Annotated in this window: 49 protein-coding genes (1 of these 49 cut by a window edge); 16 read left to right on the plus strand and 33 right to left on the minus strand. The window is 34.6% G+C overall.

Annotated features, from left to right (window positions below; translation table 11 throughout):
- The 12 genes from FLAPXU55_RS16220 to FLAPXU55_RS16275 all read left to right on the plus strand — a co-directional run.
- Positions 1 to 7,122: the 3' portion of a hypothetical protein gene (locus FLAPXU55_RS16220; RefSeq protein WP_180859449.1), read on the plus strand. It extends 261 nt beyond the left edge of the window; only the last 7,122 of its 7,383 coding nucleotides appear in the window; its start codon lies off the left edge, out of view; the stop codon is at positions 7,120 to 7,122.
- A gap of 13 nt (positions 7,123 to 7,135) precedes the next feature.
- The gene (locus tag FLAPXU55_RS16225) at positions 7,136 to 12,916 is read left to right on the plus strand and encodes a VWA domain-containing protein (RefSeq protein ID WP_180859451.1); all 5,781 of its coding nucleotides are present in this window, start codon (positions 7,136 to 7,138) and stop codon (positions 12,914 to 12,916) included.
- A gap of 88 nt (positions 12,917 to 13,004) precedes the next feature.
- Complete coding sequence (locus FLAPXU55_RS16230; protein ID WP_180859453.1) at positions 13,005 to 14,150, plus strand: gp53-like domain-containing protein; 1,146 nt, start codon at positions 13,005 to 13,007, stop codon at positions 14,148 to 14,150.
- Between the two features lie 24 nt (positions 14,151 to 14,174).
- On the plus strand, positions 14,175 to 14,543 hold the full coding sequence (locus FLAPXU55_RS16235; protein WP_180859455.1) for a tail fiber assembly protein: 369 nt from the start codon (positions 14,175 to 14,177) through the stop codon (positions 14,541 to 14,543).
- 78 nt (positions 14,544 to 14,621) lie between these two features.
- Positions 14,622 to 15,488, plus strand: coding sequence for a DUF5977 domain-containing protein (locus FLAPXU55_RS16240; protein ID WP_180859456.1), 867 nt, complete (start codon positions 14,622 to 14,624; stop codon positions 15,486 to 15,488).
- A gap of 5 nt (positions 15,489 to 15,493) precedes the next feature.
- Complete coding sequence (locus FLAPXU55_RS16245) at positions 15,494 to 16,648, plus strand: DUF5977 domain-containing protein (RefSeq protein ID WP_180859457.1); 1,155 nt, start codon at positions 15,494 to 15,496, stop codon at positions 16,646 to 16,648.
- 174 nt (positions 16,649 to 16,822) lie between these two features.
- A complete protein-coding gene (locus FLAPXU55_RS16250) occupies positions 16,823 to 18,445 on the plus strand; it encodes a beta propeller repeat protein (protein ID WP_180859458.1) in 1,623 nt (540 codons plus the stop codon).
- A 220-nt stretch (positions 18,446 to 18,665) separates the two neighbouring features.
- The gene (locus tag FLAPXU55_RS16255) at positions 18,666 to 20,402 is read left to right on the plus strand and encodes a BspA family leucine-rich repeat surface protein (RefSeq protein ID WP_180859459.1); all 1,737 of its coding nucleotides are present in this window, start codon (positions 18,666 to 18,668) and stop codon (positions 20,400 to 20,402) included.
- An 80-nt stretch (positions 20,403 to 20,482) separates the two neighbouring features.
- Entirely contained in the window at positions 20,483 to 20,956 is a 474-nt protein-coding gene (locus FLAPXU55_RS16260) for a hypothetical protein (RefSeq protein WP_180859460.1), read from the plus strand.
- Between the two features lie 3 nt (positions 20,957 to 20,959).
- Positions 20,960 to 21,706, plus strand: coding sequence for a LamG-like jellyroll fold domain-containing protein (locus tag FLAPXU55_RS16265; protein ID WP_180859461.1), 747 nt, complete (start codon positions 20,960 to 20,962; stop codon positions 21,704 to 21,706).
- Between the two features lie 169 nt (positions 21,707 to 21,875).
- Complete coding sequence (locus tag FLAPXU55_RS16270) at positions 21,876 to 24,218, plus strand: mechanosensitive ion channel family protein (RefSeq protein ID WP_180859462.1); 2,343 nt, start codon at positions 21,876 to 21,878, stop codon at positions 24,216 to 24,218.
- 98 nt (positions 24,219 to 24,316) lie between these two features.
- Positions 24,317 to 24,613 carry a hypothetical protein gene (locus FLAPXU55_RS16275; RefSeq protein ID WP_180859464.1) on the plus strand — a complete coding sequence of 99 codons (297 nt, stop codon included), beginning with the start codon at positions 24,317 to 24,319 and terminating at the stop codon, positions 24,611 to 24,613.
- A gap of 520 nt (positions 24,614 to 25,133) precedes the next feature.
- On the opposite strand, the gene FLAPXU55_RS16280 is transcribed toward FLAPXU55_RS16275, so the two are convergent.
- From FLAPXU55_RS16280 to FLAPXU55_RS16355, 16 genes are all read right to left on the minus strand, one after another.
- Complete coding sequence (locus FLAPXU55_RS16280) at positions 25,134 to 26,105, minus strand: M20/M25/M40 family metallo-hydrolase (RefSeq protein WP_180859466.1); 972 nt, start codon at positions 26,103 to 26,105, stop codon at positions 25,134 to 25,136.
- 154 nt (positions 26,106 to 26,259) lie between these two features.
- Positions 26,260 to 26,592: an L-rhamnose mutarotase gene (locus tag FLAPXU55_RS16285; protein WP_180859468.1), complete on the minus strand. Its 333-nt coding sequence runs from the start codon at positions 26,590 to 26,592 to the stop codon at positions 26,260 to 26,262.
- 17 nt (positions 26,593 to 26,609) lie between these two features.
- Complete coding sequence (locus tag FLAPXU55_RS16290; RefSeq protein ID WP_180859470.1) at positions 26,610 to 27,659, minus strand: sialidase family protein; 1,050 nt, start codon at positions 27,657 to 27,659, stop codon at positions 26,610 to 26,612.
- Between the two features lie 90 nt (positions 27,660 to 27,749).
- Entirely contained in the window at positions 27,750 to 29,348 is a 1,599-nt protein-coding gene (locus tag FLAPXU55_RS16295) for a SusD/RagB family nutrient-binding outer membrane lipoprotein (RefSeq protein WP_180859472.1), read from the minus strand.
- A 19-nt stretch (positions 29,349 to 29,367) separates the two neighbouring features.
- Positions 29,368 to 32,454, minus strand: coding sequence for a SusC/RagA family TonB-linked outer membrane protein (locus tag FLAPXU55_RS16300; protein ID WP_180859474.1), 3,087 nt, complete (start codon positions 32,452 to 32,454; stop codon positions 29,368 to 29,370).
- A 262-nt stretch (positions 32,455 to 32,716) separates the two neighbouring features.
- Complete coding sequence (locus FLAPXU55_RS16305; protein ID WP_180859476.1) at positions 32,717 to 35,377, minus strand: glycoside hydrolase family 3 N-terminal domain-containing protein; 2,661 nt, start codon at positions 35,375 to 35,377, stop codon at positions 32,717 to 32,719.
- A gap of 12 nt (positions 35,378 to 35,389) precedes the next feature.
- The gene (locus FLAPXU55_RS16310) at positions 35,390 to 37,639 is read right to left on the minus strand and encodes a GH92 family glycosyl hydrolase (protein ID WP_180859478.1); all 2,250 of its coding nucleotides are present in this window, start codon (positions 37,637 to 37,639) and stop codon (positions 35,390 to 35,392) included.
- 4 nt (positions 37,640 to 37,643) lie between these two features.
- Positions 37,644 to 39,128, minus strand: a complete 1,485-nt coding sequence (locus FLAPXU55_RS16315; RefSeq protein WP_180859480.1) for an alpha-L-fucosidase — start codon at positions 39,126 to 39,128, stop codon at positions 37,644 to 37,646.
- Positions 39,129 to 39,523: 395 nt separating this feature from the next.
- The gene (locus tag FLAPXU55_RS16320; RefSeq protein WP_180859482.1) at positions 39,524 to 41,845 is read right to left on the minus strand and encodes a glycoside hydrolase family 20 protein; all 2,322 of its coding nucleotides are present in this window, start codon (positions 41,843 to 41,845) and stop codon (positions 39,524 to 39,526) included.
- Positions 41,846 to 41,850: 5 nt separating this feature from the next.
- Entirely contained in the window at positions 41,851 to 44,988 is a 3,138-nt protein-coding gene (locus FLAPXU55_RS16325) for a glycoside hydrolase family 2 TIM barrel-domain containing protein (RefSeq protein ID WP_180859484.1), read from the minus strand.
- Positions 44,989 to 45,193: 205 nt separating this feature from the next.
- Positions 45,194 to 46,219, minus strand: a complete 1,026-nt coding sequence (locus FLAPXU55_RS16330) for an isoaspartyl peptidase/L-asparaginase family protein (RefSeq protein ID WP_180859486.1) — start codon at positions 46,217 to 46,219, stop codon at positions 45,194 to 45,196.
- A 173-nt stretch (positions 46,220 to 46,392) separates the two neighbouring features.
- On the minus strand, positions 46,393 to 47,472 hold the full coding sequence (locus tag FLAPXU55_RS16335; RefSeq protein WP_180859488.1) for a putative glycoside hydrolase: 1,080 nt from the start codon (positions 47,470 to 47,472) through the stop codon (positions 46,393 to 46,395).
- 14 nt (positions 47,473 to 47,486) lie between these two features.
- Positions 47,487 to 48,557 (minus strand): carbohydrate-binding family 9-like protein, encoded by a 1,071-nt coding sequence (locus tag FLAPXU55_RS16340; protein ID WP_180859490.1) that lies wholly within the window; start codon positions 48,555 to 48,557, stop codon positions 47,487 to 47,489.
- Positions 48,558 to 48,564: 7 nt separating this feature from the next.
- A complete protein-coding gene (locus FLAPXU55_RS16345; RefSeq protein WP_180859492.1) occupies positions 48,565 to 49,530 on the minus strand; it encodes a glycoside hydrolase family 130 protein in 966 nt (321 codons plus the stop codon).
- Positions 49,531 to 49,852: 322 nt separating this feature from the next.
- Positions 49,853 to 51,730: a sodium:solute symporter family protein gene (locus FLAPXU55_RS16350; RefSeq protein ID WP_180859494.1), complete on the minus strand. Its 1,878-nt coding sequence runs from the start codon at positions 51,728 to 51,730 to the stop codon at positions 49,853 to 49,855.
- A 38-nt stretch (positions 51,731 to 51,768) separates the two neighbouring features.
- On the minus strand, positions 51,769 to 54,012 hold the full coding sequence (locus FLAPXU55_RS16355; RefSeq protein ID WP_180859496.1) for a GH92 family glycosyl hydrolase: 2,244 nt from the start codon (positions 54,010 to 54,012) through the stop codon (positions 51,769 to 51,771).
- A gap of 121 nt (positions 54,013 to 54,133) precedes the next feature.
- On the opposite strand from FLAPXU55_RS16355, the gene FLAPXU55_RS16360 reads away from it, so the two are divergent.
- Positions 54,134 to 55,192 carry a sensor histidine kinase gene (locus FLAPXU55_RS16360; protein ID WP_053471174.1) on the plus strand — a complete coding sequence of 353 codons (1,059 nt, stop codon included), beginning with the start codon at positions 54,134 to 54,136 and terminating at the stop codon, positions 55,190 to 55,192.
- Between the two features lie 68 nt (positions 55,193 to 55,260).
- The gene (locus FLAPXU55_RS16365) at positions 55,261 to 55,974 is read left to right on the plus strand and encodes a LytR/AlgR family response regulator transcription factor (RefSeq protein ID WP_073486976.1); all 714 of its coding nucleotides are present in this window, start codon (positions 55,261 to 55,263) and stop codon (positions 55,972 to 55,974) included.
- Positions 55,975 to 56,530: 556 nt separating this feature from the next.
- On the opposite strand, the gene nagB is transcribed toward FLAPXU55_RS16365, so the two are convergent.
- Both nagB and FLAPXU55_RS16375 read right to left on the minus strand, forming a co-directional pair.
- On the minus strand, positions 56,531 to 58,444 hold the full coding sequence (gene nagB, locus FLAPXU55_RS16370; RefSeq protein ID WP_180859498.1) for a glucosamine-6-phosphate deaminase: 1,914 nt from the start codon (positions 58,442 to 58,444) through the stop codon (positions 56,531 to 56,533).
- A 139-nt stretch (positions 58,445 to 58,583) separates the two neighbouring features.
- Positions 58,584 to 60,683 (minus strand): alpha-L-fucosidase, encoded by a 2,100-nt coding sequence (locus FLAPXU55_RS16375; RefSeq protein WP_180859500.1) that lies wholly within the window; start codon positions 60,681 to 60,683, stop codon positions 58,584 to 58,586.
- Between the two features lie 713 nt (positions 60,684 to 61,396).
- Between FLAPXU55_RS16375 and hmpA the strand changes: the two genes are divergently transcribed.
- Positions 61,397 to 62,608, plus strand: a complete 1,212-nt coding sequence (hmpA, locus tag FLAPXU55_RS16380) for an NO-inducible flavohemoprotein (RefSeq protein ID WP_180859501.1) — start codon at positions 61,397 to 61,399, stop codon at positions 62,606 to 62,608.
- Between the two features lie 629 nt (positions 62,609 to 63,237).
- On the opposite strand, the gene FLAPXU55_RS16385 is transcribed toward hmpA, so the two are convergent.
- The 8 genes from FLAPXU55_RS16385 to FLAPXU55_RS16420 form a co-directional block, all read right to left on the minus strand.
- Positions 63,238 to 64,227, minus strand: a complete 990-nt coding sequence (locus FLAPXU55_RS16385; protein ID WP_180859503.1) for a glycoside hydrolase family 43 protein — start codon at positions 64,225 to 64,227, stop codon at positions 63,238 to 63,240.
- 195 nt (positions 64,228 to 64,422) lie between these two features.
- The gene (locus tag FLAPXU55_RS16390) at positions 64,423 to 65,601 is read right to left on the minus strand and encodes an aldose epimerase family protein (RefSeq protein ID WP_180859505.1); all 1,179 of its coding nucleotides are present in this window, start codon (positions 65,599 to 65,601) and stop codon (positions 64,423 to 64,425) included.
- Between the two features lie 55 nt (positions 65,602 to 65,656).
- Positions 65,657 to 66,679, minus strand: coding sequence for a glycoside hydrolase family 43 protein (locus FLAPXU55_RS16395; protein ID WP_180859507.1), 1,023 nt, complete (start codon positions 66,677 to 66,679; stop codon positions 65,657 to 65,659).
- 194 nt (positions 66,680 to 66,873) lie between these two features.
- Positions 66,874 to 68,685, minus strand: a complete 1,812-nt coding sequence (locus FLAPXU55_RS16400; RefSeq protein WP_180859509.1) for a glycoside hydrolase family 2 protein — start codon at positions 68,683 to 68,685, stop codon at positions 66,874 to 66,876.
- Positions 68,686 to 68,952: 267 nt separating this feature from the next.
- The gene (locus tag FLAPXU55_RS16405) at positions 68,953 to 69,993 is read right to left on the minus strand and encodes a glycoside hydrolase family 43 protein (RefSeq protein ID WP_180859511.1); all 1,041 of its coding nucleotides are present in this window, start codon (positions 69,991 to 69,993) and stop codon (positions 68,953 to 68,955) included.
- Between the two features lie 297 nt (positions 69,994 to 70,290).
- On the minus strand, positions 70,291 to 71,463 hold the full coding sequence (locus FLAPXU55_RS16410) for a glycoside hydrolase 5 family protein (protein WP_180859513.1): 1,173 nt from the start codon (positions 71,461 to 71,463) through the stop codon (positions 70,291 to 70,293).
- 84 nt (positions 71,464 to 71,547) lie between these two features.
- Positions 71,548 to 73,071 (minus strand): RagB/SusD family nutrient uptake outer membrane protein, encoded by a 1,524-nt coding sequence (locus FLAPXU55_RS16415; protein WP_180859515.1) that lies wholly within the window; start codon positions 73,069 to 73,071, stop codon positions 71,548 to 71,550.
- A 17-nt stretch (positions 73,072 to 73,088) separates the two neighbouring features.
- Entirely contained in the window at positions 73,089 to 76,091 is a 3,003-nt protein-coding gene (locus FLAPXU55_RS16420) for a SusC/RagA family TonB-linked outer membrane protein (protein ID WP_053473050.1), read from the minus strand.
- 391 nt (positions 76,092 to 76,482) lie between these two features.
- On the opposite strand from FLAPXU55_RS16420, the gene FLAPXU55_RS16425 reads away from it, so the two are divergent.
- On the plus strand, positions 76,483 to 80,433 hold the full coding sequence (locus tag FLAPXU55_RS16425; RefSeq protein WP_180859517.1) for a hybrid sensor histidine kinase/response regulator transcription factor: 3,951 nt from the start codon (positions 76,483 to 76,485) through the stop codon (positions 80,431 to 80,433).
- 327 nt (positions 80,434 to 80,760) lie between these two features.
- On the opposite strand, the gene FLAPXU55_RS16430 is transcribed toward FLAPXU55_RS16425, so the two are convergent.
- The 7 genes from FLAPXU55_RS16430 to FLAPXU55_RS16460 form a co-directional block, all read right to left on the minus strand.
- Positions 80,761 to 81,372: an LbetaH domain-containing protein gene (locus tag FLAPXU55_RS16430; RefSeq protein WP_180859519.1), complete on the minus strand. Its 612-nt coding sequence runs from the start codon at positions 81,370 to 81,372 to the stop codon at positions 80,761 to 80,763.
- Between the two features lie 377 nt (positions 81,373 to 81,749).
- A complete protein-coding gene (locus FLAPXU55_RS16435; protein WP_180859521.1) occupies positions 81,750 to 83,660 on the minus strand; it encodes a sialate O-acetylesterase in 1,911 nt (636 codons plus the stop codon).
- A 237-nt stretch (positions 83,661 to 83,897) separates the two neighbouring features.
- Positions 83,898 to 85,526: a GH35 family beta-galactosidase gene (locus tag FLAPXU55_RS16440; protein WP_180859523.1), complete on the minus strand. Its 1,629-nt coding sequence runs from the start codon at positions 85,524 to 85,526 to the stop codon at positions 83,898 to 83,900.
- An 82-nt stretch (positions 85,527 to 85,608) separates the two neighbouring features.
- Entirely contained in the window at positions 85,609 to 87,807 is a 2,199-nt protein-coding gene (locus tag FLAPXU55_RS16445; protein ID WP_180859525.1) for an endo-1,4-beta-xylanase, read from the minus strand.
- Positions 87,808 to 87,819: 12 nt separating this feature from the next.
- Complete coding sequence (locus FLAPXU55_RS16450) at positions 87,820 to 89,187, minus strand: glycan-binding surface protein (RefSeq protein WP_180859527.1); 1,368 nt, start codon at positions 89,185 to 89,187, stop codon at positions 87,820 to 87,822.
- Positions 89,188 to 89,221: 34 nt separating this feature from the next.
- Entirely contained in the window at positions 89,222 to 90,853 is a 1,632-nt protein-coding gene (locus tag FLAPXU55_RS16455; protein ID WP_180859529.1) for a RagB/SusD family nutrient uptake outer membrane protein, read from the minus strand.
- Between the two features lie 12 nt (positions 90,854 to 90,865).
- Positions 90,866 to 94,033, minus strand: a complete 3,168-nt coding sequence (locus FLAPXU55_RS16460) for a SusC/RagA family TonB-linked outer membrane protein (RefSeq protein WP_180859532.1) — start codon at positions 94,031 to 94,033, stop codon at positions 90,866 to 90,868.
- Between the last annotated feature and the right edge of the window lie 133 nt (positions 94,034 to 94,166).

The raw sequence follows: 94,166 nt of genomic DNA on the forward strand, positions 1-94,166 counted from the left end.
AATCCCGATTTAGACGGAGATTCGTCTATTTCGTCATTCCCAATTACGTTAGAATATCAGTGGGAAATTTTAGCTTTTCTAAAAACTTTCAGTTCAAGCAATTTTTCTTTTTCAGTAAAAGATTTTTATTCGGTAGGATTACAAGTTTTCCGCATCAGCGAAGAACAAGTTGTGGCTCACATGCTGAATATTTTTGTTGAAGCTGAAGAAGGAAAAACAAAATACGAACAGCTTTTAGAAGATATTAATGATATTGAGAATTTAACTGGAGTACAAAAATTAGAATTCCTAGAAGGAACTGAACAATCCATTAATGCTGTGATCACGCTTATTAAAAACAATCCGGCAATTACAGAATCTGTTTCGCTATTATTATTTGCAACTTATATCTTAAAATCAGATTTAAGCGAAACAAAACAAAAACTACAGGAATTCTACAACATTATTGTTCCAGATGGTATCGAAGCACATATTAAAAGAATTATTACACCAAAGGCAAAAGCAACTTTAGCTTTAAGTGCTGGTATCGAGTTTCCTCAAAATATTTTAAAACCTGTTACAGATAAAGGTGAGGCTCTTTCAGATCCAACAGCAAAATCAATGTTTGTATTTGGTCAGGCACAATTATATGCTGATACTGAAGAAGGAATTGGTTATCAACTAGAATTAGGCGGATCATTAAAACCGGAATATGCCATGATTGGTAATACTGGTTTAATTCTTCAATTAGATACTTTAAAAGTAGATTTAAGCAAAAAAACAAATATTCCTGAAGCTGATGCAGACGGGCGTCCAAACGATTTCGTTGGAGTTTATGCGCGTGCCGTTTCAGTTACTCTGCCTTCAAAATGGTTTAACAACATTGAAGAAAATCCACTAAGTACAACTCCAACATTAAAAATTGGTGCTTCAGACTTATTAGTGGGTTCTGGGGGTATTTCGGGGAATATTTATCTGGAAACAGTTCCAAGTGCAAATGGTGCTTTCAATTATTTCCACGACAAATTCAATTTTAATTACCCAATCACAATGTTCGAAAAAGATCAAAGTGGTGTGGCAAATAAAAAAGAAATTGCTGATTATGCCTCTTTACTTGTTTTTTTACAGGAATTAAATACTAAAAAAACTCCTTATGCATTTGATTATCCTTTATCGTTAACAACACTTTCTTCGGTAGATTCACCAACTATTGAAGCTTCGACAACCTATATTTTTACAGAGGCTAAAGATTATCAGAACTTTTTATTGGAGTTATACGACAATACACTTTGGAAAACAATTGGCTCGTCTAATAAAGGCTTCAAAATTGGTTTCAATAAGTTTGATATTTCATTTAAACAAAACAAAGTAATTGGTTCTAATATTAAGGGTGCCTTAGAAATTGAAAAATTCAAAAAGGGCAACGATGCTTTTAAAATAGATCTTGAAGGTCACTTACAAGATGATGGCGACTTCAATCTTACTGCTTCTTTCCCTAAAGAAAATAAACCGACAGCAAACTTATTTGATCTCGTACAATTTGATTTCAACAGTTTCGAACTAGGAAAACAAGACGATGACTTTTATATAGGAACTTCATGTCATATTTCTTTTCCTCAAGGTTCTTTAATTGGAAACCTTATGAAAGGTCAGGGCTTTGATGTTGAAAAACTTCGTATTTACAGCGATGGAAATATTGAAGTTGAAGGAGGGTCAATTCCTATTCCTATCAGTCTTTCTGTAAATCTTGGACCAGTTCAAATGGCGGTTACCAACATCAGCTTTGGTTCAACCCAAATTAACGGGCGTAAATATAATTTCTGGGGGTTTGACGGAGCCATCAGTATCAATCCGCTTGGAGTTGACGCTCGTGGAGAAGGTGTGAAATTTTATTATCCTACGGATGGCAATGATGAAGACGATCGTAAAGCAAAATCTTTCTTAAGAATCCAGACTATTGAAGTTGATTTAATTATTCCGGGAACAGCCACAGAAGCTTCTGCAATGGCAATCATTAATGGCATGATTTCGCTTCCTGAACCTGGAAAATCACCGGAATTTATTGGTGAAGTTGGTTTAAAACTGCCAAAAGCAAAAATTTCTGGTGGTGTTGGAATGCGTTTTATGCCAAAATATCCAGCATTCTTAATTGATGCTCATATCGAACTGCCTACTCCTATTCCACTTGGATTTCTTGCTATTTCTGCTTTTAGAGGTTTGCTAGGTTTTAGATATGTGGCGACAAAAGAAGCAGCAGGATTGAAAAAAGATAATTCTTGGTATGAGTTTTACAAAGCTCCAAAACCAGGTATTAATATTAGAAAATTCAGCGGACCGCCAGATTCTATGCAATACAACTCTCCGTTCTCTATTGGAGCCGGAGCTACTTTTGGAACCGTTGCAGATGGCGGACATGTATTGTCTTTAAGAGCAATGCTTTTATTATCTCTGCCTACGTTATTTTATATCGAAGCTGGATTAAATGTTGTTGCCGGGCGATTAGGACTTATTGAAGATGATCCTAGTAATCCTCCATTCTTTGCGATGGTAGCATTTGGTGATGATTCATTAGAATTGGCAGCCGGAGCAGATTTTAGTATTCCAAAAGACAGCGGTGAAATCTTTAAACTTCATGCTTTATTAGAAGCCGGATTCTTCTTTAAAAATCAAAAGCCCTGGTATGTCAACATTGGAACAAAAGAGAATCCTATTCAAGCCGATATATTAACCTTATTTAGTGCTAAAGCCTTTATCATGCTTTCGGCTCAGGGAATTGAAGCCGGTGCCCGATTAGATTTTAATTTAGATAAAAGCTTTGGTCCTGCCAGAGTAAAACTGTGGGCATATCTGGAACTTGGTGGAAAAATTTCGTTCAAACGTCCGCAAATGGGTGGATATATTACGGCCGGCGGAGGTATTCAAATTAAACTTTGGATCATTAATGTCGAGATTGTTTTAGATACTATTTTCTCTGTAGAATCATTCAGACCATTTTTAATTTATGCTAAACTGGAGTTGAGTGTTCGCGTAAAAATTGGTTTTATAAGAGTCCGTAAAAACTTTGTAGTCGAAATTCAATGGGATATTAACCGAATCGTTGATCGTACACCTTACAGCCCGCTGCCTAAAGGAACATTTGGTGATGGAGTTGACAACAGAACTTTAGAAAATGTAAAAGGAGTTCACATGCTTACCAATCAAGCTTTTGCACTCGATTATTTCAAATCAACAGATGATAATGACTATGATCCAAGTAAGTTTTCTAATGGAATGCCTAAAGCAGAACTTATTACACAAGTAATTCCTTTAGATACATACATCGATATTAAAATGGCAAAAGGAGTATTACCAAATCCTGAATTGTCACACAAAATTGGAGGTTATACCGGCGATGCTAAAAACTATACCGATTTTATGCCTCCAAAAGACGATAATCCTAAAACAGCTAAGAAACCACGTCAGGTGAAACATCAATATGCAATTAAATCTATTGATATAAAATCATGGAATGGTTCAACATGGGAAGATTATTATCCATTTGAAGCTGTAAAAAATATAGATACAGTAGAAGATTTAAGCAATTTACCTTGGGCACAATGGCAGAAAGCAATTGATCAATATGATAGTATTCGTGTATTAGGAACGAATCCGTTTTCATTCTTAAGTGCAGCTGAACCTGGATGGCACGTTCCGGAACAATTCGGAATCACTTCATCTAAATTATTCTGTCCTTCTGTGGCAATTGAACCAAAACATACCGATTTTCTTAATAAAAAAATTGGTTTACGTTATTATGTTCCATCTCAACATGAAGCAGATAAAATCAACGGATTGTTTTTTAAATTAATTGGAGAACTTTCAGAAATCACTGAAGATAATACAATTGAAGGTTTAGATTTTATGAGTATTTCGGGGCAAACAAACCCACATGGCTACAATAAATCTTTGTCTTTCAAAAACAATAATCAGTTAGAAGTTATTTTTCCGGATTCAGCAATTGAACCGGTTTTCCAAATAACAACTCAGGCGAAAGAAGTTGTTATAAAAGCCTTTACTGCTGTTACAGAAGATAATGCAAAATCAGTTTCATATAAGCCAATTAAACTTAAAAAAACAGATACTGATACAGCTCAATATGATTTAACTTATACTAAAGCTGAATTGTTAAAATGTATAAAATTATTAAGTGAAGAAAATGAACCAATATCAAAAACTAAAATTGATAAAATTGTAATCATTCCTTTATCTCCTAATGCAAAACGTATTTATGAAATTAGAAATGAAATAGCCGCTTTATTTGTCGAGACATACACCAGCGAAACAGGTGAGGTTTCTATCTCTTTACCAAGCTCTATGTCTGATTACAATAGATTATTGGCTGAATTAGCTGCATTAAAAATTAATGCTGGAAATGATAATCCATCTGTAGGTGCACCAAACAAATTGACTTTTACTAATTACTATGGATATAAAGGAAAAAATATTTATGCTTTTGATAAAGTAATTAAATTCAATGACACCTACATTATTGCTTTTCATCCGAAAGTTGATACAACGGTTCTGTTACAAGTTGATTCAAAAGGAGCTATTTTAAGAGAACGTTTACTAAATGGAGTTGTTACTTCAATGCAGGTTGTAAATGATAATTTACTAATCACTCAGGCACTGAATGCCAAGCAATGTAAAGTAATTGGAGAAGCTATTGTTGATTTTGATCTTATTATTGGCTGTACATCTCCTATTGCAGCGATGACTATTACGGAGCTTGATGATGAACTGAATTTAAGTTCCGGAGTACAGTATTTAAACAGCTATTCTTTAGGATTTAACAAAGTATTGCCTCTTGCAAATAACGAATTGCTTTGGGTTAATGCATTAGAAACCGAAACACAGATTAATTGGGTTAACGGAACCGATCGTGCTCTTATTAAGCGTGTGAAAGTAAATGGAACTGTCATTAAAGTGCTGCAGCATAATACTGCTGAATTTAGTTTAGTTACTAAAGACAAAAAGATTATTCATTTTAATCTTAATACTAGTACAAATGCAATTGAGGTAATGGATACAAAGGTTATTTCTGATCCTTCAGTTTCTGAAATTATTGATGCTGTTATTGCAAACGGAAAAGTTTTAGTTACCGTTAAGTTCTCAAATGAAAAATTTGGTTTAGCTCAAATTACAGGAAATTCATTAGATATTGTAAAACAAGATACGGTTTTTGATTCTCCAATTTATTCATCAAACAGTACTCTGGCAGATAATTCGATTGTTGCTTATAACACAAAGTATTTATTTGTATTTAGTTCAGCATTAGCACTTACAAGATTAATTAAAAGAGGAAGCAATGTAGAAAATGCGTCGATTATTCATCTTCAAAATGAACCTTCTCAAAATGAAATTCTGATGCTTTCATCTAAACCAAAAGAAAAAGGTGTTTATTTTTCATTGTTTACAGATCAGTTTAATAATTGTTCTTTATATCCTGAACAAACTGTTACCATAACTACTTCTGCATCAGCTTTAACAACTGAAATGACAAGTTTTACAACAACTTCATTAGTTGAAAAAGTTAATTATACGAGAGCTCCTAAAAATTCAAAATTAATTTCGGTTAATGAGATGATTTGTTCTAACGGAAATGCTGAAGAAGATCCTGAATTAGATTATACAACTTCAATTCAAAGTGTTGAATGGCTGAGTAAAGAAAGTTATTTCCATAATACAACCATTCCTGAAATAAAAGCTGTAGAAGACGATCGAGAAGCAATGAAAACTGCAGTAGAACATACTGTTCAGCCAATTTGGAGACCAAATACAACGTATTGTTTAGACTTCACTTTAACTGACACAGTAGATGACAAAGACACAAAAGATTTTAATTATTTCTATGGATTTAAAACTTTAGGACCAGTAGGTCATTATCCGGTTCCTGATAAACCAGTAAAGCCTAATGAACAGCCTCCTGTTAAAAACGAGTTGACTGAGTTGTCGAAATCGCCATTGACTTCATTAAGACAATATTTAGATTACAATCGTTCTTACCCAAATGCTGATGGAAGTTTATTGCAATCGAAACCTGCGTTTTATGGAAATCAACAATGCAAAGTTTCTTTGTTTTTTACAAATCCTTATGCATATCACATGTTTAAAGATTGGGGACCTTATAATAATGACGTACCTAAAATAAAAGGAAAAATAAATCTTTTTATTAAAGATCCTCTGACTGATTTGCTTATCGAATATCCGTTTAAAAATGAAGAAATAGCATATCCAAAACCAATTGAAACAATTAATGATTGGAAAGACGATAATGATCCTAGAATTCCATTAGGTATTCAATTGATAAACAATATTCTTACTGACAAATCAGCAATGAGATGTAGTTTAACTTGGGGCGATCCTATAAAACCAAAATCATATAGATATGAGGTCAAATTAACTGATTTAAAACCTTCTAAGCTTTATACAGTTTTAGTAAATAACTTTTTTGATGATGAACAGCATGGAACTACCAGCTTAAGCAAAAACGTATTGGTACATCAATTCGGGTTCCAGACTTCTCGTTACAAAGATTTCAAAGAACAAATTGAAAGTTATTATTTAAGTGAAGATCAATCACAAAGAGCATTGTATGATGTCAAACTGAATGTAGTTCAGGAACAAATTGACAGCCTATATCATTTGGTTTTCGCAGAAAATACGGCTAACGCATTAAGTGATTCAATGGCATCAAAATACCAGCATTCATTTGACCGTGCCATTGAAGGAATCTTAAAAATGTCTCCTCTTGATCCGGCACAAAATACTGAGGTAAATAAAATTATCGATACAAATACCGGTAATATCATCGCTCTTTTAGTTCGTAATCCGGAGCCATTTAATATTCCTAAAATGCCTTTGGAAGAAATCAAGGATTCAATTGTAGTTGTTGATGAATCACTAAATCCTAAAACTGGATATAAAGTATTGCATTCTAAAGATTATTCACAGGCTTTAATTATGCTAAACAGCAAAATAATTCCAAAGGAAAACCTAAACATTCAGTTTGATTACAGAATGTGGAAAAATGGAGGAACAGCATTAACAGAATCTATTGTCAAGCAAAACATAGAGGTACAACTATCAGAAAATACAAATCTTTAAAAACAAGAAAAAAATGAGTTCTATAAATCTTCAGGAAAGCCAACTCTCTGGCTGCGAAAAATATATAGCAATCGTTGTTGACGAATCGGGTTCGATTAGCTCCAATGAAGCACAGCAAATTAGAGGCGGGCTGACTTCATTTATCAATTCTCACACCCAAAGCAACATCACACTTTCATTAATCGGAATGTCTAACAGCGATACTGCTGTTAGACCCGATAATGTTATCCAGAAAAAAATTGCAGATAACAAACAGGATTTTTTAAACTGGATCACTTTATTTGGTCAAGGCAGAGTTACTGTTCAGTCTGATTATTGGGCTTCTGGTTTAAATGAAGTCAGGAATCTGGCTGTTACTCCTGATATTGTTTTTGTTGTAACAGATGGTGTTCAGGTAAACAATTCTCAATTCTTAAAAGATATATTCACAGAGTTAAACTTAAAATCGCAGGTTTTTGTTTATGGTGTTACAAGTGAAATTGGAAGCGAAAATGAGTTAACAACTCCGTTAAATACGTTTTTGGGCAGAGAACCAAAATTAAAATCAAATAAACTTACTGCTTTAGATTCAGATTATCTTAGGGTTCCTGATTTCAGCACTTTAGAGATAGAATTAAATCAACTTATTACTGATTTGAATAATGCTCAAACAGGTTGTATTTCGAATGTTAGCATTATTGAAAATAAAATTGTTTACCCAGTTTTAAAGAAAGGCAAAAAAGTAAAGGAAGCAGCCGGAAGTCTTACTCTTAGAAATAAAAGCCGTGTTCCGCTTACATTAAGTGCAGGAACAAGAATTCATCAAAAAAGCAGTTTAAATGGTTTAATTTTCAGGCTTCAAAATGCTGTTACAATTCCCGGATCGGGTCAGGTTGATGCTGCGGTTCGAATTGAAGGAAAACCATTAACTCTTGGAAATTCTACAGCTCCAATTTTTCTGGACAACGTTAAAAATAATGCCGGATTCAGCATTAACTTTAATGTTGGTAAAGGATCTGCTGTAATTGATATTGATTCATCAAAAACAAATCTGCAGTCTACTTATTTGCAAATTGCAGCTGCCGGATCGAGAGGAGTTGACAGTACAAAAGGAATTCACCTTCGCTGGATGCTTACTGGAAAATTAGGAGAAAAACATCTTCCAAAAGGAGATTTATATACAGGTGAAATATTAAATCATAATAAACCAGATGACTTCGTAAAAGTTTACAGAGCTCCTTACATCAAGAAAACTCATGTTTTAGATTTAAGTGAAAAACCAAATGTTGTTGATAATCAAAAAGCATTATGGATTTATAAACCTCTCAATTCAACAAGATCAATTTATGTCACTTTTCATAATGTAACAAAATATAAATCGGTTAAACTTGCTATAGATCCGCTGGTTAATCCTGCTGATTTTATTCAGGCTTATGGAAATAATTTGATCGAAATTGAAAATAAATCTGAATTATTTTTTGCTGCTGAACTAAACTTTTCATCTGTAAACACTTCGAGCAAAGTAAGGTTAGAAACGCTATCTGTTGCCGAAAATAATTTTATTGCAGAAAAAAAAGTTTCAAATCGTAAAACGTATTCTTCATCTCAAATAGACAATATTCGTTTGGTTTCTGAAAACGGAAAAAGTATCCGATTGAAAGCTGATAAATGTCTTTTACATTCAATCAATTTTGAGTTTTACTCAGATTTTATCACGCAGACAAATACAACGGGAGACTGGACTTTAAAAGGAAAATATGCACTAAGTGATGACGATACTAAAGTTTTTGAACAATTAGAACCAAAGCTAAATGCCGTTCATGGAAAATGGTTAAAGTATAATGAAGACGACTATGTAAATATTGCTAATTATAAAGATAAATGGAATAGGTTGACAATTCCAACTGATGAAAGTGATAAAAACATTAAACAAATTCTTAATCAATATCTTGAATTAAGTAAAAAAGCTGATAATCCAACTGCATCTGAAATAATCAATTTTGGAGATCTTGATGCAGGAAGAACTTTAACAGAAGAAGAAAAGTTAGATGAAGATAAATTCACGAGGATATCTTATCTGGAGCTCTTAAACATTGCAGCAAATGATTATCACATTGCGCGTATGTTAGGCTTGGGATGTATTGATATGGATGACGAAGTTTTATCTGGAGAATTTGTTTATCTAACAGAATATACAACTTTGGGTGATTTGGATGGTGCTGGAGCAAAGGAAAGACAGCATCTTTCTATGAGTATTCCAACATCATTAAATACAGAACGTCAGTCTCTTCCTGTACAATTAAATAAAATTGTTCCTGGATTAAATATGGATTCTGATGAAAGTCAGACTGCAAGCATTACAGATCCGGAAGGATACAGTTTTGATGGAAAGAAAAGATATGTAAGTTTATTTATGGATGATGTCATGGATTATGACGTTAGTAAAGACCATAAAGATTTCTTTAAATCTCCTGAAGAATATGACGGAAGTACTTTTACATTTCCTGTTTACGTAGGAGTTGATTATAAAGTTGAAGAGCTGGATGACAATTGGGTAAAACCTGAATTATCGCATGATATCGAATACAAGAATGTTAATAAAAATCTTGAAGAATCGAATTATGAGTCTGTTCCTATTATTATTCCTGAATCTGGAAAATCGATTATAAATATCCGTCAGAAAGAAGTAGGCGAAAAAAATTATATCTACCAGGGATATGGTATTAATATTTTCTCGAGAGCAACAACCGGAAGACAAATAAGTATTAAATCAGATATTAAACCGGCAAACAATTTAATGCCGCCAAGTAACATCAACTCGCTTTTAATTACAGACGAAAGTCCGTTAATGTTTACTTCAGCTTCTGAACAAGAACGTCTTGGCAAGATTACAGGAACTGATAAAACATTGGTTAGAATATTGTTTGATTATTACTCAGCTCAGGAATTGACAAATTATACGCTTCCTGCAGATATGTCTGCTGAAACAGCAAAAGATGACAAAAACAGCATTTATCCTGATAGTGAAGAAATATTTGCAGATCATTTTAAACTGTATTACAAAGATGGACTTCCAGAAGTTGAATATGCTGCTATTGATGACATTATTGATAATGGCACAGATAATTTGACTTCGATTGTTAAAATTAAAGAATACAAAGTCTTAAGCAGTGGTCAGGAAATAAAAATTTCATTAACAGAAGACAACAAAAAAAAGTATGACGGTGGAATCCTGACTATTGGAGATCAAAATTATGTTGTAAAGAGCATTGAAGTTGTTACCAAAACAGTAGGTCTTGATAAAGTATTTGATTACGCACTAATTGAAATCTTGAAAAAAGAAGTCAGCGACAGTGTTCACGCAGATGGAGATGCCACAATAGATTCTGATCAAATTAAATCAATTCAGATGCCTGAAAACAGATTGTGTACTCTTGTACAGAATATGCAGTCATCTTGTAACTGGCATAAACCGGGAATTGATTTTAAAGTTGAATACCCAGCTTATCTTAATGAGATTCATCGTGAAGTTATTCAGCCAAAAAGCGAAAACACAAAAGATTTACAACTGGAAAAAACCAGAGGAATCTTTAAACCTGCTGTAATTGAAAGAGTTTTGGAAAAAACTTATGAAATGAATGCAGATGGAACATATAAATTAGATGTAAACGAAGATCCTATTCCTCTAGCTGTAGGTGAAGACTTAATAGAAAAACACTTAGGATTATACAAAATAACTTTCCCTGCTTTTAATTTACCTCAACATCCTCAATTCAAAAACGGAAACGAAAATTCTGTAGAATGGTCTAATGGTATTGTTCGTTTGTTTAGAAAAAGTGCTGTGAAAGCCGGAAGTACAATTCACGTAGAATCACGAAAAGAATTTAAAGTAGTTCGAACAGAAAATATTGGTGAAACAGGTGACTTAGTTTTATATATTAATGATACCGATTTCAAATTAGGAGATTATGTCAATCAGATAATAGATGAAAATTATAATGAAATTATTATCGGACAGCAAGAAGTAAACTACTATCCTAGTTATAAAGTTTACCTGTACGCAGATTCTGCATCTGGAATTAATGAACAAAATATTCAGCCAAGGGCAAATGAAAGTACGCACTACTCTATTTTCGGAATCAGCACACGTGCTGTAAGACCAACTTTCAAATACAAATCAAAGATTAGTATCCCTAGTCCGATGTATGCTGTTAAAATTGAAAAACCGGTAAAACCTGAAGAGATTAAATGTGATAGTTATTATGCTACAAGGCCAGATTTTTACAATCGTTCGACTTTCACTTTTACAACAAGATATAAAAAAGACCGTAAACCTTATGGCGCATTGCATTACAGAGCCAATGAAGAAAGCTTCTTAAATGTTTTGTACGAAAGAGAAACTATAAAAACGATTCGTGAAGAACTACAAAAACTTGGTGGAAATGATGAAGTTAATTTTAGAGACAGATGGAAAAACTTTTTAAACTTTAATGAACTTGAAACAGATGGTCACTATAAAACCTTTCCGCAAAATAGTCCTGAAGGCTTTGCTTTCCCATTACCGGATAATGAAGAATTAAAAAATCTAATTAACGATTTTATTAAATGGCATAATGAAACACTACCTGGAACAATAGACGATGAAGTAGAAATCACATCGATATCAGCATTAAATCAAGTTATAATCTCTAAAGGAGTTGAAAATCCTGTTTTGGCTGTCCATTTTATTAAAGAAGCTATTCAATCCGCTTTTGTTCCCTTAACGGAAGTGCCAGTTATTTATGAACACATTAAAGGAGCAGAATATACTCCAACTAATAAAAAGCAAACTATTAAAGATAAAAATGGTCATGCCTTAAAACCAACTGACACAGATTTTGATATTGCTCCAATGATGAAAATCGTAAACGAAACTGATAATATTACACAGTTTACAGATTTTAATCTTGATGGAAATTCGCAGAGTATTTATTTCTATGCTGTTCGTGAAATGGACATTAAAATGAATTTTAGTCAATTTAGTGATCTTTTAGGGCCTGTAAAATTGGTTTCTTCAACTCCGCCTAAAATGCCGGAAATCAAGAGAATTATGCCAGTTCTTGAAAATCAGGTTTTAGGAATTAAACCTGCTATTCAGTTTGAATTAAATGCTTATCTACCAACATCCAACATTAAGAAAATTAATATCTACCGTGCTAAATCAATGCAGGAAGCACAATCGATAAGAACAATGACTCCGGTTAAAGAAATTTTAATTGATGAAGAAACTTTGTCTAATGAATTTGATAATGTCTGGACGGTTTATGACGAATTTGAAGATTTGGAATCTGTTCCGTTTGGAGATGGTCTTTTCTACCGAGTTACAGTTTCAAGAGAAATCGAATATGAAGATTCTAGTTCGACTGAATTAAACCCAATCGTTAATATTGATTATGCGCCTTCGCAGCCATCAAAAATTACGGCTACTATAATTGCAGATAATGTTTCGCCAGAATCTCCAGTATTAGAAGCTTCGGGAATCGAAACCGGAGCAAACGAAGAAATCTTTAAACCCGTAATTTTTAGCTGGGAAAAAACAGTTCATAATGGTAAATATCATTTGTATAAAATGAATAATCAAGGCAACTGGGAGAAAATTCACGAGAAAGCGTCTAATGAAATTATTGTGAATTTACCTCTGCAGGAAACTAAACTGGGAACAGATCAATTAGTAATTAAAAATGAAGATGGTGAAAGAATTTACCATCACTTCAAAGTAATTTCTGAAAACTCATCAGGTATGTTCAGCAGCGAAGAAAAAATTCTAACTCTTTAAACCAAGAAATACCAATGACTAACCTCATTGGTATTTAAATCAGGTTTTATTCAACAAACATTTAAAGCAAGAAATAAAATTAAATAACATGGCAACAAGCAGAAATGACTTTCACAGCAAATTCAATAATGGAGATATTCCGTTACATGCTGATTTCGTCGAAATTTTTGACAATTTCGTTCACAGGCAAGATGACAAAGCCGATTTTCAAATGGTTGAAACTGGTACATCTAACGAACATTATATTACTCCCGCACTTTTAAGATCAGTTTTTCAAAATTCAGGAATTATTTCCGGTAACTGTTACTTCCCTTTAAAAGAGTATCGAGATGATTATACCGGCTCATTAATCGAATTAGAATACCCACCTATTGAAAACAGTGTTAAAGTATTCAAAAACGGACAATTATTAGGGGAAGATGAAGATTATGTATTAGACTATGATCATGCAAAAATTAGTTTCCCTGAGGGAATTATCGACAGAAATATTGAAATCAATTATTGGTATCAGAACATGAATCCAATATTGGAAGATTCTGACTCCATGTATGGGAAATCTTCCATTCCGTTTAAAGAAAATTTTAGTGCCGATGTTTTTAGCAGTGATACTATTACGCTGCAAAACAAACCTCTAAAATACAGTGTGAAAATTTACAAAAATGGGCAACTACTTAGAGAAGATAAAGATTATTCAATTGTTGACGGCACCAATGTCATTACGTTTTCTGAAATAATAAGCAACCGTAATATTGAAGTAGATTATTGGTTTGCAAGTTCAATATCATTGAATGATCAGCAATTAAAATCAAAATATGTTGATTTAAAAACAAATCAAACTATTGAAGGAAATAAAACTTTTACCGGAGATACGCAAAGTAAAAGTTTCATTAAAACTGGCGGTGCTTCTAACGAATATCTTATGGCAGATGGCTCGGTTTCTACCTCTACAGCTTCTGATTATGATGCAGGACATTCTGGTTTTGATATGTTAACAACAAGCGGTTATCAAAAACTTAGTAACGGGTTAATATTACAATGGGCTTATTTAACATCGGGCAGTGTAAGCTACAGTTTTCCTCTTGCCTGGCCAGTGGGAGCTTTTAGTGTGGTCTTATCTACTATTAGAGATTCTTCTGGTAATAAAGGTTTTAATCATGTCGCTAATCTTTCAAAAACATCATATCAGGCGATTATTGACGGTAACTATGGTTACATGTTTGCAATTGGACGCTAATCTAAAATTTAAAATAAAAAAATTATGTATAAAGGAACATACAACGAAGATGGAGAATACACAGGCTTTTATGTTGAAGGGATTCATGAAAATATTCCACAGCCAAATATTGAATTAACTACAGAAGAATGGCAGCAAGCGTTATCTAAAAATTACAAGGTAATTGATGGAAAACATACCTTTTCTGCTTTCGTACAGAACGAGGATACTATTTTAGAAAATCTAAGAACAACCAGAGATACATTGTTAACTGATTGTGACTGGACTCAACTAGGTGATTCTCCTCTTTCAAAACAGAAAAAAACAGAATGGAAAAATTACAGACAGGCATTAAGGGATTTAACCAATCTCGATGACTTAACATCTATTGTCTGGCCTACACAACCATCATAATAAAAACAATTGTTCAATGACTTTCTAATAGTTTTTAGAAAACAAAAGACAACATTATTATTTATTAAAACATAATGTATGGAAGAAAATACAACATATAAACCTTTTAATTATTTAGATAATTACACTCCTATAGAAGGTGAGGTGGTTTTTTATAATACAGAAAAAACATTAGCGGTTAAAAAGAATGATTGTTCGAAAGAAACATCTGGAAATCTGGTCACTTTAACTGCAAGTGCCAATAAATTTGTATCAACTGAAAGTATAGCCGATGCAAATGAACAAGCTGAATCATGGCTAAATGCAAATGTTCAAGCTTATGCTAATAACACTGGAATTTGCAGTATTAGAGAAACAGCTTGGCGTGGTGTGAATCCTTCGTGCGTAATTGAACCACCAACAACCTTACAGCCTTTCGACTACATGGTTATAAGATACAAATGGGCTTTAGGTGCAGGGAAAGATCTTGACACTTTTACCGGATTTGTTAACACAGGAACTCCTTGGGATAATAAATATATGGGATATGGTCATGGCCAAGGAACTGAGTTACCAAACTACAGCAATATCTCCCAATCTTATATTATGTATGCTGGAGACAATCAAGAAAACAACGGCGTTGAGGCCTGCTTAATTAATTTCGACAAATTGTCATCTGATAATATTTCTTTAAAATCGATTCCGGTTAGAATAGCTGCTGCTTGGTTTGGTCAATTTGGGAGTGGAAATATAGATATTGAGATAACGACTTTTTCAGGAGGAACTATGGAAAAACTAGGATTTGATTTTATTAACATAGACGGCTCTCAAATACAACAGTTGAATTTTTCGAAAAAGATTCCTTATCCACCTAAGTGGGTAAACGATGTAAATGAAGTTACAAACATTGGATATATAACATATAATGTAGACTCTTCAACAGCAAAAGTCGTAATAACTTATTAAATAACATGGCAAATACAGGATATAAATCTTTTACTTTATTAGAAAGATACTATAAAGACGATGGTTCTTCTACGGGAGATACAAAACCAAATGTGGTAACAGATCCGGATTATATTGCACCAATTTTTGACACAACAAGCTGTCCTCAAGATGTACGATATTATAATACAGAACAAACTAAAACTGTAACAAAAAATAATTGTTCAGCAGGTGAAGCCGGTACAGAAGTCACCCTTACCGCTTATGTTAATCAGTTCGTATCTGAGATTAGTATTACTGACGCAAATAATCAAGCCATTGCCTGGCTGGAAGAAAATGCACAAGTTTATGCCAATAATTTAGGGACGTGTATACTTAATATCCCGGTTATTTCCAGCACTCTTTCAAGTGACGGAATGACTATAAATTTATCATGGATTGTCCCACATGATGATGTAAGAATTACAGGATATCAATTATATAGAACTCTTGATTTAAATGGTGATTGGTTACCATACAGATCTATAAATATTCCAGATCTAAAATCATTTTCAGATACCTCATTAGCAGCCAATACTACTTATTATTATAAGGTTGCAACAAGAAGCGCAACTGGTTTATCAACCCCAAGTAATATAACTTCTCAAACTACAGGCGATAATTCTACAGGAGGACCAGGTGGCAGCGGCGGAAGCTGTTTCGTTGAAGGCACATTGATTACGCTTCCAGATGGTTCTAAAAAAGCTATTGAGGAATTGCATCTGGAACAACTGCTTCTTTCTGCCGAAATTGAAACATTAATTGATACCAATAATGCTAATGAGTTATATAAATGGTCTTCTGTTTCCTTGTTGGAAAGAAGAATAACATCGCCAATTACTAAATTAACGCAGAAAGATGCTTATAAAACAATAATTGTAAACGACGGATTGTTAGAGGCTACTCCAACTCACTTACAACTTATTCAACGTGATGGTTTGTGGAGATTTATCTCTCTTGGAGATATTCAGGTTGGAGATAATCTTTACACTATCAATAATGAAATCATTCCGGTTACATCAGTTAGAATTAATTTAGAGAAAAGAAGAATTTTCCCTTTAACATTAAATCCATTTCATACCTATTTCGCAAATGGAATTTTAACTCATAATTATAAAGAGGGAGAAAATCCAAATCCATAAATTAAAATTGGATTTATAGAGTCTAAAAATAATTTACTTTTTTAAATCTCTGTGATTTAAATCAAATTTTGGCAACGGAAATATCAAACAAATCCAGCTTTAATCAATTTGGGTTCAAATTTTTTAAGCTGGATTCTAAAGAAATAATAAAAATTAATTCAATCAATCATAAAAGTGGATACAAATTATAACAGAATAAAAGTAGCTGATTTAGAAAAAAATGAACGTGACAAAATCTTAACAACAAATTCTAGTGGTGAATTAGAATTTAGCGATGTCAATAATATTAAAACTGATAGTTACAATGCGTTAGATTATGTTCAGGATGGTAAATCATTAGATGCCAGGCAAGGTAAAGTTTTGAAAGATTTGATAGATAATAAAGTTGATAAAATTACAGGTAAAAGTCTTGTTTCAGATACTGAAATTACCCGACTTGCAAGTATTTCTAATTATATACATCCGGCTAATCATCCACCGAGCATAATTTCTCAAGATACTAACAATAGGTTTGTAACTGATACAGAAAAAACAAACTGGAACTCTAAACAATCCTTGTTTACCGGTGTAACAAATTTTATAGCAAAATCACTAAATCCAATAACACTAATTTCCAGCAGATTATTTGATGATGGAACTTTTTTTGGGATTGGTACGATTAGTACTCCCAGTAAAGATATAACTTTAGGAAAGCAAATTAATAGAGAGATTGGTATTGAACAATCAGATTCATCTACAAAAGGTCGTGATCTAATTATAACTGCTGGCCGTACTATCAATTATAATGACAATCCAAATTTTAACACAATAACACAAAATATAGGAAATAATGCTTTCTCAATAACAGGGCTTCAAAATAATAGTGTTTATGCTTCAAGGTATGGAGGTGATATTTATAAACAAACTGATGGACTTGGACCCTTTTCATCTACTGGCTTAGGAGCTGCTTCTAAAAGATACTCCTCGTTAACTTCTTTATATAATAATGTGTACGACGCAAGATTTGAAGGTGATATTTATATGCAAACTAATGGAACAGGGCCATTTACATCTCTAAACCAAGGCAATAAAAATTGGTTTGCTATGGGAAGTTTACCTAATAATAATGTTTATGCTGCTGTTTTTAATGGAGATGTTTATATGCAAACTAACGGTACTGGTAATTTTTTACCATTGAATCAAACCTCTAGGGCTTGGAGTGGATTAGCCGGTTCACCAACAAATAATATGTATGCTATCGTACAGTCGTTGGATGACATTTATATTCAGCTCAATGGTATGGGGAATTTTATTCCATTAGGAGTCAATAAAAGAAACTATACTGCTATTACTGTTTCATCCAATAACAATATCTATGTTGCTGTACAAAATGGAGATATCTATATGCAAACAAATGGAATCGGACCTTTTGTCGCTACTGGACAAATAAGTAGAGATTGGACTGCGCTTGGTTCTGCTCCAAATGGAAATGTATATGCAATGACAAGAAATGGTGATATTTATATGTTAGCAAATTCTGGCTTAGGGGCTTCAAATTTAGACGGTGGAACTTTAAAGTTTAAAGCAGGAACTGCAAAAGGTAATGGAAAAAGTAGAATTGAATTCATTACTGGACAAAAAACCACATCTGGGACTAATATGCAAATTGAAACTTCAAGGGCTTATATTGATGAGAATGGTTATATGATCTGGTTAAACATGCCAACTTATGCAGATAATTCTACAGCTATTGCCGCAGGTCTTCCTGTAGGATGTGAATACAAAACGGCAACTGGAGATCGTAAAATTGTTTACTAACTGCTTACTAAAATGTAAGCCTTACGTATGACGCAAGATATAAATTCCCATCATCTTATTAAATCATAATAAGAGACAAAATGATGCGATAACAGTAATAAATGCAACATACACTTATAATACAATTATTCAGAGAAAACTTTTCTATTACAATTGAAAAAGCAAATTTACTTTTTACACAAGAACCAGTACTAAAACATTTTATACTTTTTATTTCATCATGGGATCTTTATTACAAAATACAATTTTTGGAAGAACTAAAAATTCTTTCATTTCTACTTGGCGAACTTCAAATACTTCTACAGGTTCAAGTACTTCAAATCAGATAAAGCTGCCTTTAGGGTCGCAAGGAGTCTATAATTTTACAGTAGATTGGGGAGACGGAACTACAAATAATATAACTACTTGGAATCAACCACAAGTCACTCATACGTACTTTTCTGCTGGCGACTATACAATTAAAATATCAGGAATTTGTACCGGATGGTTTTTTTCAGGAGCGAATACAGATGTATTAAAGTTAATCTCTATTACAAACTGGGGAAAATTTAAACTGGGAAATGGTAATTTCTTTGGATGCGCTAATCTTACATTAAATAATGTTAGAGATGTTCTGGATTTATCACAAACTACATCTCTTAGTAATAGTTTTAGAAATTGTACATCACTAACAACTATTAATAATATTAACAAATGGGATACTTCAAACATTTACTCATTAAATATGACTTTTTATGGATGTTCATTATTTAATGATAATATTGGAGCATGGAACGTTTCTAACGTTGTTGATTTTAGTGGAACTTTCTATTTAGCTGCTGTATTTAATAACGGCAATAGTGCTGACATAAACAATTGGACCATTAAAAACAGTGGATCAGTATTAATGTCGCAAACATTTGCAAATGCCACTGCATTTAATCAGCCTATAAACAATTGGAATGTTCAGGCAGTAACTACTTTGCTAAATTTTCTTAATGGGACATCTTTTAATAAACCGCTTAATCTTTGGAATACTTCAAATGTCACTATTACTTCAGGAATGTTTGCTGAGACACCATTTAATCAAGACATAAGTAATTTTAATATGTCAAAAGTAACTAATGCATCTGTAATGTTTCGAAACAGTAATTTTAATAATGGCGGAAATCCTGGAATAAATTTATGGAACCTCGACTCTGTTACAAATATTGGTGGAATGTTCCAAAATACACCATTCAATCAAAATATTGGGGCGTGGAACGTTAGTAGTGTAATTAATTTCGCTAACATGTTTCAATTGGCTTCTGCTTTCAATAACGGTGGAAGCTCGTCCATTGGAAACTGGAATACGAGTTCAGCAACGGCCATGAATAATATGTTTCAAAATGCAATTTCATTCAATCAAAACATAGGAACATGGAATGTTATTAATGTAACTAATTTTTCTTTGATGTTTTCAACCTTTACGACACATGCATTTAATAACGGTGGCAATGATACAATTAACAATTGGATATTAAAAAATTCACAGCCTATTGTAATGACTCAAATGTTTACTAACAATAATTCATTTAACCAACCTTTAAACAATTGGGATGTCTCGGCAGTAACAAGTATGTTTCAAATGTTTTCAGGTACAAAAGTATTTAATCAACCTTTGACCAATTGGAATGTTTCATCAGTAACAAATATGTCTCAAATGTTCCTTAATGCATTAGCATTTAATCAAAATATAGGATCCTGGAATATTGGCAATGTAACTGTATTCACAGGTTTTATGAATGGTAAAAATCCATCAAATTTTTCATCTTTAAACTTAGATGCAATTTATAACGGATGGAGTACCTTACCAACTGTAAAACCAAATCTTGCTTTAGAATTTGGAACAATAAAAAGAACATCAGCATCTACTGTTGGAAAAGCAATTTTAACTGGAACGCCAAACAATTGGACAATAACAGATGGTGGAATATAAATGATATCCAATTTATTTAAATATTATCCTTCATAAAAATTTCAAAAAACTTATCTAATCACAATAAATAAAAACAAAAAATGATCACAAAAAAATATAACAGAATTAAGGTAGCCGATTTAGAAATAAATGAGCCAAACAAAACTTTAATAACTAATGGATTTGGCGAATTAGAGTTTAGCGATGCAACTGTTGTCACTACTAATAATCTTAAAACAATCAACGGAGAATCCCTTGTAGGAAGCGGAAATATCGATTTATCAAACAAACAAGATATTGCTAATCAGGTTGAAATAGCTACAAGTCAAACTATTCCTTCGTCATGGCATGGAAAAACAATCCTTTTCACAACAAGTTGTACAATTACAGTTCCTGCTTCTTTGCCGGCAAGTTTCATTTTTAACGGTATTACGCTGCCCGGAGTAAGTGTAACCTGGGCAATTACAACACCTCATACCTGGTTATTTGGAACTCCTTCTGTAACAGCTGAAAAACAAATTTTTACTTTCACAAAAAGAGGTAGTACAAATAGTATTTTATTATTAGGAGTATAAGTTATGGGAAGCTTATTACAGAATACTATTTTTGGAAAAAAATATAAATTGTTAAATAACTTAGTCGCATATTATAAATTTAATGAAAATGTTGCTGAATCTACTGGTCTATCTCCAAGTGGAACAGCGACAAATACAAACTATGTTACAGGAAAAATAGGAAGTGCAATAAATTTTCCTCTATCAAATGTAGCTTATGTTGATATTCCAAATACAGCAAACTTGAGTTTTACAGCAGGAAACGGATCGGATATTCCGTTTTCTATTTCTTTCTGGTTTTATACATCTAATTTTTCAACAACGGGCAACTGGATTATAAATAAAAGAAATAATTCCACAGATGTTGAATGGCAAATACATTTAACCCCTTATGGAGCTGCAACATTAACTAAATTTTCAGGTGGATCAAATGCAGTTTATCAAAGTGCAATAACCTCAAATGGAATTATTGCTTTAAATAATTGGTACCATATCGTAGTTACTGATAATGGTTCAAAAATAGTTTCAGGAACTAAAATATACATTAATTCAATAAGTCAAACAATAAACGATACAAGTATTGGTCAATATTTAGGGATGAATATAGGTAACAGTATAACCAGAATCGGTGCTGCTAACTGGACTTTAGCATCCACCTTAAGACATGTTGGATATGTTGAAGAACTTGGTATTTGGAAAAACAGGGTATTAAATCAAAATGACGTTAATAAATTGTATAATTCGGGGAATGGTATATCATTTCCCTTTTAGAACTGTAAATCATTCATTTTAAATAAATGTCCTTGAGTATCAAAACTGCTCAGGGACATTTTTATTATTCATAATGAATGTACTTCATTTTATGAATTTTATCTATTACATAAAGCCATCCTTCCTAAAAAACAATTAAATTTGGAGACCTTAAATCACCAAATTAATTATGAATTCAAAAAGAAATTCTTATTTATCCGCCTTACTAATGATACTGTTTTCTGTATCATTTTCATACTCTCAATCTACAACTTCAAAAACAGAAAACAAATCTAAATTATTTGAAGAAACGGCAACAGACAGTGACTACTTAATGTCTATTGAAAAAGCCGGAGATGTTTTGCAATCAGCTGCTAATGATGCCGAATTCGAAGGAAATACTTTTCACTTGTTTGGAGAAATTAAACGAACCGAAAGTAAACTTGATTTAATATTAGCAAGTTTAAAAGGTGCAAATCCGAATGTGCGAAATCAGCAAATGTATCGTATCGTTTTAAAAGAAATCGAACAGGAATTAAATGATCAAAATAAAGCGATAGATCACCGAAATGCAAATCTTGAAAAAATTAAAAGTAAAATTCTTGATCTGCGTAAAGACAAAACTCTATTTACACTTATAAAAGATACCATTCGCAGAAAACAATTTAAAACAGAATTAGCCAATCTTAAAAAAAGATATCTTAAAACGGACAGCCTGATGACGAAAAATCAGGAAGTTTTAAATCTCAAAAAAAGACTGACAGTAGAACATAAAATTGCTGTTTCAAACGCCTTAACAACTGTAGAAACAAAACTCGAAAAATCTGGAATCAGTATTCTTAAAAAAGAATATCCATCATTATGGAGTACTGATACTACAGCAAAAAAAGTAGTATCGCACAACATTAAAGCAAAAGTTATAATTGAAGAAAATGTTGCCGCTTATTACTTAAGTTACAAAGCCGGCGGATTAATTACGTTATGTTTTTTCATGGGACTTTTGGCCTGGTATATTTCACGCAATTTGAAATATTTAAAATCTAACGGTCATGCAGAAAACCTTTCTCTTTTTAATTTTAAATATTTAAACAGAGGCGTTATTTTACCTGTAATTGTTATAGGCTTAAACATTGCTATAGTTACAAATTTATATGCTCCTGCCCTATTTTTAGAACTGCTTCAGTTAGGTTCTTTAGGTGTGCTTACAATTTTATTTAAGAATGACTGGTCTGGAAAATCAATGCGCAACTGGCTATTACTTTTCGGATTATTTTTTGCACTTTGCTTCCTTGACCTTTTTATTGAAGTTGGATTGTTTCAACGCTGTTCTTTTATCATCATAAATATTCTGGGAATACGATATGGTTTAGTTCAAATTAAAAGTTTAAAAGATCAATTGTATATCAAAGGATTCTTTAAATGGGCCAGCATTATTTTTATCGGATTAAATGGATTATCAATTCTTTATAATATTTTCGGAAGAGTTTCACTTTCAAATATGTTGAGTTTAACTGCTTTTATTTCGCTGACGCAGATTGTTGCTTTAAGTGTTCTCTTGAAAATAATTCTGGAAATAATCCTTTTACAGATTTACACCACACGTATAAAACGCGGAATCGAAAAAATATTTGATTTCGAGAATGTATCTGATACACTGAAAAAACCATTTATAATTATAATCAGCTATATGTGGCTGGTTGTAATCGCTTCTAATTTAAACATTTGGGAATCGTTACGTACTTCTCTTGGAAATTTACTAAGCCGTCCAAATACGATTGGAAGTATCACTTTCACTTTAGGGAATATTGTATTGTTTTTCATTATTGTCTGGGCGGCACATTTACTACAGAATTATGTGGCTTACTTTTTTGGAGAAATTGAAGATGAAAATGAAGAAAACATCAACAAAAGACAACATTCAAAATTATTAATTACCAGACTTATTGTTTTAATTGTAGGTTATCTTTTAGCCGTTGCAGCTTCTGGAATGCCTTTAGATAAATTGAGTATTCTTTTAGGAGCATTAGGTGTCGGTGTTGGACTTGGGCTTCAAAATGTGGTCAACAATTTTGTTTCGGGAATTATTTTGATTTTTGATAAACCAATTCAAATTGGAGATGTTATTGATATTAGTTCTGAATCTGGACGAGTAAAATCAATGGGATTAAGAACAACCAAAATCAATGCTCCAAATGGTGCCGAAATTATTATCCCAAATGGTAACTTATTATCTCAAAACATCACCAACTGGACGTATACCGATAATTTTAAACTCGTAGACATTGCTATTGAAATTAGCGGCGATGCAACTCCAGAAGATATAAATGCAACTATTTTAAGTTCTCTTGAAAGTCTTCCTTTAGTAAATAATACCAAACCATCTCAGATTTATTATAATTCTATTTCTGATGGAAAATTTAAAATACAAATTAAATTCTGGTGTAGTATTTACAGAACCGAAGAAACTATAAGTACAGCTAAACAAGTTTTGTTTAGTAACTTTAAAACAAAAGGGGTGACTTTTTCGACATAGAAATTAGAAAAAATGGTTTGAATTATGCTTAAGTTTTTCAAACCATTTTTTTATTGTAAAAATTTAATTTTCTTTATTATTCAAATTAAAAAAAGATAATGGATTTTCTAGAAATAATATCCGTCAGATATCTCCTCGAAGTCTTAGGGGCATTTACAAGACATCTTTGTGTTCACGAGCGAGACCCTCGCACCAGCAGGGGAAATATAGGTTTTAATGGAACTTTAGGAATTCCAAAAATAGGATATGGTTTATCATATGACATGTACGATAATTTTGAAGGGAATACCGATGTATTCTCTGGAATGCGAGATTATTCAATGGGTTATACAGGCTCGTTGCTTTTTGGTGGAACATATACTAAATCCGCAGAAAGCGATTTTAAAGGTTTCTGATAAAGGTGTAGAAACAAAAAGTATAAATTTATTAGCTGGATTTAATGGAGGAGCTACAGGATCTAGAACAATAATTTTTTATAATTCTAAAAACAGGTAACAATGAAGTGCTATTGCTATTTTTTGAGTCTATCTTTTTTAATATTCAATTCTTGCTTAAAAGCTGATTGTGAGAGTTTATTTGAAAAAAGAAAAAACGATGACTTCTTAATTGTAGTTCAAGAGATTCCTAATACAGGGGGTTATAGATTCAACATTAAAGGAATTAATCCTACTACAGGTAAAAAAATTGAATATAAAAATGATGGTTGGAGTGAATATAATAATCTTTTTCAATAGGAGATACAATAATAAAAAGAAAAGGGGAAGTACTTTTTAGTATTCATAAAAAGGATACAATTCTATCATCATCATCTTGGCAATGCGAAGGAAAAACTTACAAATAAAAAATAGCATTGTCCTTCTAAAAATACGAAAAGCCACTTCATTACAAAAGTGGCTTTTTTTAATATATATAATTCTAATCCTGCTTTATAAAAACCAATTCCTCATCATAATTCGCAATACTTACCAAAGCATTATAAATATACTTACTCACCAAAGCACCACCTTCAAAATTAATTAAATCAATATCATCCTCGGGAGTGTGGTATTGCGGATGTCCGCCTGTGTGGAAACCTACTGCAGAAATCGAAGCTTTATAAAAAGAAACATGATCAGATCCGCCGACATCTCCTGCAAATACAACAGGATTTAGTCCGCTGTTTTGCCCTAGCTTTTTCATTAGGTTGACTCCATTTGGAAAAGTTCCCGCTCCTCCCATATAGATTTGTTTTTCGGCATTTAATCTTCCTACCATATCCATATTCAGCATTACTTTTACGGCTTCTTTTTTTATCGGTAAATGATTTATGAAATATTTCGAACCTAATAATCCTTCTTCTTCTCCGCTGAAAGAAATAAAAATAACACTTCTTTTCGGTTTGATTTTCAACTTCGAAACTTCTTCCAAAATACACAACAAAGCCGAAACTCCAGAAGCATTATCATCTGCTCCGTTATGAATCGCAACCGTATCTTTCTTTTTGCTTCCAGAACCACTTCCGCCCCAGCCCCAATGATCGTAATGCGCGCCAATAACGATAAATTCATTTTTGAGTTTTTCATCAGAACCTTCAATATATCCTAAAACATTTTGGGTCGAAACACTGTCGGATTTTGTTTTGTTGATTCCTTCTTTTACAAATACTTTAAAAGGCTGGTAATAATTACTATTAAGTTCCTTCAATCCATACTTTTTAAAATATTTTTTGATATAAGATGCTGCGTCGTTATTTCCTTTTGTTCCAACGAAACGACCTTCTAATTTATCTGAAGAAAGATATTTATCATGTTTATAAAATGTCTGCGCTAAGTTGCTTTTTTGAGCATTTGTTATAAAACTAAAAAGTAACAAACCGTAAACAAAGTTGATCTTTTGCAAAAATTTCATAATTAATTTAGTTGTCTAAAATTAGTACACGGATGAAACGGATTCACTTCGTGAAAACGCTGATTAAAACTGATTTTTATTTATAGAATTTTATAAAAAAATCTGTGCCCATCCGCGCCTTTGCGAAGCAAATCAGTGTCATCCGTGTGCCAACTTATTTAAGTTCAAAAATTTTATTCATTAAAATCCATTTTTCTCCTGATTTGGCTTGCGGTAATGCTTTTTGGAATTTCCACATTAGCGTTTCCCATTCCTGGACTTTGGGATTTTCGGCATCTTGTTTTGCTTTTTCTGTAAATGAGAAATCGTCATTGGCTTCGATAATCATAAACAAACGATCGCCAATATTGTAAATCTCTAAATTGATAATTCCAGAATCTTTGATACTTTTTTGAATTTCAGGCCAAACGTTTTTATGGTAATCAATATATTCTGCAATTAAATCCGGGTGGTTATTTAAGTCTAAGGCAAGACAGTGTTTTTGCATAATTCTGTTTTTAAAATTTATTTCAAATCAAATGTTGTATGCTTGATAAATTTTCGATTATAAGTATACAAAATATGAATCTTTTTATCTGAAGTCTGAATAATGGCCGGATAACTGAATTCTCCTTCTGGCTGGTTTTCTAAATCAAATAACTTGTTCCAATTTACACCATCTTTCGAATATTCTACATCTAAAACATTTCTTCCGTTAAACCAGTCTTTTCCCATCTTAAGCGGATTATTCACCAGTAAAAAAGATTTATTTGATAAAGTTACAGCATCAACTCCAGAATTTGAATTTACAACATTAATACTGTCTGTTTTCTGCCATGTATTTCCGTTATCTTCAGACCAAGATGAAATCAATTTATTATGTCGGCTTCGGGATAAAATCTGGATTTCTTTATCAGAATGAACTAAAAATGTGGGCTGAATAATATCAAAATTCTTCTTGTCATTAATATCGGTAATTGTCCAGCTGTCTGTCGCTTCAGTATAAGTTTCTATAAAAACTCTCCATTTATTATCGTCAACACTTTCGGTACTGCTTCCGCATAAAATAATTCCGGGAGTTGTTTCGATGGGTTTGTTCCGAATTGGACCTAAAATTCCTTTTGGAAGATATTTTGGGTTACTCCAGCTCTTTCCATCATCTTTTGAAACAATCATAGCGCCAAACCATTCTCTCGGATTTTTCCCCACTTTATAAAATAAATATAAATTTTGGCTTTTACTTTTAAACAAAACCGGATTCCAGCAGGGGAGTGTATCACCATCTTTAACTAGAGGCTCAATCAGTTTTTTTGGTGCCGACCATTTTTGTTCTTTATAAGATGAAATATAAATACTGACATCTTTTGCGCCTTCATATTTTCCGCCAAACCAAGCTGCCAGAAGTGTATTATTTTCTAATTCGACCAATGTTGAAGCATGACTGGCCGCTGTAACCGGATTTGCTGCAATATAATTTTGGGTAATATTAAATGCTTTTGGTTCATTTTTAATTGATTTACAAGCAAGAAAAACAGAAACTAATAAAACAATTGAACCGTATTTTTTTAAATTCATAATCTGACTTTTATATAAAACAAAAGGAGAGTTTCCTCTCCTTTTGAATTTTTAAGTAAAGATTGTGTGGATCTTTACTCAACCAAATAATTATTTTGTATCCCACCAAAGTTTAGTTCCTCCAGAATCAGGACCTCCAAGTTTTGAGATTCCGTCTGTAACAGCGTCTTTGTTTGAAGAATATTCGTTTGTAACATAAATGATACGTTTCATTAAGCTTTTTCCAACTCCCGGATCATTATTGTCTGTATTCAACGGCGGATAAATAACTTTTGCATCACTTCTACGTAAATCTGCCCAAGCTTCCCAAGATTCTGGGAAAATTGCCAAATACTTTTGAACTGCAATTTGAGTTCTCTGATTTGCTTCTGTAGAAGACCATGCAACAGGTAATTTTACCGGAATATCTTGTAAATCTAAAGTTGGATAAACTGTAAGTACGTTTGGTAAAGTTGGTAAAGTTGAACCTGCAATATAGCTGTTGATATCAGCAGCGTTAGTGATTCCCCATTGTTGTAAAGACAATCTAATACCTGTTTCGTACAAACTTTGAGCTGTTCCGCCCATGTTCCATCCGTTTAAAGCACCTTCTGCTCTGCTTAAATAGTTTTCAGAAGCCATGAAGATTTCGATATTTTTAGATTCGCTTACGTTTCCTGCAGCTCCGTTACCCATAATATCATTGTTGAAAGCAGAGAATTTAGTTGTTCCAAACTGATCTTCTAAACCTCCTATTGGCTGTCCTCTATAAACAGGAGTCGGAGCTGAAGCGTCAAGCGGAGCAAACCATTTTGCTAAACGAGGGTCGTTGTATCCAACCAAAATACTTTCCATAGAAGCTGTCATAGTATAACCCCAGCTGTTTACAATCATATTTAAATTGTTTGGAGTAATATTGCTCGCTTTGAAAAAAGCACTTTGATCGTTTGTCTGCATTACACCTGCAGCTACAGCAGCTTCTGCTTCTGTTTTTGCTTTTGCAGGTTCTTTATCAGAAATTCTTAAAGCTAAACGAAGTCGTAAACTGTTTCCAAAAACTCTCCATTTTGCTACACTTCCTGCATACACTCTGTCGTTTGGCTGAAACGAAGCCACAGTTGTTACAGAAGTAGAACTTAATGTCGCATTTGCTTCATTCAATAATTTAAAAAAGTCTTCGTAGATAGACTCTACGCTGTCATAAGCTACTTTTTCTTTCCCGTTTCCTGCCTCAGTGTAAGGAATTGGTCCGTAAGCATCAACCATTTGATTGTACATGAAAACTTTCCAGATTTTAAGAACTGCCAAAGCTTCAGCGTTTCCTTCAGATGCTTTAATAGCATTATTTAAAGCCGGAACTGCAACAGTGTAAAATCTTGTCCATCCACGGCCTTCGTATCCGTTTACGAATGCATTTCTCTCAGTACCATATCCACAATTTAAATATTGAATAAAAGTAGAAGATAAAATACCCGTAGCAATACCCCAAGTTCCCTGATCATCAACACCTGGTGATGAGTAAGATCCGTTATGAATACCCGCATAAAGCGCAGATGCAAATGATGGCCCCGCTAACGTAGCATCTAACTGATCCTCAGTCAATGAATTAGGATCTTTGTTTATTTCGTCAAAGTCACCAGTGCAGCTTGACAAAATAGAAACTGCCATTAATGCAACTCCTAACGTTTTTATTTTAAAACTATATTTCATGATATCTCTCTTTATTTAATTAAAATCCAAATTTCACATTAACTCCATAATCTCTCGTTGAAGGAATGTTGAAAGATTCTATACCTTGCAGGTTTCCTGTTCCTGCTCCTGCCTCTGGATCAAAATATTTAGCTTTGTTCACGAAGAAGAATAAATTTCTTCCCACTAATGAAAAATCAATATTTGTAAATCCTGAATTACCTAATATACGTTTTGGTAATGAATAACCAAAAACAAGCTCTCTTAATCTGATGTTTGTTGCATCATAAATAAAAGGTTCTGCAATAGGAGTTCTTTGTCCAATAGCTGTCCAGTATTGCTCTGCCGTAATACTTGTAGTATTTGGAGAATAAGTACCATTTCCGTTAGAAACAACACCATCAACAACAATTCCGCCTTCTCTTCCTGCTAAAGTAACATCACTAACTCCTAAACCAGCTTGTCTAGCCTGAGTGTATGAAATAACTTCACCGCCAATTCTAAAATCAACTAAAAAGCTTAAAGAGAAATCTTTGTATTTAAAGTTATTTTTAAAACCTCCAGTCCAGTCCGGGTTAAAGTTTCCGGCACGTACATCAAAACCATTTGTTGCCAGCGGAATACCTGCACTATTTACAATAACGTTTCCGTTTGGATCTCTTTGGAAACCTTTAACATATAAATCTCCATATTCGCCGCCCTGAACAACTTTACTTCTTACTAAACGTCCTTCTCCAAGAACTAACTCATCTCTTCCATCATAAATCGATTTTACTTTTGATTTATAAGATGCGTAATTTGCTGTAATATCCCAGCTAAAGTTTTCTGTTTGAATAGGAGTTGCTGTAAGCGTAAGCTCGATACCTTTATTTTCAATATCACCACCATTTACAATCGCTCTTGAGAAAGAAGAAGATTCTGGAGTATTGATATAGAAAATTTGGTTATCAGTTAAAGTATTAAAGTAGGTAAAATCTAAACCTAAACGATTATTAAAGAATCTTACATCTGCACCAATCTCTGTAGAAGAAGAAATCTCCGGTTTTAAGTTTGGATTCGCTTTTGTGCTTTGTCCGTATAACATACCGCCGTTTCCACCAATGTATGAAAATCTTTGTTGTGTTTGATAAGGATCAGTATCGTTACCAACTTGTGCATAAGAAGCTCTTACTTTTGCAAAACTGATTACTTCCGGTAATTTAACCATGTCTGAAATCACAGCTGAAAGACCTACAGAAGGATAGAAATAATCTGTTGGTAAAGTTGAAGACCAGTCATTTCTTGCCGTTAAATCTAAGAACAAATAGTTTCTGAAACCAATTTGACCAAATCCATAAACAGAGTTAATTCTTTTTTCTGAAGCTGTAGAAGTTGATTGAATTGTTTGTACGTTAGACAATGCAAAATAGTTTCTTTTACTTAAAACTCCTCCTGAATTTAAAGCTGAATTACTTTGCTGTAGTGAACTCGCACCAGCATTAAGTCCAACAGAAAAATCTCCAAATTTTTCATTGTAAGAAAGTAAAGCATCAATATTCAATTCACTTACTGTTTCATAAGATTCGCTGTATGAACCTAAGTTATTATTGAATGCTACAGTTGCATATCTGTTTCTTACGTTTTTGTTTGTCATTTGGTCTAAACCAGCTCTACCTTGTAAACTTAACGTTTTTGTAAATTCATATTTAAGAGAAGCTAAACCAATAAATCTGTTTCTTTTATCTGAACGGGCATCGTCTCTTAAAGCAGACCAAAATGGGTTTCCTCCAGGTGATCCTGTTTCGTCGATAAAGTAATTCATTTGTCTTTGTCCTGCAGCATCAAAATATTCGAAGTTTTTATAATCGTTATATGCGATACTACGAGGCAATAAATAAGCTGATGTTCCAATAGATTCTTCACCGGTTCTTAATAAGTTATCAATGTCCTGAACGATGTAGTTTGTTTTTACATCTAATGATAATTTATCAGAGATTTTACTAGTCAATCTTAAGTTAAGATTGTGTCTGTCTAATTGGTTTCCGCCAACAATACCTTCAGCGCGCGTGTTAGTGTAAGAGAAATAACCCTGCGCTTTTTCGTTACCAGCTGTTACTGTTAAAGTATTAGCTAAATTGTAACCTGTTTTGTAAAAATCAATTACGTTGTTTGGCTGTGGAGAATAACTTTGTGTAGCCGGCCCAGCATAATTTGGGTTACGAACTAACTGCCAGTTTGAAACCTGACTTCCGTCTAATTTTCCTCCCCAGCTTGAACTTGAAGTTGGATTGTAAACTCCGTTTGATCCCTGTCCATATTCATTTTGTAAATTCATCAGGTTGTATGCAGATGAAGCCATGAAATTAGAGGATACCGAAACAGATGTTTTTCCTGATTTTCCTGATTTTGTTGTAATTACGATAACACCATTACTCGCTCTTGATCCGTAAAGAGCTGCTGCAGAAGGTCCTTTCAAAACAGTCATCGAAGCAATATCCTCCGGATTGATGTTTGAAATACCATCTGGCTGTGTAGTTCCTCCTGTGTCAATATCAGGATTTGTTGTTGTTGTACCGTTACTAATAGGCACACCATCTACTACATATAATGGCTGGTTGTTTCCGTTAAGAGATCTGTTACCTCTTAATGTAATTCTTGAAGAAGAACCAACACCATTTGAAGTTGTAGAATAGTTAAGACCAGCAACTTTACCAGATAGTGAGTTAGCAACGTTTAATGACCTTGCTTCTGATAATTCGTCTACTCCAATGTTTTGAGCTGAATAAGTAATTGCTTTTTTCTCTCTCTTGATACCAAGAGCAGTTACTACTACTTCTCCTAATTGTTGTGCCGAAGCTCCTAACGCAGCATTAATGGTAGTTTGAGTTCCTACAGTTACTTCTTTTGAAGAAGAACCAACATAAGAGAAAACCAAAACTGCTGATTGATTTGGAACTGTAATAGAGTACTTACCATCAAAATCTGATGATGTACTTGTTTTTGTTCCCTTAACAACAACATTTGCCCCAGGGATCGGAATTCCGCTTTGGGCATCTGTTATCGTTCCTTTTACTGTTGTTTGTGCTTCCAGATTTTGAAATCCAAATAAGCATATCACAAACAGTAATTTTAGTACGTTCTTGATCATATTTAGTTGTTTTTTGAGTTAATAACATGTTAAACTTAAGAATACATTTTGTTAACAGGATATAATTTCGACAAATGACAAGTTTGAAAAGGTGTTGGGAATACATTTATCATTTTAGGGTACGAAAACGTTTTAAATTGTAATCTTTATCCTCTTTATTTCCAACACCTTGTTCGCATTAATCGAAGTGTTTTACTCTTTTTTCAACTACATTCTTTCTTAATTCTCTTAAACGTTAAAAATATTATTAGTTTTCATCGAATTAGTTCAAAACTTTGAAATTTGTTTTGATCAAATCCGTAGAATTTCCTCCAACCATAACTTCAAAATCTCCCGGTTCTACAACACGTTTCATTTCTCTGTTCCAAATAGATAACTCATCTGGTGTAAGTATAAACTCAACCGTTTTGGTTTCACCTTTCTTAATATTTAATCTTTTGAATCCTTTTAAGTTTTTTTCAGGAGTTGTCGTGCTGCTGTAAACATCCTTAACATATAATTGTACAACCTCGTCTCCGTCTCTGCTTCCAGTGTTTTTAACATCAACCGAAACTTTTAGCTCTCCGTCAGCTTTAATTTCTTTTGAACTGATTTTCAAATTTGAATATTCAAACTTCGTATAACTCAATCCGTAACCGAATGTATATAAAGGATGTTCACTTTCTGCAACGTATCTATGAATCGCAGATCGTTTTTGGTTATAATATATAGGTAGCTGTCCAACTGATTTTGGAACTGTAATAGGCAATCTTCCACCCGGATTATAATCTCCAAATAAAACATCAGCTACTGCTCTTCCTCCTAATTCTCCCGGAAACCAGCCTTCAACAACTGCCGGAATATTTTCTGCAATCCAGTTTGTCGAAAGCGGACGTCCGTTTAACAATACACAAACTACGGGAGTTCCTGTTTTTTGAATTTCTTCGATCAATTCCTGCTGCATTCCGAATAAGTCTAAAGAAGCAACATCTCTGTTTTCTTCTACCAATTCGTTTGATTCTCCTAAAACTACAATCGCAACATCGGCTTTTTTAGCAGCATCGATTGCAGGTTGTAAGTTTACTTTTTCTAAGTTCCAGCGTAAGTGCGCTCTGGCTCCCCAGCCTCCTTCCCACATTTCAATGCGGACTTTGTATTTTTTTCCTGCTTCAATATTTTTTGGCGTTGTAACCATGCTTGTCGCACCTTTTGTCCAGTTGTCGATTACTAGTTGATCATCAATCCACATTCTGATTCCGTCATCAGAACTTAAACCAATCCAGCCGTCAAATGCTTTATCTGATTTTATGTAACCAGTCCATCTAATAGAGAAATCATCATCTGTAACGCCATCACCCGGAGACCAAGGCCAGTCAAACTCTAATTGGTTGTCAATACGAGTCAATGCAGGAGTTCCTTCTACATTTCTGTTATTGAAATATTCTCCTTTTAATCCGTTTTGAGCTTCATCTGGAGTAAATAAATATTTAGATGGAATAATTTGTCCTTTTACAATTAAAGGAACACCTTCTTCATAAACAACATTGGCCGTTTTTCCAACTAATTGCTGAATACCTTCGTAAACTGTTGTTCCAACGCTGTTTTTTGGAGCATATCCACCCAATCTTGAAGCATTTGCATTTGGTCCAATAACAGCAACATTTTTGATCTCCTTGCTTAAAGGCAAAATGTTGTTGTCATTTTTCAACAAAATCATAGATTTCTGAGCCGCTTCCAGAGCCACATTCTGATTTTCTTTAGTATGAAAACGTTCTTTGATGAGGTTTTTATCTGTGTATGGATTTTCGAATAACCCTAATAAGAATTTCAAACGTAAAACTCCTCCGGCAGCACGGTCAATCTGCGCCATTGTCAATTTCTTTTCGTTTACTAATTCTATAATACTCGTTTGCCAGAATTCATTTGTAAAATCATAAAACTGCATATCAACTCCCGCTGCAATCGCTTCTCTAATACTTTCTTTTGGAGAACTGGTAACAAAATGTGTTACCTGAAGATATTTTATAGCTCCTAAATCTGAAACTACAATTCCTTTAAAACCCCATTCGTTTCTCAAAACATCAGTCAATAACCAATGATTCGCTGCACAAGGAATTCCGTCTAATTCAGAATACGCACACATCGTTCCCAATGCACCGCCTTTTCTAAATGCTTTTTCAAATGAAGGCAAATGATCTTCTCTCGCCGAACGTTCTCCGACTAAAATTGGAGAAGAATTTCCTCCCGCCTGCGGAATACCGTGAACGGCAAAATGCTTAGGTTCTGCAATAATCGAACGATCTGATTTTAAATCATCGCCTTGCATTCCTTTAATCATCGCCAATCCAATTTCACTGTTTAAATAGGCATCTTCACCAAAAGTTTCGGCAACACGTCCCCAGCGAGGTTCACGGCCTAAATCTAAATTTGGACCTAAACCAAAATGAACTCCATGCGATCTTGCTTCCATCGCAATAACTTTTCCCACTTTGTCCATTACGTTTGTATCCCAGGTTGCTCCAAGACCAATATTCATTGGGAAAGCTGTACTTCCTTCATCTAAATATCCGTGAAGCATCTCGCACATAATCAATGCAGGAATTCCCCATTTATTTTTTTTAATTATCTCACTTTGAAGGTCATTAATCATTTTAGCCGAACGCGGATAAATATCATGAATCGCCCCAATTCCCAGATTTCCAATTTTAGCATCTGATTTTACTTTTGAGAAATCTTCTTTTTCCTTAAAAAATTCGCCTTTGTACATATCCATCTGGCGCACTTTTTCTTCAAGCGACATACGGCTTAACAAGTCTTTTACCCTATCTTCTGTCGGTAGTTTTGCATCTTGATACGGGTATTTTTTCTGCGCATAGGTTTGGTTAAAAAAACCTACAGCCATTACAAAAATAATGGCTGTTTTTTTGATTTTGAGTTGTAACATAGTTGTGAGAGTTTAATTTTGAATCACTTTGAGCGTTCCTCCATTCACAAAATCATCGTGTGAAATGAAATAACTGTTCAGTGGTTTTCCGTTTAATTCTATTGTTTTGATTTTTCCATCAGTATTGATTTCTTTTTCAATAACAATATTTTCTTTTTTATAATATCTTGAATCTAATTTGATTGTTACTTTATCAAACATTGGGGTTGTAATCGTATAAATTGCGTCGCCGGGAGATATTGGATAAAATCCCATCATGGAATATACTAACCAAGCCGACATTGTTCCGGTATCATCATTTCCGGGTAATCCTTTTGGTTTGTTTTGAAAATATTCCTGTACCAGTTTTTTAACCAGTTCCTGACTTCTCCATTCTTCGCCTTTTACATAATTGAATAAGTAGGGATAAGCAATATCCGGCTCGTTTGCCATATCAAATTTTTTGTCATCAAAAACTTTTTGCAATTGATCTGAGAAAGGTTTATCACCGCCCATTAATTTCATCAATCCTTTGATATCATGCGGAACCATAAAAGCATATTGCCACGCATTTCCTTCGATAAAGCCAACATTTGCTTCAAAATTAGATCCTGCTTCAGGGTCAAAAGGTTCGTACCAATTTCCGTTAGCAATTCTTGGACGGAGCAATTTTAAATTTTTGTCAAATAATTTTTGGTAGGATAATGAACGTTTAGCAAAACGTTTATAATCTTCTTTTTCACCCAATGCTTTTGCTAAAAGTGAAATCGCATAATCTGAAGTATTGTATTCCAGCGTTGTAGAAACAGGTCCGGGATAATTAGTCGATAAATATCCTTTTTCTATATATTCTTTAAGTCCCGGACGCAGCGGATTATTTTCTATTTGGTCTGCGCCTTTTAACATTGCATAGTAAGCTTTGTAAACATCAAAATCCTGAATTCCTTTTAAGCAGGCATCAACTATAACAATACTTGCCGGATCTCCTACCATTGTAAATGTTTCTGTAGAATTTAATTCCCATTTTGGCAGCCAGCCGTTTTCATCATACATTTTCAACATGCTTTTTATCATATCCGATTGCTGCTTAGGATAAACTAAAGACGTTAACGGATGCATGTTTCGATACGTGTCCCATAATGAAAATACGGTATAACGCGTGCCATCGGTTTTACCAATTTTGGTTCTTTTAATCTGCGGATATTCTCCGTTTACATCATTTAAAGTATTCGGATGAATTAATGTATGATATAAAGCGGTGTAAAAAATCGTTTTATCATCTTCGGAACCGCCTTCGACTAAAATTTTCGAAAGTTCGTCATTCCATTCTTTGTAAGTGTCTTTATAAACGGCATCAAACGATTTATCTCCGGTTTCTTTTTCTAAATTTTCTCTGGCATTTTCGATGCTTACATACGAAATTCCAATTTTAACTTCAACCGTTTCTTGTTTGTCAAATTTGTAGCTGAAATAACTTCCAATACTATCGCCAACTACTGTTTTGATGGTATTTTTCATTATTCTTGCCTTACCATTATATCCTGACATCCATTGTGCTTCGACACCGTTATATTTAGAAGGTTTTTTCCAAACACCGAATTTTTCAGCTGGTTTAGAAAACTTGGCTACAAAATAAACCGGATAAGCATCTTCCGGGCTGTTATAACAAAACGAACCAACAGAACGCATTCCTTCAATTTCTGTAGAAGAAACTACTTTGATCATCGAGCCTTCTTCATTCGTTAATCCTAAACCAAGATTTATTAAAATGTTCGACTGTCCTTTCGGGAAAGAGAATCTGCTTACACCAACTCGTTTTGAAGCTGTAAATTCTCCTTTAACCTTATATTTCTTAAGGTCAACGCTGTAATATCCGGCTTTTGCCACTTCATTAGAATACGTCGATCCGTATTTTAAATGATCGATTTCTAGATTTCCGGTTGTTGGCATCAATAAAATAACGCCCAGTTCCGGACAACCTACACCGCTCAAATTGACCTGACTAAATCCGGTTAAAAAAGTGTTTTCGTTTACATATGGATTCGACAGCCACTGACTGTCTTTTTCCATTGGAGTATTTTTTACCCCGGCAACATTAAACGGACTTATACTTGCCATTCCGCGTGGTGCAATCGGTCCCGGAAAAGCAGCTCCAAAGTTGGAAGTTCCAATAAACGGATTCACATAATCTGCAGGTTGTTGTGCAAAACTTGTGATGCTAAAAAACAGCATGCAAAAGCTGCATGCTGTTTTTAAAATTAATTTTTTTGATATTGAAAACATATTCTTATCTGTTAATAGCTTCTATTTTTAAAGTCCATGCTTCTTTTGCAGGTAAATTATTTCTAAGGCTTTCCGGAATTACAACTTTAAATCCATTTCCTTCTTTTGTCCATTTTAGAGAAGTTTTAGAACCTAACATGGTAATTTTTGTTCCTTTTTTAGGGCTGATAGATTTTACTGTAACGCTTGCAGGAATTTTATCTTCTCCGTCTTTTGCTAAATAAAAAGCAAATACATTTCCAGCTTTATTTTGTGTAAAGCAAATGTTGTCTTCTTTAAAAGGCTCAATTGGTTTCGTATCATAAATCGCAACACTGTTTACTTTCATCCAGTCTGCATAAGCCTGTAATAAATCATAAGCACCTTGCTGCCATTCTCCTTCCGGACTTGGTGCAACGTTTAATAATAAGTTTCCGCCTTTTGCAACAATGTCAACCAACATGTGAATTCCTTGTCTTCCCGTCATGTATTTTGCATCTGGAGTATACGACCATCCGCCGCCAGAAGTAATACAAGATTCCCAAGGATAAGGTAATGTTTTTGCCGGAACACGACCTTCTGGAGTTAAATAATTTTGGTTTTTTCCGTGAACCGCTCTGTCAACCACAATTAATCCTGGTTGTTTTTGGCGTGCTTTCACCACCAATTCGTCCATTTTTGGATCCTGATCTACAACTCTGTGTTTGATGAAACCGTTTTTAGATTCGTTTTCAGCAAATTTCTCGTCGTAGTTTTCTTTTAAATTTTGTTGATCTCTTTTTCTAACCCAGCCTCCGTCAAGCCATAAAATATCTACTTTACCGTAATTAGTAAGGATTTCTAAAATTTGGTTGTGAGTGAAGTCAACATATTTTTGCCATTTTTCAGGATATAATGACGGATCGTAATTTACGTTTCTGTCGAAAGGTGGAAAATACGGATCCCAGTAATTTTCGTTATGCCAGTCTGGTTTTGAGAAATAAGCTCCAGTTGAAATATTCTCAGCTCTAAAAGCATTGAAAACTTCTTTCAAAACATCGGCTTTTGGATTTGTGCTGAAAGGACAATCCTTGTCTGTCACTTTATAATCAGAATATTTAGTGTCGTACATATTAAATCCGTCATGGTGTTTGGTGGTAAAAACCATGTATTTCATTCCCGCAGCTTTTGCCGCTTTTGCCCATTTTGTTGGATCAAATTTGGTTGGATTAAAAGTCTTTTTCAAACCTTCATAATCTTTTACATATTGATTATAATTGGCAGGATTGCTTCCTTTTTTACGTTCGCACCATCCATAATCTTCCGGGCATATTGACCATGATTCTACAATTCCCCATTGGCTGTATGTTCCCCAGTGCATTAATAATCCAAACTTTTTGCCTTGCCATGCCTCTAAATTTTTCAACACCAACGGATCCGTTTCCGGTACATAACGCTCATCTTCATAAATGGCCTGCGAAAACATTTGAACGGAAAATAATAACGCGATTATGAATATTCCTCTTTTCATCTTTATTCTATTTATAGTTTTTTGTTTTTGTTCGTTGTTTAATTGTGAAAATCACATTTAAGATATTGAGACAAAGTGTCCTTTCTATCTAATTTTTTCAAAGTTTCTCCACCTTTTTTGTCATTTCGACGAAGGAGAAATCTTCGCAAGAAACTCCTCATAGTAATTCATCAATCTTTGTCGAGCTACTCGTGGAGATTTCTCCTTCGTCGAAATGACAAGATTGCGTGTAATACTATGAACATATGGCTTTGACAAAGCTTCTGCGCATTTTTGTCATTTCGACGAAGGAGAAATCTTCGCAAGAAACTCCTCATAGTAATTCATCAATCTTTGTCGAGCTACTTATGAAGATTTCTCCTCCGTCGAAATGACAAGATTGTGTGTAATACAGCTTAATTCACTAAAATCTCATCAACAAATAACCAAGAACTTTCCCCTTTCGGGCTTTTCTTAAGGTTATAAGCGATTACTTTTACAAATCGTGTATTAACTTTTCCAAAATTGATTTTGAAATCCTTCAATTCCGAAGACACATTTGGAGCATACGGACGTGAAACTTTCCCAACTTCCTGATATTTGATTCCATCATTTGAAACCAAAACTTTAATCTTTACAGGAAAATTAACTCCGGCTCCCTGACTTTCTAAAGCTCCTACAATTACCTGCTCAACGCTTTCCTGTTTTTCAAAATCGATTACCAATTCCATATCATTAACAAGCCATGCCTGCCATTGTCCGTCGTGGAAGTTTTTGCTCCCTCTAATTGTATTGACCATCGTATTAGCATCACCTTTATAATTATCATTATAAGGCGTTAAATATTTTACTTTTTGTGCAAAAGCTTTATGGAAAATAATGGTATCTGTAAATGTTTTTCCAACTGGTTTTTCATCCTGAAATAAAGAAGCTTTTAAAACAGTAGTTTCTTTAAATTCAATTGGGTTTATATATTTTACCGCATGATGATCGATCGCTTTATCTCCTAAAACATATCGAATATCCGGATTTGGGAATTCATTTTTCAGTGTCACATTAATTTGTTTTTTAGCCAAATCTGCTGTTGAAGAAGCGGTCACCAAATAAGCACTTTTAGCATAATTGATTCCTAAATAATCATAGCGATTTAATAATGGTTTCAGTCTCGTTGTAAAATCAATCCAGTTACGGCTTTCTTTCGAACTCCATAAAACCTCAGCCATAGCTGCCAGTCTTGGAAAAATCATATATTCTGAATCCTTTGGTCCCGAAAGATATTCTGCCCATAAATTAGCCTGACCGCCCAAAACATGATTTGCTTCTGCAGGTGACATCGTTGGTACAACCGGCTCAAATTCGTATACTTTATTTAAAGGATTATAAGCATCAAAAGCTAATGGTTCTTCGTTTTGAGGGCCTTGATAAAAATTAAAATAACAAGGAGACTCCGGCGTCATAATGACATCATGACCTTGATCTGCTGCTTCAATACCGCCTTTTGTTCCTCTCCAGCTCATTACAGTTGCTTCCGGAGCTAAACCGCCTTCTACAATTTCATCCCATCCAATAACTTTTTTACCTTTAGAATTGATGTATTTTTCAATACGTTTTACAAAATAACTTTGCAGTTCCGTTGAATTTTTCAAGCCTAAATCTTTCATTCTTTTTTGGCAGTTGGGACATTTATCCCAATTGGTTTTTGTCGCTTCGTCGCCTCCAATATGAATGTATTTTGATGGAAAAATATCCATTACTTCGTCTAATACATTTTGCAGAAACTCAAATGTAGATTCTTTTCCTGCGCAATAAATATCTGTAATAGGCCAAACCCCGCCTGACGGAACGCCAATACGCTGATCAAAACAAGCCAGTTCCGGATACGCTGCAATCGCAGAACTTACGTGCGCCGGCATTTCAATTTCAGGAATTACTTCGATATTTTTAGATGCTGCATATTTTACGATTTCTTTTAACTCTTCCTGCGTAAAAAATCCTCCGTAAGTTCCTTTTTCATCAGGATTTGTGGCTAATCTGGCATTCCATGCAACATTTTCCTGATTCACTCTCCATGCTCCAACTTCTGTAAGTTTAGGATATTTCTTAATTTCAATTCTCCAACCCTGATCGTCTACTAAATGCAAATGCAAAACGTTCATTTTGTGCATTGCTAAACGATCGATTGTTGCCAAAATATAATTTTTATCGAAAAAATGACGTGATAAATCCAGCATTAAACCTCTCCATTGAAAACGCGGTTCGTCTGTAATCACAACATTTGGAATCTGCCATTTTGCAGATGAAATTGCATAAGTGCTTTCAATAGCCGTTGGAAGTAATTGTCTGATGGTTTCTAATCCATAGATAAAACCGGCATTTCCTTTTGCTGTAATCGTGATTACATTATTATTTACCTCAACTTTATAGGCTTCTTTATGAAGGTTTGGATCTGTTTTAAACTGAACAAAATTGTTCTGCGGTGCTTTTACGCCCAAAACCGGACGCCATCCTGCAGCAACTTCAAATTTGTTGATTAAAGCGTTTGAAATATCTTTTTGAAAATCAGTATTGGCAACAAAAACGGTATTTTTAGAAAACTCAAAACTTCCAGATTGAATCAAAACTTGATTTGGTTTCGGAATAATTTGAATGTCTTTTGCAGTAAAAACTTTTTTCTGACTGTAACCCAAACTTAAAACAGTTAAGAAGATTAAGACGAATAAGGGTTTTAATGATCTCATAATTATTATTTTAAAGATGGTGTTATTTTAAATTGATACTGATAATTTTTTCCTCTTAAAAGATATTTTTCCATAGGCCAGGCCTGCCAGCTGTCGATTCCGCCAACTCCCATTTGTTTTGAATCGATTTTTAAACTCGTTAAATCTCTTTCTTTCAATTCGGCAGCGTGTCTTTGGTCTTTTTGCAATCCGTCGTCTAAATCTTCATTTAAAAAATGTAAAGCGGTTACGGCCAATAATTCATCAGATGTTACGGTTAATTTTAGTTTATCTCCCGATAATTCTAAGAAACGAACATCGGTTTTATTTCCTGTTTCCTGCGGACGGATGTATGGATAATATTGCTCTGAAACGGTTTGTGTATACAATCCCACTTTTGAACTGTAATTTCTGTCGATGTAATTTTCGTGCGGGCCTCTTCCGTAATAGGTCATATTGCTAAAATTTCTCGGAACAATTACTTCCATTCCAAATCTTGGTAAAATTGGCTGTTCTTTGTTTTTATCAATATTTAAAACTTCTTTTACGACTAATTCCCCGTTTCCGTTTAATTCATAATTCAATTCTAAAGTCGAAGAAACCTGTGGTAAACTATACGTTGCTTTCACCAGAATTTTATTGTCTTTAGTTGGAGTAAATGTCCAGTTTACCAAAGTCGGATTTTCTGTTGCATCTTTCCACGCTTTTAAGTTTACTTGAAAATTAGCTCCAAAATCATTATCGTTTGGTGCTCTCCAAAGATTGGGACGCAATTGATATCCGTCTTTTATAATAGGCTGATTATTGAAGGAATAGCCATTGATAAATCCTGTTTTTTTGTCGAAAGTAATCTCTGCTTTATCACTTTTGAAAACCGTAGCATTTGCTTTTTTCTCCACCGTAATTTTTGAAGCGCTTTCGATTTTAATATCATTTTTCCAGGTTCCTTTATATGCCAGTTGTTCTGTCGCAATTTCGAAACCTTTTGGTAAAAATGGTTCTTCTTGTTTTAACTGATAGCTTATGTTTATAAAAGCTTCCTGAAATTTTTTATCACCTAATTTAATAGGCAATGTATACGTTTTTGATTGTGTTGGATCGATTGCTAAATAATCGATAACGCCTGTCGTTTCTTTCACTCCGTCTAAAATTAAGGTCCAATGCAAAGTTACGTTGCTTAAATCTTTAAACGTAAATTCATTGTAAACTTTTATTATAGCCGTTTCCTGATTTTCCCAGGAAGTCAGGATATTTTGATATACATTTCGAACTTCAAGCGCATGCGGATTTGGTTTTCTGTCTACCGTAAATACGCCATTGTTCACAAAATTGTTATCACTTTTTACATCTTTTGGACCAAAATCTCCTCCGTAAGCTAAAATCGTAGTTCCGTTATCCAGTTTTTTATAAACCGATTGATCGATCATATCCCAAATGAAACCGCCCTGAAAGTTTGGATATTTACGAATGACATCCCAATAATCTTTAAAATTCCCCATCGAATTCCCCATTGCGTGCGCGTATTCACACTGAATATAAGGTCTTGACGGATTTGGGTTTGCCAAAATATATTCTTCCATTTTGTTTGGAGAACTGTACATTGGATCAATAATATCTGAATCCCATTCGAATTTTAAATCTTTTCCGTCCCAAGCTCCCGCAGTTGCTCTTTCGTATTGAATTGGTCTTGATTTATCACGGTTTTTAATCCACAAATAACCTCTGTAAAAGTTGTAACCGTTTCCGGCTTCGTTCCCCATACTCCAGATAATGATTGAAGTATGATTTTTATCTCTTTCAATCATTCGCTGCATACGCTGAATGTGCGCTAATTCCCAGTCTGGTTTATTCCCAAGTGTTTTGGTAATATCGTACCCCATTCCGTGTGATTCTATGTTAGCTTCATCGACCACATAAATTCCGTATTTATCGCATAATTCGTAGAAATATTCATCGTTTGGATAATGCGACATTCTCACCGCATTGATATTAAATTCTTTCATCAATTTAATATCTTGTTCCATTCTTTCTCTTGAAATAGTTTGTCCCGTAATTGGATCAACTTCATGACGGTTTACACCTTTTATGTAAATCGCTTTTCCGTTTACCAAAAGCTGTCCACCTTTAATTTCTACTTTTCTAAATCCAACATTTTGATTGATAACTTCAATTACAGCTCCTTTTTTATCTTTTAAAATAAAACGTACCTGATATAAATTCGGAATTTCTGCACTCCATTTCTTCGGACTTTCTACGGTGAAATCAAATGTTTGTTTTTCGCTTAAAGCGGAAATAACTTTTGAGGTTATAATCTTGTCACCATCTTTTAACTGAACGTCTAAAGTATAGGTGTCTTTTTTATCTAAATCAGAGAATTGAGTTGTGATTTTTAAACTTCCGTTTACGTAATTGGCATCTAAATCCGGAATAATTTCGAAGTCATTTAAATGGGCTTTATTTCTCGCAACCAAATAAGAATCTCTGGTAATTCCGCTCATTCTCCACATGTCCTGACATTCTAAATACGAACCGTCATTCCATTTCATTACCTGAAGCACAATCGTATTTTTTCCGGTTTTTACATATTTATTTAATTTGAATTCAGAAGGTAATTTTCCGTCTTCACCATAACCTACATACACACCATTTACCCAAACGGTCAAGTTTGATTTTGCTGTTCCGATATGAAGAAAAATATCTTTTCCTTCCCAAGATTTATCGATTGTAATTTCTCTTCTGTAAACTCCTGTCGGATTGTATTTTGTTGGAACAAACGGCGGATTTGGTGCCATTAAATAATCAAAATCGTAAGTTGTATTTACATAAACCGGATATCCATAACCGTTTACATCCCAGCTTGCGGGAATTTTAAAATTATCCCAGCTTTTATCATTAAAATCAGTTTTCTCAAAATCTTTTGGAAGTGCAGCCGGATTATCCACATATTTGAATTTCCAGGCTCCGTTAATGTCTAAGTAATTTTTAGATTGCCTCCATTCGTTTTTAGCAGCTAATGTTTCGTTTTCAAAAACATAATAGGCGGCGTGCATGGGCTCTCTATTATCTTCATTGATTTTTTCATTTTGCCAAAACGGAACTTTTTTTTGTGCATTAACAGATAAAACTGAAAGTAATAAGGTTAATATGGATATTGTTGTTTTCATTCTTTGTTTTTGTTTGAACACATAGCCCCGATTGTTATCGGGATAGATTGTGAGAGAAGAATCTATGTATCTATGTGTTTAAAATTTTTATTCTCATTTGTCATTTCGAGGAACGAGAAATCGCACTAGAAACTCCGTAATCTAAATCCTCAATCTTTGTCGAGTTACGTGTGCGATTTCTCCTTCGTCGAAATGACAAACTGGTCTATTTATCCCAAGACATTTTAAATTTAGCGTCTTCCATTCTATGCCCTTTTTCATCATCAGAAACGGCATAATTAAAACCTGATCTCAAACTGTAACCTGCATGTTCTCCGTTTTTATTTAAAGCAATAAAACCAACTTGCAGATATTCCATGTCTTTGTGGTTTTTGTGTTTGTTGTAAATACGTTCTGTAATTTCTTTACAGGCATCATACGGCGATTTTCCCTGACGCATTAATTCAACAACCATGGCACTTCCTGCGGTTCTAATTACAGCTTCGCCTAAACCGGTTGCCGCTGCTGCGCCTACTTCGTTATCCAGAAAAAGACCCGCGCCGATTATTGGGGAGTCACCGACGCGTCCGTGCATTTTCCAGGCTGCACCACTTGTAGTACAGCCACCAGAAAGGTTTCCATCCTGGTCTAACATTAGCATGCTTATGGTATCGTGATTTTCTATATTAATAACTGGTTTGTATTTTGAATCTTCCAGCCATTTTTTCCAGTCTTTTTCAGATTCCGGAGTTAGTAAATTTTCTTCTTTAAATCCTTCTGATAATGCAAACTGCAATGCACCTTGTCCGGCAAGCATTACGTGCGGTGTATTTTGCAATACTCTTTTTGCTACAGAAATAGGATGCATAATTCCCTGTAAAAAACAAACCGAACCGCAATTGCTATTATGGTCCATAATACAGGCATCCAGCGTTACTTTTCCTTCGCGATCCGGATATCCTCCATAACCTACGCTACGTACATTTGGATCTGCTTCTGGAATTTTCATTCCGGCTTCAATGGCGTCTAATGCTGGTTTTCCGGCTTTTAATTGTTCCCAGGTTTCTTTATTAGCAGGTAAACCGTGATTCCAAGTTGAAATAATAACCGGCTTTTTTACTTTTTTTGAAGGAAATCCTAATGCGCCTTCTTTTTCATTTTCTTTCACTTTTGCAAATCCGCTAAAGCCTACAGAACTTACGGCTGCTGCGCCTAAAGCTGCTTTCTTGATAAAGTCTCTTCTATTTGACATGCTTTTTTACTTTTAGTTTTATTTAAACACATAGGAACATAGCTTTTAGAACCGAATAAAAGGCGTTTCACTTGCATTAACAAACATAGTTTTATCGCTTGAACTTTGTCAAAGTTTAAAATTTTGACAAAGTTGAATTATCTACATTATGTTTCTATGTGTTAAAAAAAATATTACTTTAAACTTGCTTTTGTTTCTTTGATTGTCTTTAAATTGCTTTCAGACAATGCATTTCCGTCGAAAAATGAAACTCCTACTGCTCCATTTTCTTTTGCTTCTAAAATAGCTTGTTTTAGCTCTTTATCATTTTTCAATCCCGGAATATAAATTCCTGTATTGATTTTCGTTTTCTTATCTTCTAAATCAGCAACACCTTGTTTTGTTGCGTAACCAACCCAGTCAATTTCTTCATTGTAAAAACTGTGGTAAATCATTGGATATACTTCGTCGATATTCCATTTGTCCCAACGCTGAAGTACCATGTGGTCTGCCATTTCAGGATAAGGAAATACGGCTGCAGTTAATTGTTTGTTGTGCTTGTGTGCAATTTTACAGGCATCATCAACAACCGCTTTTATCGCATTTAAACGGAAGTTTTTCCACTCCATATCGATAGAAGTATTGTGGCTTTCTTTTGGATTTTTATGGTGAATTTTTTCGAATGCTTTTACACATTCGTCACAATAACAAAAATCAAATTGAGGTAATTCTACATCCTGAACCAAGTTGTATTTTGGCAGTAAACTAATTGGTAAAAAGATGTCCGGGAAACGAATATAATCTAAGTGAACACTTTCGATTCCTTCAACTTTTGCTAATTCTTCAACTAAATGTAAAACGTGTTCTCTTGATTCTTTTCTGGTTGGGCATAACCATTGGTAATAATCCACATACGGGCGATTGTCGAAACAAGATTTTCCTTCTTTGCTTACCTGATACCAATCTGGATGCTGTAACGCAACTGAATCATTTGGACGGTTCATTGCCATAATCCAGGCGTGAACTTTTAGGCCTTCTTTTGTTGCAAGCGGCACTAATCTTTTTAAAAGTTTTGGATCTGTTGTCGTATTGATTAATACTTCGTCGATTCCGCCGTCTTTGTATTTTTTGAATTCTTTGGTATAATCTGCGTCTGATTTTTTGGCATCTGCGGTTGTCCAGACAGCAAATTTAAATGAGGTGGTTTCTTCTTTTTTGGCACACGAAAAAATGCTGAATGCCAGGAAAAAAAGTAATAGTTTTGGTAGTTTCATAGTGGTTTTGTGGTTTATTTTGCTATTATTTTCCCGTCCTCTTTTATCACAAATGTTTGATTCGAAAAAGGGCTTTTTACAGAAATATTATATCCGCTGGAATGATTTTCTAAGATAGGTTTTAAAATTTTATTATCAACACTGATGTTTTCTTTTGTTAGATTCGCCAGCGATTTTGCCCAAATTTTATTCTTTTGAAAATATTCTTTTTGGGCTCTGTATAAATTGTAAAGTTCCCATTTTACTTTTTCGTCCTGCGGAATTGTAAAGGTATCTTTTCCTTCTTTTGAAGAAAAATAAACATAGCCCCATTTTTCAGGTTCGTGCATATTGATGACTCCCATTGGCGACCAAACCCAATTGTATTCCGGAAGAAATTTTCCGTCGGCGTCTTTTTTGCGTTCGTATTTTCCGTCAACAAGGGAATGCTGCCAGTTTACTCTTGAAAAATTAACTCTCCAGAATTTATCGACTGGTAAATTTTGATCGAAATAAGAGGTTTTGTAAGATGCCCACGGAATTGCCATTTCTAAAGTCCAGCCTTGATCAGTATCTGTTGGATTATTAAGCGTTCCCTGAACTTTAACTGCCGATTTTAAACCCGGAATATTCCAGTCGTTTAAAACTACGAGATCATTTTCTCTATAAGGTTTTGATAAAAATAGATCCCAAGCAGTGTTCAAGGCGTTTATTTCTAATTCGTAATAGTTAAAAGTGTCGCTGTCGGGATCTATAAAAACTTCGAAATCATTGTTGTAAAAAATAATAGTGTCACGCTGTTTTAAATTGGCCCAAACGTGCGGCTCCTCCATCTTTGCTAAAATATAAAAATTGGTTTCGTCCCACAGCATTTTTACTTTTGTTGCATACTTGGGTTTAATGCCGTTTTCTATATCTTCAAAAAGATCAGTCCAGTCTGCTTTACTCCATGAAGCATCAGATTCATCTCCGTCAATTGTAATTGGACTTGCCGTTTTTGCCGCGACGTATGTTTTAGGAATAATGGTATTTTTCTTCGATTGAGAAAATCCCGCAACCGAAAAAGAAACTAAAACAACTGTTAACCATTGAATTTTTAAACGCATGCTTTTTCTATAAACTGTTATCTTTTGTAAACTGAATTACTTCACTTAATTTACCAAATGCTATGGCTACGGCGGTATCGGCAGCACCATAATAAACGGCTAATTTATCTTCCTCTGTATCGTGTAAAGCGGCACATGGGAAAACAACATTTGGCACATCTCCAACCATTTCATAAATCTCTGCCGGACCTAATAAATAAGGCTGTGTTCTGTATTTTACTTTGTCTGGTGAATCAACATCTAAAAGTGCTGAACCCATTGCATAACGGAAACCGTTGCAGGTATTGATAACGCCGTGATAGATCATCAGCCAGCCTTCGTTTGTTAAAATAGGAATTGGCCCTGCTCCTACTTTTGTACATTGCCATGCGCTGTCTTCAAACGGAGTTGGTTTCATTACTAATCTATGTTCTCCCCAATATTTCATATCCGGGCTGTAGCTGATCCAGATATCTCCAAATGGCGTATGTCCGTTATCACTTGGACGGCTTAACATGGCGTATTTTCCGTTTATTTTTTGAGGGAATAAAACACCATTTCTGTTGAATGGTAAAAAGGCATTTTCGCATTGAAAAAACTCTTTAAAGTCAAAAGTATATCCAATTCCAATAGTTGGTCCGTTGTAACCATTACACCATGTAATCCAATAACGATCTTCAATGAAAACCACACGCGGATCATATTTATAAGCAGATTCGATCATATCTGTATTACCAGACTGCATTACAATTGGTTCGTGGTTAATGTCCCAATCGATTCCGTTTTTACTAAAGCCGGCAAAAATATTCATTTGAACCGCTTTGTTATCACATCTGAAAACTCCCGCATAACCATCTCCAAAAGGAACTACAGCACTATTAAAAATACTGTTTGATGATGGTATTGCATATCTGTCGATAATTGGATTTTCAGAATATCTCCACATTACATCGTTACTGTTTTCGGGTCTGTCTTGCCAAGGAATACTGCTCATTTTTTTTGTTTTTTTATTGTTTTGTTTTTTTATTCTCTCACTTTTGTCATTTGTTTAAACACATAGAAACATAGTTTTTGAAAACCGCTTAAAGGCGTTTCACTTGCATCAACAAACATAGCTATGTGTTAGAAACTAGTTTCTTTTGTATTCTTTTTTATACACACTTAAAACTATGTTTCTATGTGTTTAATTTTTTTTCAGTTTTGTCATTTCGAGGAACGAGAAATCGCACTAGAAATTCCGCAATCTAAATCGTCAATCTTTGTCGAGTTTCGTGTGCGATTTCTCGTTCCTCGAAATGACAAACTGTATGTCTTATCTAATCTTCAATTTTTCTAACCTTATCCAACCACGTAAACTTCAATATCGTCGTCGTTACTAAAAACACAATCAAAGCCGTAATTGCTTTTGGATAATCTCTGATGATAAAAAATATCGGAAGCAAAATCATACTTGACTGCCAAATAATTCCAATCGCGCAATTCATCATATCTCTCCAGAAATCATTGTTTTTTTCGAAAGTAAAATCTTCTGACTTTAATACTTTATAAACCGGACCCCAGAATCCCCAAGGTCTTACGTTTGCGTAGAACGATTTTAAAACTTCCATGTCTGTTGGTTTACTTAAGAACGTTCCTAAAACACATCCTAAAATAGAGAAACCAAATATTATTGGAAATAAATAAATCGCTTGTACTTGTGCTAAATCGTATAAAAATGATCCTTCGGTTAAACTTCCTTTGGCCTGACCTAAAGCAAATTGTAAAGAAGCTACAATTAATCCGGCGAACATTCCCCAGAAATAACCCCATCCATTAAAACGCCACCAAATCCATTTTAGGAAATTTGCGGCAACATAACCTCCGTATAAAGCACTTGTAATCCAAAGCGTTAAGGAATTGATCGAATCTGCAAAGAATCCCATGAAAACTCCTAAACCAACTACAAGAAAAGAAGAAATCTGGCTTACTTTAATATAATGTGCATTTGTCGCAACTGGCTTAAAGTATTTTTTATAAATATCATTTACAATATATGCCGGCCCCGCATTTACGAAAGCTGAGAATCCCGACATAAAAGCGGCTAATAAACCTGCTAAAAGAATTCCTTTTATTCCAACCGGAATATATAAATTGACCACTTTTGGCATTAATAATTCTAAATCGGCTCCGGTTAAACCTGTGTTGGCATTTAATTCAGGAGCTAAGTTTACCAACGCAATTACCACGATTCCGGTAATTAATAAGTATCTCGGAATGAATAAAATTAAGTTCGTGAAACCACTCATATAAGCTGCTTCTTTTACAGATTTTGTAGAAAGAACACGTTGTAAATCGTAACTCGGCGTTGGCCCTGCGACACTTGCAAAGAAACCTTTGAACAACGTCATTCCGATGAAAGCACCAAACATTTTGTAACCTTCAGAATCAATTAAATTATTGAAGGTTTGGAATTTATCACTCCACTGGGTTTCAAACTGCCATCCGAAGAAAACATTTTTCCATTCCTCGGTAATAACCGAATTTATCTGAATATCAGTATAATTGACAAATGCATATCCGGCAATTAAAACTCCGGCTACAATCATGATTAAATATTGTACAACTTCTGTCGCAACTACAGAAAACATTCCGCCTTTAACGGTATAAATCGTAGTTAAAAAGATGATGATTAACGCGTAAGAACGCTCTGAAGTCAACAAAATTAAATCACCATAATGAAGCGTTAAATCCCACGGAAGAATAATGGTTACAAATTTTCCGATTCCTTCGAAGAAATAAGCGATAAAACCAATTGTAGAAATAATAGCAAAAATTGCCACAATAATATGCGATGCTTTTCCGGCTCTGTCACTTCCAAAACGGGTTAAAATCCACTCAGAACCTGTCATTACTTTTGATCTTCTAATCCAGACTGCAAGGAACATCATTACGAAAATCTGGTTCCATATTGGCCAAAGCCACATGAACATGAAACTTTTTACTCCGTATAGAAAAAGTACCCCAATCATCCAGGAAGTTCCGGAAACATCAAACATTCCAGATCCGTTACTTAGACCTAAAAAATACCATTTGATTGTTTTTCCGCCAAGAAAATAATCATCCAATCCCTGTTTTGCTTTTCTTGAAATCCAAATTCCGATACTCACTGAGAGCAGAATGTAAGCTACGATTATCGATACGTCAATAATATCCATTAAATATATTTGTTAGTAGGTTAGTTACGTTTTTTGTTTTATTTTTTTGTTCCCCAGTTTTTATTTGGCTGAGGTCCCATTACAAAATGTAAAACCCCGCCTTTTAAAATCTGTTGATGTGTGATTGCTGTTTGATTGAATTCGACTCCGTTTAAAGTTGCCGACTGGATATAAAAGTTTTTGTTTGAAACATTTTGTGCTTCAATTACAAAAGTTTTTCCGCCTTCAAGATTGATGGTTGCTTTCTCGAAAATAGGACTTCCAATTTCGTATTCTCCCGATGCCGGATTCATTGGGTATAATCCCATTGAACTGAAAACATACCAAGCCGACATTTGTCCGCAGTCTTCGTTACCGCTTAATCCGTTTGGTGTTGTATTGTATTGTGTATCTAAAATATGACGAACCCAATATTGCGTTCTCCAAGGCTGTCCTGCATGATTGAACATATACGCAATGTGGTGACTTGGTTCGTTTCCGTGTGCGTATTGTCCAATTAATCCTGAAATATCCGCCGAAACATTGTTTCCTGTAATTTCAGAACTTTCGGTAAATAATTGTTCTAAACGTTTAGTAAAGGTTTCATTTCCACCGTGTATTGAAATTAAATTATCAACATTTTGCGGTACAAACCAACTGTGCTGCCAGGCATTTCCTTCTGTATAATCCGTATGTTCTCTGTGGTTCGAATGTTTTGGATCGAAAGGTTCATTCCATGATTTTCCATCATCTGATTTTCCTCTCATGAATCCTGTTTTCGGATCAAATAAATATTGGTATGCCTGAGAACGTTTTAAGAAAAATTCGTAATCAGCATTTTTTCCTAATGCTTTTGCCATTTTCGCCACACACCAATCGTCGTAAGCATATTCTAAAGTAATTGTAACCGATTCGTCTAATAAGTTATAAGGTATATATCCGTATTTTTTGTAGAAGTTTAAACCTCGCTCGTCCTGCATCATGGTGGCTTTCATGGCTTCGAAAGCTTTTTCGGCATCAAAACCTTTTATACCTTTTAAGTACGCATCGACAATAACAGGAATTGAATGATAACCAGTCATTGTATTGGTTTCATTCGCATATAAAGTCCAAACCGGTAATATTTTTTTGGTATCGTAATACGCTAACATTGAGTTTACAATGTCTGAAGTTTTGTCTGGAGCCAATAAAGTCAATAAAGGATTTTCGGCTCTAAAAGTATCCCATAGTGATAAGGTCGAATAAGCGGTATAATCTTTTGCTGTAACAATTTGATCGTCCTCTTTTCTAAATTGACCGTTTTTATCACTATAGGTTACAGGGGCAACTTGTGCGTGATACATCGCAGTATAAAAAATCGTTTTTAACGAATCTACTGGTGTTTCAACTTTAATTTTACTTAATGCGTTATTCCAAATCGAAGCGGCTTCTGATTTTGTATTGTCGAAATTGGCTTTTTCTCCGTCCAGATTATCTTTGGCATTAGCCACACTTACAGATGATAAAGCGATTTTTATAAATAATTCATCTGAATTTTTAGAATCAAAAAATAATTGTGCCGATGTATTTTCTGCATCTGCTTTTTTACCGGTAACAATTTGTTTATCAGCAGATAAAATTGATTCTGCAATAGGTTTTGAAAACTTGGCTACAAAAAATACTTTCTGATTTGCTGCCCAGCCTTTGCTATATCTGTAACCACTTATAGTATATTGGTCTTCAATTGTAATTCCGGTTTTTAAGGCTTTGTCCCAATTTATGGCAAATCCTAAATCGACAATTACAGATTGTTTGTCGTTTTTTGTAAATGTATATTTATGATACGCTGTTCTTTGCGAAGAAGTTAATTCTACATTGATTTTAGGATCTTTAAGAAAAACTTGGTAAGAGCCCGGTGTTGCTTTTTCGTTAACATGACTGTAAAATGATTTATAAGGTAATTGATCGCGTGAAGTTGTTTTTAATGTCAAATCGACTTTTTTGTTGGTCGGCATAAATAAAATGTCCGCCAAATCGCCAATTCCTGTTCCGCTTAAGTGTAAATGACTGAAACCGGAAACGATAGAATCTGAATAATGATAGCCTGAACACCAGTCCCAGCTTGAGATTCCGTTATCTGGACTTACTTGCAACATCCCAAAAGGAACCGTAGCTCCAGGGTACGTATGGCCGTGTCCACCTGTTCCAATAAAAGGATCAACATGGTCAACAAAAATATTTTCCTGTTTATTATTTTTGTTTACATTTATTTTACAACTTGTAGCCAAAATTGCAAATAAAGCCGGCACGAGAATTTTCTTCATATAAAACAACCTTAATTTAACTTTAAATTTAAACAAACCGACTTTTTATTAAAACTTATTTAGACGGACAACACATAAACTTAGATAAACATCAAAAAAAGTCACAAAACATACTCATATTATGAATTTCAATTCTAACAAATTATACCGCGTACCTTTGTATTATCATGTGGTTTTTTGGCTGACTTATTTCTTATTTAATACTTTTCGATGGGGAAGTTATTTTAATGACTATTTGTATTCGCTAAAAACCAATTTGCTGGGTTTCCCTATTCACATGACGCTGTGTTATTTGAATATTCTGATTTTTATGCCGTATCTGGTTTACAGAAAAAAGTATGTGCTTTATGTTCTTGCGGTTTTGTCTGCCATCTTCCTTATGGTATTGGTAAAATTTAATCTTACCTATTTGTTAATCACACACAATGTATGGCCGGAAGGTCCGCAGACAATTGATAAACTGACACTTAATTATACCATTGATATGATGATGGGAGAATTGTACGTAATCACTTTTGTTACGGCAATTAAAATCACTTTGGACTTTTTAAAAGAGCAAAAAAGAGTAACCGATTTAGAGAAATCACAATTAGAAACCGAATTGCTTTTTCTGAAATCTCAAATCTCTCCGCATTTCTTCTTCAATACTTTAAATAACATCTATTCTTTATCTGTAGAAAAATCGAATAAAACGCCAAAGATTGTTTTAAAACTTTCAGAATTAATGCGTTATATGCTTTATGATACAAGTGGTAAAAAGCAAAGTTTAGAAAACGAAATTTTATGTATTCAGAATTATCTGGATTTAGAAAGAATCAGAAACGACGAACGTCTTGAAGTTAACATGGAAGTTTCGGGAGATATTCACGATAAGGAGATTTCTCCGGTGATTTTACTGACTTTTGTTGAAAATGCCTTTAAACACGGTGTAAACAAAAACACAGGAAAAGTCAGGATTAACATTGATTTTAAAGTAAAAGGGGATTTCCTGCATTTTACGATTTCAAATCCAACGCCAGAAATTACGCAGCATCAGGATAATTTTAACAAGTCAAGTGGTATAGGTATCGAAAATGTCAAAAAAAGACTGGAATTAGGATATAATAAAAATGACTATAAGCTTTCATTTAAAAATAAAAAGAATATTTTTGTCGTGAAGCTTGTGATTAAAGTAACCTAAATGCAGCTTTTTCTCGTATATAAGATTACCTGCTAAATTATTTCGCTCAAAAACATAAGATTATAGAAATGAAAATAAAATGTTTGATTATTGACGATGAGCCATTGGCAATCAATGTTATAAAAAACTATTTAGAGCCGATTGAGAATTTTGAGGTAATAGATACTTTTAGCAATCCAATTGAAGGCTTAAATTTTCTGAAAAATAATAGAGTTGATGTTATTTTTCTTGACATTAATATGCCTGTTCTTGACGGAATTAATTTTATAAAAAGTCTTGAAAACCCACCATTATTAGTTATTACAAGTGCTTACAGTCAGTTTGCAATTGAAACTTACGAACTCGACGTTTTAGATTATCTGGTAAAACCAATCGAGTTTCCAAGATTAATGAAAACGCTGAACAAAATCAGCAAAAGGCTTGAAAATAAAACCAATTCTCCGCAAGAAAATACCACAGACAGCCCTTTTATTTTCGTGAAAATCGACAAAAAAAGAATGAAGAAGATTTTCTTCAATGAGATTCTGGTTATCGAAAGCTTAAAAGATTACTTAAAAATAAACACCTTAACGGGAAAATATATCATTCACAGCACTTTATCTGACTTTACAGATTTACTGCCAGAAAAAAACTTCCTGAGAATTCACCGTTCGTACACGATTGCAATTGACAAAATCGACGCCGTTGAAGGAAACAGCATTGAAATTGAAGGACTTAGATACGTTATTGGAAGATCGTATATTGATCATGTTAAGCAGAGAATTTTGAATTCTTCTATATAGTATTTAACCGCAAAGAGCGCAAAGTTTTTTCTCTCATTTTTTGTCACCCTGAGCGAAGTCGAAGGGCACAAAGCTTTGCGAACTTTTTATATAAAAAAACCTTTGTCAAAGTTTAAAACTTTGACAAAGGTTTTTTGCTTTAGTTGAGGTTTGTCTTTTCTAGGAACGAGAAATCTCCGCAAGTAGCTCGATAACGATAATCGACAATCTTTGTCGAGCTACTTGCGGAGATTTCTCGTTCCTCGAAATGACAACATTGTGTTGAATATTTATTGAGGAAAAACTTTGCGGAGCTTCTTTGTGCCCTTCGACTTCGCTCAGGGTGACAAAAAATGACGAACAGCTTTGTGTCCTTCAGCTTCTTTTAATGATAAAGCTAAAAAAAAACTTTGCGAACTTTGCGTAAACCTTAGCGCTCTTTGCGGTAAAAAAAACTTTGTGGTTAAATCTCAAAAACAAGCATAAAAAAAATGCAGCCAACCACGGCTGCATTTCAAAACTTGGTAACTAACCAAATAAACCACATGAAATAGTCTATTTTATTTTAAATATTTTCTTAGAAGAAATATCTCTTGAAAGCTTCGATTGCAGAATAATCTGCTAAACCTAAAGCGTGATATTTTTCTGCTGTTAATCTGTTTCTGTCTTCTGCTCTAATCCAGAATTCACGGCTGTCATCTCCCTGGAACATTACACCATCTTTTTGAGATTGGTGATAGAAAATCGCGTGACGTTTTTTCAGCACCTGATCCGGACTCATCGGAACCGCCATTTCAATTTGGTACGTTTCCCATTCGTGCCAAGCACCTCGGTACAACCAAACCCAGCAGTCATCCATATAACTTTTGTGTTTCAATCGTTTCAAAGCTTCAAATAAACTGTCCAGACAAACTTTGTGCGTTCCGTGTGGATCTGCTAAATCTCCAGCTGCGTAAATTTGATGAGGTTTTATTCTTTCAATGATATCGCACATAATTTCGATATCCGCTTCACCAAGATTATTTTTCTTTACCGTTCCCGTTTCATAAAAAGGAAGATCAAGGAAGTTTACATTAGAATCCGGCAAACCTAAATAACGTGTTGCTGCCAGAGATTCACTTCTTCTAATCAACCCTTTTAATTTTCTAACTTCTAACGAATCGATATCATTACTTTTTTTGTTTTTCAAAAAGTCAATAATCTTTTCCGCTTCACCAGAATTAGCATTTAATGCCTTAGAAATTTCAGCAAACTTTAAAGCTTCCTGATTCGAAACTGCAATATTTCCAGAAGTCTGGTATGCAATATGAACATCATGCCCCTGCTCTACCAATCTGTCAAAAGTTCCTCCCATTGAGATAACATCATCATCTGGATGCGGACTAAAAATGATAATTCTTTTTCTTTCCGGAGTAGCGCGTTCAGGTCTGTACGTATCATCTGCATTTGGTTTTCCTCCCGGCCAGCCCGTAATAGTCTGCTGCATTTTGTTGAACATTTTGATATTCAAATTATATGCAGTTCCTTCTTCGCTTAAAACGCTTGACATTCCGTTATCATTATAATCTTTGTCAGTCAGTTTTAAGAAAGGTTTTTTAGTTAATTCGCTTAACCAAGCCACCGCTTTCAATTTCAATTCGTCTGTCCAGATTACAGATTTTACCAACCAAGGCGTTTTTACTCTCGTTAATTCTGATGAAGCTTCGGTATCTAAAACAAAAGTTGTGTTGTTGTGCTGTTGTAAATACGTCGCCGGAACCCGAGATGAAATTTCACCTTCGATTGTTTTCTTTATAATTTCTGCTTTGCTGATTCCCCATCCAAGAAGTACAATTCTTTTGGCATTTTTTACTGTACCAATTCCCATTGTAATTGCTTTTTTAGGCACATTATCAATTCCTAAAAATGAAGATGCCGCATCAACACGCGTTAAGTGATCTAATGTAATGCTTCTGGTTCCAGAATTTACGTGAGATCCCGGCTCATTGAACCCGATATGTCCCGTTCTTCCAATTCCTAAAAGCTGAAAATCCAATCCGCCGTAAGCTTTGATCTTCATTTCATAATCGATGCAATATTGCTGAAGGTCTTCATTGCTGATACTTCCGTCAGGAATATTGATATTTTGAGGCAGAATATTAACATGATTAAAAAGATGCTCGTGCATGAAATACCAGTAACTCTGAATATCTTTTTTATCCATTGGATAATATTCATCCAAATTGAAAGTCACTACGTTTTCAAAACTTAAACCTTCATCTTTATGAAGACGAACTAATTCCTCGTATACTTTTATAGGTGAAGATCCTGTTGCCAAACCTAAAACGCAAGGTTCGTTTAACTCTTCTTTTCTTTGAATTATATTGGCGATTTCCTGAGCAACTAAAATCGAAGCTTCTTTAGACGAATCGAAAATTACATTGTGTATCTTTTCAAAACGCGTTTCTTCGAACTTTCCAGCCTCTTTGAAATTTATACTTTCTTTAATCATTTGCCTGTTGTTGTAATTATTTAGTATAAAATTAAATATTACATAATGTAAATAATCAAAAATTCGACTAATAACCTGTTACCTTCGCTATAGGACAAAATTGGAAACTTTAAGCAAAAAGATTCCAATTTAAAGACCATTATAATGTTTCAATAATATTTAATTCTGCAATAGAAACTGTTGAACCCTTCCCTACCGCTGACTTGGCAACAAAACGAATATATCTGGCTTTAGCTTTTTTGAAAGTCTTAACCTGCTCGATTGGATTGTGCTTTATATTCGAAAATTCACCTTCAGACTGCAATGTCCAGTTAACATTATCAGCACTTATGTAGAATTCGTAATTGGAAATTAAATTAAGATTATTACCCACTTGTTGCGGTACATACGTAAAACCGTTTAAGTTTAAAAGACTTCCCATATCAATAGTTATTTCCTGCGGAAGTTTATTTTGATCATTACCGAAACTCCAATCTGTATTTGGATTCCCATCGATAACCCGATCAGCTGATTTTAAATCCCCGCTTGAAGCCGAAACTATTTTCCAGTTTTCTTTTGATGCACCATATTTTGCCGTTTTTACAGCACTGCTTATATTTTCTACAGCATCAATAGCAACGGCTTTTATAGTAACCGCTTTATTAACCCGAAATACTCCTTTATATAAAGCACTTTTTTTCGTTGGATTTTTTCCGTCAAGCGAATAATAAACTGGATTTCCATCTTCAGATTTTATCGTTACATCGCCATTTTTATCACGCTGAATTTCCGGCATACGCACAAAAGTTGGCGCGTTGTAAGCCTGAATATTTGAAATCACAATATTGGCTTTTGAATCGGTAATATTGATTCTTAATGCTGATGCTTTAACTCTGTCGATTCTTAAAATTCGTTTGTAACCAATCGTAGTTTCGTTTGCAACCGTTTTCCAGTTTCCATCAACTTTAGCTTCAATATTAAAAGCTTTTACACGCTGTCCAAGCGCAATATATTCCTGAAGTAAAATTCGGTTTATATCTGTAGGTTTTTCAAATTCAAAAGTTATCGAAGCGGTTTTTACATTATCATCTGTTGCCCAATAGGTGCTTTTATTTCCGTCAGAAACATTTTTTGCAGAAAATTCTAAACTATTTCCTCTAACATTATCCGCAGCAATTTTTGTTTTAGATAATAATTCGGTTTTAAAATCAGCTTTTATGGTTGCAACCAATTCTTTTAATCTGGCTTCATCATTTTCGTGAACCAAACCTCTTTTATCAACCGGAAGATTCAATAATAAAGTAGCATTTCGTCCAACCGATTCATAATAAATATCAACCATTTCATCCAGCGGACGCACTTTATCATCTTCAACCGAATGATAAAACCATCCCGGTCTGATTGAAACATCGGCTTCACCCGGAACCCATTTTTCCCCATCTTCATGTCCCGACATAAATTCGGTATAATGCACTTTTCCGGCCAATTCATCTTTTTGGCGTAAAAGCGACCAGTTTGTTTCTCCGGCACGGCCATCTTCATTTCCAATCCATCGCGCTTCAGAAGGGCCAACTCCCCAAACCAATGTTTTAGGTGCGGTTTTGTAAATTAATTTATAGGTTTCATCCCAATTGTAATATTCAAGCGTATTGATTTTTCGGATTTCATTGGCTCCGCCATAATAACCGTCTCCGCCGTTTGCACCGTCAAACCACATTTCGAAAACATCTCCGTAATTGGTCAATAATTCTTTCAGCTGATTTCTAAAATACGTTACATATTCTGGTTTGCCATAATCGGCGCGGTTTCTGTCCCAAGGCGAAAGATATAATCCTAATTTTAAATTGTATTCTTTACAGGCTGCGGCCAATTCTTTAACCAAATCGCCTTTTCCATTTTTCCACGGAGAATTTTTCACAGAACGTTCCGTATATGCCGACGGCCATAAACAGAATCCGTCGTGATGTTTCGCAACCAAAATAATTCCTTTCATTCCAGCCGCTTTCACAATGCGCACCCACTGGCGAACATCTAAATTTGTTGGATTAAACAATTCAGGAGATTCATCGCCGTAACCCCATTCTTTGTTGGTAAATGTATTTAATGAAAAATGCACAAAAGCATAAAATTCCATTTCCTGCCAGTCGATTTGTTTTTGCGTAGGAAGCGGCCCAAAAGGTTTTGGAGCATTTGCCAATTCCTGACTAAAACCGCTGGAAATTAAACAAAAAAAACATATGGAAAGAAAGATATTTTTCATTGCTGATTTACTTAAAATAGTCTGTAAACATAAATGTACTATAAATTGAAATTTCGCAACGCAGAATTTCGACCAACAACGGATTTGAATTGTTGATTGTTGATTATTAATTGTAAAAAAATAAAAATCAACACAAAGCATATTGTAGAGACGCACCAGCAGTGCGTCTTGCGCAACGTAACCACAATGTTTGATATTCGAGACGTAGACGCACTGCTGTGCGTCTCTACGGAATAAAATGAGAATATTCAATTCTTTACAAAAATGAATTGCCTCCAGCTTTAGCTGGAGGTTTAAAATATGAAAACATGAAAGGCTTTAGCCAAACTTTGAAGTTTTTGCTAAAGCCCTTTCTTAATAACCTTTTTTACCTCCAGCTAAAGCTGGAGGCAATTCAAAAAAAATAAAAATCAACACAACGTATATCGTAGAGACGCACAGCAGTGCGTCTTGCGCAACGTAACCACAATGTTTGATATTCGAGACGTAGACGCACTGCTGTGCGTCTCTACGGAATAAAATGAGAATATATATTTTGTGAAAAAATAATTTTATCCCAACCTGAAACTTGAAAGCTGAAACAAAAAAACTTCTTCCATTATGATTTGAATCATAAAATGGAGCAATACTGTGGGATTAAATTTGCGAATATAAGTTCTAAGGCCTTTTATTTCTTAGAATTTCAATTTTAAATCCTAATCAAATTATTCAAAATGAATCCACAACAAAAAGAGCTTATAAAAGCTACGATTCCAATTTTACGAGCGAGCGGCGAAGACCTTACCAATTATTTTTATGCCAGAATGTTTAAGCATCATCCTGAATTGCGAAATATGTTTAATATGGGAAATCAGGCAAACGGAAGACAAAAATCGGCGCTGGCAAATGCAGTTTTGGCTTACGCCGAAAATATTGAAGATCCGTCAGTTTTAATTGGCGTATTAAAAGGAATTGGAACCAAACACCGAAGCCTAAATATTCAGCCGGAACAATATAAAATCGTAGGAACACATCTTATTGATTCTATTGGAGAAGTTTTTGGGGAAGCTGCTACACTGCCAATTCTGGAAGCCTGGACAGTTGCCTTTTACGAACTTGCCGATATTATGATTAATCTTGAAAAAGGTTTATACGAAGAAAATGTGGCAAAACCGGGAAGCTGGAATGGCTGGAGAAAATTCGTTATTAAAAAAATTGTTGAAGAATCGGCCGAAATAAAATCCTTTTATCTTTATCCAGAAGATGGAAAACAAATTGCTGATTTCCATCCCGGACAGTTTATCAGCGTTCAGGTTTTTGTGACTGAGCTGAATCTTTTACAGCCAAGACAATATAGTTTGTCAAGCACTTTTAATCCTGAATATTACAGAATTTCTGTAAAAAAAGAAAGCGGAATTGCGCCAAATCCAAACGGATGGGTTTCGAATACTATGCACTCAAAATCTGAAGGCGATGTTATTTCGATTTCTTCTCCTGCAGGATTGTTTCATTTAGAAAAAGATTCTGAAAATCCGTTAGTATTAATAAGCGGCGGAGTTGGGCTTACGCCAATGTTAAGCATGCTGGAAACAAATTTAAATTCAATTCAGAATAAAAAAACAATCTGGATTCACGGTTGCAGAAATGAATCTGTTCACGCTTTTAAAGATCAGATTTCAGCTTTAAAAGAAGAAGCAAATCACTTGGAAACTTTTACTTTTTATGATGCTGTAACGCCGGAAAATGTGATTTCGAATGAAGTAATTCAGGGTCGAGTTGATCTTCATAAATGCAAAGATTCTATTTTATTAGAAGAAGCCAGATATTATATCTGCGGGCCTGAAATGTTTATTAAAACACAATATGAAGCGCTTATTAATTTAAATGTAAGTCAGGAAAATATTTTCTACGAAGAATTTGGACCTCAGCTTATCAATTTGAATTAAGATGAACATTGTCCGGTTTTATAATAGGAAATTATTAATTCAAGTACTTCAAAATCTGACAACAACGTTTTTTATAACTTTAACTCTCGCCAGTATTAACTGCTCAAATAAATCTATTTTTTTATTTTTTTGGATGCGTTCCTGGCTGGTTGCTGGTTTGATTTCGAACTTGTTTTCATTTTTTATATTTTCCAATAAAAAAGATTCCTAATATAGGTTTCAACTCCTGCAAGGTTTCCAAAACCTTGTAGGTTTAAATTTTACTGAAATATACTGCCTTAGAATACCTACAAGGTTTTGGAAACCTTGCAGGAAAGCAAAAAGGGCTGTCTCAAAAGTAGAGACAGCCCTTTTTTATTTTATATATTTCTTTGTTCCGTAGGAACATCTCATTGGTAGAAAAATTATAATGTTATCATTGTTTACGTTCCGTAGGAACGTTTGATTTTCACAACGCTTCTTTATAATCTAACCTATCAAACGTTCCTACGGAACGTAAAACGTAGCGGATCTTTTTTTCTACCGACGAAACATTCCTACGGAATGATAGTCAGTATCAAAAAATGATAAAATTAAGTTTTCATTAAAAAACAAAAAAAGCCTTCAGAAATCTGAAGGCTTTTGAATTACTAATTAACTTTTAGAAACTGAAAACTAGCAGGATCAGCTACTATTTTTCCATCTTTAAATTCAATTGAAATAATTCCGGCTTTTCTTGGCGAAACAGCACTTTCGCTATAATGAGTGTGCAAAACATAATGCATTTTATTGTCTTTATCCCAAAATACATCACCGTGGCCAATTCCGTTTTGTTTGGTATTTTTTCTGCTGATTATTGGGCTGTTTACAGCTTTTTCCCAAGGTCCAAGTGGACTTTTACTTGTGGCATAACCCACGGCATAATCTATATTTCTGAAATCATTTGCCGAATAAATCATATAATACAAACCGTCGTGTTTTAAAACTGTCGGGCCTTCTGTAACTGGCCAGCTTACGTTTTGTGTATTTTCCCAAAGCATAGTTCCCGAAATGCATTCTGTTAAAGTTTCTTGTTTTATGCTTTTAAAATCGTCGTTTATTTCTGCCACGAAAATTCTGTTTCCATTTGTCAAACGAACATGATACAGGTATTTTTTTCCATCTTCATCAATAAAAATAAACGGATCAATTTGGTTTCCGGTTTTAATAATTGGTTCTTTTGAATCGTTTTTAAATGGCCCAAGCGGACTGTTACTTGTTGCAACTGCAATATTTTCATTCGCCGTATAAATCATATAAAATTTGTTTTGATACGAAAGAATCTGTGGCGCCCAAAATCCTTTGTCGCCAAAAGCATCTCCTTTTTTAAAAGCCAGACCATTCTGCGCTCCAACCGGGCCTTTCCAGTCTTTTAAATCTGACGAAGTATAAACCTGAAATCCTTCTCCATTTGGAATATCTCCGCTTGTGGTTCCGTATAAATAGTAGGTTCCATTATTGTAAAAAATAGTTGGGTCGGCCAGTAAAATTGAACTGGATTTTACTTCTGTTGGTTTTGGTGTTGATTTGTCGGCATCTTTTTCCTGCGAACAAGCTGCGAAAACACAAAGTGATGTTATTAAGGATAGTATTTTTTTCATTTTTTATTGGTTTTAGTTGGTGTATTTTAACCGCAAAGAGCTCAAAGAATTACGCAAAGCACGCAAAGAGTTAAAAAAATGAGGAATAACTTTGCGCCCTTCGACTTCGCTCAGGGTGACAAAAGTGACAAAAAAACTTTGTGACCTTTGCGAAACCTTAGCGCTCTTTGCGGTAAAAAAAACTTTGCGGTTAAACTACTTTTTCACAGAAAACTGATAATAAGAAACCGTATGATATTTTTCTCCCACTTTCAAAACAATCGGGGCAAATTTTGGCTGATTTGGTGCGTCTGGGAAATGTTGTGTTTCTAGAGCAAAAGCTGTTCTGAAATCATCTTTTGAACCTGATTTAAACGTGTTTTTTGACTGCATGAAATTACCGCTGTAAAACTGTAATCCCGGTTCTTCTGTAAAAATATCCATTGTAATTCCAGATTTATCTCCGGAAATTGTTGCCGCGTGATTCAGTCCGTTTTTCTTAGTTCCGTTTAAAACGTAATTATGATCGTATCCTTTTCCGAATTTCAACTGCTCATCTTTGGTTTCGATTCTTTCGCCAATTGTATGTTTTGAAGTAAAATCAAAAACAGTATTTTTTACGGGTTTTAATTCTCCACTCGGAATCAAACCTTCATCAACCGGCGTGAATTCGTTAGCATAAATCTGTAATTCATGATTTAAGATTGTGCCGCTTCCTTCTCCGTTTAAATTAAAAAAGGCATGATTTGTTAAATTAACTAAAGTTGTTTTATCTGTTGTCGCTTCGTATTCCATTTTTACCGAATTATCATCCGTAATCGTATACGTTACTTTTACAGTTAAATTCCCAGGAAAACCTTGTTCTCCATCTGGCGAAACGTAAGTAAAAACCAAAGTGTTTTCGTTTTCTTTTTCGGCATTCCAAACTACATCCTGAAAACCTTTTATACCGCCGTGTAAAGCATTTTTTCCATTATTTAACGGAACTTGATATTGTTTTCCTTCTAAAGTAAATTTTCCTTTTCCAATTCGGTTTCCAACTCTTCCGATTGTTGCTCCAAAATAAGGTTCTGTTGAGGTTTTAAATCCTTTTGCACTGTTCATTCCAACCACAACATCGGTTGGTTTTCCGTTTTTATCATTAACCCAAAGTCCTATTAATCTTCCGCCGTAATTGGTAAAAGCGGCTTTGATTCCTTTATTTTCTATCCAGTATAAATTGACTTTTTTACCTTCGATTATGGTATCGAAATTTTTAGTTTCTAAAACGGTTTTTACTGAATCTGATTTTATTTCGGTAGTTTCAGTTGAAGTTGTATTTTCTTTTTTATTGTCTTTGCAATTAAACTGAAAAAGTGCCAGTAAAACAACCGCAGCGATTTGAATATTTTTCATTTTTATGTCATTGCGAGGAAAAAGTAATATTATCCTCTGGTTAGTTTTTATAGTTTTATTTTGATGGAATTGCTAATCTAGTTTGTTCACTTACAGGTTCGCCCAAAACCAGAAATCCGTTTGCATCCCAATCTATTTTCTGCATTCTTGGTGATCTTTTGTTTCCGCAGCCTTCACCCGGATTTGAATTCGCATGGTATAAAATCCAGTCTTCTTTTCCGTCAGGAGATTTAAAGAAAGAATTATGTCCCGGTGCGTAAACTTTATTTTTATCTGATTGTTTGAAAATTGGTTCAGGAGATTTTTTCCATGCCGATGCCTCTAATAAATTATCTCCGCCATTAAAAGTTAATAATCCCAAAGAATAAAAATCTGTCCAGCATCCGCTTGCTGAAAACACGATGAAAATTTTACCGTTTCTTTCTAAAAACTGCGGGCCTTCGTTTACATTTACCTGCGCCGGATTCACGTCATCATGCAATGCTCCGTGCGTTTCCCAGTCATTTGTTGGCGATGAAATCATAACACGGTCGCCGTCAATTTCAAGCGGATTTTTCATTTTAGCGATGTAAATATTCTGCTGTCCGTTGGTGTCGCCTTCCCAGCCAGCCCAAATCATATAAAGCTGTTTTTTATATTCAAAAACGTTTCCGTCAATGGCCCATTTGTCTGTTTTGGCAGCAATTTTTCCTTTAAATTCAAAATTCCCTTTAAACGGATCTGATGATTTATTTTCTAAAACATACATTCTGTGGTTGTTGTTATCACCATTATCTGCAGCAAAATAACAGTACCATTTTCCGTTTATAATATGAAACTCCGGTGCCCAGATCTCTGCTGAATAATTTGTGTTTTTAGGTGGTGTCCAAATCACTTTGCTTTCAGCATTTTTGATATCGGATAAATCTTTTGTTTTCCACAAAACCAAACGATTTCCAAGTGTATTGGTATAGTAATAATAGCCTTTGTAATACGTGCTGTACGGGTCTGCTCCCGCTGGCAGAATGGGATTTGTGAATGTTTTTTGCTGGGCAAAACTCATTGTTGTGAGCAGAAAAAGAATTAGGTATTTTTTCATTTTAGTTTTTTTATTGTTGGGCGTGGTTTTTTAAACATATATTTTCTTCTGTCTCAATCTTGTCATCTCGACGAAGGAGAGATCTCCGCAAGTAGCTCCGCATATAGAATCGCCAATCTTTGTAGAGTTTCTTGTGGAGATCTCTCCTTCGTCGAGATGACAAACTATGAGAACTATATGTCAAAAATCACTATTTAATGATTCAAAGCATTAATAACTTCAGTATTAATTTGATTTACAGCTTTAAAATCCATTTTATCTACTTTTCTGTCGTAGGTCATGAAACCATTTACTTCGCCTTCAACATCGGTTGTCTGCGTGTAAACTGCTGCCGAAAATCCTGTTTTTACTAAGCTTTTAAGGATTTGAGCGTACTTTACATATTCGGCAGTAACTTCTGCTTCGTTTTTAAATTTCACATAACCCCAATTGTCATTTGCTCTCCATAAATGTCCTTCTAACGGAAGACCAATTCCACCGTATTCACCTAAAACAGTAACTCTTCTTGCATCATACAAATACAATTCCGGAGCTGGATATTTGTGTAAATCTAAAATATCGCCCGTTTGAAAATGATTTCCTCCGCTTGAAGAATTTATTAAACGACTTGGATCATGATTTTTAGTCCATTCTGTAATTTCTACGGTTTTGAATTGTCCCCAGGCTTCATTAAAAGGAACCCAAACTACAATACTTGGATAGGAATACAAATGATCCATAATTTCCTTCCATTCTTTTTTATAGATTTCTTGTGATTTTGGAGTACGCTGTAATTCTGTTCCTTCAAAATACTTTTTATCTTGCCAAATCGGTTGTTCATCACCGCTTGGCATATCCTGCCAAACTAAAATTCCTAACTGATCGCAATGCGTGTACCAGCGTTCTGGTTCTACTTTCACATGTTTACGAATCATATTAAAACCTAATTCTTTAGTTTTAATAATATCGTATTTTAAAGCTTCGTCAGTTGGTGCAGTATACAATCCTTCTGGCCACCAACCTTGATCTAAAGGCCCTAATTGAAAATAATCTTTATTATTTAACTGCATTCTCATGATTCCGTTTTCATCTCTTTTTGATGAAATTTTTCGCATCGCAAAGTAACTTTTCACTTCATCAACGACTTTATTTTTACTGATTAAACGGATTTTTGTCTGATACAAAAACGGACTTTCCGGCGACCATAATTTTGGAGAATTTAAAACAATATCATTGCTTTCGCCAACAATAGCTTTTTCTTTTGCGATTTCTTTTCCTCCGTCAAAAACAGAAATTTCAATTAAATCTCCTTTTTCTGCTCCGTTTACATCGGCTTTAATGCTGATTGTATTTTGATCGATGTTTGGTGTTGTTTTTAATTCTGAAATGTTTTTAGTATTTACAGGTTCAATCCAAACCGTCTGCCAGATTCCGGTAACGGGCGTGTACCAAATTCCTTCGGGATTTTTGACTTGTTTTCCTCTTGGCTGAGGTCCGTCGTTTGATGGATCCCAAACTTTTACAACCAGTTTTTGAGCTTTTCCTTTTTGGATAAAAGGTGTAATATCAAATGAAAATGGTGTGTAACCGCCAGTATGTGAACCCACTTTTATGTCATTAATAAAAACTTCTGTTTTCCAGTCTACAGCGCCAAAATGCAGCAGAATATTTTTTCCATTCCAATTTGATTCAATTGAAAAATTGGTTTCATACCAAAGTTCGTTTTTTGCTCCAACTTCTTTCATTACGCCAGACAAACTCGATTCAGCCGCAAACGGAACCAAAATTTGCCCGTCATATTTTGAAGGCGCTGTTTTGCCAAATTCCTGAATGGAATAATTCCATAATCCATTCAGATTTTTCCATTGGCTACGCTCCATAATCGGACGGGGATATTCTGGTAAAGTTTTGTTCGGATCAACCTGAGCTGCCCATTTTGTTTTGATTTTATCGCCTTGCGGTTTCCATTGTGCATGAACCAGACAGCTTAAAAAAAGCGCCACCAGAACTGTAGTTTTCTTATTCATTTTATATTGTTTTACGCAATAATTTCCTCGATTATTACTGTTTCTTATTTACTAAATAAATTACCAGACCATATCCACATAGTCTGGTAATTTCAAACACTAACTTTACTAACCAATTTTTTAGTTATGAGTTATTAATTATGAATTATGAGTTGGTTTAAGTGTGATTATAATTTATTTCCGATAAAATAATCTCTGTTTCGTATTAACTCAAAAAACACTAACAAACGCCTAATTCCAAACTCATAATTCATAACTTATAACTCATCATTTATTTTTAGTGATGCCAAATTTCTTCACTAAACTGTCGTATTCATTTTTAGAGATTGTAACCATGCAGCCGTGGCGTACTTTTTCTGGGAAGCTGTATTTATCCCAATCAGAGAAAAAAGTGTAGCCTGAGGCCTGAAACCATGGCCCGTTTAAATTATCTGCGATGGATAATCCGTATGAAACGCCCGGATATTGTTCGTAATACATATACCATATTTTATCATCTGGAGAAGGAATTAACATTGGTGCTTCTCTAAAGTTTGGACTAATCGATTGTTGGGGCAAAGAATAAGGTCCTAAAAGAGATTTTGATTTTGCAATTCGGATGGTTTTTCCGGTTGTCCAATACAATGTTGGATACGTTTCATCTTTAATTACAGCGTAATAAGAATCGCCGACTTTACGAATAAAAACATCAATAGTTCCCATATCCCAATCGAATAAACGTTTTGGTGTTCCTTCAAAAGTTTTTAAATCTTTAGACAAAACATACAACGTTCGCTGACTTGCCCAATAACGTTCACCATCTTCTTTTGTCCCTTCAAGATGCGGCGTGTGCCAAGTCATAATAAACTTTTCAGAATCTTTGTCGTAGTATAATTTTGGAGCGCCAATTCGCTGTAAAGCGTTTGAATAATCAGGCGTGCTTTTTAAATCGGGCGTGTAATCGGAGTGTTTTTTCCAAGTAATTAAATCATCTGAAACCCAGATGTTGATGCTTTTTGCGTCATCGCCTGTATTTCCTGCGATGTAATATTTTCCGTCCGGGCCTTTGCAGATATCGGGATGTCCTTTGTATTCTTCAAAAACTCGTTTTCCGTTGTTGAGGTTTTCCCAATGCAAACCGTCCAAACTTACAGAATAGTATAACCTGCCGTAATCGTTGTGCGTCATGTGCGCAAAAAGATAGGCTTCGTTTTTTGGTTTTTCGCTTCCTTTTACTTGTCCCGGCGGGTCTGGTTGTTGTGCTTTCGCAGAAATTCCAGTCAGAATTACCAGCAGAAAAAAGAGCTGTTTTATTGTGTATTTTTTCATGTTGCTAAAAGATTAAAATGTTTTTTTGCCACGAATTCCACTAATTTTCACTAATTATTTTCTTGCCACAGATTTCACAGATTAAAAGGATTTTTAACACATAGGAACATAGTTTTTCTTTGTCTATAAAAGGCGTTTCACTAATTAAAATGGACATAGCTATGTGTGAAAGCTTGCTTTTTTTATAATCTCAAAAAAGAAACAATAAATCTATGTTTCTATGTGTTTAATTTTTTCGCCACAGATCTTAATCTTTTTAATCTGTGAAATCTGTGAAATCTGTGGCAAAAAAAATCTCTACTTCTTATTCGCCTCAGATGTCATCTTTTTGATTAAATCTGTTTCGGCTTTTATATATGGGGTTCCGTCTGTGTGTAATACTTCGTGAAACCAAACTTTTGGTTCTGCGTTGTATGTTTTTGTCCAGCTGTCCCAAGCGTATTTGGTTTGTGTTTTTCCATCTACAAATCCCCAGTTGATCATTCCAACATTGTATTTTCTCGCGATTGGTAAAAAGCCTTCGAATGTGCTTCCGTTTGGTCTTGCCATATATTCTGTACATAATAAAGGTTTTCCGTAACGCTGTAACTGTTTAATTACTTTTTCGAAATCCTGAGGTGTGTTATAATTATGGAAAGAAACAATATCCGATTGTTCGATCTGCATTTTGTGCATTGGTTTCATTTTGGCTTCGTCGCTCCAGTCTCCAACCCAAACTCCAGAAGTTAACGGCTGTGATGGATTGCTTTCTCTTGCCCAAACAAAAACATTTTTTAAAAGCGGAAGGATTAAATCGACTTTGTTTTTGATTTCGATTTTTTCGTAAGAAGGACCTGTCATGTTATCTGGTTCGTTCCAAACATCCCAGCCTAAAATACGTTTGTCATCTTTAAAATGAGCAACGGTTTGTTTTACATATTTCTCTAAACGAGGATATTGTGTTTTATCCTGCAATACTTTTTGCCCCGGACTCTGTACCCAGCCTGAGTTGTGCGTGTGCGGTTTTGGAGCACGTTGTTTTCCTAAAGCAGGAAACGGATCCCAGCAGGAATCAAATAAAACAAAAAGTATTTTAATATGATGCTTATCTGCAATTTCTAAAAATTGATCCATGCGTTTGTAAAATCCTTCTGCATCTTGCTGGTGCAATAAATCATGCAGGTAAACACGCATTACATTCATGCCTAAATTTTCTGCCCAACCCAGTTCCTGATCAATTCTTTTTGGATCAAAAGTATCTTCCTGCCACATCTCTAATTGGTTTATAGCTGTGCTAGGATAATAATTTGAACCTACTAACCAAGGCTGTTCTGCATACCATTTATTGGCTTGATCTTTTGTCCAGATTTCTCTTTTTTCAACTGCAGCAGTTTCGTTTTTATTTTCTTCAGTAGTATTCTTTTTGTTGTTGCAGCTTAGCAATACTAATCCTGCCAACATAAATGTCAGAGACAATTTTACTTTTCTCATTATAAATTTTGTTATTATGAACAATCGTTCTTTATGATAAGGGAATCAGACAAATGCATCTGATTCCCTTAAAAAAATTAGTTTTTAATATCCTGAATTTTGTTCCAGATTTGGATTATTATCTACATCACTTTGTGGAATTGGCATTCTATGATTTTTACCCACTTTGAAGTTTTTAAAATCCGGGTCACGAAGCGAAATTTTATCAACAGAAGCCTGAGTATCTAAATCTCCCCAGCGTTTTAAGTCTTCCCAACGCACGCTTTCTCCTGCTAATTCTAAAACTCTCTCTGTTTTTAAACGTTCTAAGAATTTATCATGATCGTTTCCTATTTCAGGATGAGCAACTGCTAAAGTGTTCATGTTTACACGGGCTCTTACTAAATCAACATATTGATAAGCTTGTGCTGTATTTCCTGTTTCGTTCAAAACTTCGGCATAGCGCAGTAAAATATCAGCATAACGAACTAATCTGTAATTTACCTGGCTGTAATAATCTTCATTATTTCTGTAATAATCACGGCTTCCTTTTCTAAACCAGGCTTCATTATTGTTCCATTCCCAGTTTCTTCCGTAGGTTTTATCTCCAAAGTCAGCCAATAATTCCGGATAGTATAAAGTCCATCTTAAACGGGTATCAAGATTACCATCTTTATTTTTTTCTTCTTTGAAAGCATTTACAAGCCATAAACGTGCTTGTCCGTCAGACCATCCAATTCCTCTTGGTGCAAAAAACTGACCACGGTTGCTGGAAACTGCAGCATTTGGATCTTCACCAGTTCCTCCTTTTCTTTGATCTCCAAACTGAATTTCAAAAACAGATTCGCTGTTGTTTTCGTTTACATCTGTAAAATTATCTCTGTAATTAGTAACCAGACCATATCTTGCACCTGGCCCAGTAATTAAATATTCCAGTGCTGTTTTCGCTTCTGGCCATTTGTGCTGCTGCATGTATAATTTTGCTAAAAATGCTTTTGCTGCTCCTTTATCTGGTCTTCCTGTTTGGTCAGATGGCCATTGCGATGGTAAATCCACAAAAGCTTCATTTAAATCTTTTTCAATCTGAGCCCAAATTTCAGTTACCTTTTTTTGTTGTGGTAAATCTGCTGGTGTAGATGGATCTAAAACTAACGGAATATCTTCCCAGATTACTGCCGCATAGTAATAATGTAATGCTCTGAAAAATTTAGCCTGAGCAATGATTTTCTTTTTATCATCTTCATTTTGAAATGTGATATTTGGAACATTTGCTAAAACCTGATTACATCTAAAAATGGCTTTGTACGTATCTCTCCATGTTACGGCATTTCCTTCCCAAAAATTATAATTGATATAATTGAATCGCGTCCAGTCTGCTAATTCTGTCCACGGGCTTACACTATACCCTTCATCAGAAGTCAAATCTAAGCGGAAATACATCCATCTTGCCCAAAGACCATCTTTGTAAAACATAGCGTAAATTGAGTTTACACCAGCCTGAGCATCACTTTCAGTTTTCCAATATTGGTCTACTGTAATATCATTTGGGCTGTTCAGGTCTAATTCACTTTCACAAGCTGTAAAAACAAGACCCAGAAAAGCTGCGGTTATTATGATTATTTTTTTCATTATGCTATTTTTTTAAATTAAAAGCTAAAATCAACACCAAAAGAATACGTTTGAAGATTTGGGAAAGCACCATTATCAACGCCTCTTTCAAAAATATTACTGTTTGTAAATTCAGGATCTAAACCTTTATATTTAGTAATTGTAATAATATTTTGTGCCGATAATGTTAATCTCGCTCTCGAAATACCTGAATTTTTCAAGACACTTTGAGGCAGGTTATAACCAAATCCAATGTACTTAAGTCTGATAAAATCTCCATTTTCTAAGAAACGGTCGCTGTCTCCTCTTGAATTTAAAGTTGACCCTTTTGTTATTCTAGGAAAATCTGTATTTGGATTTTCTGGTGTCCAAGGCTGGATTCCGGCTCTGTAATTACTATTATCATCGAATCTGTCTACAACACTTCTAAATCCGTTATAAACAGTTGCCCCGTGAGAAGCGATCCAGTTCATAGAAAAATCAAAACCTTTATATTCTGCTCCTGCATTTAAACCCATTTCGAATTCTGGCCATGGACTTCCCACAATAGCTTTATCAGTACTTGTAATTTGCCCGTCCCCATTAACATCTTTAAAACGAATATCTCCAGGAACAGCATTTGGCATAATTACTTGTCCATTAGCATTTTTGTAGTTATCAATTTCCTGCTGATTTTGAAACAATCCGTCAGTTTGTAAAACATACCACATTCCTACCGGCATACCAGCTCTAGTGATTGTATTTCCCGAAATATTTTCGTTTTGACCGTTACCTAATGAAACCAGTTTGTTGTTAACTTTTGTAAAGTTGATGGAAGCATTAAACGAGAATTCATTTATTTTTTTGCTGTAAGCCAATTCTAATTCAAAACCTTTATTTTCAACAGTTGCAGCATTAGAAATTGGATTTCCGCCGTCATTTCCTGTCGTTAATAAAATTGGGAAACCAAATAATACATCTTCTGTACGAGCAATAAAATAATCTGCTGTAAGACGTAAATCATTATTTAAAACGCCTAAGTCTAATCCAAAGTTGGTTTGTTTTAATTTTTCCCAACGCAGTTCTGAATTTGATAATTTTACCTGAGTTGCTGAAGGATATAAATTTTGACCTAACACAATCTGTCCGAAATTATTAACGAAACTTTTATATTCGTACTCTTTAATATTTCCAGAACCTAATTCTCCATAACTCGCTCTTAATTTTAAATCTTTAATGAACTCTGATTTAAAAAATGATTCATTGCTTATTCTCCATCCAGCTGAAACAGAAGGGAAATTCCCCCATTTGTTTGCATCACTAAATCTTGATGATCCGTCGCGTCTTAAAACAGCATTTAATAAATAACGGTTATCATAATTGTATTCAATTCTTCCAAGATAAGATGCAAGAGCTGCTTCATTAATAAAACCACCAACTACCGGAGAATCTCCTTGGTTTAAAACCTCATAATATTGTCCAGTTCCGGAGTTTATTGGCAGGTTTCTTTTTGTACCATAAATTTGATCGTATTTGTCTTTTTGAAAAGTCTGACCAACTAAAACGGTTATATCATGTTTTCCAAATTCTTTTTTGAAAGTCAAAGTATTTTCAAACAATGTTGTTTGCGATCTTCCTTTATTTTGATCTGTCTGAGATGGATCTATCGGTTGATTTAACGTCCAGTTCCCTACTTTTCTCATGAATTTATAAGAATCAAAACTAGTTTCGTATCCAAAATTGAAACGATATTTCAACCATGGAGCAAATTTTAGTTCAGACCATATATTACCTCTAATTCTGAAATTTTCATTGATTGTATTGGCAAAATCAGCAATTGCAAGAGGATTTGTTCCAAAAGTATCTGCAACGCCTTGCTTACCGTAACCGTATCCTCCAGGATTAGCTGCGTCGTAAAGCGGAATTGTCGGCGTCATTCTGTACACATCAATAATTGGATTTCCAGACATTTCATCTGTTTTAGAATTACTGATGGCTAAGTTTTCTCCAATACTGAAAATTCCTTTTGTGCCGCTTGAATTTACACGGAATGAAATTCTGTCAAAATCAGTTCCGATTACTGCTCCTTCATTTCCAAAATAATTCCCCGACATAAAGAAGGTTGAGTTCTCATTTCCGCCAGAAACGCTGGCATTATAATCCTGCATCATTCCTGTTCTAAAAACTGCATCCTGCCAGTCTGTATTAACTGCCATATTCAGGTTTTGTCTTGTCATTCCGGCATTATCATAAGCCATATTATTTAATCTGGCAAACTCTTCAGTTCCCGCCAAATCATAGCGTGGGATAGTTGTAAAACTGCTTTTTGCAGAAACATCAATTTGAAGCGGCCCTTTTTTACCTTTTTTTGTGGTAATAATAATCACACCATTTGCTGCTCTTGAACCATAGATTGCTGCTGCAGATGCATCTTTTAAAACCTGAATGCTTTCAATATCATTTGGGTTAAAATCTCTGTTTGCTGAAGTAACTAATCCATCAATTACATATAATGGATTTGTATTTTGAAGATTTTTAAGACCACGAATCTCTACACTGGCTTCCTGCCCCGGACGTCCTCCGCCGCGAACTTTAACTCCGGTAACTAAACCTTGTAATCCATCAGCAACAGTAGTCACCTGACGTTTTTGGATTTCAGTAGCTTTTACCAGCGAAACAGCTCCTGTAAGGTCTTTTTTCTGTTGTGATCCGTAACCTACAACTACAATTTCATCCAGTTTCATTGCATCTTCTTGTAAAGTAACATTGATAGACGTTTTGTTGTTGATTTCAATTTCTGTTGTTTTATAGCCTTGTGAACTAAAAACCAGTGTTTGGTTTCCCGCGGCAGCTATTTTATATGTACCGTCAAAATCGGTAACTGCGCCATTTTTTGTGTTTTTTATGACAACGTTAGCAAACGGAATGGATTCTCCTGTTGCAGAAACTACTTTTCCCGTTATGGTTATTTGCTGTTGTGCATACGTTTGTTGTAATAATAAACTAAAGAAAAACAAGAGGTAATATCTCTGCTTTAAAATTTGAGTGATCTTTGTTTTCATTGATTTGTCATTTAGATAGTTTTCATTTCTTGGTTGGTTTTACAATTGTTTTTTTAAAAATTCTAATCATCTCTGATGCGAGCAAAAAAATAATTAATATTGCTCAGTAATAATAATGTGTTCATTTTAATTCAAAATTATTAATGGTGTATTTTTTCAAACTTAATTTTATTGATGCTGTATTTTTTTAGCCTAAAAATTATCAATATGATTTGTTTGAAAATCCAAAGTAGATGATTTTAATTGAAAATAAAATGATTCATTTGTGTCAATTTCTATCTCAAATGATTCAAATTGTATAAAAAAGATCAGAAATATTGTGACTTGCAACATTTTGTTGAATATTGACACGATTTGAATAAGTCCTTGTTTTATCCTAAAAAACACAACTATGCGTAAATTCTTTCTTTTATTATTTTTTTCGCTTTTTTCAATAAATTTTATTCAGGCACAGGAATATTATTTCAAACATTTTCAGGTTGAAGAAGGTCTGTCAAACAATACCGTTTTGACTTCTTTACAAGACGAAGATGGCTTTATGTGGTTTGGTACAAAAGACGGTTTAAACCGATTTGACGGCTATCGTTTTAAAACTTACAGAAGCAATGCCGACCCAATTCATACTTTAGGAAGTAATTATATTCAGTCATTACATGAATATAAAGGTGTTATTTGGGTAGGAACAGATAAAGGTTTGTATCAATACGATAAAAAAACAGATCAGTTTACGGTTTTAAACGAAGCGATTAACGATCGTATCAATGATATTAATCATGACAAAAACGGAAATATTTGGTTTATCTCTGGAAATATTCTCTATAAATATTCGACAACAAAAAAAGAAACCAAAACGTTTAATCCGAATAAATATTTTATTGCCACTTCGATTTCCAGAGATGCAAATGGGCAGATCTGGGCTTCTTCATTGAATAAAATTTATCGTTATTCTGAAGAAAATCTTTCGTTTGAAAATATTCCAATTGCGCCACCTGCAAGTTCTTCTAATTTTAGAATTACCATTATTTATGCTTTAGATAAAAACAATATTGTAATTGGTACGCAGGACGACGGCGTTTTACTTTATAACATTCACAATAAAACAACTTCTAGTTTAGAATTTTCGACAAAAAAACCAGTTTATGTGCGCCAGTTTAAAAAGAGAGGAAATGATGAACTTTGGATTGCAAGCGAATCCGGAGTTTATGTTTACAACCTGAAAACGAAATCCAGCATTAATCTTAAAAAAAATTATAATGATCCTTATGCGATTTCAGATAATGCGGCATATTCGATCACTATTGATAAGGAAAACGGAATTTGGGTTGGAACATATTTTGGAGGAATCAATTACCATCAAAAACAATACACGCAGTTCAAGAAATATTTCCCGCAGAAAGGACAAAATTCTATCAGCGGAAGCGCCGTTAGAGAAATTCATAAAGATGACAAAGGTGATTTGTGGATTGGTACCGAAGATGCTGGTTTAAACCGATTTAATCCTAAAACGCAGCAGTTTACATCTTATTTACCAAACGGAAGCAAAAGCAGTGTTTCTTATTATAATATTCATGCTTTAATGCCCAGAAAAGACAAAATTTGGGTAGGAACTTTTGAACATGGTTTAGATGTTTTAGACCGAAATTCGGGTAACGTTGTGCGACACTATAGTGCCAATAATCCGGCTTCGGGATTGCGCAGTAATTTCATTTTTTCTTTTTATGAAACCAAAAAAGATGAATTGATTGTGATTACGACAATGGGACTTTATTTATACAATGAAAAAAATGACAATTTTGAAACCTTAAAAACTTTTCCTGAAACTACGCATTATACGACTTATAAAGAAGACAGCGACGGAAATCTCTGGGCAGGAAGTTATCGTGATGGTTTGTTTTATTACAATCCAAAAACAAAAAAGAAAGAGGTTTTTATTTACGATTACAAAAACCCAAACGGCATCAGTAATAATTCGATCAATTATATTTTTGAAGACAGTTTTAAAAATTTATGGTTTGCTACCGAAAACGGACTGGATTTATTTGATAAAAAAACAAGGACTTTTAAAAAATTTACCCCCAAAAACGGATTTCCGAGTAATGTCGTTTATTCGATTTTAGAAGATGAAGCTAAAAATTTATGGTTGACGACTTCTAAAGGTTTGGTGAAATTTGGACCTGATCATAAAAGCATTAAAATTTACACCACCGCAAATGGTTTATTGAGCGATCAATTTAATTATGCATCGGCTTTTAAAGATACAAACGGCGATATGTATTTTGGAAATCTAAACGGAATGATCAGTTTCAATCCGAAGAATTTTACCAAAAACAAATACACGCCTTCGACTTTTATTACCAATCTGCAAATCAATAATAAGGATATTGACGCTAATGAAAATGATTCGCCTATAAAACAATCTATTGCGCATATTGATGAACTGGAACTTAACAACAGTCAATCGTCATTTAATCTTGAATTTGCTTCGTTAAATTATACGGCTCCGGAACTTACAGAATATTGGTATAAACTTGAAAATGTGAATAATGACTGGGTTTATCTGGAACGTAACAATAAAGTTTTCTTTACGGAACTGGCGCCAGGCGATTATGTTTTTAAAGTAAAATCGCTGAATAGTTTTGGTGTTTGGAGTAAAGAAGTTGAACTAAAAATCAGGATTCTACCGCCGTTTTGGGCGAGTTCTTATGCGTATTTTTTCTATTTTTTGCTGATATGCGGTTCGTTTTATTACATTATTCGTTATTCGCAAAATCTCACACAGATTAAACACAACCGAAAAATAAAACATTTAAACGACGAAAAAGAGAAAGAAATCTATCAGGCTAAAATTGACTTTTTCACCAATGTAGCACACGAAATCAGAACGCCTTTGACGCTGATAAAAGGACCTTTGGAAAAACTTTTGGTTATGGATCACATATTGCCGGAAGTGCCCCAGAATCTTTCGATAATGAAGAAAAACACTTCACGTTTATTAAAACTGGTAAATGAATTACTGGATTTTAGAAAATCTGAAATTGGTGGTTTAAAACTCACTTTCGTGGAAGCGAATATTTCGTCGATGGTTCGGAATTTACATTTGAGATTCAGTCAATTAATCGAAGAAAGAGGAATTGAATTTGAACTGGAACTGGGAGATAAAGATATTTTTGCTTTTGTGGATAAAGAGGCTTTCAAAAAAATCCTGAGCAATTTGATGAGCAACGCCATAAAATATTCTAAAGATAAAGCTTCGATTACGCTTTTTAGAGATGAAAAGAAACTGACTTTAATTGTAAAAAATGACGGAAATCTGATTCCGTTTCATTTAAAAGATAAAATTTTTGAGCCTTTTTTCAGGGTTGATAATATGGATACGACTTCGGGAACGGGAATTGGGCTTTCGCTGGCACATTCGTTAACACAATTGCATAACGGAAATCTGCAGGTAATTCCGGATTCAAAAGTGAATATTTTTGAACTTGTGGTTCCGCTTCGTCAGGAAGAAGAATTTATGTTTTATAATGAAACAGAGAAAGACGAAATTGAAGCAGAATCTGAAACTGTAGAAATCGAAAACAAACACGAAAAAACACAGCTTTTAGTTGTGGAAGATAATGAAGATTTATTGAATTTTATTACGGCTGAATTAACTCCGTTTTACACGATTTTAAAAGCGGATAATGGCGAAAATGCTTTAAAAATAATTCATAACGAGAATATTCAGCTTGTTATAAGTGATGTTTCGATGCCAATTATGGACGGAATTACGTTGTGTAAAGAGATTAAAACCAACTTAGAAACAAGTCATATTCCGGTGATTTTGCTTACTGCCAAAAACTCGCTAAAATCGCAGATTGACGGTCTTGAAGTGGGTGCCGATGCGTATATCGCAAAACCTTTTTCAATGGATTATTTAAAAGTTCAGGTGAATAATCTAATCGAAAACAGAAAGCAGATTATGAATTATTATGCGAGTTCTCCGCTTTCGCACATTAAAAGTATTGCGCACAACAAAACCGACGAAAAGTTCCTGAAAAAACTAGACGAAGAAATCCTGAAAAACATCACGGATTCTGATTTAAGCGTAGAATCTTTGGCGGAAATCATGAACATGAGCCGTTCAACTTTATACCGAAAAATTAAAGATATTTCGAATTTGAGTCCGAATGAGTTGATTAATATTGTTCGTTTAAAACGTGCTGCTGAATTGCTTTTAAACGAGAATTATAAAATGTATGAGATTGCTGAAATGGTGGGTTATAAATCGCAGACGAGTTTTGGACGTAATTTTCAGAAGCATTTTACGATGACGCCTTCAGAGTATATTGCGATGAATAAATAGTTTTTTGTAGAGACACACAGCTGTGAGGCTTTATGCGCAAAGTTTTTGTTGTCGATATTCGTTGGGGTTACGTTGTGTTAGACGGACTGCTTTGCGTCTCTACAGAACAAAAAATGGATATATTTTATTAAAAAAAAATCAATTGCCTCCAGCTTTAGCTGGAGGTTAAATTTTGAAAATATGAAAGGCTTTAGCCGAACTTTGACGTTTGGCTAAAGCCTTTTTGATAACTGATTTTTATTCCTCCAGCTAAAGCTGGAGGCAATTAAAAAAAATATCAACACAAAGTATATCTGTAGAGACGCACAGCAGTGCGTCTACACAAAGTTATTCCTCAATTAATTGCTCAATCAACTGTAATCTTTTTACAATACTGTTTTTATCCAAAATTGTCCCCGGCGATAAAACCGCATTTGCACCAACTTTAGAATTATCACCTAACAATGACCCAAATTTATCTGAATGGGTATTGATAATGTCTTCTTTATATTTAACTGAAATGATTTTGTTTTTTCTTTCATTGTAATGATTGGCACAAATTGAACCTGCTTCAAAATTAATATTTTGACCAATCAGGCTGTTTCCTATATAATTAAAATGTGCTACTGCCGAATTATCTGAAATAAACGATTGTTTTATTTCTGAACCCGGGCCTATTTTTACAGATTTACCAAATAATATTGGGCCACGCAAATAAGCGTGCGCACCAACATAACAATTTTCTGAAATGATGATTGTGCCTTTTAAGGTTACACCTTCTTCTATTATGGCTGTTTTATGTATGGCAGTTGTTCCTTCTATTTTATAATCCGCTGAAAGTAGTTTTATTTTTTCTAAAAGTATTTTGTCCAGTTCATTGACAATATTCCATGGCGCAGTATTAATATAATCTGGAAAATAAAAATCAAAGTTTTCTATAAAATCGATTGGTTTTATCATTATTGTATTGATTTAAAAATGCATCATTTAATTTTATAAAGATAAGATTTCGAAAATTCGAATTTTAGTATTTAATAAAATAAATCTAAGATCTTGAAATGCAAAAAATGACAAAAATATCAACACAAAGTATATCTGTAGAGACGAGCAGTGCGTCTATATGCGTAAAGTGATATACGTTGTGGTTACGTTGCGTTAGACGCACTGCTGTGCGTCTCTACAGAATAAAATGGGTGCAAAAAATGATAATATCAATACAAAGTATATCCGTAGAGACGCACAGCAGTGCGTCTTATACGCAAAGTGATATACGTTAGGGTTACTTTGCGTTAGACGCACTGCTGTGCGTCTCTACAGAATAAAATGGGTGCAAAAAATTATTTACTCAAATCTGCTTCAAAAGGCGAAGCAGGCAAATTTTCTTTATTGTATAAATTGGCTTCAGCCGGATTATCTGCCCAAGCGTATCTTACTTTTACCGGGTCTGTAATTGAATCATTACTCACGATAACTTTATCGCCATCGATAACGGCTTTTGCCCAAACAAATTTTCCATCATTTCCGGCGATTGCAAATTCTTTTAATTCATTTCCGGTTTTGATTTGCAATCCGGTTCCAATATCTGAAAAACTTAGAATTAACTTGTTTCCGTCTTTTTTTATTGATTTAAAAATCGGTCCCGAAGCGACTAAATTTTTCTCGCCATAAACTTGTTTTCTTGCCTGAAGCGACAATCTTTTCCCAACATCGTATTTGTTTAAAGGATGAATATCGTTCCACTCGCCTACATCGATTATTATGGCCATTGCGGTATTTGGAACTTTTAGTGTATTCAATTGCTGCTGTCTTAAAGCTGCCCAATTACTTTCGACTGGTTCCGATTTTGTTTCCATATAATTGGCAAGCTGAACGAATAAAAAAGGTAATTTTTCCTGTTTCCATTGGGCGCGCCAATTCGCAATTAAGGTTTCCATTAAGGGAAGATATTCTGATGGCTTTTTAGTGCTTGATTCTCCCTGATACCAAAGCACGCCTTTTATAGCATAATTTTTAAGAGGCGCAATCATGGCATTATAAAGTCCGACTGGTTTTAATCTGACGAAAGTCTGTGCCGGAAGCGGTAACATTTTTACACCTAATTTGTATTTCCAGATTCCTTTTAAATCAATGGTTTGATCGCCATTAATTAACTCATAAGGTTTATCCAGTACAAAACCTCCTTTACCCGAATTACTGATAACTCTGACCGTAATTTCGTTTTTTCCTTCTTTTAAAATATTGGAATTGAAAGAGTAAATTCTTGGCGGATATTGATAGGAAGTTGTGCCAACAAAATGTCCGTTTACAAAAACCGAATCGGCATCGACTATTCTTCCTAAAATAATTTTAGCTTGATTTTCTTTTATTTTTTCCAGCGTAAATTCCTTTTTAAACCAAACCGAGCCGTTTATATTTCCGAGTTCACCGTCTGCCCAATAACCGGGAACTTTCATCGTTTTCCAATCGGAATTATCGATTTCAGCTGCCCATTTATTTTTTAGTCCGGGATCTGTTTCGTCTAGTAATTTATCCCAGTCTGAACTTACTTTATCGTCGTTTTCGTCAATTTGTTTTTCGAGACTTCCATCTTTAAACTTTAAATATTCCTGATAATAATCTGGGAATTTTTTAATGTTTTCTTCGCTGATCCATGCTTCTGCCGGAGAACCGCCTAAAGAGGAATTGATTATTCCAATCGGAATTTGGTATTTTTCATAGATTTCTAAAGCGAAAAAATAAGCAACTCCAGAGAATTTTAAAACGCTGTTTGGATTTGCTGCAATCCATTCTCCGGAAGAGAAATCGGTATTTTCTCTTTCAAAGAAATATTGGTTGGGAACTAGAAATTGTCTAATGTTTGGATTCTCCGCTTTAGCGATATAATCCTGATATTTATATTTAAGCCGTTCCATTGACAGCTGCATATTCGATTGACCGGAACAAACCCAAACGTCACCCAAAAGTATATTTTTCAGGGTGATTGTGTTGGATGCTTTTAAGGTCATTTCATATGGCCCGCCTGCTTTTTGCGATGGAAGCTGAATTAGCCATTTTCCGTCTTCGGCTGTAATGGTTTTGTATGTTTTGTGGTTGAAATCGAGTTCGATTTTTTCTTTTGGTGACGCCCAGCCCCAGATATTGACTTTTGTATCGCGCTGCAATATCATTCCGTCGCTTATTAATCTTGGTAATTTTATTTGAGCATTGGCATTGAAAACTATAAGTATTGCTAGTATTATTTTTTTCATTTGATCTTGTTTGTTTTTGCCCACTGATGACACGGATTATACTGGTTAACGCTGATTTTTTTTTGCCACAGATTATAAGGATTAACACTGATTAATTTTAAAAAATCATTTTAATCTGTGTTAATCTGTGGCTAAAAAATTTTCACGCAGATTTAGCAGATTAGGCAGATTTTTTAATATTTGAAAAAATAATTCGTGAAAATTCGTGAAATTCGTGGCAAAAAAAACAGAAAAAAACTACTCATAAATGTATAGTTTTATTTTTTGTATTTCATAATCGCCTACTGAAATTCTCAGATGCCTTCCTTGATGGGTTTGGTCTCCGTTGAAATGCCTTATGGTTCTCCAGTTTTCGTTTTCAAATTTTCCCTGATCTGTTTTTAATATTCCTGCATTTGCGGTTTTATCTTTTAATGGTTTAAAAGTCACGACAATTCCGGAACCTGAAATGTAAAATTCATTGGGTGTGATTTCTATAATTATGGCGCTTGATGTTGGCCAGGTTTCTGCTTTTGCACCTTCTGACCAATTTAGGGTATAATCGTGTTTAAAGGTAAATTCGTAGTTTCCTAGATTAATGATTTGTGTGTTATTTACTTTATCTAATAAAACTCCATCAATTTTTCCTTGGCCTTTATTAGCTTCAATAACTGGCGTTAACTGCTGCACTAAATCATAAATTTTTCCTAGTGGATCTTTTTTGGCATCGGTTACTGATTCTATGGAGAAAGGCGAAAAACCAATGGCTTCATAATGTCCTATTGCGTAAAAACCTTTAAAAGGTGCGGTTTCATCAAAACGATGTTCGGGAATAAATAACGGATCGCCTTGTCTTGTAAATAAATCATTCCATTGCTTGAATAACGGATTATAAAAATCTGGTGAAAGAAAATCTATCGCGTTTCCGGCTGCTTTCCAAACATCCATTACATGCGGCAAAGGCCCTGCGCTTGGATATTCTCCGGGTTTCTTTTCTGGAGCGTTTAAGGCTGCGTTTACAAACATCGGAATTGGATAAACTTCTTTTCCTGCTTTGGCAATTGTATTGGTGAATTTTGAAAAATACCAAGCCATGAAAATTTCATCGGTTTGAAGGCATTTTCCGAAAATTTCTTCCCAGTTTCCAATAGTTTTAAATCCGTTTTTCTTCCAGATTGCTGAGAATTCTGGAACTAGTTTTTCTTTGTTTTTCTGTAGATATTGGATGAGTTCTTTTGGAACTTCTTTTTTGAAAGCTTCATTTGCTAAAAGATGATAATCGCGTGCCGTTGGCAGCATTCCGATTTCGTTTTCGACCTGAACCATAATTACGGTTTGTTCTTTTTGGTCAAAATCTTTAATATGAGACATTAATTTTTGAAAAGCTTTTAAATCGGCTTGCAGATTTTCTTCGCTAAAAGGCGTTAGAATTTCATGGCTTTTATTTTTGTCGTCTTTTATTCTCGGATATTTTTTCTGATTCAGTTTTACCCATTCCGGTGCGTGGCTTGACATACTGTTTTTCCATGATCCAAACCAAAGAAATACTAGCTTTAGGTTTTCTTTTCTGGCTCTCAGAATCAAATCATCTACTAGCGAAAAATCAAATTTGCCTTCCTCCTTTTCTATTAATTCCCAATAAATTGGAGTTAAAACTGTGTTGAGGTTCATGTCGGTCAATTTTTCCCAAATGGGTTCCATACTTTCCATAGTGGTTGCCGAAGAATTTCCTAATTCTCCACCGCGAATAATGAAAGGTTTGTTGTTGACAATGAGCTGTGTTTTATTTCCTTTTTTTTGAAGATGCGGTATATTTTCTTGGGAATATCCGAATTGTAAAAAAGCAAAAAACAGTATAACGATTGTATTTTTTGGGAACGTAAACATCTGATTCTTTTAAAATTAAAAACAAATAATCCATAATACAAATCCTTTCAGATTCATATTATGGATTAAGACTACACTTAACTTACTTAACCAACTCTCCTGAAAAATCTTTACTTACATCTTTTCCTGCAAGACCATCAGCAGTTCCTTTATAGGCGTGTTTACGAACGTAATTTGCATCCCAAAGATTTGGTGCTTCGTCCGGAAGCCAGAATTCATGTTCTTTGGAGTTATCAGAAACTCCCCAAACTGTTATACCGTATTGCTGTGCTGCCGGAATATGTTTTTTATACATATCCACTACATATTGATACATTTCAGCTTGTGATGCTTGCTGCGCAACGGTTGGAGCATTTGTCCCTAATCGAACATCTAATTCCGAAATTTTAATCAATTTTCCTGTCGCTGCCAGTTTTTGGAACATCTGGGCAATTTTATCTTTATCTGTATTTAAACCTATGTGCATTTGTGTTCCAATTCCGTCAACTTTTCCGCCTTGGCTTTCGATATATTCTACATATTGAATCAATCCGTCGCATTTGTCTAATCTTGATTCTAAGTTATAATCGTTAATGAAAAGTTTGTCTGTTGTATTTCCGTATTGACGAGCTAATTTGAATGCTGTTACTGCATAATCTTTTCCTAGGTATTTTATCCAAGAGAAAAAATCTGCTGCGGTATCGCCTTCATTTCCTGTTCTTAATGTTCCGTCTTCTTTCATTGGTTCGTTTACTACATCCCAGGCAAAAACACTTGTTTTGTAATGTGTCATCATTTTAGAAACCCAGTCAGCCATAGCATCGCCAATGATTTTTGTTTTTTCTGCATCGGTTTTTTCGATCGTTATTGGCGCTGTTGGGCCTCCTCCAGATGATCCATCCGTTACTAAAACATTATCGATATAATAGGTTCCGGCTGCTCCACCTAAATCAAAGTTTAAACCTGTTTCGGTTCCGTTTCCGGTAAATTTCCATTCTACTAATTTCCAACTTGGCGATGTTGCCTGATCTCCCTGATAATGAGCCGTTGTTCCTGTTGTTGAACATCTTACAGAACCAGTTGCTTCAGAGCGAATCATATACGAAATGGTATATTCTTTTCCAGAAGTGAAGGTCGAAGTAAAATCAGCATGAATTTGAGTTTTCCATTGATTTGCCGCATCCGAAGTTGCGTTTACCACTTTCATAGCTCCGTTTCCTTCATATGCATCAGACGCGGCTGCTGCACTTAAAGCATCATTAGCTCCATTGTATTTTGACCATCCGCTGATACCTGCATTAAAATTACCATTGGCAACCAAATTTGTAACGGTTGCTGCGGCATCAAGATCTACAACTGCAATTGTGTTTACATCAATTAAATAGGTCACATTTGGCAGATATCCTAAATCGATATTGAATTTAAAATTGGTACTTCCGCCAACAAAATCTCCGGGAGCTAATTTAATTTTAACCTGCTGCCATGCTGATGTTGTTGCAAAAGCTTCTGTCCAAGATCCGCCTGTGCTGAACCAGTCTTTGTACGGATATTGATTTGTTAATGAAGCATTGAAAGAAATACGTCCTTTTCCGGTTACATCTGATTTAATATAGAAAGAAATCTCGTAATTATGACCGCTTACAATGGATACATCCGGAGAAGTTAATTGCAGATTATACGGTGCAGAAGATGTCGCGCTTGATTCTAATTTAATAGCCTGCGAACCTGTTGCAAGTCCTTCATTTGCTGCAATAGAAATTCCTTTTCCGGGATTGTTTCTTGCCCAGTTTGTAAATGTTCCGCTTTTTAAACCTGCTACATCTAAGGTATTGGTTCCGCTAGAACCGGGAATTACGGTTGGCGCAATTATACTGTTTAAATAACTTGCATTTTGGTTGGAATGCCAAACCAAAGTATGACCAAAAACGGTTAATCCAGCTTTTTTGGTTTCGGCAATAAAGGCATCTACTTTAGTAAAATTAATTTCACCTTTTGAGTTTACCATTGCGCCGTGTTTCATTTCATAACCTGGCGTAACCTCATCAAAGTTGTCGTTTACAATTTTGCGGTACGCTGCGTCAGTTAGGTATAAATCGGCACCAATTCCGTTTCCTAAAACAAAATCTGTGTACGTTTTAAGGTTATCGTATCGGCTTATTTTTTCTACTAATTCTAATGGAAGTTCTGCTCCTGTAACCTCGCCATGCTCAGGGTCTTTTTCCCATTCCATTAAATTATCATCACAGGATGCCAGAAGCATTAAGGATGAAGCAATTACTGGTATTATATATTTATATTTCATTTTGGTGTTTTTTTAGTTAGGAAAATCGTTGTAAACCGGGGTATCTAAGGATACTATTCTCCAGTTGTCTGTGTACACTTTTACTGAAGTTGGTTTTGAAGCAAATTCTACTTCACTTGCAGTTCCTGTAACGTCTTTTAGTTTTACATCAGAATTTTCAAAGAAAAAACCAAAGTTTTGATACGTTGCAGCTTCACGATATGCTAAAACGGTTTCAAAAGTGAACGGTTCTTTAGACCATGCATAAAATTTATTTAGCGGAATTGTAACCGTTGTCCATCCTGTGGTTTGAAAAGCAACCGATTTTCCGTCAACAATCCACGGAACATAATTATAAACAGCTCCTGTCCATTCTCCTCCATTAAAATTATTGACCATGCATATTTTTAAGAATCCTGAATCTTTCCAAGCATCCGGAACGTATACATCAAACTGTAATGCGACTTTGTCAAGCGGTGTGCTTGCCGGAATATATGGTGTTAATTGTGTTCTCCAGTTATCGACGCCGTTTCCTGCTGTCCAAACTTCTGTGCATCTGTTTTTGGCAGCATCAAAAGAAGCAATTCTTTCCGGACGGTGCGGTACATATTTGCCTTGCGAAATATTTCCTGTTCCTAAAGCAAGTGATGCTAAATCTTCGGGCTGAATCATGCTGGTTGAAGTTCCCCAATAACCGTGCTGTCCTCTTCCGTCAAAATCTAATAAAACACCTTTTTTAAAGTTGAAATAAGCCGGAGAATAAACGCCTCCGTTTGAAGTCTGAACGAATAATGAACCTCCGTTTTCTGAAACGCCATTTGGCACTGCAACTGTAAAAAATTCACCGTCTTCATCTGAAGTAATTCCTGTTGATACTTCGATATTTCCCGGGAAAACTACTTTGCTTACTTCGGTTAAACCAGTTCCAGAAACGGTAATGGTTTCTCCTGCATTAGGCATTGTGTTTGAAATGTTTGTGATGGCTGGTTTTCCTGAACGAATTTCAAATGAAAATGTGGTTTCATTATTATCGTTTACAAATCGAATCGTGTTTCTTACCGATGGATCTGCTTCTAAAATTGGGGTATCGGCAGAAACATTGATCAGCATTGAATTATCGGATACAAAAACTACATTAAAATAAGTTTGATATCCGTTGATGTAAACTCTTTTTAAGCCTGTAAAACCAGAACCTTGTATACGCAAAGCTTGTCCTAAACGTGCAAAAGTAACTTCTCTATCCGGAACGGTTGAATTTACATCTTCCAGAAAAACTTTTGATATGGTTATGGTTCCGCCTTCAGAATCGTTATTATCACAAGAAGTAAATAGCGTACTAAAGAACATTATTCCCAGCAGTGCGATGGGTGCCCAATACTTTTTATTTAAAATATATTTCATATTAATATTTTTTAGATTGTTGTTTTTCAAAATACTAGAACAAGTCTGTTATTTTTTCTTCTGTAAATTGGTACGGAACCGGATTTTCTCTCAACAATGGATTCTGAACCAGTTCTGATTCCGGATAAGGAAGAAGGAAAATTGTAGCATCGATCACGCCAATTGAACGCGGACTGCTGCTTCTTGCCGGATCTATAGATAATGTATTTGTTGCAGAATCGTAAAGAATTGGCTCAATTGTTCCACGGTTTTGTGCCGTTACGTAGTTGATAACTTCTTGCTGTTTGTAATAAGCGCGTCTCACTAAATCGTACCAATATTGTCCTTCCATAGCTAATTCAACTCTTCTTTCGTGAATAATATCAGCGTAAGTTAAAGTCGTTTTTGGATCAAGACCTGCACGAACACGAAGTTTATTTACGCCATCTAAAGCAAGTGCATCTGATGTTGAAGCGTTGTTTCCTAAAGCAGCTTCGGCATAATTTAGATAGACTTCTCCTAAACGCAGCATATAAGTATTTAAAGCGGAGTTCATACGGCTAATTTTAGAATTGTCTTTTGTAGAACCTACAACTCCTTTTTTTACCGTTAAAAATTCTTTTGCGTGATCGACTGTATAACCTCCGTTTGATTTATTGATTTCCGGATAAAAATCATCATCGCCCATCCATGTTGCTTTACGGCGAAGGTCTTTTGATTCGTATTCTTTTAAAACATCATTTGAAGCTCTTGTCCAGTAACCCCAAGCTGCATCGTCTCCTGTAATATCAGAACCTAAAGCAAAATAAGCCTGATGTGTATTAATAACTCCGTAATCTCCGTTTGGAACCCATTGCAGGGCAAACATCGATTCTGTATTGTTGTTGTTATCAACCATAAACAAATCAGCGTAGTTTGTCATTAAAGTATATGGACCTGAAGTGATTACTTTTTCGGCTGCTTTTTTAGCTAAATCTAAATATTGCTGATTTCTTGTTCCGCTGTTTGGATTGTCGCTTACTCCCGAATAGGATAAGTAAACACGAGACAACATTCCGAATGCACTGTATTTTGTTAAACGTCCGGCTTGTCCTGCAGTTTCAGGCAGATATTTTGCTGCAAATTCTAAATCGCGAATCGCAAATTCGTACACATCTTTTAATGGATTTTTGTTTACGATTGGGTTTTTAACCAATTCTCTTGGGTCTGTAGAAATAATTACATCTCCCCATAAAGAAGCTAAATACCAATATGCGGTTCCTCTCATAAAACGTGCTTCGGCGATATATTTATTTTTAACGCTTTCGTCTACTTTACTTCCGGAAATACCGATAATAACATTATTCGATTGCTGTACAACATTGTATAAAGATCCCCAAGCCGAAACTAAAGGCCCGGTTAATCCTGTTTCAGATAAATCTGTAAACGGATAAACGTAATCAGAATAAGGTGCGTACAAATTATCTGAACGTCCGTCGCCTAAACCGTAATAGAATTTATCATTAAAATCAAACCAAACTCTGTTGTAAAGCGGACCTGTTGCCGACTGAAAATCTGATTCTGATTTATAGAAATTCTCTTTTGTGATTTGATCTTCTGGTTCAACATCTAAAAGATCACTACAACTAGTCCAAACAAATGGCAATGCGATCATAAGAACCGTGTAAAATATTTTTTTTGTTTTCATAGTTTGTAAATTTTAGAAATTAACATTCAATCCAAGCGTTGTAATAATTGGCGAAGGATAACGTCCATTATCAATACCACTTAAAAGTGCATCCTGATTAATTGATCCAACTTCTGGATCGTAACCTTTGTATTTTGTAAAGGTTAAAACGTTTTGAGCGTTAGAATATATCTTAATGTTTGAGATTCCGTATTTAGAATATAATTTCTTTGGAAGATTATATCCTATCGAAATATTCTTTACTCTTACATAAGAACCATCTTCTACAAAGCGGTTGCTAAAACGGTAGTTTGAAGCTGATGATGCAGACGACGCCGCAATTCTGGTCATATAAGGATCTCCACCCACAATTTGTACATTACGATAATCGTTTGGCCCGTTTGGATCGATTAATTCTAATTGCGCATATCCTAAAGAAGATTTCAATAAATTGGTATTTTCACGAGGATTTTCTAACCAGCGTCTTTGGTAGTTTACGATATCATTTCCGTAAGAACCTGTCAGCAAAATGTTGATATCAAATCCTTGAAAAGAAAATGTGTTTCCGATACCGAAAGTAAAATCCGGAGCTGGATTTCCAATGTAATCGCGGTCTTTTTCGTTGATGATCCCGTCTTTGTTTATATCTTCAAAAATATAATCCCCAATCCAAACGCCGTTTTCACCAATCGCCATTCCTTCTGGCAAAGCTGTTGGTTTTACTACTCCGTCTTTATCTTTATAATAGAAATCTGTTGCTTTTTCAAATCGGCCAATCACTTTATAACCGTAAAACTGTCCAATTGCTTCTCCAACTGCTGTTCTGGTAACTGTTGTAACATCAGAACCTTGCTGAATGTTTTTATTTAATACGCCAGATTCTGTATTAAGAGCTAAAACTTTGCTTCTGTTCATTGAGAAAACAATATTCGATTTCCATATAAAATCGTTTCTCTCCATGTTGATGGTATTCAAACTGAATTCAAATCCTTTATTTTCAAGAGATCCAATGTTTACTGTTGGCGGTCTTGTCGCCCCTTGTCCCGTTGTTCCTACGTAAGCCGGCAATGGAAGTTCCAGCAATAAGTCGTTTGTTTTTTTGTAATATACATCGGCAACCAGTTCTACTCTGTTATTAAAAAGTCCAAGGTCTAAACCTAAGTTACTTGAATAAGTAGTTTCCCATTTAATGTCTGGATTTGCGGTATTTCCTGCCAATTGTCCTGTTCCCCAGTTTGTTGCCGAAGATCCATAAATTGAAGTATAAGCGTAGTTTGGCGCACTTTGATTACCAACTGCTCCCCAACCTAAACGCAATTTTAAATTGTTGATGGTTTTATTTTCTTTTAAGAAATTTTCGTTTGAGATTTTCCAGGCCAAAGCGGCTGACGGAAACCATCCCCAGCGATTTTCTTCAGCAAATTTTGAAGATCCGTCTCGTCTTAAAGTCGCAGTCAGTAAATATTTATCATTGAAAGAATAAAACAATCTCCCAAAGTAAGAGCTGATAGAACTTACACTGCTTGCATTTGAGTTTCTTGCTGTTGTAGCATCTCCGGCATTTAAATCTGTAGCACCGTTTGTGATGTAACCAGAACGGTATCCGTAAAGGTTTTCCCAGCTTGATTCCTGCATTTCCTGACCTAACATGGCATTAATGGTATGTGCGCCAAAAGTTTTATTGTAAGTCAATAAATTGTTCCAGCTCCAGAATGCACTGTTTGATTTTGTTCTTGTTCCTTCGCGAACATCATTTACTAATGCTCCAAAAGTATACGATGGATTAAAAGTATAATTGTTTGCAAATCCGTAATCTAATGAATATTGCGTTTTGAATTTAAGGTCTTTTGTAAAACCAATTTCAGCATACGTATTAGCTCTAATGGCGTAATTTTTATTGTGATTGTCTTTTATAGAAGCTAAACCTATTGGATTATTTTGAACGAATTCTGTAGTATCAGGTCCGTCAAAACTTCCATCGGCATTACGAACCGCAACGTTTGGCGTTTGTTTTAAAGCCGTTATAATTAAAGCATCGTCTGTTACCGTTGTAGTTTGATTGTATTGACTCAGGGCAAAGTTTACTCCCAATTTTAAAAAGCTTTTTACCTGAGAATCTACAACTCCTCTTAAATTGAAACGGTCAAATGAAGAGCCAATTGCTATACCTTCCTGGTCTAAATAACCAATTCCTAAAGAGTAAGTTGTACTTTCTGAGCCTCCTGAAGCTGATAAATTGTAACTCTGCATTAAAGCCGTGTTGAACAATTCTTTCTGCCAGTCCGTTCCTTCTCCCAATAAATCAGGGCGAATGAAGGTATTGTCACGCTGTACAATTCCTAAGTCTGAACGTGTATTTTTTAATGTTCCGTATTCTCTCAGGTTTAATAAATCCAAATGTTTCGGAATTTCCTGCCATCCTACATAACTGTCAAAGTTTAAAGTAAGATCGCCTTTTTTACCGCGTTTTGTGGTTACGATAATAACTCCGTTTGCTGCTCTCGAACCGTAAATTGCAGTTGCAGAAGCATCTTTTAAAACGTCCATCGAAACAATGTCTGACGGATTAATCATAGAAAGCGGATTCGTGTTTACAGAACTTGTTGTATTGTCGATAATTACACCATCGATTACAAAAATGGGTTCATTTGATCCGGTTAACGAACTGATACCACGAATACGAATAGAAGAACTTGCTCCCGGCGCACCGTTGTTTGCCTGTACGTTTACACCCGCCGCACGTCCTTGTAAAACCTGCTCGATAGATGTTGTTACAGATTGTGTAACTGCCTGACTGGTTACTGATGAAACAGAACCTGTTAAGTCTGATCTTTTCATGGTGCCGTAACCTACAACTACAACTTCTTTTAAGCTGCTTACATCTTCTTCAAGTGTTACATCTATTTTGCTTTTGTTGGCAACCGCAACGTCTTTTGATTTGTAACCAATAAAGCTGAAAGATAAAATTGCATTTGCGGGAACCGGGCTGATGGTATACGTTCCGTCAAAATTTGAAACCGAACTGATTTTAGTTCCTTTTACAAAAATGTTTACTCCCGGTATTGGTCCGTTACTATCAGAAACTGTTCCTGACACAGTGGTTTGTGCATTTACCGCAGCAGAAAATACCAGCATCAGGATTAAGTATCCTAAGTTTTTAAAGTATTTTGATTTGCTTTTAGTAATTAAAAGGTTAGTCATAAATAATTAGTTTAATGAGTTAATAGTATGGTTTAGTTAGTTTTTTTTATGAAATGATTCAGGAATTGTTTTCAGAATAAAAACAACTCATAATCATTATTGAAACAAATATATATAAAAAACAATAATACAC

It is taken from the genome of Flavobacterium panici, from assembly GCF_903819335.1.
Taxonomy (GTDB): Bacteria; Bacteroidota; Bacteroidia; order Flavobacteriales; family Flavobacteriaceae; genus Flavobacterium; species Flavobacterium panici.

Bases quoted from the DNA above. Each gene is read 5' to 3' on its own strand.
- FLAPXU55_RS16225 (WP_180859451.1), top strand. From the start codon at position 7,136: ATGAGTTCTATAAATCTTCAGGAAAGCCAACTCTCTGGCTGCGAAAAA.
- FLAPXU55_RS16230 (WP_180859453.1), top strand. From the start codon at position 13,005: ATGGCAACAAGCAGAAATGACTTTCACAGCAAATTCAATAATGGAGAT.
- FLAPXU55_RS16235 (WP_180859455.1), top strand. From the start codon at position 14,175: ATGTATAAAGGAACATACAACGAAGATGGAGAATACACAGGCTTTTAT.
- FLAPXU55_RS16240 (WP_180859456.1), top strand. From the start codon at position 14,622: ATGGAAGAAAATACAACATATAAACCTTTTAATTATTTAGATAATTAC.
- FLAPXU55_RS16245 (WP_180859457.1), top strand. From the start codon at position 15,494: ATGGCAAATACAGGATATAAATCTTTTACTTTATTAGAAAGATACTAT.
- FLAPXU55_RS16255 (WP_180859459.1), top strand. From the start codon at position 18,666: ATGGGATCTTTATTACAAAATACAATTTTTGGAAGAACTAAAAATTCT.
- FLAPXU55_RS16260 (WP_180859460.1), top strand. From the start codon at position 20,483: ATGATCACAAAAAAATATAACAGAATTAAGGTAGCCGATTTAGAAATA.
- FLAPXU55_RS16265 (WP_180859461.1), top strand. From the start codon at position 20,960: ATGGGAAGCTTATTACAGAATACTATTTTTGGAAAAAAATATAAATTG.
- FLAPXU55_RS16270 (WP_180859462.1), top strand. From the start codon at position 21,876: ATGAATTCAAAAAGAAATTCTTATTTATCCGCCTTACTAATGATACTG.
- FLAPXU55_RS16275 (WP_180859464.1), top strand. From the start codon at position 24,317: ATGGATTTTCTAGAAATAATATCCGTCAGATATCTCCTCGAAGTCTTA.
- FLAPXU55_RS16280 (WP_180859466.1), bottom strand. From the start codon at position 26,105: ATGAAATTTTTGCAAAAGATCAACTTTGTTTACGGTTTGTTACTTTTT.
- FLAPXU55_RS16285 (WP_180859468.1), bottom strand. From the start codon at position 26,592: ATGCAAAAACACTGTCTTGCCTTAGACTTAAATAACCACCCGGATTTA.
- FLAPXU55_RS16290 (WP_180859470.1), bottom strand. From the start codon at position 27,659: ATGAATTTAAAAAAATACGGTTCAATTGTTTTATTAGTTTCTGTTTTT.
- FLAPXU55_RS16295 (WP_180859472.1), bottom strand. From the start codon at position 29,348: ATGAAATATAGTTTTAAAATAAAAACGTTAGGAGTTGCATTAATGGCA.
- FLAPXU55_RS16300 (WP_180859474.1), bottom strand. From the start codon at position 32,454: ATGATCAAGAACGTACTAAAATTACTGTTTGTGATATGCTTATTTGGA.
- FLAPXU55_RS16305 (WP_180859476.1), bottom strand. From the start codon at position 35,377: ATGTTACAACTCAAAATCAAAAAAACAGCCATTATTTTTGTAATGGCT.
- FLAPXU55_RS16310 (WP_180859478.1), bottom strand. From the start codon at position 37,639: ATGTTTTCAATATCAAAAAAATTAATTTTAAAAACAGCATGCAGCTTT.
- FLAPXU55_RS16315 (WP_180859480.1), bottom strand. From the start codon at position 39,128: ATGAAAAGAGGAATATTCATAATCGCGTTATTATTTTCCGTTCAAATG.
- FLAPXU55_RS16320 (WP_180859482.1), bottom strand. From the start codon at position 41,845: ATGAGATCATTAAAACCCTTATTCGTCTTAATCTTCTTAACTGTTTTA.
- FLAPXU55_RS16325 (WP_180859484.1), bottom strand. From the start codon at position 44,988: ATGAAAACAACAATATCCATATTAACCTTATTACTTTCAGTTTTATCT.
- FLAPXU55_RS16330 (WP_180859486.1), bottom strand. From the start codon at position 46,219: ATGTCAAATAGAAGAGACTTTATCAAGAAAGCAGCTTTAGGCGCAGCA.
- FLAPXU55_RS16335 (WP_180859488.1), bottom strand. From the start codon at position 47,472: ATGAAACTACCAAAACTATTACTTTTTTTCCTGGCATTCAGCATTTTT.
- FLAPXU55_RS16340 (WP_180859490.1), bottom strand. From the start codon at position 48,557: ATGCGTTTAAAAATTCAATGGTTAACAGTTGTTTTAGTTTCTTTTTCG.
- FLAPXU55_RS16345 (WP_180859492.1), bottom strand. From the start codon at position 49,530: ATGAGCAGTATTCCTTGGCAAGACAGACCCGAAAACAGTAACGATGTA.
- FLAPXU55_RS16350 (WP_180859494.1), bottom strand. From the start codon at position 51,730: ATGGATATTATTGACGTATCGATAATCGTAGCTTACATTCTGCTCTCA.
- FLAPXU55_RS16355 (WP_180859496.1), bottom strand. From the start codon at position 54,012: ATGAAGAAAATTCTCGTGCCGGCTTTATTTGCAATTTTGGCTACAAGT.
- FLAPXU55_RS16360 (WP_053471174.1), top strand. From the start codon at position 54,134: ATGAATTTCAATTCTAACAAATTATACCGCGTACCTTTGTATTATCAT.
- FLAPXU55_RS16365 (WP_073486976.1), top strand. From the start codon at position 55,261: ATGAAAATAAAATGTTTGATTATTGACGATGAGCCATTGGCAATCAAT.
- nagB (WP_180859498.1), bottom strand. From the start codon at position 58,444: ATGATTAAAGAAAGTATAAATTTCAAAGAGGCTGGAAAGTTCGAAGAA.
- FLAPXU55_RS16375 (WP_180859500.1), bottom strand. From the start codon at position 60,683: ATGAAAAATATCTTTCTTTCCATATGTTTTTTTTGTTTAATTTCCAGC.
- hmpA (WP_180859501.1), top strand. From the start codon at position 61,397: ATGAATCCACAACAAAAAGAGCTTATAAAAGCTACGATTCCAATTTTA.
- FLAPXU55_RS16385 (WP_180859503.1), bottom strand. From the start codon at position 64,227: ATGAAAAAAATACTATCCTTAATAACATCACTTTGTGTTTTCGCAGCT.
- FLAPXU55_RS16390 (WP_180859505.1), bottom strand. From the start codon at position 65,601: ATGAAAAATATTCAAATCGCTGCGGTTGTTTTACTGGCACTTTTTCAG.
- FLAPXU55_RS16395 (WP_180859507.1), bottom strand. From the start codon at position 66,679: ATGAAAAAATACCTAATTCTTTTTCTGCTCACAACAATGAGTTTTGCC.
- FLAPXU55_RS16400 (WP_180859509.1), bottom strand. From the start codon at position 68,685: ATGAATAAGAAAACTACAGTTCTGGTGGCGCTTTTTTTAAGCTGTCTG.
- FLAPXU55_RS16405 (WP_180859511.1), bottom strand. From the start codon at position 69,993: ATGAAAAAATACACAATAAAACAGCTCTTTTTTCTGCTGGTAATTCTG.
- FLAPXU55_RS16410 (WP_180859513.1), bottom strand. From the start codon at position 71,463: ATGAGAAAAGTAAAATTGTCTCTGACATTTATGTTGGCAGGATTAGTA.
- FLAPXU55_RS16415 (WP_180859515.1), bottom strand. From the start codon at position 73,071: ATGAAAAAAATAATCATAATAACCGCAGCTTTTCTGGGTCTTGTTTTT.
- FLAPXU55_RS16420 (WP_053473050.1), bottom strand. From the start codon at position 76,091: ATGAAAACAAAGATCACTCAAATTTTAAAGCAGAGATATTACCTCTTG.
- FLAPXU55_RS16425 (WP_180859517.1), top strand. From the start codon at position 76,483: ATGCGTAAATTCTTTCTTTTATTATTTTTTTCGCTTTTTTCAATAAAT.
- FLAPXU55_RS16430 (WP_180859519.1), bottom strand. From the start codon at position 81,372: ATGATAAAACCAATCGATTTTATAGAAAACTTTGATTTTTATTTTCCA.
- FLAPXU55_RS16435 (WP_180859521.1), bottom strand. From the start codon at position 83,660: ATGAAAAAAATAATACTAGCAATACTTATAGTTTTCAATGCCAATGCT.
- FLAPXU55_RS16440 (WP_180859523.1), bottom strand. From the start codon at position 85,526: ATGTTTACGTTCCCAAAAAATACAATCGTTATACTGTTTTTTGCTTTT.
- FLAPXU55_RS16445 (WP_180859525.1), bottom strand. From the start codon at position 87,807: ATGAAATATAAATATATAATACCAGTAATTGCTTCATCCTTAATGCTT.
- FLAPXU55_RS16450 (WP_180859527.1), bottom strand. From the start codon at position 89,187: ATGAAATATATTTTAAATAAAAAGTATTGGGCACCCATCGCACTGCTG.
- FLAPXU55_RS16455 (WP_180859529.1), bottom strand. From the start codon at position 90,853: ATGAAAACAAAAAAAATATTTTACACGGTTCTTATGATCGCATTGCCA.
- FLAPXU55_RS16460 (WP_180859532.1), bottom strand. From the start codon at position 94,033: ATGACTAACCTTTTAATTACTAAAAGCAAATCAAAATACTTTAAAAAC.